Annotated in this window: 85 protein-coding genes and 3 rRNA genes (2 of these 88 only partly in view); 21 read left to right on the top strand and 67 right to left on the bottom strand. The window is 71.2% G+C overall.

All coding sequences use genetic code 11. From position 1 onward, the window contains the following. From murQ to ACNYC2_RS04035, 6 genes are all read right to left on the bottom strand, one after another. Positions 1 to 642, bottom strand: the 5' portion of a protein-coding gene (murQ, locus tag ACNYC2_RS04060) for an N-acetylmuramic acid 6-phosphate etherase (protein WP_419705801.1). It extends 318 nt beyond the left edge of the window; the window shows 642 of its 960 coding nt (coding positions 1-642); its start codon is at positions 640 to 642; its stop codon lies beyond the left edge, outside the window. A gap of 136 nt (positions 643 to 778) precedes the next feature. Then, complete coding sequence (locus ACNYC2_RS04055) at positions 779 to 2551, bottom strand: glycoside hydrolase family 3 N-terminal domain-containing protein (RefSeq protein WP_419705800.1); 1773 nt, start codon at positions 2549 to 2551, stop codon at positions 779 to 781. Further along, positions 2548 to 3378 carry a carbohydrate ABC transporter permease gene (locus ACNYC2_RS04050; RefSeq protein WP_419705799.1) on the bottom strand — a complete coding sequence of 277 codons (831 nt, stop codon included), beginning with the start codon at positions 3376 to 3378 and terminating at the stop codon, positions 2548 to 2550. Before ACNYC2_RS04050 ends, ACNYC2_RS04055 begins: the two co-directional genes overlap by 4 nt. Then, positions 3375 to 4283, bottom strand: coding sequence for a carbohydrate ABC transporter permease (locus tag ACNYC2_RS04045; protein ID WP_377142723.1), 909 nt, complete (start codon positions 4281 to 4283; stop codon positions 3375 to 3377). The genes ACNYC2_RS04050 and ACNYC2_RS04045 overlap by 4 nt, the downstream gene beginning before the upstream one ends. A gap of 59 nt (positions 4284 to 4342) precedes the next feature. Beyond that, positions 4343 to 5638, bottom strand: a complete 1296-nt coding sequence (locus ACNYC2_RS04040) for a sugar ABC transporter substrate-binding protein (protein WP_419705798.1) — start codon at positions 5636 to 5638, stop codon at positions 4343 to 4345. A gap of 155 nt (positions 5639 to 5793) precedes the next feature. Next, the gene (locus ACNYC2_RS04035; protein WP_419705797.1) at positions 5794 to 6855 is read right to left on the bottom strand and encodes a lipoate--protein ligase family protein; all 1062 of its coding nucleotides are present in this window, start codon (positions 6853 to 6855) and stop codon (positions 5794 to 5796) included. Positions 6856 to 7045: 190 nt separating this feature from the next. Between ACNYC2_RS04035 and ACNYC2_RS04030 the strand changes: the two genes are divergently transcribed. Continuing rightward, a complete protein-coding gene (locus ACNYC2_RS04030) occupies positions 7046 to 8176 on the top strand; it encodes an N-acetylglucosamine kinase (protein WP_377142623.1) in 1131 nt (376 codons plus the stop codon). 63 nt (positions 8177 to 8239) lie between these two features. After that, on the top strand, positions 8240 to 9196 hold the full coding sequence (locus ACNYC2_RS04025) for a MurR/RpiR family transcriptional regulator (protein WP_419705796.1): 957 nt from the start codon (positions 8240 to 8242) through the stop codon (positions 9194 to 9196). A gap of 107 nt (positions 9197 to 9303) precedes the next feature. Here the strand turns inward: ACNYC2_RS04025 and cimA are convergent, their stop codons facing one another. Further along, a complete protein-coding gene (gene cimA / locus ACNYC2_RS04020; protein WP_419705795.1) occupies positions 9304 to 10935 on the bottom strand; it encodes a citramalate synthase in 1632 nt (543 codons plus the stop codon). Positions 10936 to 11328: 393 nt separating this feature from the next. Here cimA and ACNYC2_RS04015 point away from each other — a divergent pair, with 393 nt between their 5' ends. Genes ACNYC2_RS04015 through ACNYC2_RS03985 form a run of 7 tightly spaced genes read left to right on the top strand, consistent with a single transcriptional unit; the run spans position 11329 to position 18594 of the window. Then, complete coding sequence (locus ACNYC2_RS04015) at positions 11329 to 12531, top strand: inositol-3-phosphate synthase (protein WP_419705794.1); 1203 nt, start codon at positions 11329 to 11331, stop codon at positions 12529 to 12531. Further along, positions 12528 to 13556 carry an SCO3242 family prenyltransferase gene (locus ACNYC2_RS04010; protein WP_419705793.1) on the top strand — a complete coding sequence of 343 codons (1029 nt, stop codon included), beginning with the start codon at positions 12528 to 12530 and terminating at the stop codon, positions 13554 to 13556. The genes ACNYC2_RS04015 and ACNYC2_RS04010 overlap by 4 nt, the downstream gene beginning before the upstream one ends. Beyond that, on the top strand, positions 13553 to 14440 hold the full coding sequence (locus ACNYC2_RS04005) for a sugar phosphate isomerase/epimerase family protein (protein WP_419705792.1): 888 nt from the start codon (positions 13553 to 13555) through the stop codon (positions 14438 to 14440). The genes ACNYC2_RS04010 and ACNYC2_RS04005 overlap by 4 nt, the downstream gene beginning before the upstream one ends. Continuing rightward, entirely contained in the window at positions 14437 to 15087 is a 651-nt protein-coding gene (locus ACNYC2_RS04000; RefSeq protein WP_419705791.1) for an EboA domain-containing protein, read from the top strand. The genes ACNYC2_RS04005 and ACNYC2_RS04000 overlap by 4 nt, the downstream gene beginning before the upstream one ends. After that, positions 15084 to 15968 (top strand): TatD family hydrolase, encoded by an 885-nt coding sequence (locus ACNYC2_RS03995; protein ID WP_419705790.1) that lies wholly within the window; start codon positions 15084 to 15086, stop codon positions 15966 to 15968. Before ACNYC2_RS04000 ends, ACNYC2_RS03995 begins: the two co-directional genes overlap by 4 nt. Before the next feature lie 11 nt (positions 15969 to 15979). Next, positions 15980 to 17197 (top strand): metabolite traffic protein EboE, encoded by a 1218-nt coding sequence (eboE, locus tag ACNYC2_RS03990; protein ID WP_419705789.1) that lies wholly within the window; start codon positions 15980 to 15982, stop codon positions 17195 to 17197. After that, the gene (locus ACNYC2_RS03985; RefSeq protein WP_419705788.1) at positions 17194 to 18594 is read left to right on the top strand and encodes an alkaline phosphatase family protein; all 1401 of its coding nucleotides are present in this window, start codon (positions 17194 to 17196) and stop codon (positions 18592 to 18594) included. Before eboE ends, ACNYC2_RS03985 begins: the two co-directional genes overlap by 4 nt. Before the next feature lie 9 nt (positions 18595 to 18603). On the opposite strand, the gene ACNYC2_RS03980 is transcribed toward ACNYC2_RS03985, so the two are convergent. Both ACNYC2_RS03980 and ACNYC2_RS03975 read right to left on the bottom strand, forming a co-directional pair. Beyond that, positions 18604 to 18906: a hypothetical protein gene (locus tag ACNYC2_RS03980; RefSeq protein WP_419705787.1), complete on the bottom strand. Its 303-nt coding sequence runs from the start codon at positions 18904 to 18906 to the stop codon at positions 18604 to 18606. A gap of 62 nt (positions 18907 to 18968) precedes the next feature. Continuing rightward, the gene (locus tag ACNYC2_RS03975) at positions 18969 to 20072 is read right to left on the bottom strand and encodes a C2 family cysteine protease (protein WP_419705786.1); all 1104 of its coding nucleotides are present in this window, start codon (positions 20070 to 20072) and stop codon (positions 18969 to 18971) included. A 186-nt stretch (positions 20073 to 20258) separates the two neighbouring features. On the opposite strand from ACNYC2_RS03975, the gene ACNYC2_RS03970 reads away from it, so the two are divergent. Next, positions 20259 to 20843, top strand: a complete 585-nt coding sequence (locus ACNYC2_RS03970) for a DUF6069 family protein (RefSeq protein WP_419705785.1) — start codon at positions 20259 to 20261, stop codon at positions 20841 to 20843. A gap of 103 nt (positions 20844 to 20946) precedes the next feature. On the opposite strand, the gene ACNYC2_RS03965 is transcribed toward ACNYC2_RS03970, so the two are convergent. The 3 genes from ACNYC2_RS03965 to ACNYC2_RS03955 all read right to left on the bottom strand — a co-directional run bounded on the left by ACNYC2_RS03965 (position 20947) and on the right by ACNYC2_RS03955 (position 24840). After that, positions 20947 to 22713, bottom strand: a complete 1767-nt coding sequence (locus ACNYC2_RS03965; protein WP_419705784.1) for a cellulase family glycosylhydrolase — start codon at positions 22711 to 22713, stop codon at positions 20947 to 20949. A gap of 94 nt (positions 22714 to 22807) precedes the next feature. Further along, positions 22808 to 23467: a response regulator gene (locus ACNYC2_RS03960; RefSeq protein ID WP_419705783.1), complete on the bottom strand. Its 660-nt coding sequence runs from the start codon at positions 23465 to 23467 to the stop codon at positions 22808 to 22810. Further along, positions 23464 to 24840 carry a sensor histidine kinase gene (locus ACNYC2_RS03955; RefSeq protein ID WP_419705782.1) on the bottom strand — a complete coding sequence of 459 codons (1377 nt, stop codon included), beginning with the start codon at positions 24838 to 24840 and terminating at the stop codon, positions 23464 to 23466. Before ACNYC2_RS03955 ends, ACNYC2_RS03960 begins: the two co-directional genes overlap by 4 nt. Positions 24841 to 24949: 109 nt before the next feature. Between ACNYC2_RS03955 and ACNYC2_RS03950 the strand changes: the two genes are divergently transcribed. Continuing rightward, positions 24950 to 25792: a GAP family protein gene (locus ACNYC2_RS03950; protein ID WP_419705781.1), complete on the top strand. Its 843-nt coding sequence runs from the start codon at positions 24950 to 24952 to the stop codon at positions 25790 to 25792. Between the two features lie 106 nt (positions 25793 to 25898). Here ACNYC2_RS03950 and ACNYC2_RS03945 read toward each other — a convergent pair whose 3' ends face one another. The 15 genes from ACNYC2_RS03945 to ACNYC2_RS03875 form a co-directional block, all read right to left on the bottom strand. Beyond that, a complete protein-coding gene (locus tag ACNYC2_RS03945; protein ID WP_419705780.1) occupies positions 25899 to 27029 on the bottom strand; it encodes a branched-chain amino acid aminotransferase in 1131 nt (376 codons plus the stop codon). Positions 27030 to 27186: 157 nt separating this feature from the next. Continuing rightward, positions 27187 to 28245, bottom strand: coding sequence for a 3-isopropylmalate dehydrogenase (locus tag ACNYC2_RS03940; protein WP_419705779.1), 1059 nt, complete (start codon positions 28243 to 28245; stop codon positions 27187 to 27189). A 104-nt stretch (positions 28246 to 28349) separates the two neighbouring features. Next, a complete protein-coding gene (locus ACNYC2_RS03935; RefSeq protein ID WP_419705778.1) occupies positions 28350 to 28895 on the bottom strand; it encodes a pyridoxamine 5'-phosphate oxidase family protein in 546 nt (181 codons plus the stop codon). Positions 28896 to 28941: 46 nt separating this feature from the next. Then, positions 28942 to 29340 (bottom strand): VOC family protein, encoded by a 399-nt coding sequence (locus ACNYC2_RS03930; RefSeq protein WP_419705777.1) that lies wholly within the window; start codon positions 29338 to 29340, stop codon positions 28942 to 28944. Positions 29341 to 29428: 88 nt separating this feature from the next. Then, on the bottom strand, positions 29429 to 30043 hold the full coding sequence (locus tag ACNYC2_RS03925; protein WP_419705776.1) for an ASCH domain-containing protein: 615 nt from the start codon (positions 30041 to 30043) through the stop codon (positions 29429 to 29431). A gap of 115 nt (positions 30044 to 30158) precedes the next feature. Next, the gene (gene ilvC / locus ACNYC2_RS03920; RefSeq protein ID WP_419705775.1) at positions 30159 to 31187 is read right to left on the bottom strand and encodes a ketol-acid reductoisomerase; all 1029 of its coding nucleotides are present in this window, start codon (positions 31185 to 31187) and stop codon (positions 30159 to 30161) included. Positions 31188 to 31253: 66 nt separating this feature from the next. After that, positions 31254 to 31778 carry an acetolactate synthase small subunit gene (gene ilvN / locus ACNYC2_RS03915; RefSeq protein WP_116676587.1) on the bottom strand — a complete coding sequence of 175 codons (525 nt, stop codon included), beginning with the start codon at positions 31776 to 31778 and terminating at the stop codon, positions 31254 to 31256. Positions 31779 to 31794: 16 nt separating this feature from the next. Then, complete coding sequence (locus ACNYC2_RS03910) at positions 31795 to 33675, bottom strand: acetolactate synthase large subunit (RefSeq protein ID WP_419705774.1); 1881 nt, start codon at positions 33673 to 33675, stop codon at positions 31795 to 31797. A 292-nt stretch (positions 33676 to 33967) separates the two neighbouring features. Next, a complete protein-coding gene (locus tag ACNYC2_RS03905) occupies positions 33968 to 34714 on the bottom strand; it encodes a hypothetical protein (protein ID WP_419705773.1) in 747 nt (248 codons plus the stop codon). Then, positions 34711 to 36159 carry an ATP-binding cassette domain-containing protein gene (locus ACNYC2_RS03900; protein ID WP_419707771.1) on the bottom strand — a complete coding sequence of 483 codons (1449 nt, stop codon included), beginning with the start codon at positions 36157 to 36159 and terminating at the stop codon, positions 34711 to 34713. The genes ACNYC2_RS03905 and ACNYC2_RS03900 overlap by 4 nt, the downstream gene beginning before the upstream one ends. A 110-nt stretch (positions 36160 to 36269) precedes the next feature. Further along, positions 36270 to 37244, bottom strand: coding sequence for an NAD-dependent epimerase/dehydratase family protein (locus ACNYC2_RS03895; protein ID WP_419705772.1), 975 nt, complete (start codon positions 37242 to 37244; stop codon positions 36270 to 36272). Beyond that, on the bottom strand, positions 37241 to 38947 hold the full coding sequence (locus tag ACNYC2_RS03890; RefSeq protein ID WP_419705771.1) for an AMP-binding protein: 1707 nt from the start codon (positions 38945 to 38947) through the stop codon (positions 37241 to 37243). Before ACNYC2_RS03890 ends, ACNYC2_RS03895 begins: the two co-directional genes overlap by 4 nt. Next, complete coding sequence (locus tag ACNYC2_RS03885) at positions 38944 to 40251, bottom strand: cytochrome P450 (protein WP_419705770.1); 1308 nt, start codon at positions 40249 to 40251, stop codon at positions 38944 to 38946. Before ACNYC2_RS03885 ends, ACNYC2_RS03890 begins: the two co-directional genes overlap by 4 nt. After that, positions 40248 to 41042, bottom strand: coding sequence for a glycosyltransferase (locus ACNYC2_RS03880; protein WP_419705769.1), 795 nt, complete (start codon positions 41040 to 41042; stop codon positions 40248 to 40250). The genes ACNYC2_RS03885 and ACNYC2_RS03880 overlap by 4 nt, the downstream gene beginning before the upstream one ends. Continuing rightward, a complete protein-coding gene (locus tag ACNYC2_RS03875; protein ID WP_419705768.1) occupies positions 41036 to 42193 on the bottom strand; it encodes a 3-oxoacyl-ACP synthase III family protein in 1158 nt (385 codons plus the stop codon). Before ACNYC2_RS03875 ends, ACNYC2_RS03880 begins: the two co-directional genes overlap by 7 nt. 170 nt (positions 42194 to 42363) lie before the next feature. Here ACNYC2_RS03875 and ACNYC2_RS03870 point away from each other — a divergent pair, with 170 nt between their 5' ends. Continuing rightward, positions 42364 to 43674 carry a cytochrome P450 gene (locus ACNYC2_RS03870; RefSeq protein ID WP_419705767.1) on the top strand — a complete coding sequence of 437 codons (1311 nt, stop codon included), beginning with the start codon at positions 42364 to 42366 and terminating at the stop codon, positions 43672 to 43674. A 24-nt stretch (positions 43675 to 43698) separates the two neighbouring features. Here ACNYC2_RS03870 and ACNYC2_RS03865 read toward each other — a convergent pair whose 3' ends face one another. From ACNYC2_RS03865 to ilvD, 5 genes are all read right to left on the bottom strand, one after another. Then, positions 43699 to 44664, bottom strand: a complete 966-nt coding sequence (locus ACNYC2_RS03865) for an ABC transporter ATP-binding protein (protein ID WP_419705766.1) — start codon at positions 44662 to 44664, stop codon at positions 43699 to 43701. Then, positions 44661 to 45482, bottom strand: coding sequence for an ABC transporter permease (locus ACNYC2_RS03860; protein ID WP_419705765.1), 822 nt, complete (start codon positions 45480 to 45482; stop codon positions 44661 to 44663). Before ACNYC2_RS03860 ends, ACNYC2_RS03865 begins: the two co-directional genes overlap by 4 nt. Next, positions 45475 to 46293 carry an ABC transporter permease gene (locus ACNYC2_RS03855; RefSeq protein WP_419705764.1) on the bottom strand — a complete coding sequence of 273 codons (819 nt, stop codon included), beginning with the start codon at positions 46291 to 46293 and terminating at the stop codon, positions 45475 to 45477. The genes ACNYC2_RS03860 and ACNYC2_RS03855 overlap by 8 nt, the downstream gene beginning before the upstream one ends. A 44-nt stretch (positions 46294 to 46337) precedes the next feature. Next, positions 46338 to 47009 (bottom strand): VOC family protein, encoded by a 672-nt coding sequence (locus ACNYC2_RS03850; protein ID WP_419705763.1) that lies wholly within the window; start codon positions 47007 to 47009, stop codon positions 46338 to 46340. A 149-nt stretch (positions 47010 to 47158) separates the two neighbouring features. Then, positions 47159 to 49021 carry a dihydroxy-acid dehydratase gene (gene ilvD, locus ACNYC2_RS03845; protein WP_419705762.1) on the bottom strand — a complete coding sequence of 621 codons (1863 nt, stop codon included), beginning with the start codon at positions 49019 to 49021 and terminating at the stop codon, positions 47159 to 47161. A 281-nt stretch (positions 49022 to 49302) separates the two neighbouring features. On the opposite strand from ilvD, the gene ACNYC2_RS03840 reads away from it, so the two are divergent. Beyond that, positions 49303 to 50304 (top strand): glycoside hydrolase family 11 protein, encoded by a 1002-nt coding sequence (locus ACNYC2_RS03840; RefSeq protein WP_419705761.1) that lies wholly within the window; start codon positions 49303 to 49305, stop codon positions 50302 to 50304. Between the two features lie 198 nt (positions 50305 to 50502). After that, positions 50503 to 50937, top strand: coding sequence for a CBS domain-containing protein (locus tag ACNYC2_RS03835; RefSeq protein ID WP_419705760.1), 435 nt, complete (start codon positions 50503 to 50505; stop codon positions 50935 to 50937). Between the two features lie 45 nt (positions 50938 to 50982). Here the strand turns inward: ACNYC2_RS03835 and ACNYC2_RS03830 are convergent, their stop codons facing one another. The 7 genes from ACNYC2_RS03830 to ACNYC2_RS03800 all read right to left on the bottom strand — a co-directional run bounded on the left by ACNYC2_RS03830 (position 50983) and on the right by ACNYC2_RS03800 (position 60552). Then, a complete protein-coding gene (locus ACNYC2_RS03830; protein WP_419705759.1) occupies positions 50983 to 51570 on the bottom strand; it encodes a GNAT family N-acetyltransferase in 588 nt (195 codons plus the stop codon). Positions 51571 to 51592: 22 nt separating this feature from the next. After that, positions 51593 to 53104, bottom strand: coding sequence for an Asp-tRNA(Asn)/Glu-tRNA(Gln) amidotransferase subunit GatB (gene gatB, locus ACNYC2_RS03825; protein ID WP_419705758.1), 1512 nt, complete (start codon positions 53102 to 53104; stop codon positions 51593 to 51595). Beyond that, positions 53101 to 54627, bottom strand: a complete 1527-nt coding sequence (gene gatA, locus ACNYC2_RS03820; RefSeq protein ID WP_419705757.1) for an Asp-tRNA(Asn)/Glu-tRNA(Gln) amidotransferase subunit GatA — start codon at positions 54625 to 54627, stop codon at positions 53101 to 53103. Before gatA ends, gatB begins: the two co-directional genes overlap by 4 nt. 14 nt (positions 54628 to 54641) lie before the next feature. Continuing rightward, on the bottom strand, positions 54642 to 54938 hold the full coding sequence (gene gatC, locus ACNYC2_RS03815; protein WP_419705756.1) for an Asp-tRNA(Asn)/Glu-tRNA(Gln) amidotransferase subunit GatC: 297 nt from the start codon (positions 54936 to 54938) through the stop codon (positions 54642 to 54644). 158 nt (positions 54939 to 55096) lie between these two features. Then, positions 55097 to 55213, bottom strand: a 5S ribosomal RNA gene (rrf, locus tag ACNYC2_RS03810). A gap of 151 nt (positions 55214 to 55364) precedes the next feature. Next, a 23S ribosomal RNA gene (locus ACNYC2_RS03805) occupies positions 55365 to 58483 on the bottom strand. Positions 58484 to 59030: 547 nt separating this feature from the next. Further along, positions 59031 to 60552, bottom strand: a 16S ribosomal RNA gene (locus ACNYC2_RS03800). The 16S, 23S and 5S rRNA genes sit together here, the layout of an rRNA operon. Positions 60553 to 61355: 803 nt before the next feature. Between ACNYC2_RS03800 and ACNYC2_RS03795 the strand changes: the two genes are divergently transcribed. After that, positions 61356 to 62021, top strand: a complete 666-nt coding sequence (locus ACNYC2_RS03795) for an N-acetyltransferase family protein (protein ID WP_419705755.1) — start codon at positions 61356 to 61358, stop codon at positions 62019 to 62021. A gap of 81 nt (positions 62022 to 62102) precedes the next feature. Here the strand turns inward: ACNYC2_RS03795 and ACNYC2_RS03790 are convergent, their stop codons facing one another. The 9 genes from ACNYC2_RS03790 to ACNYC2_RS03750 all read right to left on the bottom strand — a co-directional run bounded on the left by ACNYC2_RS03790 (position 62103) and on the right by ACNYC2_RS03750 (position 78361). Next, a complete protein-coding gene (locus tag ACNYC2_RS03790) occupies positions 62103 to 63116 on the bottom strand; it encodes a sugar phosphate isomerase/epimerase family protein (RefSeq protein ID WP_419705754.1) in 1014 nt (337 codons plus the stop codon). Continuing rightward, positions 63116 to 65782 carry a PQQ-dependent sugar dehydrogenase gene (locus ACNYC2_RS03785; RefSeq protein ID WP_419705753.1) on the bottom strand — a complete coding sequence of 889 codons (2667 nt, stop codon included), beginning with the start codon at positions 65780 to 65782 and terminating at the stop codon, positions 63116 to 63118. Before ACNYC2_RS03785 ends, ACNYC2_RS03790 begins: the two co-directional genes overlap by 1 nt. A 172-nt stretch (positions 65783 to 65954) precedes the next feature. Continuing rightward, positions 65955 to 66956: a sugar phosphate isomerase/epimerase family protein gene (locus tag ACNYC2_RS03780; RefSeq protein ID WP_419705752.1), complete on the bottom strand. Its 1002-nt coding sequence runs from the start codon at positions 66954 to 66956 to the stop codon at positions 65955 to 65957. A gap of 59 nt (positions 66957 to 67015) precedes the next feature. Beyond that, positions 67016 to 67636 (bottom strand): hypothetical protein, encoded by a 621-nt coding sequence (locus ACNYC2_RS03775; protein ID WP_419705751.1) that lies wholly within the window; start codon positions 67634 to 67636, stop codon positions 67016 to 67018. A 109-nt stretch (positions 67637 to 67745) separates the two neighbouring features. Next, the gene (locus ACNYC2_RS03770) at positions 67746 to 73340 is read right to left on the bottom strand and encodes a ThuA domain-containing protein (protein ID WP_419705750.1); all 5595 of its coding nucleotides are present in this window, start codon (positions 73338 to 73340) and stop codon (positions 67746 to 67748) included. 154 nt (positions 73341 to 73494) lie between these two features. Then, positions 73495 to 74673 (bottom strand): Gfo/Idh/MocA family protein, encoded by a 1179-nt coding sequence (locus ACNYC2_RS03765; RefSeq protein WP_419705749.1) that lies wholly within the window; start codon positions 74671 to 74673, stop codon positions 73495 to 73497. Positions 74674 to 74748: 75 nt separating this feature from the next. Beyond that, complete coding sequence (locus tag ACNYC2_RS03760) at positions 74749 to 75804, bottom strand: substrate-binding domain-containing protein (RefSeq protein ID WP_419705748.1); 1056 nt, start codon at positions 75802 to 75804, stop codon at positions 74749 to 74751. A gap of 98 nt (positions 75805 to 75902) precedes the next feature. After that, a complete protein-coding gene (locus ACNYC2_RS03755) occupies positions 75903 to 76862 on the bottom strand; it encodes an ABC transporter permease (protein WP_419707770.1) in 960 nt (319 codons plus the stop codon). A gap of 17 nt (positions 76863 to 76879) precedes the next feature. Then, positions 76880 to 78361 (bottom strand): sugar ABC transporter ATP-binding protein, encoded by a 1482-nt coding sequence (locus ACNYC2_RS03750; protein WP_419707769.1) that lies wholly within the window; start codon positions 78359 to 78361, stop codon positions 76880 to 76882. 192 nt (positions 78362 to 78553) lie between these two features. On the opposite strand from ACNYC2_RS03750, the gene ACNYC2_RS03745 reads away from it, so the two are divergent. Next, positions 78554 to 79675 carry an ROK family protein gene (locus tag ACNYC2_RS03745; protein ID WP_419705747.1) on the top strand — a complete coding sequence of 374 codons (1122 nt, stop codon included), beginning with the start codon at positions 78554 to 78556 and terminating at the stop codon, positions 79673 to 79675. 113 nt (positions 79676 to 79788) lie between these two features. Here ACNYC2_RS03745 and ACNYC2_RS03740 read toward each other — a convergent pair whose 3' ends face one another. The 3 genes from ACNYC2_RS03740 to ACNYC2_RS03730 form a co-directional block, all read right to left on the bottom strand. Further along, positions 79789 to 82752 carry a family 16 glycoside hydrolase gene (locus tag ACNYC2_RS03740; protein ID WP_419707768.1) on the bottom strand — a complete coding sequence of 988 codons (2964 nt, stop codon included), beginning with the start codon at positions 82750 to 82752 and terminating at the stop codon, positions 79789 to 79791. A 172-nt stretch (positions 82753 to 82924) separates the two neighbouring features. Next, positions 82925 to 84301 carry a methyltransferase family protein gene (locus ACNYC2_RS03735; RefSeq protein ID WP_419705746.1) on the bottom strand — a complete coding sequence of 459 codons (1377 nt, stop codon included), beginning with the start codon at positions 84299 to 84301 and terminating at the stop codon, positions 82925 to 82927. Continuing rightward, on the bottom strand, positions 84298 to 85410 hold the full coding sequence (locus ACNYC2_RS03730) for a hypothetical protein (RefSeq protein WP_419705745.1): 1113 nt from the start codon (positions 85408 to 85410) through the stop codon (positions 84298 to 84300). The genes ACNYC2_RS03735 and ACNYC2_RS03730 overlap by 4 nt, the downstream gene beginning before the upstream one ends. Before the next feature lie 109 nt (positions 85411 to 85519). Here ACNYC2_RS03730 and ACNYC2_RS03725 point away from each other — a divergent pair, with 109 nt between their 5' ends. Beyond that, positions 85520 to 86140: a TetR/AcrR family transcriptional regulator gene (locus tag ACNYC2_RS03725; protein ID WP_419705744.1), complete on the top strand. Its 621-nt coding sequence runs from the start codon at positions 85520 to 85522 to the stop codon at positions 86138 to 86140. A 54-nt stretch (positions 86141 to 86194) separates the two neighbouring features. Here ACNYC2_RS03725 and ligA read toward each other — a convergent pair whose 3' ends face one another. Then, positions 86195 to 88606 carry an NAD-dependent DNA ligase LigA gene (gene ligA / locus ACNYC2_RS03720; protein ID WP_419705743.1) on the bottom strand — a complete coding sequence of 804 codons (2412 nt, stop codon included), beginning with the start codon at positions 88604 to 88606 and terminating at the stop codon, positions 86195 to 86197. A 156-nt stretch (positions 88607 to 88762) separates the two neighbouring features. Between ligA and ACNYC2_RS03715 the strand changes: the two genes are divergently transcribed. Further along, complete coding sequence (locus tag ACNYC2_RS03715) at positions 88763 to 90268, top strand: flavin-containing monooxygenase (RefSeq protein WP_419705742.1); 1506 nt, start codon at positions 88763 to 88765, stop codon at positions 90266 to 90268. Between the two features lie 113 nt (positions 90269 to 90381). Here ACNYC2_RS03715 and ACNYC2_RS03710 read toward each other — a convergent pair whose 3' ends face one another. The 5 genes from ACNYC2_RS03710 to ACNYC2_RS03690 form a co-directional block, all read right to left on the bottom strand. Further along, positions 90382 to 91644, bottom strand: coding sequence for a cytochrome P450 (locus ACNYC2_RS03710; RefSeq protein ID WP_419705741.1), 1263 nt, complete (start codon positions 91642 to 91644; stop codon positions 90382 to 90384). Further along, positions 91641 to 92177: a GTP-binding protein gene (locus ACNYC2_RS03705; protein WP_374727022.1), complete on the bottom strand. Its 537-nt coding sequence runs from the start codon at positions 92175 to 92177 to the stop codon at positions 91641 to 91643. The genes ACNYC2_RS03710 and ACNYC2_RS03705 overlap by 4 nt, the downstream gene beginning before the upstream one ends. 55 nt (positions 92178 to 92232) lie before the next feature. After that, positions 92233 to 92586 (bottom strand): DUF742 domain-containing protein, encoded by a 354-nt coding sequence (locus ACNYC2_RS03700; protein WP_275005546.1) that lies wholly within the window; start codon positions 92584 to 92586, stop codon positions 92233 to 92235. 110 nt (positions 92587 to 92696) lie between these two features. Further along, positions 92697 to 93089: a roadblock/LC7 domain-containing protein gene (locus tag ACNYC2_RS03695; RefSeq protein WP_116677953.1), complete on the bottom strand. Its 393-nt coding sequence runs from the start codon at positions 93087 to 93089 to the stop codon at positions 92697 to 92699. A gap of 17 nt (positions 93090 to 93106) precedes the next feature. Beyond that, positions 93107 to 94717 carry an ATP-binding protein gene (locus tag ACNYC2_RS03690; protein WP_419705740.1) on the bottom strand — a complete coding sequence of 537 codons (1611 nt, stop codon included), beginning with the start codon at positions 94715 to 94717 and terminating at the stop codon, positions 93107 to 93109. A 383-nt stretch (positions 94718 to 95100) separates the two neighbouring features. On the opposite strand from ACNYC2_RS03690, the gene ACNYC2_RS03685 reads away from it, so the two are divergent. After that, positions 95101 to 97263 carry a prolyl oligopeptidase family serine peptidase gene (locus tag ACNYC2_RS03685; RefSeq protein ID WP_419705739.1) on the top strand — a complete coding sequence of 721 codons (2163 nt, stop codon included), beginning with the start codon at positions 95101 to 95103 and terminating at the stop codon, positions 97261 to 97263. Between the two features lie 120 nt (positions 97264 to 97383). Here the strand turns inward: ACNYC2_RS03685 and ACNYC2_RS03680 are convergent, their stop codons facing one another. From ACNYC2_RS03680 to ACNYC2_RS03655, 6 genes are all read right to left on the bottom strand, one after another. Continuing rightward, positions 97384 to 98130: a hypothetical protein gene (locus ACNYC2_RS03680; protein ID WP_419705738.1), complete on the bottom strand. Its 747-nt coding sequence runs from the start codon at positions 98128 to 98130 to the stop codon at positions 97384 to 97386. A 514-nt stretch (positions 98131 to 98644) separates the two neighbouring features. Continuing rightward, positions 98645 to 99682: a hypothetical protein gene (locus tag ACNYC2_RS03675; RefSeq protein ID WP_419705737.1), complete on the bottom strand. Its 1038-nt coding sequence runs from the start codon at positions 99680 to 99682 to the stop codon at positions 98645 to 98647. Positions 99683 to 99721: 39 nt separating this feature from the next. Then, positions 99722 to 101002 (bottom strand): tRNA 2-thiouridine(34) synthase MnmA, encoded by a 1281-nt coding sequence (mnmA, locus tag ACNYC2_RS03670; RefSeq protein ID WP_419705736.1) that lies wholly within the window; start codon positions 101000 to 101002, stop codon positions 99722 to 99724. Continuing rightward, entirely contained in the window at positions 101002 to 102285 is a 1284-nt protein-coding gene (locus ACNYC2_RS03665; protein WP_419705735.1) for a cysteine desulfurase family protein, read from the bottom strand. The genes mnmA and ACNYC2_RS03665 overlap by 1 nt, the downstream gene beginning before the upstream one ends. Before the next feature lie 196 nt (positions 102286 to 102481). Further along, positions 102482 to 104647, bottom strand: a complete 2166-nt coding sequence (locus ACNYC2_RS03660; RefSeq protein WP_419705734.1) for a PhoX family protein — start codon at positions 104645 to 104647, stop codon at positions 102482 to 102484. Positions 104648 to 104764: 117 nt separating this feature from the next. Then, positions 104765 to 105871 carry a ThiF family adenylyltransferase gene (locus tag ACNYC2_RS03655; RefSeq protein ID WP_419705733.1) on the bottom strand — a complete coding sequence of 369 codons (1107 nt, stop codon included), beginning with the start codon at positions 105869 to 105871 and terminating at the stop codon, positions 104765 to 104767. A gap of 78 nt (positions 105872 to 105949) precedes the next feature. On the opposite strand from ACNYC2_RS03655, the gene glgX reads away from it, so the two are divergent. Together glgX and ACNYC2_RS03645 are read left to right on the top strand one after the other, a co-directional pair. Then, positions 105950 to 108262 carry a glycogen debranching protein GlgX gene (gene glgX, locus ACNYC2_RS03650; RefSeq protein WP_419705732.1) on the top strand — a complete coding sequence of 771 codons (2313 nt, stop codon included), beginning with the start codon at positions 105950 to 105952 and terminating at the stop codon, positions 108260 to 108262. 9 nt (positions 108263 to 108271) lie between these two features. Further along, positions 108272 to 109987: an FAD-binding dehydrogenase gene (locus ACNYC2_RS03645; protein ID WP_419705731.1), complete on the top strand. Its 1716-nt coding sequence runs from the start codon at positions 108272 to 108274 to the stop codon at positions 109985 to 109987. Between the two features lie 15 nt (positions 109988 to 110002). On the opposite strand, the gene ACNYC2_RS03640 is transcribed toward ACNYC2_RS03645, so the two are convergent. The 4 genes from ACNYC2_RS03640 to ACNYC2_RS03625 all read right to left on the bottom strand — a co-directional run. After that, complete coding sequence (locus tag ACNYC2_RS03640) at positions 110003 to 111058, bottom strand: prephenate dehydrogenase (protein WP_419705730.1); 1056 nt, start codon at positions 111056 to 111058, stop codon at positions 110003 to 110005. Continuing rightward, the gene (locus ACNYC2_RS03635; protein WP_419705729.1) at positions 111055 to 112041 is read right to left on the bottom strand and encodes a prephenate dehydratase; all 987 of its coding nucleotides are present in this window, start codon (positions 112039 to 112041) and stop codon (positions 111055 to 111057) included. The genes ACNYC2_RS03640 and ACNYC2_RS03635 overlap by 4 nt, the downstream gene beginning before the upstream one ends. Then, a complete protein-coding gene (locus ACNYC2_RS03630; protein ID WP_419705728.1) occupies positions 112038 to 112877 on the bottom strand; it encodes a hypothetical protein in 840 nt (279 codons plus the stop codon). Before ACNYC2_RS03630 ends, ACNYC2_RS03635 begins: the two co-directional genes overlap by 4 nt. A 67-nt stretch (positions 112878 to 112944) precedes the next feature. Next, positions 112945 to 115343, bottom strand: partial view of a VanW family protein gene (locus ACNYC2_RS03625; protein ID WP_419705727.1) — the 3' portion only. Its footprint extends 814 nt past the window's final position; only the last 2399 of its 3213 coding nucleotides appear in the window; its start codon lies off the right edge, out of view; the stop codon is at positions 112945 to 112947.

Genomic DNA, 115343 nt, shown 5'->3' with positions numbered 1-115343 from the left:
CATCTTCTGGGCGGTGCCGGCCTTCATGCGGGTGGACCCCGTGATGGCCTCCGGCCCGGTGTTCACCAGGATCGGGATGTCCGCCTTGGACGCCAGGGAGGCGAAGGGGTTCGACGCGAGCAGCACGGTCCGCGCCCCCCGCGCACGGCCCATGTCGAGCGCTCCCCCGACGTACGGGGTGCCGCCGCTGGCGGCGATGCCGAACACGATGTCGGCCGGCCCGACGTCGGCGACCAGCGCGCCACCCGCCGCGATGTCGTCCTCCGCGCCCTCAGCCGCCTTCTTGAAGGCGTTCAGCCCGCCCGCGAGGTGCGGCACGAACATCTCCTCGCCCACGCCGAAGGTCGGCAGGAGCTCCGCGGCGTCGAGCAGGCCCATGCGGCCCGACGTGCCCGAACCCACGTAGTGCACCCGTCCGCCGGCGCGGATCCCGTCCACCGCGATGTCGATCGCCTCGACGATGCGCGGGTGCGCGGCGCGTACGGCGGCGATCACCGCGGCATCCTCGTCGGTGATCATGCGCACCATCTCGGCCGTGGAGACCACGTCGATGTCGCGGGTCCGCGGGTTGCGCTCCTCGGTGGGTGAGACCGGGCGCGGCAACGACTGTGCGTGCCGTTCGAATCCAGCCTCCGCGATCATCGGCGGGCCCCTCTCTCATTACCTGCACCGCGTCGTCGGACGCTGCGCTGTCGGTCTCGGTGCTGTCGGTCTCTGTCCTGCTGTAGGTCGCGGTCCCTCTTCTGGAACCCGCACTGCTCATCGCTCATGGCTGCTCTCACTGCTCGCTGCTGCGCTGTTCTTCGCTGTCCCGCCGGTCCACGGAGCCGCGGAGACGCTCTACGGCGGCCGCCGCGTTCGCTCGTCCGGTCCCGCACGCCACCACGACAGCCGGGCCACCACCACTCAGCGTCCCGAACCAGTCGTCCACCGGTCCGGGAAGCCCCGTGTGGACCACTACGAGATCCGGCCGGACCGCCCAGAGCCGTTCCAGCCGGGCGCGTTCAGCCGAACCCGGGACGGGTTCACGGGTGATCACGACGAGTGGTTCGGAGCGGGACGCACCCCGGGGAACGCCCCCAGGAAATTCTGCGCCACGTTTGACACCAGTTCTGTCGAGATCCGCCGATACACCGTACCGGGAGATTCGGGCAATAAGCACCGCAAGTCCAGATTCGTCGAGAAGAAGTTCCGCAGCCCCCTCCCATGCAACTCCCTCACCAGGTGTTTCCCCGGTCTCGCCCGGCGACGGACCCCGCGACAGCCTGGCGCCCGGCCATGCCGCCGCGACCGCGGACTGGACGTGCCGGGCCGTGCGTCCGGCGGCATGGTCCAGCCGGGTGCGCAGGTCGACGACGTCGGGTTCGGCGTCCGCCGCGAGCGGCACGAGCCGGCCCCGCACGTGCACGACGGCGTCCGCGATGTGCGCCCCGAGCGCCGACAGGTCCGCGAGCGCCTCCTGCGCGGCGCGGACGCCGGTCGCCGCGCCGGCCGCTGCCCGACGGTCCCGGAGTGCTGCCACGAGCCGGTGCCTGCGCTCCCCCGACTCCTCGAGCCGCTCGACGGTCAGGCGTCCGGTGGCGACGGCCCGGCTCAGCGCGTCGTACGACTCCGTGTACAGGGCCGGGTCGAGCCCCAGGCAGAGGAGGTCGGCGCCGGCCTCGACGGCGCGGACGGCGGCCTCCCCCACCGAGCCGGTGAGCTGGCGCAGGGCGCCCATGTCGAGGGCGTCGGTGATGATCGGGCCGGTGTGGCCGAGCTCGCGGAGCAGCCGCGTGGCGGCCGGCTCGATGGAGGCGGGCGCCGGGCCGAGCGCGGGGTAGAGCACGTGGGCGGTCATGACCGCGTCGAGGGCCGACTGGCCGGCGTCCCGGCCCTCGGGCCGCAGGGCGCGCGCGAACGGGAGCAGGTCGCGCGCGCGGACGACGTCGAGCGGCTCGTCCACGACCGGCAGCCCCACGTGCGAGTCGACGGTGGTGGCGCCGTGGCCGGGGAAGTGCTTGCCGCAGACGCCCACACCCGCGCTGCGCACGCCGCGGGCGAACGCGATGCCGTGCCGCGCGACGCCGTCGGGCGTGGTCCCGAAGGCGCGGACGCCGATCACGGGGTTGTCCGGCTCGGAGACGACGTCGAGCACGGGGCCGAGGAGCAGGTCGATGCCGGTCGCGGCCAGCAGCCGGCCCAGTGCCCGGCCGGCGTCCAGGGACACGGTGCCGCCGCCGGGGTAGGCGCCGAGCGCCGCCGCCCCGGGCAGGGACGACCCGGTGGCCGCTTCGAGCCGCGAGACGTCGCCGCCCTCCTCGTCGACCGCGATCAGCAGGTCGGGCGAGATCGAGTGCAGGGCGGCGGACAGCGTGGCGGTGGTGGCGACGTCCGGCGTGTTCCGCGCGAAGTAGACGACGCCGGCCAGGCCGGCGCGGGCGGCGTCGGCCAGCCGGTCCGGTACGCGCACGCCCTCGAATCCCGGCAGGAGCACGCCGTTGACCGCGCGCTCCGTGCGGGAGACGGTGCGGGTGACGGTGCGGGCGGGCCCGGCGTGCTCCGCCGTCATGCCTTGACGGCCCCCGCGGTGAGACCCGACGCGAGCCGGCGCTGGACCAGGACGAAGAAGATCATGACCGGCACGGTGATGATCGTGGAGGCTGCCATGATGGCGCCCCAGTCGTTGGAGTGGACGCCGAAGAACGAGCGCAGGCCGATCGCGACCGTGTAGTTCTCCGTCGCGCCGCCGAGCATCGTCATCGCGAAGATGAACTCGTTCCACGCGGTGATGAAGCTGAAGATGCTCGTCGCGACCAGTCCCGGCGCCACGAGCGGCAGCAGGACCGACCAGAACATCCGGCCCCAGCTCGCGCCGTCGAGGTACGCGGCCTCCTCCAGCTCGACCGGCACCGCCGCGACGAAGCCGCGCAGCATCCAGATCCCGAACGGCAGCGCGAGCGCCACGTACACGACGACCAGGCCGAGCAGGGTCTCCAGCAGCTGGAGGTCCCGGACCTGGACGAACAGCGGGATGACGAGCGCCTCGAGCGGCACCATCTGCACGATCAGCACCAGCATGAGGATCTGCGTGCGCATCCTGAAGCGGAAGCGCGCGACGGCCACCGACGCGAGGAGGGCCAGCACCGAGGAGACCAGCACGGTGCCGAGCGCCACCAGCAGGGAGTTGCGCAGGAACGTGCCGAACCCGCCCTCGGTGAGCACGAAGACGTAGTGGTCGAGCGTGGGCTCGGCCGGCCAGAAGCTGCTGGTGTGCCCGGCCCGCGCGTCGAGCGAGCTGTTCAGCATCCAGTAGACGGGGAACAGGGTGAACACGAGCAGGAGCGCGACGAGCACGCCCTTGCCGAGCTGCCGCAGCGGCGAGCGCCGTGAGCTCATCGTTCCTCCTCGGCCAGCACGGTACGCACGTAGACCGCGGTGATGGCGAGCAGCAGCAGGGTCAGCAGGACGGCGATCGCCGAGCCGAAGCCGTACCTGTTCTGCCCGAACGACTCGACGTACGACCACACCCCGAGGTTCAGCACTGATCGATTCGAGCCGGCGCCGCCGGGCATGAGGTACACCTGCGCGAACACCTTGAAGTCCCAGATCGTCGACAGGATGATCACGACGGCGAACACCTGCCGCAGCTGCGGCACGATGATCGAGAAGAACCGGCGGAACGACCCGGCGCCGTCCATCTCGGCGGCCTCCAGCATCTCCTTCGGCACGCCGAGCAGCCCCGCGAGCACCGTGATCGCGACGAACGGGAAGCCGTGGTGGATCACGTTCAGGAGCACGATGGCGTAGAACGACCACCGGTCGGTGAACCAGTTGGTGGGGTCGTCCAGCAGGCCGAGGCCCATGAGGACGTCGTTGAAGACCCCGCGGTCGGCGTCGAAGATCCAGACCCAGACGTACGTACCGGTGACCGCGGGCATGGCCCAGGCCGCCATGATCGCGCTGGACGTCACGGTGCGCCAGAAGGTCCCGAGCGACGCGAGGAGCACCGCCACCCCGGTGCCGAACGCGACGGTCCCCGCCACGGACAGCACGGCGAACCCGACGGTGTTGGGCAGCACCACCGTCCACAGCTCGGGGGACGTGAGGATCTCGGCGTAGTTCGCCGTGCCGATCCAGTTCGGCTCGCCGGTGGTGATCTCGCGCAGGCCGTAGTCCTGCAGGGAGAAGAGGAACACCCGCACCAGCGGCCACAGCAGCAGCACCGCGAGCACGATCAGCGCGGGGGCGAGCAGCAGCCAGGGCCGCACGACGGCGGCCCTGGCCCGGCTGAGCCGCGGCACTCTCTCTCGCGGACGGGTCTCCGCCGGCGGCTGAGCTGTTCGCCGGGTCACGTGCTGGGTCACTCAGACCCGTTCAGCACGCTCGTCATCTCCTCGGCGGCGGCCTTGCTCGCTTCCGCGACGTCGGCGTCCCCGGAGAGGATCGACTGCATCATCGTGCTCGTGGTGAGCTTCGCCTGCACCGCGCCGTAGGTGGGCGCGACCGGCACGGAGGCGCCGCCCTCGACGAACTGCTGCGCGAACGGCGCCACGAGCGGGTCGGTGCTCGCCAGGGTCTCGTCCAGCAGGGAGACCTGGCCGGGGAAGTACCCGGACTGCTCGCCCCACTGCTGCGCGAACTCACCGGTGGTCATCATCTCGATGAACGCGAAGGCCAGCTCCTTGTCCTCCGCCGTCTCGAACATGCTCAGGTGCGAGCCGCCGAGGACCGAGGGGGCGATGCCGCCGTCCTTGCCCGGGATCGGCACGGCGGCGAACTTGCCCTCCATGTCCGCGTTCGCCTCGACGATCGCGGCCGGCGTCCAGGACCCCATGACCGCCATGCCGACGTCGCCCGCGGCGAACGCGTCGAGCACGTCGGTCTCGCGCCACGTGGTGGCGCCCTCCGACGAGTAGCCGCCCTCGGTGGCCAGCCCGGTCCAGAACTCGATGCCCTCCTGCGACTCGGGGCTGTCCAGGCCCGAGGTCCAGGTGTCGCCGTCGAGCGTGGCGACCTCGCCGCCGGCACCCCAGACCCACGGGTAGACCGTGAACTCGGCGTCACCGGGGACGGCCACCGCGATCTTGTCCGGGTACTCCTCCTTGAGCGCGGCCGCGGCGTCCTCGAGCTCGGCCCACGTGGTGGGCGGTTCGACGCCGGCCTGCTCGAACATCTCCGTGTTGTAGACCAGCGAGCGCACGCCGGCGTACCAGGGCATGCCGTAGAGCTGCTCGTCGTAGGTCCCGGCCTCGACGAGGCCCTCGACCAGGTCGTCGCCGATCCCGGCGCCGTCCACGTACTCGTCGAGCGGTGCGAGCGCGCCGGCGTCGGCGAACTCGGGCGTCCAGGTGGTGCCGGTCTCCGCGACGTCGGGGGTGGTGCCGCCCGCGATGGAGGTGACGAACCGGTCGTGCGCGTCGCCCCACTCGACGAACTCGACGTCGAGCGTCGCGCCGGTCTGCTCCTCGAACGCGGTGGAGACGTCTGCGAAGAAGTCCTCGGCGTCCGGGTTCGTGCCCTGCATGATCCACACGCTGAGGGAGCCGTCTCCCTCGCCGTCGCCGCTCCCGCTCCCGCCACCGCACGCCGCCGTCGTGGCCGCGATCAGCAGTGCACCGGTGGCCGCCGCTATGGGCCGCCGCATCGCTCGAGTCATCGTTCGGCTTCCTTCCGCTCGTTGCCGCGAGAGTAGCCAGGTGAATTACTGAGAAATGAAATTCCCAATACGCGGCATTGCGTGGAGATTACTGACGTGAGGAATGATCTGCTAGGGGTGTTACCAAACTGTGATTGCCGATCAAGGCATCCGGCCTACGGGACGCGTGCGGTCCATTTCTGCGTGCCGAACTTCGACTCGACCAGACCCTCGGCGAGCGCCCACTCCTCGGTGGTGATCTCGCCGGGCACGGTCCGGTACCGCGCACGGAACGACGCCTCCAGGGCGTCGATCACCGCCGCCCGGTCGAGCCCGGTCTGGGAGCGCAGCGGGTCCACGCGCTTGTTCGCGCTGCGGGTCCCCTTGTCGCTGAGCTTCTCGCGCCCGATCCGCAGCACGTCCGTCATCTTGCCGGCGTCCATGTCGTAGGCCATGGTCGCGTGGTGCAGGACGGCGCCCCCGGCGAGCCGCTTCTGGGCGGCGCCGGCGATCTTGCCGGCCGGCGAGGCGATGTCGTTGAGCGGCACGTAGGCGGCGTCGATACCGAGCCCGTGCAGCGCGCCGATCACCCAGTCGTCGAGGAACGCGTAGGACCGTTCGAAGCTCAGCCCGTCCACCAGCGAGCCCGGCACGTACAGGGAGTAGGAGATGGTGTTGCCGGGCTCCATGAACATGGCGCCACCCCCGGAGATCCGCCGGATCACGCGGGCCCCGTGCCGTGCGGCGCCCTCGACGTCGACCTCGTTGCGCAGCGACTGGAACGACCCGATGATCACCGCGGACTCGTCCCACTCCCAGAACCTGAGGGTCGGCCCACGCCGTCCGGCACCCAGCTCCTCGGTCAGCACCTGGTCGAGCGCGACGTTGAGCAGGGGCGACACCGCGGGGGTGCGGATCACCTGGAACTCGTGATCCTCCCAGGCGGTCGCGTGGCCCAGCGCCCGCCGGGCGGCGACGGCCACGGCGTCGGCGTCGAACCCCACGGCGGTGGCCCCCCGCAGCGCCCCTCGCACCGCCTCGGCCAGCTGGGCCTTCGAGGCGTCGGCGGGCAGTCCGTCGAGGGCCTCGCCCATGGCCTCCAGGGCCTCGTCGGGTTCGAGGAAGAAGTCCCCGCTCACCCTCGTGTCAGCCAGCCGGCCGGCCGAACCCTCGGTCTCGACCACCTCGGTCTCGACACGAACCAGCTTTCCGTGTGGAACCTTGAACTCTCCGCGCACGTGTTCACAGTAGGCGACGGTGCCTGCGGTGTCCGGCGCCGGACTCGCCCTTGGTACGGAAGGTGCGACTCCGGCGTCGGGCACATCGGTCGGACACAACCGACATTTGGCAAGATGGCGCGGCAGAACAGACCAGAATTTCCTCCTTTCTTTAGACATCCTTGCCCCGGTTCCGTGTCAGAATGACCGGGTGTCCGAACTCGCACTGGATATCGATGAAGTGGCGATCGACGCCTGGGTCGTTGCTCTCGACGTAGGCGGTAGTGGCTCGCGCCTGGTCGCAGAGTTCGGCAACTCCACGCACCCCGAGCGCATCAGCCTGACCGGCCGCGCCGTGAAGGTGAACCACCACGGCAGTGACGCCGCGGCGGTCGTCGCATCCCTGTGCCAGTCGTTCAACGCGTGGGCCGCCCGCATGGGCCACGACGGCATGAGCGACGGCAGCACCGCTCCCGTCTCGTCCGCCGCCGTCGGCATCACGGGTCTGACCTCCCTGGTCGAGAAGCCCATGGAGATCCACGACATCCTGGCCCGCGAGCTGCGGACCAACCGGACCGCCGTCGCGGGTGACGCGCTCACCGCACACATCGGAGCCCTCCGCGGGCGCGCCGGTGCCGTGCTCTCCGTCGGTACGGGTGCTGTCGCCTTCGGGTTCGACGGCGTGAACCGCTGGCGTCGTGCCGACGGCTGGGGTCACCTGCTCGGTGACCTCGGAGCCGGCGTCTGGGTCGGTGGCGAGGCACTGCGTGCCGCAGGCCGCTACCACGACGGCGCGAGCCGCGGCGCCTCGAAGCGCCTGCTGGAAGCGGCCGTAGCCAAGTTCGGCCTCATCGAGAGCTGGCCCAACCAGTTCTACAAGAACGCGGAGCGCGCCAAGCAGCTCGCCTCGATGGCCCCTGAGGTCATCATCGCCGCGGCCGAGGGCGACCCGACGTCGATCCGCATCCTCGAAGAGGCCGGGCGGCACCTCGCCGACACGCTCTCGAGCGCGCTCGGCCGCGGGATCCCGCCGCTCGCCTCCACGACCGGCCGCCTGGTGCAGGAGGAGTCACCGCTCACGGTGTCGCTGACCAAGCACCTCTCCGAGGACCGGCCCGACGTCTCCCTCGTCCCCAGCGGCGGCACGCCGCTGGACGGTGCGCTCACCCTGGCCCGGCGCCTGACCAACGCGCCGCAGTCGGTCGGTGGCTTCCGCCCGTGGCTGACCGTCCGCGTCGACGGCCACCACACCCTGCACGAGACTCCGGAAGACACCGGCGCCAAGGAGATCCTCGCCGCAGAGCTCTCGGCCACCGAGCTGCCTGGTGACGAGCTTCAGTGACCGGCTGTTGCTCTGGCCAGGTCCTTTACTACTGCGTTATGCCCGAATCCCCGGTACGGGTGTATGTTCACGAGCCCCAGACCCCCACCACCCCATCCCGGGAGATGCGACATGACAGGTGACGTCCTCGTCCGACTCAGGCGCGCACTACCGACGCTGCGGCCGGCAGAAGCCAGAGTGGCTCAGACGGTCCTCGACGACCCCAACACCGTCGTCCAGTCGACCATCACGGAGCTCGCCGGTCACGCGGACACGTCACAGGCCACAGTGGTGCGGTTCTGCCGCGCCGTCGGCTACGCGGGTTACCCCGAGTTCCGGATCGACCTGGCCCAGGCGACCAGCCGACGCGAGGTCGAGATGGAGCGGTCCGGCATCGCCGAAGGCGAGATCAACCAGACCGACGACATCGAGGCCGTCGTCTCGAAGATCGCGTTCCACGAGGCGCGGACCATCGAAGAGACCGCCCGCATGATCGACACCGACGCGATCGAGCGGGTGGCCACGGCCATCGCCGAGGCCAAGCGGGTCGACGTCTACGGCGTCGGCTCGTCCAACCTGGCCGCCGCCGACCTCGCGATGAAGCTGCAGCGCATCGGCGTCTTCGTGTTCACCTCGCCCGACCCGCACCAGCAGCTCGCCTCGTCGGCGCTGCTCGAGCCGGGCAACGTCGCGATCGCCGTCTCGCACTCGGGTCAGACGCGGGAGACCAACCAGGCGCTCGAGATCGCCCGCAAGCGCGGCGCCCTCACCGCGGCGATCACGAACTTCCCGGACGCGCCGATCGGCCTCGTGTCCGACGTCGTCCTGGCCACCACGGCCCGCGAGACCCAGTTCCGGGTCGGGGCCATGTCGAGCCGCATCGCGCAGCTCACGGTCGTGGACTACCTGTTCGTCCGCGTCGCGCAGCGCACGTACGACCGCTCGTCGATCGCCATCAAGGCGACGTACGAAGCGGTGCGCGACCAGCGCCTCGACCAGGGCAGGCCCAAGACGGACCGCCCGGCGGCCCCGGTCGCCTGACCCAGCAGGGTCCGCGAACCCAAGCAGGGTCCGCGAAGTAGAGCGCCTGTCCGAGTCTCCCTGGCGACACCCAGGGGAGACTCGGACAGGCGCTCTACTTCGCGGACCTACAGGCGGGGCTCCACGCCTGACTTCAGGAGGCCGTAGACGTATGCCTCGGTGACCGCCTCCCAGGCCGCCTCGACCACGTTCGGTCCGACGCCGACCGTGGACCAGGAGTGCTCCCCGTCGGTCGTCTCGATGAGCACGCGCGTGATCGCGTCGGTGCCGAGCTCCTGGTCCAGGATGCGTACCTTGAAGTCGATGAGCTCGAACCGGCTGAGCTCCGGGTAGACCCGGGACAGCCCGGTCCGCAGCGCGTGGTCCAGCGCGTTGACCGGCCCGTTGCCCTCCCCCGTCGTCACGATGCGCTCGCCGCCGGCCCGGATCTTGACGGTCGCCTCGGCCACGGCGACGGCACCCGGCGCGTGGACCGGCGGCGCCGCCGCCCCCGCGGGAACGGTCTCGATGATGGTCCGCCACGACTCGACCGTGTAGAACTCCGGGCGCTCGCCCAGCTCCGACCGCAGCAGCAGCTCGAACGAGGCGTCGGCGGCCTCGTAGGTGTAGCCGGCCGCCTCGTCCTCCTTCACGCGGTTCGTGACCCGGGACAGCAGCTCGCCCTGGCCCGCGAGGTCGAAGCCGAGCTCGCGGCCCTTGAGCTCGATCGAGGCCCGGCCGGCCATGTCGGAGACGAGCATGCGCATGTCGTTGCCGACCAGGGTGGGGTCGGTGTGCTGGTACATGTCCGGGTCGACGCGGATCGCGCTGGCGTGCAGCCCGCCCTTGTGCGCGAACGCGCTCGCCCCGACGTACGGCTGGCGCGCGAAGGGCGAGATGTTCGTGATCTCGCTGATGGCGTGCGAGATCCGGGCGGCCTCGCGCAGGCCGCCGTCGGCCAGGAGCGACATGCCGGCCTTCAGCTCCAGGTTCGCGACGACGGTGACGAGGTCGGCGTTGCCCGTGCGCTCGCCGTACCCGTTGACGGTGCCCTGCACGTGCGTCGCGCCCGCCTCGACCGCGGCGAGCGAGTTCGCGACGGCGCACCCGCTGTCGTTGTGCGCGTGCACGCCGAGCCTCTGCTCCGGGCCGACGCCGGTCCGGGCGCGCAGCTCGCTCACCACCTCGCCGACCCAGGTCGGCAGCATCCCGCCGTTGGTGTCGCAGAGCGTGACGACCTCTGCCCCGGCCTCGAACGCGGTGGTCACGGCGCTCGTCGCGTAGTCGGCGTCGTGCCGGTAGCCGTCGAAGAAGTGCTCGGCGTCGAGCACCACGCGGCGGCCCTCCGCGACGAGGAAGCTCACGGTGTCGGCGATCATCGCGAGGTTCTCGGCGCGGGTCGTCTTCAGCGCCCGCTCCACGTGCCGCACGTCCGACTTCGCCACGAGCGTCACGACGGGGGTCGCGGCGTCGAGCAGGGCACGCACCTGCGGGTCGTCGCCCGCCCGGACGCCGGCACGGCGCGTCGCCCCGAACGCGGCGAGCACCGCGTTTTTCAGGGTGAGCTCGGTGGCCGCCCGCGCGAAGAAGTCGGTGTCCTTGGGGACCGCGCCCGGCCAGCCGCCCTCGATGTAGCCGACGCCCAGCTCGTCGAGGAGCACCGCGATAGCGAGCTTGTCGGAGACGGAGAGGCTCATCCCCTCCTGCTGCGCGCCGTCGCGCAACGTCGTGTCGTACACCTGGAACGAGGCGGTGGTCATCGATGCTCCCAACGATGTGGCTGACGAGTGGCTGCCGGGCCCGCTGGAGCGGGGCTGACGGGCCAACAAAAAAAGACCCTCCGAGTGTGGAAGGTCTGCGCGTCCGGTGGGGTGTCTCCGGACGCGCTAAGAAATGATGATCACCAGTCGCAGGGTGGAGCGCGGGGTCGTCATGCGGGTCATCGTGCCACAGCCGGGCGGACGACGGAAGCGGTGACCAGCAGGCGGACCAGCGGGCCGCCCGAGCTTCTCCGGGCCGCGCCCGCCCCCGGCGGAGAAGTTCCGGTCGTTGTCGGACATCTCGCTTCTTACACGGATGTTTGAACTTTTGTTTGCTAATCGCCATAAGTGCGGGATAGGTTGCTCGGGACGACGACGTCGAACCGGGGAGCGATGATGCACGACGCCTCTGCACGCCACAACGCAGCAGAACGCACGGGGATCTGGTTCGTCGGAGCCAGGGGCTCCGTGGCCAGTACCGCAACAGCAGGCCTCGCGGCCATCGCCGACGGGCAGTCCCCGCCGACGGGCTGCGTCACGGCACGCGAACCCTTCGCCTCCGCGGGGCTGCCCGGGTTCGCCGACCTCGTGGTGGGCGGGCACGACATCTCCTCCGTCACCATGACGAAGCGAGCGGAAGCCCTCGTCGAGACGGGGATGATCCCGCCCAGGCTGCTCGCCGCGACCCACGACGCGCTCGAACGGGCCGACGCCGAGGTGCGCCCCGGGTACGACCCGCACGCGGGCAAGGAGAACGCCTCCCAGCAGGCGGTCGCCGAACGCCTCGCGGCCGACATCACCTCCTTCCGCGAGCGCCACGACCTGGCCCGGGTCGTCATGGTGGACCTCTCCTCGACCGAGGCACCGGTGGTCCACGTGCCCGAGCACGACGACCCCGACGCCCTGCTCGCCGCCCTGGCCGACTCGACCCGCGCGGTGCTCCCGGCGTCCTCCGTCTCGGCGTACGCGGCGATCCTTGCCGGGGCCGCGTACGCCGCCTTCACGCCGTCGGCCGGCATGGGCATACCCGCCCTGGCCCGGCTCGCCCGCGAGCGCGGCATCCCCGTCGCGGGGCAGGACGGCAAGACCGGCCAGACCTGGCTGCGCACCGTCCTCGCCCCGGCGTTCGCCGCGCGGAACCTGAAGGTCCTGTCGTGGTCCGGCACCAACCTGCTGGGCGGCGGCGACGGCGCGACGCTCGCCGACCCGGACGCCGTCCGCAGCAAGCTCGCCACGAAGGCCCGCGGCCTGACAGCGCTGACGGGCAGCGAGACGACGCCCCTGCACATCGACAACGTGCCCGACCTCGGGGACATCAAGGTCGCCTGGGACCACGTGCACGTCGAGGGTTTCCTCGGCTCGCGGCTCACGCTCCAGACCACCTGGAGCGCCCACGACTCGATGCTCGCCGCGCCGCTCGTGCTGGACCTGGCCCGCCTGCTCGCGCTCGCGCACGCTGCCGGGATCAGCGGGACCATCGAGGAGCTGGGGTTCTTCTTCAAGGACCCGTGGGACTCCGACGTGCACGACGCCGCCGAGCAGGCCCGCGCCCTCGAGGAATGGGTCCGCCGCACGTCGGCGCAGGTTCAACGATGAACCCGGTGCCGCAACCCCGGTTCGCGCCCCGCTTCGACCCCCCGCTCGGCGACTCGTCGGACGAGCCGGCCCGGTACACGGCCCCACGCCTGCCTGGTGTACGGCCGAGCCTCCGCGACCTCGGCGAGCTGGTCCGGGCGCCCGCCGCGCTGAGCGTGGTCGGCGACTCCCTGGCCGGGCTCGCGGCCGCCCGCGCGGGGACGCCGACGGCGCTCCGGCGTCGCCACGCCCTGCTGCCCGTCGCGTCGGCCTGCCTGTACCTGGGCGGTATGGCGCTGAACGACTACGCCGACCGGGACCTGGACGCCGTCGAACGCCCCGAGCGGCCCATCCCCTCCGGGCGGGTCACGCCGCGCGGCGCGCTGGCGGTGGGCACTGCGCTCACCGCGGCCGGCGTGGCGGCGGCGGGCCTCGCGGGCGGACGCCGGGCCCTTGCGGTCGCCGTGCCGCTCGCCGCCTGCGTCTGGACCTACGACCTGGTCGCCAAGGACCACCCCACCGGGCCGTTCGTCATGGCCGCGTGCCGAGGGCTGGACGTGCTGCTCGGCGCGACGCCCGGGCACCTGCGGTCCGCGCTCCCGGCCGCCGCGGGCCTCGCCGCCCACACGCTCGGCGTCACGGTGCTCTCGCGCGGCGAGGTGCACGGCACGACCACGCAGGTCGCGGGCGGCGTCGCCGTCGGAACCCTCGCGGGGGCCGCCGCTGCCGCCGCCACCGCGCCCGCCGCGGGCTCTGCCACGACGGGCCGGCGCACCGCCGTCCGCTGGACCACCGTCGCGGCCGCCGGCGCCTACGCGGCGGCCTGCCTGCCCGCGCAGGTCCGCGCGGCGGTCACCCCGACCGCGGGCAACGCCCGGACCGCCACCCGGTCCGGGATCCAGGCGATGGTGCCGCTCCAGGCCACCTGGGCGGCGCGCTCGGGAGGCCTCGGCACGACGGCGCTCCTGGCCGGCGTCGCCGCCGTCGGGTACGGGCTGCGGTTCCTGGGCCGCGCTCGCGGCAAGGCAGGGGTGAGCATCACATGAGGCCCCCGTTCCTGCTGGGCTACGGCACCAACGGCTTCGGCGACCACCCGCTGCACGGCGCGCTCGACGTGCTCGACGACGTCGGGTACGACGCGGTGGCGCTCACCCTGGGCTTTCCGCACCTGGACCCGTTCGCGCCGCTGGCCGGCGACGACGTCACCGCGCTCCGCGCCCACCTCGCGCGGATGCGCGGCGGCGCGGGTGCGGCGGTGGTCGTGGAGACCGGCACCCGGTACCTGCTCGACCCGCTGCACAAGCACCGGCCCACGCTCGTCGACCGGGACGCCACGCTGCGCATGCGCTACCTCGAACGGGCCGTCGAGATCGCAGCGGACCTCGACGCCCGCTGCGTCTCGTTCTTCTCCGGGATCCTGCCGGACGACGCCGCGCCCGCCGACGGCTGGGCGAGGCTCCGGGACCGCATCCCCGCCCTGGTGGAGTACGCCGGGGAGCGCGGGGTGCGGCTCGCGGTCGAGCCCGAACCGGGCATGCTCGTGGAGACCGTGGACGACGCCCTGCGGCTCCTGGCCGACGTCGGCATGCCGCCCGAGCTGGGGATCACCGTCGACGTCGGGCACTGCCTCGTCGTCGAGCCCGACGGCGTGGAGGGCGCGCTCCGCGCCGCCGCGCCGTACCTGAGCAACGTGCAGCTCGACGACATGCCGCGCACGCACCACGAGCACAGGCCGTTCGGCGAGGGCGCCCTCGACCTGCCGATGGTGCTCGCCACCCTGGCCGACGTCGGCTACACGGGGGTCGCCGCCGTCGAGCTGCCCCGCCACTCGCACGACGCCCCCCGGCTCGCCCTCGACAGCCGCGCTGCGCTGATGCGGGCGTGGGGCGCCGTCGTCGGCACGCCCACCGGAGAGAGGACCGGGTCATGAACGCAGACCAGGCGGGTTCTGACTGGCTGACCACTGCCCTTGCCGAGGTCACCCGCGACCCCGACAGCATCACCCGCGCGTTCGCGTTCGCCGCCCGGCGGGTGGGTCGCGCGCCGCGGCAGCCCGACGCCGACCCGTCCGGCGTCGTGCACGGCACCGTCGACGACGCCGCCCGGGCGGCCCTCGTCGTCGCGCTGGCGGACGCGGTGGGCACCGGCCCGGACTGCGCGGACCGCCTGGCCTCCCTCTACCGGCAGGGCGACGCCGCCGAGCGGCGCGGGGTGCTGCGCGGCCTCGACGCGCTGACGCAACGGGGCAGCCTCGGCGATGGCGACGCCGCGGCGCTCGTCGCGGCAGGCCTCGACCTCGCCGCCGACGCGCTGCGCACCAACGACCCGAGCCTTGTCGCGGCCGCCGTCGGCCCGTTCGGGGCCCGGTACCTGGACCAGCACACGTGGCGGCACGCGGTCCTCAAGCTCGTCTTCCAGGGCGTGAGCCTCGACGCCGTCAGCGACCTGGACGCCCGGGCCGACGCCGAGCTGGACCGCATGGCCCGCGACTTCGCGGCCGAACGCCGGGCGGCCGGCCGCGAAGTACCCACCGATCTCGACCGGCTCACAGCTCGTCCGTCGACCACAAGGGAGTGACGTTGCGCATCCTCGACCCCCACATCCACATGACGAGCCGTACCACCGACGACTACGAGGCGATGTACGCCGCGGGCGTGCGCGTCGTCGTCGAGCCTGCGTTCTGGCTGGGCCAGCCGCGCACCAGCGTGGGCTCGTTCACCGACTACTTCGACTCCCTGCTCGGCTGGGAGAGGTTCCGGGCCGCGCAGTTCGGCATCCGACACCACGCGACCATCGCGCTCAACCCCAAGGAGGCGAACGACCCACGCCTGCGCGAGGTGCTCGCCGAGGTCCCCCGCTACCTGCTCAAGGACGGCGTGGTGGCCGTGGGCGAGGTGGGCTACGACTCGATGACGCCCGAGGAGGACGAGGTGTTCGCCGCGCAGCTCCAGATGGCCCGCGACGCCGAGCTCCCCGTCCTGGTGCACACCCCGCACCGCGACAAGCTCGCCGGCACGCGCCGCACGCTCGACGTGGTGCGGGAGTCCGGCCTGGCGCCCGAGCGGGTGCTCGTGGACCACCTCAACGAGACCAACGTGGAGCTGGTGCGCGACGCCGGGGCCTGGGCCGGGTTCTCCATCTACCCCGACACCAAGATGGACGAGGACCGCATGGTCGCCCTGCTCAAGGAGTACGGGACGGAGCGCATGATCGTGAACTCCGCCGCCGACTGGGGCCGCTCGGACCCGCTCAAGACGGTGAAGACCGGCCGGGCCATGCTCGCCGCCGGGTTCACCGGCGACGACGTCGACCAGGTGCTCTGGCGCAACCCGGTCGCCTTCTACGGGCAGTCCGGCAACCTCGTGCTCGACCCCGTCCCCGGCTTCACCGAGGGGGCGCCGCCCACCCCCGGCGTCGAGTTCGAGGGCTCGTCCGTGCTCCGCGGCGCGCGGGCCTGAGGCGACCGACGATGCTGCTCTCCTACTGCACCAACGTGCACCCGTCCGAGGACCTCGACGGGGTCATCGACCAGCTCGCCCGCTACTCCGGGCCGGTGCGCGAGGCCGCGGGCCTCGACACCCTCGGCGTCGGCCTGTGGCTGCCCGCCGAGCTGGCGCACCGCCTCGACGCGTCCGCCGAGGACCGCGACCGGCTGCGCGCGGCGCTCGCCGAGCACCGCCTCCAGGTGCACACCCTGAACGCCTTTCCGTACGGCGGGTTCCACCGCGAGGTCGTCAAGCTCGCGGTGTACTCCCCCACCTGGGCCGAGCGCGCCCGCCTCGACTACGTGCTCGCGTGCGCGCGGGTGCTGGCCGACCTGCTGCCCGACGGCGCCTCCGGGTCGATCTCGACCCTGCCCCTGGCGTGGCGCGCGCCCTGGACCCGCGCCGACGACGACGAGGCGACCAAGGCCTTCGCGACCCTGTCGGCCGAGCTGCGCGAGCTGGGACGGCGTACGGGCAGGACCGTGCGGATCGCCGTCGAGCCCGAGCCGGGCTGCGTGCTCGACACGGTGGAGGACGTCGTCTCGTGGCTCGCCGCCCGCACCGGCCCCGAGTGGCCCGAGGACCGCCGCATCGACCCCGAGTACGTCGGCGTCTGCCTGGACACGTGCCACCTGGCCGTCTCGTTCGCCGACCCGGCGGGCGCCGTCCACCGCATCACGGACGCCGGCCTGCGCGTGGTCAAGGTGCAGGCGTCCGCCGCCCTGGAGGTCGCGGACCTGTCGGCACCGGGCGCGCGGGACGCCGTCGGACGGTTCGTCGAGAAGCGCTACCTGCACCAGGTGCGCGAGCTCACGGCCGCAGGCGACGTGCTCGCCTCGGACGACCTGCCCGTGGCGCTCGGCGACACCGAGCGGCGGCCCGGCCTGCCGGGCGAGGGGCCGTGGCGCGTGCACTTCCACGTGCCGCTGCACCACGAGCCCGCCCCGCCGCTCACCGCGACGACCCAGGTGCTGCGCGACGCCGTCGCCGCCGTCCGGGCCGCGCCGCACGGCTCCGAGGCGCACCTCGACGTCGAGACGTACACGTGGTCGGTCCTGCCGCCCGACGTGCTGCCCGACGGCGCCGACGAGCTGGTCACCGGGATCGCCGCCGAGCTGCGCTGGGCTCAGGAGAACCTGCTGGTTCGCGCCGACGTCACCACCACCTCTACCTCCATCACCACGGAAGGAACCTACGCATGAGGCCCGTCCTGCTGCTCGACGTCGTCGGGCTCACCGCCCGTGCGCTGGCCCACATGCCGCGGCTGCGGCGGCTGTCCGCGTCGGGCTGGCAGTCCGAGCTCGCCACCGTGCTGCCCGCCGTGACCTGCAGCGTGCAGTCGACGATGCTCACCGGGCTGATGCCCGCCGAGCACGGGATCGTCGGCAACGGCTGGTACTTCCGCGAGCTCGGCGACGTCTACCTCTGGCGCCAGCACAACAAGCTGGTCGGCGGCGAGAAGATCTGGGAGGCGGGCCGCGGACACGATCCGATGTACACGGCCGACAACGTCTGCTGGTGGTACGCGATGGGCATGACCACCGACGTCACGATCACGCCCCGCCCGATCTACCACGCGGACGGGCGCAAGTCGCCCGACGCGTACGTCCGGCCGGCTGCGCTGCACGACGACCTGATCGGCCGGTTCGGCGACTTCCCGCTGTTCACCTACTGGGGTCCGACGGCGTCCATCGCCTCGTCGCGGTGGATCGTCGACGTCACCAGGCACCTGCTGCGGACCCGCAGGTCCCAGCTCACCACCGCGTACGTGCCGCACCTCGACTACGACCTGCAGCGGTTCGGGCCGGAGTCACCCGAGGCGGACCGCGCGGCGGCCGAGCTCGACGTCGTGCTGACGCCGCTCCTGGACGACGCCGAGGCCGCGGGCGTGGCCGTCGTCGTGGTCTCGGAGTACGGCATCGGGCCCGCGAACCAGCCGGTCGACATCAACCGGATCCTGCGGCAAGAGGGCTTCCTGGAGGTCTACACCCAGGACGGCCGAGAGCAGCTCGACCCGTGGACGTCACGCGCCTTCGCCGTCGCCGACCACCAGGTGGCGCACGTGTACGTCGACGACGCCTCGGACGTGCAGCGGGTCGCGGACCTGCTGCGCGGCGTGCCCGGCGTCGACGATGTGCTCGACCGCGAGGCGCAGGCCAAGTACGGGCTGGACCACGAGCGCGCGGGCGAGCTGGTCGTCGTGGCCGAGCCGCGCGCCTGGTTCACCTACTACTACTGGCTCGACGACGACCGCGCGCCCGAGTTCGCGCGCGGCGTCGACATCCACCGCAAGCCCGGCTACGACCCCGCGGAGCTGTTCTTCAACCCCGCCGATCCCCTGGCCAAGGCGAAGGCGGGGCTGAACCTGGTGCGCAAGAAGCTCGGCCTGCGGTACGCCATGAGCACCACGCCGCTCGACGCGTCGTACGTGCGCGGCACGCACGGCCGGCTGCCGGACTCGTCGGCGGACACGCCGCTCGTGCTGTGCTCGGACGCGGACGTCCCGGCGTCGGTGGCCCGCTGGGTCGACGACGACGCCGGCCAGGTCCCGGCGTCCGCCGTCAAGGAGCTGGTCCTGGACCTGCAGGGCCTCCGCTAGGGGGCCGGTTCAGGACCGGTGGGGAACGTGGCGGACCAGGACGGCGCTCTTCTCCTTCGGGTCCCGGCCGCCCTCGACGCCGACGAGCTCGAGCTCACCCTCGTCGAACAGGTCCACCCGCTGACCGACCTCGACGTCCGACTGGGCGTGCCGGCCGTCGTCGGCGCGTACGAGCAGGCGGGCCGTCGGCACGCCGTGGCGGGGGCCGGCGATCATCACGCCGACCCGCGCCGTGCCGATCCGCAGCTGGGCGCTCTGCCGCACCCGGACCACGGAGTCCGCGGGTACGGCGGGGCTTGCTTCGCCGGTCATGACAGCTCCTTCCGCTCCGAGACCAACCGCTCCTCGACCAACCGCTCCGGTATCGAGGTCCGTCATTTCGTCCGCTCACCGTAGGTCACCGAGTCAAAGTTCTTGTAGAACTCCTCGGCCGACATCGTGAGCGTGCCGGGCTTCGAGTTGCCGTCCGAACCGGTACCGCCGGTCGGCCCCCACGGGTTGACCAGCGTGATCGTCTTGCCGTCCTCCGAGACGCCCTGCACCGTGTACACGTGGTTGCCCACCACCTGCTTGTCCGGTGGCGGGTCGCCGAACCAGCCACCGCCGTCCGGGGAGGCGGCGACGACGGGCTCACCGTTCTTCACGCGCTCGCCGATGGACTGCAGGCTGGGCGGGTCCTCCCACGGCAGGGCCGGGTCGAGCGACTCGCTCGAGGTGTCCTTGCCGGTGATCATCTCCAGCGCCGTCTCGGCGCTGTCGTAGTTCATGTCCTCGTACTCACCGCCCATGTACACCGCTGCGGCCTTCTCGTAGACCGTGATCCACGACGCCTTGCCGTTCGGGTCGCCCGCGGCGTTCTCGTAGGCGTTGTCCTCGACGGTGATGTGTACCGGTTCGCCGTCCCGGTAGAACGTCACCGTGTAGGTGCCGTCCTGGGCGTTGTACTTGATGTGCTCCTGGATCCACTTCGGGTTGCTCTCGGCCACGGCGCCCGCGGACGCGAGGAACCAGCAGTCGGCGAGCCGCCCCTGGTCGATCTTGCTCGCGTCGATCGCCGTCTCGTCCAGCGGCACCTGGCCGATGTCCTCGACCTTGCCCATGTCGCCGGCCGCACCCGCCGGCTCCTTCTCCTTGCTCCCCTGCCCCTCGGACGAGCTCCCGTCGGTCCCCTCCGGGATCCCCGACGGGCCCCCGCCGCCACCACCGTCATAGGACTCGCTCGTCTGCTCCTGCGCGTCCGCGTTGGCGACCGCCTTCGCGCCCGCGGCCGCGATCGCCTGTGCCACGGCGAGGAGTGCCACGGCGTGGCGGACCTGCCACTCGTCGAGGAACTCCTCGTGGTCCTGTCCGGACCACTGGACCGACGTCACGGCCTCGGTGAGCTGTCCGACCGCGAGCTCGAGGGTCTCGCCGTGCCGCTCCATCGCGGTACCCAGCGCCCGCAGCGCCTCGACGTCTGCGCCGTACATCTCGCTCATATCAGCTCCTCCACGTGCAGAGACTAGGGCTTGCGGACCACGCCGGGGAACGGCTGCACAGACCCTAGCGATGGCGCCACGCGGGCACCATGGGCACCTCTACCCACGTTCGTCCTGTTGCGACCGAGCGCTCCGTTCGGTTCCATGGTGGAGTGGGACAAAGGGCTCACAACCGGGAGGTACACCATGAGTGACCCGAACCGCCCCTACGGGCAGGAGTATGGGGAGCAGCCGCCGCCGGTCCAGCCGCCGCCTGCGCAGACCCCGGGTATGCCCACCCAGGCGGTGGGACAGACGCCCGACGAAGCACACGTGCAGCCGGTCACGTCCGGCACCGAGGATCCGCGGCTCGGCCTCGAGGTCGGGCGGTTCTGGGCAGGTGCGCTGGCGACGATGGTCGTGGCGGCTCTCATCGGGCTGGCCGCCGACTTCATCCTCGAGGAGGTCCTCAACCTCGAGGTACAGGCGCAGGCCGACCTGTTCGGCACCGGGTCCGACATGATGGCCTGGGTGGTGGCGGGCGCGCTGTTCGCCCTGGTGGCGGCGATCGTGCTCTACCTGCTCGTCATGAGCACGCCGCGGCCTCGGTCGTTCTTCGGCTGGGTCGTCGCCCTGGCGACGGTGATCCTCGCGATGGTGCCCTTCGCGGGCGAGTTCGAGATCGTCCCGGCCATCCTCGCGGCGATTGTCTGGATAGTCATCGGCTGCGCGGTCTGGTCCCTGCTCACGGGAACCCTGAGCCGCACGGTGGTCCGCCGCACGACCGCCTGACCCCCGTCTCCACGAGATCCGCGAAGTAGAGCGTGTGTCCGGGTCTCCCTGGCGTCGCCAGGGAGACCCGGACACACGCTCTACTTCGCGGATCTCGTGCCGGTCAGGGGGTGCCCGTGATGTCGGTGCCGGTCTTCGTCAGGGTGTAGGTCACCGTGTCGCCGCTCCAGAAGTGGAAGGTCAGGTTGACCGTCCCGTCGTTGACCTCGGCGAAGAAGGCCGGGGTGAGCTTGATGGTCCCGGCGGAGTAGTCCGGCGCGAACGCCACGTCGAACTCCTTGTACGACGTCCAGTTCTGCGGCCCTGCGTTGGACCCGTCGGCGTACTTGGCCTCCATCGTCGCGAGCTGGTCGCCCGTGAACGACGTCGGGATCGCGAACGAGCCCGTCGTGCCGGACGCGCCCTGCAGCACCGGCGTCTCCTGGTTGAGGATCCGCACCGTCCACGGCACGCCGCTCGAGTACCGGACCACGAGCTCGTCGGCCGGGCCCGGCGTACGGTCCCCCGCGAGCTGTTCCAGCAGCGCCGCGGACAGCGTGAGCTGATCGCCGGTGAGCGTGTAGTCGGTCCCGGCGGTCAGCTCCGCGCCGTCGTGCAGTAGGGCGTCGAAGGTGGTCCCGTTCGGGTTGAGCGTCAGGCTCTGGGCGGCGACGTCGCCCGAGGCGGGCACGAACACCAGGTCCGACGACGCCGTCCCGGACCGCTGGGTCCAGCTCGACGAGATCTGGTCGAACAGCGCCTGGTCCCGCCAGCTGTACGCCGTGCGGTCGAAGTGCTGGCCGTTGTCCCAGAGCATGGTCGTGAAGCCGCGCTGCCGGGCCGCGTGGCCGAAGAACTCGAAGAACTTCAGCTTCTCGCCCTGTTCCACGGTGCCGGTGTGCCGGTCGAACCCGAGCAGCCCGTACTCCCCGATGACCACGGGTATGCCGCGGGCGGTGAACGCGGCGTGCACCAGGTCGAACTGGTCGGTCAGGTTCTGCTGCACCTCGGCGTTGAACCGGGTGTACCCGGCGATGTTCACGCTGAACGGCCAGAACCCGTAGTTGTGCACGGTGGCGATGAGGTTCGGGTCGTCCAGTGCGGCGATCTCCGCTGCCAGCGCGTCGAGCAGGGCCGGGTCGGAACCCGTGTGCAGCGTCGGCAGCACCAGCGGCCGGACGGCGTTCCGGCCGCCGGAGTCGCGCACGATCTCGTGGAACACGCTGTTGAGCTCGGCCAGCAGCTCGAGCTCGGCGGCCTGGCCCGCGCTGTTCGCGAACTGCGGCTCGTTGACGCTCTCGAACTGCAGACGCGTGTCCGCGTCGCGGAACCGGTCGGCGACCTGGGTCCAGGTGTCGCTGTAGCGGTCGAGCACGGCGTCGTGGTTCGTGGGCATCGTGTTCACCCACTGCCAGGAGTCGTGATGGATGTTGATCATCACGTGGAAGCCGTCGTCGAGCGCCCAGTCCACGACCTCCTCGACGCGGTCGAGGTAGGCCGGGTCGATGGTGTGGTCCGGGGCGCCGCCCTGGTGCTGGCCCCACGTGACGGGGATGCGGATGCTCTTGAAGCCCTGGGCGCGGATCTCGTCCAGGAACTCCTCGGTGACGCGCGGGTTGCCCCACGACGTCTCGTCGCTGCCGGTCGAGTCGAAGGTGTTGCCCAGGTTCCAGCCCGGCTGCATGTCGGCGGCGATGTCCGCGATGGTGTGCTTGCACCTGTGGCTGTGCCGGTGCTTGCCCTTGTGCTTGTCCGTGGCTTGCGTCTGGCCGGCTACGCTGCCGGGCTCGGGGGCGGTGGTCGTCGCGGCGCCGGCCGCCGGGGCGACCGAAGCGAAGGTCAGTGCGAGGCCGGCGACTATGCCGGCCAGGGTGCGCGCAGTTCTCTGCATGACGAGGCCTTTCTCGTGTGCACCTGTGGGAACGCTCCCATGCTGGGGGCGCCCAGGAGTGAAGTCAATAGCCAGACGCAAGCGCTTCGATGATCTACGCGAGGCCCGCGTCGCGGGCGGCGATCGCGGCCTGGACCCGGGACGTGACGCCGAGCTTGGCGAGCACGCGCGACACATGGGTCTTCGCGGTGGCCTCGCTGATCACCAGCTCGGCGGCGAGCTCGGCGTTCGACAGGCCGCTCCCGAGGCCGGCCAACACGTCGCGTTCGCGCGGCGTCAGGTCCGCGGGCAGCGCCCGCACCGGACCGCCCCGGCCGCCCGCGCCGTTCCCGTCCTGCGGTTCCGCCAGCTTCGCGATGAGCCGACGGGTCACCTCCGGCGCCACCACGCCGTCGCCCGCCGCGACGTGCCGTACCGCGTCGACCAGCGCCGTCGCCTCGGCCGTCTTCAGGAGGAAGCCCGCGGCCCCGGCCCGCAGTGCGCCGAACACGTACTCGTCCAGGTCGAACGTCGTGAGCACGAGGACCTCGGCCAGGCCCTCCTCGACGATCTGCCGGGTGGCGGTCACGCCGTCGGTCCCCGGCATCCGGACGTCCATGAGGACGACGTCGGGCCGCAGCGCCCGCGCGTTCGCCACCGCCACCGCGCCGTCACCGGCCTCGCCGATCACCTCGATGTCGCCGGCGGTCGCGAGCAGCATGCGCAGACCCGCGCGGATGGCCGCGTGGTCGTCGGCGAGCAGGACGCGGATCATGCGTGGAGCCCCGGGATCGCCCGGTCCGACGGCGCGGGCTCGGCAGCCGCTGTGTCAGCCGCTCCGTCGGCCGCTCTGTCCGCCGCTCTGTCCGGCAGCGGCAGGACCGCCCGGACCCGCCAGCCGGCGCCGTCGGGTCGGTCGCCGGACGGGTCCTCCGCCGGCCCCGCGGCGAACGAGCCGCCCAGCGACTCGACCCGCTCCCGCATCGACACCAGCCCGAGGCCGGTCCCGTCGCCGACGTCGGCCGGGTGGCCGGCAGGACCGCCGGGACGGACGCCGTCGTCGTACACCTCCAGCTCCAGGGTGTCAGCCGCGGCGACCCGCACCTCCACGCCGGCACCCCCGTGCTTGAGCACGTTCGTCAGCGACTCCCGCACGACGCGGTACACCGCGTGGTCCACCGCCGCCGGCAGGACCGTGTCGCCGGTGAGCACGCCGTCGGGATCGGTCACCGTGAGGTCCAGCCCCGCGAGCCGCACCTGCTCCAGCACGGGCGGCAGCTGCGCGACGCGCGGCGCCGCCAGCAGGTCGGAGCTATGGGCTGTGACCCCGGTGTCGCCCGCGGAGAGCACCCGGATCATGGACTGCATGTCCTGCAGCGAGGCAAGGCTCTCGGCGCGGATGCTGCGCAGTGCCGCGCGATCCCGTTCGGGTTCCGGCGGCCCCGCGAGCGCCGCACCGGACGTGATGGTGATCGCGGAGAGGTGCGAGGCGACGACGTCGTGCAGGTCGCGGGCGACCGAGGTGCGCTCGGCGCGGACGGCGTCGTGCCGTGCGGCCTCGGAGAGGCTGAGGAGCGCGGTGCCCCGCTCTCGCTCGAGCCGCGCCAGGTCGTGCGCGGCCGCGGTGAGCTCCCGGCCCTGCCGGACGTTCGCACCCCACCACATCGGCATGACCAGGAGCGTGACCGCCTGGAGCCCGGCGAGGATCGCGAACCGCGCCTCGCCGGTGGCCTCGCCGACCACGATCATCGCGGCGAGCGAGAGCGCGCCGACGCCGACCGCCGTGACCCGGCGCGCCGCCGGGCGGCCGTGGATGTGCACCGCGTACAGCGCCTCCCACAGCACCACGAGCAGGCCGACACTGCCGCCGAGCGCCACGTCGGCGGCGAACGCGACGGTGACGACGCCCAGCGCCCCGAGCGGGTGGAACCGGCGCCACACCAGCGCGGCACAGCCGACGACGGCGGGGGCGACGAACCACCACGACGACACCCCGGCCAGGCCGCTCCACGACGTCCGGACCAGGCCGAGCGCGTCGAGCGCGAGCGCGATGGCCAGGAGGCCGACGGCCGTGATGACGTCCCCGCGCCGGTCCTCGGCCAGCACCACTCTGGTGAGAGGCGCGATCAGGTCGGCGGTGCGGGACATGCCACCATCTCAGCACGCGCAGGAGCGGCGTGTGTCATCCGAAGGATGTACCGCCTTCTCGGCGCTTCGGCCGATGTGCCCGCACAGGGCCTGCGCCAGGCTGTGGCGCATGGACTTCTTCTCCGCCGAGCTCACGGGTGCCGCGCTGATCGGTGCCCTCGCGGTGCTCGCGCTCATCGACTCGACGAGCTTCGGGACCCTGCTGATCCCCGTCTGGCTCCTCATGTCGCCCGGGCGGGTGCGTGTGGGACGGATGCTTGTCTACCTCGGGTCGATCGCCGGGTTCTACGCGCTGGTCGGGCTGGCGATCCTGCTCGGTGCCGGCGCCCTGAGCGACACACTGAGCACCCTGTCCGACACCCGCCCGTTCCTCGTCGCGCAGCTCGTGCTCGGCGTCGCGCTCTTCGCGTGGAGCTTCAAGCTCGAACCCGTCGGCGGCAAGAAGCCGACGGAGCCCGCGGCGGGGACGTCGGTGGCGGCCGGCACCGCGGACGGCGCCGCGGACGGCACCGCGACGGCCGGTGCGGCGAACGGCCAGGTGGCCGCGCCGCCGGTCACCGAGCCGGGCCGGTCCGGGCGGCTGAGCCGCTGGCGCGAACGGGTGCTCAGCAGCGAGTCGGGCAGCGGACGGGCGCTCGCGGCCCTCGCGATCGGGGCCGGGCTCGTCGAGGTCGCGACGATGCTCCCCTACCTCGCGGCGCTCGGCCTGATCGGGACGCAGGGGCCGGGCTGGCCGGTGTCGGGCCTGTGGATCCTCGGGTACTGCGTGGTCATGATCGCGCCAGCCTTGGTGCTGACGGCGGCGCGCGTGTTCGCGTCGCGGCTCGTCGAACGGCCGCTCGGACGGCTGGACGCCTGGCTGACGAAGAACGCGGCGAGCACCACCGCGTGGGTGGTGGGAATCATCGGGTTCCTCGTGGCGCGCGACGCGATAGGCCGCCTCTGGACCTGACCAGCCCGCGAAGTAGAGCGTGCGTCCGGACACCCGCTCTACCTCGGCGCCTCAAGGGTGCCGAGGTAGAGCGTGGGTCCGGACGCACGCTCTACTTCGCGCGGTCTCAGGCCAGGCGGCGCATCCAGTTGTGGCGGTCCTCGGCGCGGCCGTACTGGATGTCGGTGAGCTCCTGGCGGATCGCCATCGTCAGCTCGCCGGGCTCGCCACCGTTGATCTCGTGGTCGAACGAGCTCCCCGCGAGGCGCCCCACCGGCGTCACGACGGCGGCGGTGCCGCACGCGAAGAACTCCTTGACCTTCCCGGACCCGAGCCCGGCAACGACCTCCGCGAGCGGGATGCGCCGTTCCACCACCTCGTAACCGCGGTCGCCCGCGAGCTGCAGGACCGAGGCCCGGGTGATCCCCTCGAGGATCGAGCCGAGCTCGGGCGTGTGGACGGTCCCGTCGTCCATCACGAGGAACACGTTCATACCGCCGAGCTCTTCGAGGTACGTGCTGCTCCCGGCGTCGAGGAAGCACACCTGGTCGAAGCCCTGCTTCTGTGCCTCGCGCTGCGGCAGCAGGCTGGCCGCGTAGTTGCCGCCGAACTTCGCGTCGCCCGTGCCTCCGGGCGGCCCCGCCCGGTGGTACTGCTCGGACACGTAGATCGACACGGGCTTGACGCCGCCCGCGAAGTACGGGCCGACCGGCGACGCGATCACCAGGTACTCGGCCTCGAGCGAGGGCCGCACACCGAGGAACGCCTCCGACGCGAACATGAACGGCCGCAGGTACAGCGACGAGTCCTCGCCGCCGGGCACCCAGTCGATGTCCGTGCGGACCAGGGCCGCCAGGGACCCGATGAAGTCGTCCACGCTGAGCGCGGGCAGCGCCAGCCGGTGCGCCGAGCGTGCGAACCGTGCGGCGTTCTGGTCCGGACGGAACGTCCAGACCGAGCCGTCGGCGTGCTTGTAGGCCTTGAGGCCCTCGAAGATCTCCTGCGCGTAGTGCAGCACCGCCGTCGCGGGGTCGAGCTGCAGCGGACCGTACTTCTCGATCCGCCGGTCCTTCCAACCGTCGGCGCTGGTCCAGGAGACCCGCGCCATGTGGTCCGTGAACACTGTCCCGAACTTCGGCGCGCTGAGCGCCGCGGCGCGCTCGGCGTCCGGCGTCGGCACGTCGGTGGGCCGCACGTCGAAGAGCGCCACCAGGTCTTCGAGCCGCGTCGGGAGGATGGGATCCGTCGTTGTTGTCATGTCGATGCCTTTCACCGGAATGCTGTTGTCAGTCTTCCACGCCCGGCAAGGCAGGAGGAGCATTCCGAGCCGGGCGCCTGCCCGGACGGCCTTCGACGTACGAAAGCGGCGCCCGGTTCGGTCTGCGTGACCCGGGCGCCGCCGTCGTGCAGCGTGCTTACCCGGTCACGCGGGCCGCGATGTCGCGGCCTACCTGGTCGGTCGTGCGTACGACGTCGCCGCGGGCCGCGAGGTCCGCCGCGACGGCGTCGTGCACCCGCGCGGACTCCGCGGCGAAGCCGAGGTGGTCCAGCAGGAGGGACACCGAGAGGATCGTGGCCGTGGGGTCGGCCTTGCCCTGGCCCGCGATGTCGGGGGCCGAGCCGTGCACCGGCTCGAACATGGACGGCGCGGTGCGGTCGGGGTTGATGTTGGCCGACGCCGCGAGCCCGATGCCGCCGCTGATCGCAGCGGCCTGGTCGGTGAGGATGTCGCCGAAGAGGTTGTCCGTGACGATCACGTCGAACCGGCTCGGGTTGGTCGTCAGGTAGATGGTCGCGGCGTCGACGTGCGCGTAGTCGGTGGTGACGTCGGGGAACTCCGCGTTCACGGCCTCGACCGTGCGGCGCCACAGGTGGCCGGCGTGCACGAGCACGTTGTGCTTGTGCACGAGCGTGAGGTGCTTGCGCGGGCGGGCGTTCGCCCGGGCGAACGCGTCGCGGACCACGCGCTCGACGCCGAACGCCGTGTTGACGCTGACCTCGGTGGCGATCTCGTGCGGGGTGCCCACGCGCAGCGCGCCGCCGTTGCCGACGTACGGGCCCTCGGTGCCCTCCCGGACCACCACGAAGTCGATCTCGCCCGGGTCGGCCAGCGGGCTGGTGACGCCCTGGTAGAGCTTGGTCGGGCGCAGGTTCACGTAGTGGTCGAGCGCGAAGCGCAGCTTGAGCAGCAGCCCGCGCTCCAGCACGCCGCTCGGGACCGACGGGTCGCCGATGGCGCCCAGCAGGATCGCGTCGTGGCTCTTGATCTTCTCGAGGTCCTCGTCGGTGAGGGTCTCGCCGGTCGTGTGCCAGCGGCGTGCGCCGAGGTCGAACTCGGTGGTGGAGAGCTTGGTGCCCGACGGCGCGAGCGCTGCCTCGAGCACCGCGAGGCCCTGCTCCACGACCTCGGTCCCGATGCCGTCACCTGCGACCACTGCGAGGTCGATAGCGTCTGTCCTGCCCACCTGTGCCATGTCCGGAGCCTACGCGCGCGAGCGGGTGAATGAGACGCTGGTCTCACGGAATGGACGCACGAATGCTCCGACCGGACGGCCGCCGAGCGGGCTCGGCACGCGCGTCACTCGAACGTCCAGGACGTCGCGCCGCCCGGCTCCCGCACGAACAGGGCGTTGGCCTTCGTGGGGGTCACGCGGTACACGTGCCACGGAGCGGGTCCCGCCGACGGGGCGCTGTACGGAGCGGTGAGCGCGGTCCCGGACTCGTCCACCTCCGCCGGCCAGCCGCCCGCGGCCGCCACCTCGGCGATGTGCGCGACGGTGGCGCGGTCGGTCACCAGCTCGGCCGCACCCTCGACGACGACGTCGTAGTCGTCCGCCGCCACGGCGATGGTGCACCGGGGCTCGCGTTCCATGTTCCGCCCCTTGCGGACGCCACGGCCGGACACGACGTAGAACTTGCCGTCGTCCCAGAACGCCCCGACGCCCGTGGTGTGCGGGCTGCCGTCGGCGTTGATCGTCGTGAGCCAGTGCGAGTGGCGGTCCGGCCCCCGGCCGCCGGGCGCCTGGTCCCCGATGTCCGCGAGCGCCGCGGCGACGGGTTCCCACTGGAGCGGCGACAGCTCGTAGAGGTCACCGAGGTTCTTGGCCTTGATGTGTGTGCTCATGTCTCTACCGACGACCGCGAGCGTCAGAACTCATCGACCGCGCCCACTACTGGTCCCTCGCCGAGAGCACGCAGAACTCGTTGCCGTCCGGATCGGTCAGAACCGTCCAGGTCGCGTCGGCCGGCTGCCCGACGTCGGTCACCGTCGCGCCCAGCTCGACCAGCCGGGCGATCTCCGCGTCCCGGTCGTCGCTCGTGTGCGGCGCGAAGTCCCAGTGCAGCCGGTTCTTGCGCACCTTCTCGTGCTCCACGGGCACGAACACCATGCCCGGCGGCACCTGGTGGAAGTCCAGCCTCTCCGAGAGCTCGAGCGCCCACGGCGGCACCAGCACGGACTCCTCGTCCGTCTCGAAGATGACCTGCCAGCCGAGGGCCTCGCCCCACCAGCGGGCCAGCTTCTTGTGGTCGGTCGACTCGACGACGGTCGAGTACCAGCGCAGCGCCATTGCCATCACCTCGCGTGAGAACGGCGGCCCGTCGGTCAGGGCCGATGCTCACACGGTAGGACGAGTCACTGACACTCCGGGTGCGAGATCAGAGCCGCGGGTAGAGCAGCTCGAACCGCTCGCACACGACCGGCATGTCCAGCGAGAACTCCCGGCCTTCCGGGAGGTTCCGGCGGAAGTAGGCCTCGTGCCCCTTGCGCCACGACTCCAGCGTCCGGTCGTCCTCGCCCTCCGCCGCGGCGAAGTCCTCGTCGACCTCCTCGAACGTGGTGGTCTCGACGCTCGTCGTGCGGATCAGGGCGCGCGGGTGGTTCTCGCCGTCCAGCAGGATCGACAGCTCACCGGCGACGGGCAGCGGCGCGCCCTCGGCGTCGTAGTCCCACAGGGCCGACGACGTCGCCGTCTTGTCCCCCGCGAGCACCGCGTCAAGCAGCTGCTCGGCGAGCTCCGGCTCGTCGCCGAACGACCAGGCCTGCGGCGGCACGGTCTCGCCGACGGTCTGGCCCACGACGATGCTCGCCTTGGCCAGGCCCGCGTACTGGCGCGTGGCGGCCCAGAAGTCGAGGACCTCACCGGCGAGCGCGGAGTCCTCCGCGGACACCGCCTCGGGGTCGAAGGTCGCGGGGTCGAACGCCTCGGCGCCCGGCTCGACGTCGGTCGGCTCGTTGTCGTCCGCTGCCTGCGGGTTCACGTCGTGAGTCACGGGGACATCCTGCCCTAACGCCCGCCCCTGGCACGAGGCGCAGCGCGATGCCGACAGCACGGCGCCCCCACCCTCCCGACGGAGGAGTGGGGGCGCCAGCGTGCGAGCGGCCGGGTCAGCGCGCCGCGCTTCCCTCGACGTAGTCGGAGTCCGACGGCTTGATCCACGAGAACATCTTGCGCAGCTCGCGGCCCGTCGCCTCGATCGGGTGCTGCTCGCCCTTGGCGCGCAGCTCCTTGAACTCGGGGGCGCCGGCGTCCTGGTCGGCGATGAACCGCTCCGCGAAGGCGCCGTTCTGGATGTCGGCCAGCACGGCCTTCATGTTCTCCTTGACGCTCGGGTCGATGACCCGCGGGCCGGAGACGTAGTCGCCGTACTCGGCCGTGTCGGAGACGGACCAGCGCTGCTTGGCGATGCCGCCCTCGACCATGAGGTCGACGATCAGCTTGAGCTCGTGCAGCACCTCGAAGTACGCGACCTCCGGCTGGTAGCCGGCCTCGGTCAGCGTCTCGAAGCCGTACTGCACCAGCTGCGAGGCGCCGCCGCAGAGCACTGCCTGCTCACCGAACAGGTCGGTCTCGGTCTCCTCGGTGAACGTCGTCTTGATACCGCCGGCGCGCAGGCCGCCGATGCCCTTGGCGTACGAGAGCGCGAGCTCCCAGGCGGAGCCGGACGCGTCCTGCTCCACCGCGACGATCACGGGCACGCCGCGGCCGTCGGCGAACTCGCGGCGCACGATGTGGCCCGGGCCCTTGGGGGCGACCATGAGCACGTCGTGGTCGGCCTCGGGCTTGATGTAGCCGTAACGGATGTTGAAGCCGTGCCCGAAGACGAGCGCCGCGCCCTCCTTGAGGTTCGGCGCGATGTCCTCGGCGTACACGTGCCGCTGCACCTGGTCGGGCGCGAGGATGACGACGACGTCGGCGTCCCGCACGGCGTCCGGCACCGTCGCGACCGCGAGGCCCTCGTTCTCGGCCTTCTCACGGGACGCGGAGCCCTCGCGCAGGCCGACGGTCACCTGTGCACCGGAGTCGCGCAGGTTCAGGGCGTGCGCGTGGCCCTGGCTGCCGTAGCCGATCACGGCAACCTTCTTCTGCTGGATGATCGACAGGTCGGCGTCATCGTCGTAGAACAGCTCAGCCACGGTTCTTGCTCCTTCAATGTGATTTCTGGGATGGAGAGTAAGTCGGTAGGTCAGTCGGTCACGCAGTCACGCGGACCGGACGGCGCGCTCGAACGCGCGGTCGGTGATGGAGCGGGCGCCCCGGCCGATGGCCAGGGTCCCGGACTTGACGATCTCACGGACGCCGTACGGTTCCAGCGCCGCGAGGAGGGAGTCGAGCTTCGCGGCGGGTCCCGTGGCCTCGATGACCACGGACTCCGGCACGACGTCGACGACGCGCGCCCGGAACATCTCGACGACCTCGAGCACCCCGGTACGGGTGGCGGCGTCGGCCCGCACCTTGACGAGCAGCAGCTCGCGGTGCACCGACGACTCGGGTTCGAGCTCGACGATCTTGATCACGTGGATCAGCTTGTTGAGCTGCTTCGTGACCTGTTCCAGGGGGTGCTCCTCGACGTCGACCACCACGGTGATGCGCGAGATCTCCTCGTGCTCCGTGGGGCCCACCGCCAGGGAGTGGATGTTGAACGCGCGCCGGGCGAACAGCCCGGCGACGCGCGTGAGCACGCCGGGCTTGTTCTCCACGAGCACGGACAGGGTGTGCCTCGACATGGGATTCAGTCCTCGCTCAGTCTTCTCGGTCCCACGCCGGCGAGATGCCGCGTGCGTACTGGATGTCGTCGTTGCTCACGCCGGCGGCGACCATGGGCCACACCATCGCGTCCCGCGAGACGGTGAAGTCCACGACCACCGGGCGGTCGTCGATCTCGTTGGCCCGCTTGATCGCGGCGTCGACGTCGGAGGCGTGCTCCACGCGGATGCCCTCGCAGCCGTACGCGTCGGCGAGCTTCACGAAGTCCGGCACGCGCATGGTGCCGTGGCCGGTGTGCAGGTCGGTGTTGGAGTAGCGCGACTCGTAGAAGAGCGTCTGCCACTGCCGCACCATGCCCAGCGAGCTGTTGTTGATCACCGCGACCTTGATCGGGATGTCGTTGATCGTGCAGGTGGCGAGCTCCTGGTTGGTCATCTGGAAGCAGCCGTCGCCGTCGATCGCCCAGACCGTCCGGTCCGGCTGGCCGACCTTCGCGCCCATCGCCGCGGGCACGGAGTAACCCATCGTGCCGAGCCCGCCGGAGTTGATCCAGGTGTTGGGCCGCTCGTAGCTGATGAACTGCGCCGCCCACATCTGGTGCTGCCCCACGCCCGCGACGTAGATGCCGTCCGGCCCGGTCAGCTCGCCGAGACGCTGGATCACGTGCTGCGGCGACAGGTTGCCGTCCTCCGGCTGCGTGTAGCCGCGGGGGTAGGTGCGGCGCCACTCCTCGAGCTGGTGCCACCAGCCCTCGACGTCGGGCTTGCCGTGCTCCGCGTGCTCGCGGGCCAGCTCCGGCAGCAGGTCCCCGATGACCTCACGGAGGTCGCCGACGATCGGCACGTCCGCCTCGCGGTTCTTGCCGATCTCCGCCGGGTCGATGTCCGCGTGGATGATCGCGGCCAGCGGGGCGAAGCTCGAGAGCTTGCCCGTCACGCGGTCGTCGAACCGGGCGCCGAGCGCGAAGACCAGGTCCGCCTTCTGCAGCGCCGCCACCGCGGGCACGGTGCCGTGCATGCCCGGCATGCCCAGGTGCTGCGGGTGGCTGTCCGGCACCGCGCCGCGGGCCATCAGGGTCGTCACGACGGGCGCCCCGGACAGGTCCACGAGCTGGCGCAGCAGCTCCGCCGCGCCGGACCGGATCACGCCGCCGCCCACGTACAGCACCGGGCGCTTGGCGGTGGCCAGCAGCTTCGCGGCCTCCCGGATCTGCTTCGAGTGCGGCTTCGTCACCGGGTGGTAGCCGGGCAGCTGCAGCTCCTGCGGCCACGAGAACGTGGTGCGCGACTGCATCGCCGACTTCGAGATGTCCACGAGCACCGGCCCCGGCCGCCCCGTCGAGGCGATGTGGAACGCCTCGGCGATGGTGCGCGGGATGTCGGCCGGGTCGGTGACCAGGAAGTTGTGCTTGGTGATCGGCAGCGTGATGCCGACGATGTCGGCCTCCTGGAACGCGTCCGTCCCGATCGCCGCGGAGGCGACCTGGCCGGTGATCGCGACGAGCGGGATCGAGTCCATGTGCGCGTCCGCGATCGGCGTCACCAGGTTGGTCGCGCCCGGGCCCGACGTCGCCATGGTCACCCCGACCCTGCCGGTCGCGTGGGCGTAGCCCGAGGCCGCGTGGCCGCCGCCCTGCTCGTGCCGCACGAGGATGTGGCGAAGCTTGGCGGAGTCCATCAGCGGGTCGTAGAGAGGCAGGATCGCACCGCCCGGGATGCCGAAGACGGTGTCGACACCGACCTCCTCGAGCGAGCGGACGATGGACTGCGCACCCGTGACTTCCTCCGGACCGACGCGAGGCGTCGCGGCCTCGTGCTCGGTCTTGCCGCTGCCCACGCGGGACCGAAGCTCGGTGCGCACCTGGTCACGCGCCTCGGCGCGCGCAGCGATCTGTGCGGGTGTCGGTGTGCCGGTCATACGGATCTCCTGCCGTCGCGCCCCGTCCTGGGGCGAAAGCGAGCGTTCGTGACAACAAAAAAACCCCGGGTCCTTGGGGAGCAAGGACTGCCAGGGTGAGCGCGCGGACGATGCCTGTGCTGGGCTTAGGCCGCGCGCTCAGGAAGTACTACAAGAATGATCGTCTGCACGTGACGCACGTTACGCCGAATCCGCGGCGATGTCACTCAGCGGGCCGATGGTCCCACGATCCGAGACGACAAGGGTCTCCAGCCGCAGGATCCCGCGCCTCAGCGGCGCAGCGGCAAGGCGGTCAGGGTACGTCCCGATGCCGGAACGCCACCCAGCCGAGGACGGTCAGCACCGCCGTGATCCCCAGCAGCAGAAGCGCGCTGTGCACGAGCGGGACGGCGAGCAGGACGTCCGATACGCCGCGGACCCAGCCGTCCGCGTTCGCGGCCGGGAACCACTCCCGGCCCCTGGTCGCCGTGCTCAGGACCGTCTCCTCGACCAGGAACCACACCACGACGAGCGGGACGGCGACCCACCAGCGTCGCACCAGCACACCCAGCGCCGCACCACCGGCCGCCGCACAGGCTGCGAGCGCGAGCACCCGGACGCCGCTCCACGTGAGCGCGAGCGCCAGGTCGGCCGGCGGCCCGCCGAGCGCGCCCGCGCGAGCCTGCACCGCGTACGTGCCCGCCGCGAGCAGCGCGTACGCCGCGGCCACGCCCGGCAGGACCGCCAGCGCCGCGGCCGCCACCTTGCTCCAGTACACCCGTCCCCGACGCGGTTCGACGGTCAGCAGGGCCCGTGTACCGCCCGACGCCGCGTCCCCCGTCACGAGCAGCACGCCCGCCACGTAGGCCAGGAACACCGACGTCATCGCGTAGAACGAGATCTGGCCCCGGCCCAGCATCGCGGCGAGCGTCGAGGCCTCGGCCTCGAACGCCGTCAGCACGACCGCCAGCGCCACGTGCACCAGCATCCCCGCGGCGATCCAGCGGATCGCCGGCCGCACGCCGAACCGGCGCAGCTCCGCCCACACCAGGCCCGTCATCGGTTTCCCCTCGCGTGCTGCGACTTCGGAGTGCCCGGCTTGGGGGTGCCGGGCTTGGGGGTGCCGGGCTTGGGGGTGCCGGACTTCGGGGCGCCCGGCCTGGGAGTGCCCGGCTTGGGGGCACCGGGCTTGGAGGTACCAGGCTCTTCAGCTCTCGGCCTGGGCTTCGGGACACCCGGCTCGGACACGGCCGGCTCAGGGGCATCCGGCTTCGGCGCGTCCTGCCGCTGCGCCTCGGGCTTCTGGCCGCCCGCCTTCCTGGCCGCCTTCCTGGCGACAGCTGCTTCCCTCGCCCGGGCCTTCTCGTCGGACGCCGCCTGCCTGGCCGCTGCCTTCTCGTCGGCGGCAGCCTGCTTCGCCGCCGCCCTCTCGGCGAGCTCCGCGCTCGCCGCGGCCTGCTTCGCCGCCGCTTCCTTGTCGGCCTTGCGCTGCTCGGCCGCCTTCCTGCGATCGGCGGCCTGCCGCTCGGCGGCCTTGCGGACGGCCCGCTCCTCGGTACGGCTCACGACCTTCGGTTCAGGTGCCGCGACCGGCCGCAGCCGCCCGACGACGGCCGCCAGGTCCTCGCGCAGCGGCACCAGCTCGCTCACGAAGAGCTTCTGCTTCGCGAGCGTCCTGGTGATGTCCGCCGGTTCGGTGACGCCGTCGACGTACAGCGTCCCGCCGTCGGCGGTGCCGACCCGGACCTTGAACCCGGCGGCGCGCAGCACCGTCGCCGCCGTCCCCGGTTCGTCGAGGCGGACCCGGACGCTCACCTCGGCGTCGCCCAGGAGGTCCGCCACCGTGCCCTGCGCGAGGACACGTCCGTCGTCGAGCACCGTCACCGTGTCCGCTATCTGCTGCGCCTCGGTCAGGACGCCGGTCGCGACCAGCACCGTCTTGCCCTGGTCGGCGAGGCGCCGCAGGGCTTGCCGGATCTCGCGGGTGCCGACAGCGTCGAGCCCGGCGCTCGGCTCGTCGACGACGAGCAGGTCGGGGTCACGCAGGAGCGCGGCGGCGAGTGCGAGGCGGCGTCCCTCATCGGCCGAGTACGTGCCGTAGGCCGCCTTGGCGCGGTCGGCGAGGAGCACCCGCGCGAGCACCTCGTCCACCCGGGCGCGCGGTACCCCGGCTGCGCTCGCGAGGAGGGCCAGGTTGCGGCGTCCACTCAGGCTGCCGTGGAACCCGGTCCTGCCGACGACGGCGCCGATGCGGCCGGCTAGGTCGGGCAGGCCCTCAGGTACGGGTACGCCGAAGATCTTGATGGCACCGCCGTCGGCGTGCGCCAGGCCGGTGAGGAGGCGCAGCGTCGTGGTCCTGCCCGACCTCGGCAGGCCCAGCAGCGCGTGGACGCCTCCGGTCGGCACGCGGAGATCCAGGCCCTCGACGCCGACGACTCTCCCCCGCAGCGACCGGTAGGACTTGCGCAGGCCGAGCGTCTCGACCGCGGTGTCGCTCCCTGGCATCACCCGCACAGGGTAGGGCATTCCGGACAGTCGCCCACCCGCTGGTCGAGCCTGTCGAGACCTGGTCTGCCGCTCGCGGAGGTCTCGACAGGCTCGACCAACGGGTTCAGCTACCAGCTCATCGCGCCGTGCAGCGACGTCGGCGCCGGGTCGACACCGAGCCGCTCGCGCAGCACCGTGAGGTCGTAGGTGCGCTCCATCGCGAGGTGGCTGATGGCGTAGCGCGACAGGCGTGGCTCGTGCCCCGTCCAGCGGGACACCCGCTCGCCAGCCCAGGCCAGGGCGTTGGCCAGCCGGACCGGGATGCCGACCACCTGCACGGGCCGGAACCTGGCGAACATCAGCAGCTCGAGCGTCTCATGCAGATCGACGGGCCGGGCGTCCGCCACGTTGGCCACGAGCGGCCGGCCGGCGGCCGCCTCCGGTTCGACGTCGGCGACCAGCGCCGCGCGGATCGCCAGCACCAGGGTGTCGACGTGCGTGAGGTGCTGACGCACCTTGCCGCCACCGGGGATCGGCAGCCACGCGCCGACCGCCGCCGACTCGAGGCGCGGCAGCAGGGTCGTGTCGCCGGGGCCGTAGACCGCGTGCGGCCGCAGGACGATCACTGGCCCCCGGTCCCCGCGTGCGGCGTCGGCGGTCAGGTACCGCTCCGCGGCAGCCTTCGTCGAGCCGTACGCGTTGACGTAGCCGTGTGCCGGCGCCTCCGCCTCGGTCACCGCGACGCTCGGCGTGCGCGGGTCGTACACGCTGCCCGAGGACACGTGCACGAACCGTGCCTCGGGGAACGTCTCGCGCACCGCACGGGTGCCCTCGACGTTGACCACCCAGGCGCGGGCGTGGCTGCCGCCGTCCCGCACCGCGGCACCGCAGTGCACGACGGCGTCGACGTGCTCCGGCCGGTCCTCCTTGGCCAGCGGCCCGTCCCTCAGGTCCCAGACCTGGTGCAGGACCTGGTGCGGCGAGCCGGCGGGCAGGGCCGGAACCCGGCGCGAGAACGCGATCACCTCGTGTCCACGTGCCGCCAGATCACGGACCACAGCACCACCAACAAAACCAGACGAACCGGTCACCGCCACCCTCATGCGCGCACTGTACCCGTCAACGGTGAAACCAAGCTGACCAGTGCACGGCGATCAGGTTTCCGCGACCGGCCGGCTACCGGCACGTGTGTCGCCTCCACCACCAGGTCGGGCAGTGCACCGTGGTCCAGGACCTGCGCCACCTGGTCGGCGACCGCCCGGGCCAGCGCCGTGCCGGCCCGGACCACCGGGGCGGCGTCCGCGTCCCGGGTGCCGCCCGCGGCCGTCACGACAAGAACCACCCGCTCGTCGCCGTCGGGCACCGGAACGCCGACCAGCACGGCGTCGGCGACGCCCGGCAGCTCCCGCAGCCGGGGCTCGAACAGACCCGGGTAGATGTTCACCGTCCCGCGGATGATCATGTCCCGGTTGCGACCGACGAGCACGATCCGCCCCTCGGCGTCCTGGTAGGCGAGGTCACCGGTGCGGTGCTCGACCGCCCGCGCCCTGCCCGCGTCGAGGTCGGCGAGATACCCGGCCATCAGGGACGGCCCCGTCAGCACGAGCTCACCCACCTCGCGCTCGTCGTCCGGGTCGCCGGAGTCCGTCGGATCCCCCGGATCCCCCGGATCCCCCGGGTCCTCCGCGTCCCGCGCCGCCGCGTCGATCCGCACGCCGATACCGCCGAGCGGACGGCCGACCAGATCTCCGGCCGCGGCCGCCGCGATCTTCTCGTCCGCGTCGGTCACCGCCGCCGGCAGGATCTCCGTGGCGCCGTACACGGCGAGCCAGCGCGTGCCCGGCAGGACACGACGGCCACGTTCGAGCAGCGCGACCGTGACGGGCGCCGCGCCGACCGCGAGCACGGCCGGACCGGCGGCGCTCGCGGCGCGCCCCGTGTCGCCTTCGGCCTCCAGGACGTCGAGCAGCGCGGTCACGTCGGCGGGCACGAGGAACGAGGAGTCCGCCCCCGCGACCCCGCGCGCGAACGCCTCGGGCGCGTCCTTGGGGGCCTTCGCGGGAATCTCCCACGTGCCGCCCGCGATGATCGCCGGCAGCCCGAGGAACATCTGGTCCGTATGCGCCCGCTGCCCCGGCTTCAGGTCCCCGACCTGCGCGAACAGGTCGAGCATGCCACCGAGCGTGCGCGCGGTGTGCACCACCGCCTTCGGGTCCGACGTCGTCCCGGACGTGAAGACGACCAGCGCCTCCCGGTCCGCCTCCGCCACCTCGCCCGAAGCCCGAGCCGCCCCGGGAACCGCCCGCCCCAGCCGCGCCACGCGGTGCGCGCCCCGCGGCACACCGGGGAGCCACCGGCCGGTGTACAGGTGCCGCACCGGCAGCCGCCCGTAGTCCGGGAGCAGCAGGCCGCGAGACCGCGCGACCCCTCGCAGCGGACCCGACGACGCCGCGTACAGCAACGCCTCCGTCGCGGCCCAGCGCGGCCTCGCGGCCGCGATCCGTGCGGCGAACAGCTCCGGCGTCGAACCCGGGTCCACGAACACCACCGCGCCGCCGGCCCGCAGGACGGCGAGGCACAGGACCACGCCCTCCGGACGGGGCCGGATGCTGAACAGCACACGGTCGCCGGGCTCCATGCCCTGCGCGCGCAGCCCGGCCGCCGTCCGCTCCACCCGTTCGGCGAGGCCGCCGAACGTCACCTCCTCGCGTACGCGCCCGCCGTCGCGGCCGCCGAACCAGCGGAGCGCGACGACGTCGGGCGTGCTCCGCGCGACGTCCAGCAGCTCGTCGACGAGGTGCTTCACGACGCCTCCCGCGTCCGGGCCGACGCCGGGACCAGGTTCGCGACGCCGTCCGCGCCCCGCAGGCCGATCTCCAGCGAGCTGTACGCGGGGACCAGCACGCCGCGTGCAGCGCGGCGTCGTCCCACCACCGGCACCCGCCCGTCCGCCGCTGCCGCCGCGAGCGCGTCGAGCACCGCGTCGACCTGCGCCATCGCGAGCGGCATGCCCAGGCAGAAGTGCGGGCCCGCCCCGAACCAGAGGTGCCGCACCGCGGGCTCGATCGGCCGGTCGGGATCGAAGCCACCGCCCGCCCGGCAACAGTTCACGGTGGCGATCACGACGCGGTCCCCCGCCGTGACGGGCACCCCGCCCACCGACGTGTCGGCCCGCACCGAGCGCAGCATCGCGGGGGTCGGCACGGTGACGCGCAGCCCCTCCTCGACGGCGCGCCTGCGCAGCCCGGCGTCGTCCGCCAGCAGGCGCGCGGTCCACCCGGTGTCGTGCGCGATGGCCACGAGCCGCGGCACGAACGACTGGATGGTCTCGGTCCCCGTGAGCACGAACGCCCCGACGGCACCCATCGCCTCCCGCTCGGACAGCCCCAGGTCGCGCATCCGCCCGGGAACCGTCGCGGGGTCGCCGGCGCGGTAGGCCGCTCGAGCGGGCGCGGTGAGCCGCTCCAGCACGGTGCGCGCCTGCGCCACCTGGGACCGGGTGAGCCCGTGCCTGTGCAGCCGCACCATCCCGGTGATCGTCTGGGCGGCGGCCATCGACGACCGCACCGCCTCGTCGGTCGGGGGCAGCCCCACCATCCCGCAGATCACCGCGCCGGCCTGCGCGCCGACCGCCGCCGCCAGGTCGACGGTCTCCCCCGCGGCGAGCCGCCGCGTGAGGTCGGGCAGCACGCCCGCGCCGCTGTCGTCGTCCGCTGCCACGAGCTCGCGGACCGCCCGGGGCGAGAACAGCGGCCCGAGCGCGCGCCGCAGCGCGGCGTGCTCGGCGCCCTCCATGTTGAGCAGCACCGACGGTCCGAGCACAGGCGTCCACAGGTCCGACGGCGCCCCCGGGCCCACCTTCGAGAAGTGGTCCAGGTCGAGCAGCACCTCGCGGGCGAGCTCCGCGTCGCTCACCACCACGCCGATGCGGGGCACCCGGACCACCGGCCGGTCCCGTGCGGACCGCAGCGCCGGGTACGCGAGGGGATGCGCGGCGCGCTGCACCCGCTCCTCCCAGAAGGCCTCGGGCGAGGCCCAGCCGTGGCCCTGTGCGGTGACGACCGGCGGACGGCGGTCGACCACAGCGGGCGCTGCCAAGGAGGGCGTCATCGGATGTCCACCACCTCGGGCCGGTAGCGGTGGTCGGCGTACCAGCCGAGCGTGCGCACCAGTCCCCAGGCGTGCACGCGACGCGTCGAGGCGCGCACCCACACCGTGCGGTGCTCGGCGTACCGCGTCGTCAGCCGCCGTACCGCGTTGACCAGCGCGCGGTCCTCGTGCAGGTCCTCGATCCGGGTGCGCGGGAACCCGCCCGCCCGCTCGTACAGGGACGCGGTGATCGCCATGTTGCAGCCGGGCGCCATCACGTACGGACCGAGGTACTCGTCGTCCTGGTTCCCGGGCCGGACCTTGCCGAACGTGCTCGACGCCCACAGCGCGAACGAGAGCACCCCCTGCTGGAACCGCGACACGGGCAGGTCGTCGTCGCGCGGGACGAGCCGGCCGGCGACGAGCTCGTCGCCCGACGCGAACGCCTCCCGTACCGCACTCGTCCACCCCGGCGGCGGCAGGCAGTCGGCGTCCGTCCGGGCCAGCAGCTCGGCGCCGAGCGCGATCGCCGCGCGCATGCCGGTGTCCGCGGCGGCGCCGGTCCCCTTCTGGTCCTCGGTCACGACCTGCCAGCGCAGCCGTCCCCAGTCGGCGATCGCCTTGCGCACGACGTCGGGTGTGCCGTCGGTGGACCCGTTGTCCACGACCACCAGGTCGAAGTCGTCGTCCTCCTGCGCGTGCAGCGCCTCGAGCGTGCGCAGGATCCCGTGCTCGTGCGCCTCGTTCAGCGCGGGCACGACGACGCCGAGCCGCGGGCGTCCCGCACTCCGCATGCGGCGCGGGGTCACCACCGGACCACCATCGCGCCCATGCTGATCCCGCCGGCCAGGCCGAGCAGCAGGACGACGTCGCCGCGCCGCAGGCGGCCGGTCTCCAGCGCCGTGGCCAGCTGCAGCGGCAGCGTCGCCGAGGCGATGTTGCCGTGGTCGGCGACCGTGAGGATCGTGCGGTCGGCCGGGACGCCGAGCGCCCGGTGCACGTCCGCGAGGTAGGCGACCGCCACCTGGTGCACGGCGATGAGCGCGACGTCGTCGATGGTCACGCCCGCGGCGGCCAGCGCCTGCTCCACGGGGCCCGGACCGAAGGCGACGAAGGCCTCGCGCAGCCGCGAGCCGTCGATCTCGAAGTAGCTGCGCTCGGGGTCGCGCGGGTTCACGGTGCCGCCGGCCGGGAGCATGCCGACGTCCCAGTGCTGCGACTCGGCGGCGAACACCGACGCGAGGATCCCCGACGGCCTGTCCACGGGCTCGACGAGCCCGGCGAGCTCGGCCGCCAGGTCGTCCTCGAAGCCGGGCACGCTCCCGGCGCCGGTCGCCTCGACGAGCACCGCGGCCCCGGCGTCGGACATCGTGTAGCCGGCCGCGGACATCGCGTACGTGCTGCGGTCGGGCACGTCCCACCGCACCCCGCGCGTCGGCATCTCGCCGCACGCGACGAGCACCCGGCGGTACCGGCCGGTGCCGATGAGCGCCTCGGCCACCTCGATGCCGTTGAGCACCGAGTTGCAGGCGTTCTTGACGTCCATCACCGGTGCGCGGACGCCGAGCTTGGCGGCCGTGATGTGGCTGGTCGCCGGCTCGATCATGTCCTGCGTGGCGGACGCGAAGATCAGGAGGTCGACGTCGTCGGCCCGCAGGCCCGCGCGGTCCAGGACCGTCCGGGAGGCGGCGACGGCGAGGTCCGACGCCTGCTGGTCGTCGTCGGCCACGTGGACGCGCCGCACTCCCGTCAGGCGCGAGACCATCGGGATACGGGGCGCGACCTTTGGGTTCCTGCGGTGCAGCTCGCGCTCGGCCTCGGCCACGTCGCGCGTGCGCTCGGGCAGGTGCACCGCGACGTCGGCGATGCGGGCGACGGGGCGCGGGGACAGCCGGGGCGACGCGGAGGGCTCAGCAGGTCGAGTGGGTGCCGGATTCAGCACGGCGGCCGGTTCGGGAAGCACCCGCGACAGAGTAGGGCACGCCCATAACGCGCTGGTGACGGCCGACGCGGCCGCCGCCGTGCTGCGTCGCGTTCAGTAGGCCCAGGCGTACCGGAACTCACCCGCGAGTGGTCGCCCGGCGCCTGCTGAACCAGAGTCAAGCACGCCGGCCTGGCCGTAGGGTGACGGCCGTGAGCCACGTCCTCCCCACCACCCGGCACGAGCTGAGCCTCCTCTACCGCGCCCGGCCCGCGATGGCCGGGCTGCTCCTGGCCGGCACGGCCGCCCAGGGGTCACCCCTCGGCGGTTCAGCGGTGCGCAAGGTGCCCGGCATCGGGTGGGTCACGGCGGACCCGGTGGTGGCTCGCACGGTCCTCCGCGACCACCGATCGTTCACGATCCTCGGCGAGGGCGGCGTCGGGAACCTGTGGGCCCAGATCCTCGGTGACTGGGTGCTCGACCTGTTCGACGGCGCCGGGCACCACGACCTGCGTACCCGCACGCGCGAGCTGTTCACGGAGGCCGTCTCGCGTGATCTCGTGAGCGCCGCCTGGGACGAGCGGGTCGCCGCCGCGGGCGAGGTGCTGCGCTCGGGCGGCACCCTGGACGTCGCGCACCTCTCCCGCGTCCTGGTGGGCCGCATGGTCATCTGCCTGCTGGGTATCCCCCGACCCGCCGGGCACGGCGGGTCCTGGCCCGACGACGAGGGCGCGCTGCGGATCTTCGAGACCGGCGAGCGCCTGGCCTCCGTCGCCCTCGGCACCGCTGGATCGACGATCCTGACACCCGAACAGGTGGCTACCGCGCAGGGCATCGTCGCCGAGCTGAACGCGGGGATCCCCGACGGCTGGCGGAACGCACCACCGGACACCCTGCTCGGCCGCTGCCGGGAGCTCGGCCTCGGACTCACCGAGACGTCCGGCCTCGCGTCGCTCCTCATGGTCGCCGGCACCGAGACCGCCGCGAGCGCCATGGGCCGGATCACCGCCCTGCTGATCGACACGGGTGAGCAGCACCGGATGCTCGCGGCGATCCGAGCGGGTGCCGAGCCGGGTGCGGTGGCCCCGGCGCCCGGACCGGACGGGGACGAGCGTGTGGCCGGGCTGCTGAACCCCGGGGAGGCGGATCCGGTCGAGAACGTGGTGCGCGAGGGGCTGCGGGTGACGAGCCCGGCGTCGGTGATCGGCAGAGGGGTCGCGGCCGACGTCGAGGTGGGCGGCGCGCGGCTGCGTGCCGGCGACCGGATCATGCTGCTGGTCTGGTCGGCGAACGCCGCCGCCGGGCCGTTCCGCGCCGACCGTCCGTACGTGCGCGAGTCTCGCCAGCTCTGGTTCGGCGCCGGCCGGCACCTGTGCCTGGGCGCTGCGCTGGCTCGGGCCGAGATCGGCACCCTGCTGCGCATGCTGTGGTCGGAGGACCGGCCGCTGCGCGTCGTCCGCCGTCGAGCGGCCCGGGGCGTGCTGATCCCCGCCTGGTCGGAGCTGCTGGTCACCCGTTCCTGACCGGGCCCTGTCGCGGCAGCGGGGTCAGTGCCGGGTGGCGCGGTAGATCTCGCGGACCACGTCCTCGATGTCAGGCTCGGCGATCGACAGGTCCAGCACCTCCGCGCGCTCGGAGACCGCGGCGAGCACGCGGGCCGCCGTCGTGCGCTGCGGGTCGAAGGCGAGGCGCTGCCGCAGGCCGCCCGACTCGCTGCGGACGTGCTCGGCGCCGTCCAGGTCGACCAGGTCATCGGTCGCGGTGGCGAGGTCGACGACGAGCTCGCGTCGCGCTCCGACGGTCCGGGCCAGCCCGCCGAGGGTGCCGTCGAACGCGAGCCTGCCGTGGTCCACGACGAGGATCCGGTCGCAGAGCCGCTCGACGTCGCCCATGTCGTGCGTGGTGAGCAGCAGCGTCGTGCCGTGCTCGCGCCGCTGCGCCACGAGGAACTCGCGCAGGCGCTGCTTGGACAGCACGTCCAGGCCGATGGTCGGCTCGTCGAGGATCAGCAGCTCGGGCCGGTGCAGCAGCGCGGCCGCGACCTCGGCGCGCATGCGCTGGCCCAGCGAGAGCTGGCGCACCGGCGTGCTCAGGAACTCCCCCATCTCGAGCATGTCGACCAGTTCGGCGGTCCGGGTGCGTTCGTCGTCCGCGGACAGGGAGTGGATGGCCGAGAGGATGGAGAACGACTCCCGCACCGGCAGGTCCCACCAGAGCTGGGACCGCTGCCCGAAGACCACGCCGATCCGCCGGGCCAGCGCGCGGCGCTGCTTCAGGGGGTGCAGCCCGACAGTGGTCACCGTGCCGCTCGTGGGCACCAGGATGCCGACGAGCATCTTGATCGTCGTCGACTTCCCGGCGCCGTTGGCCCCGATGTAGCCGACCGCCTCGCCCGCCTCGACGGTCAGGTCGAGGTCGTCGACGGCGACGTGCCTGCTGCGGCGGAACCGGTTCTTCCGGTCGGGCCGCCCCGTGAACACCCGGGTCAGGCCCTCGGTCTCGATGATGTTCATCCACCCGCTCCTCGGTAGTGACGAAGGCCCCAGCGCCAGCACAGCCCCGCGACGGCGACGGCCCAGAGGGCGGCGACCGGCGCGAACCAGCCCAGCCAGGTCGGCAGCCCGACGGGGCCCGGCATGCCGAGCAGCGTGGCCACCGGCAGGTACGCCGCGAAGGCCACGGGAAAGATGCCGCCGAAGACGAGCAGCAGGGCGCGCGGCCACACACCGGCCGGCTGCGTGGCCGCGTACCGACCGCCGTAGACGAACGCGTTGGTCATCTCGGAGCCGTTGATGAGGAAGAACTGCAGCCCCGCGGCGGTGACGAACTGCGCGGTGAAGATGACGAACCCGGAGACCAGGGCGAGCACCAGCAGGCCGACGGTGCCGACGCTCCAGTCGAGGTCGTTGAGCACCAGCCCCACGGTGAGCGCCGCCCCGCCCACCAGGCACCGCCCGATCCGGCGCAGACTGAGGTCGCTGGTCATCAGCTGAGCCAGCAGCGGCTGCGGCCGCAGGAAGAAGACGTCGAGCGTGCCCGCGCGCACGTAGGTCGGAAGGTTGTCGCAGTGCCCCGCGACGAGGTCGGCCAGGGAGAAGGCGAGGTCGGACAGGCCGAACACCAGCATGATCTGGGCCAGCGTGAACCCGCCGATCTGGTCCGTCGCCGAGTACAGCACCCAGATCTCGGTGAACTCGATGAGACCGACGAGCATCGCCCCGACCAGGTCCATCCGGAAGCTGGCCCGGTGGCTCGCCTGGGAGCGTGCACGGCTCGCGAGGACCGCCCGGTAGGCGCGGAACGTCCCCGCTCGGCGCAGTGGTTCAGCCACCCTGCACCTCCAGCCTGCGGCGCCCGGCCCGCGTGGTCAGGTGCCCGACGGCGAGCACCACCGCCAGCCACACCAGCTGCGCCCCGAGCCGCTGCCACGCGCCCGGCCCGGTGACCTGCCCGGAGAGCACGTCGATGGGGAACTGCATCATCGACGGGAAGGGCGTGAGCAGCGTGAGGGTCAGCAGCCAGTCCGGGAACAGGTAGATCGGCGTGAACAGGCCGGCGAAGAATCCGGAGACCGCCATGTAGAGCACGCTGACGCCGCGGGTCTCCACCAGCCAGAACCCGGCGGTGGCCACGACGTACACGGTGGCGTGCGAGACCGCGATGCCGATCAGCAGGCTGGTCAGCCCCAGCGCGTACGCGGCGGCGTCGGGCGGCAGGGCCATGCTGGAGACGAGCACCCCGATGACGACGCTCGGCAGCCCGCGTGGCAGCAGGGCGAACAGTCCCTTGCCGATGTCGGTCAGCACGTTGGCCGCCTGCACGCCCACCGGCCGCAGGAAGTCGACGGCGACGTCGCCCGACTTGATCCGGGTCTGGAGATCGCTGCCGCCCCAGAAGTTCACCGAGCCGAGCATGCCCTGGCCCAGCCAGACGAACGCCGCCATGGTCGCCGCGGAATAGCCGGCGAGCTCGCCACCCGAGCTCTCGACCGCCGCGCCCATGATCCCGCCCTTGAGCAGGCCGAACGTCGCGTTCGCCACCAGGCCGGCGAGCGTGGCCAGCGGGTAGGCGGACTGCCCGCGGAATCCCGCTACCAGGAACCGCCAGTAGGGGTTCCGGGAGGGGGAAGTGAGCGGGCGCACAAGCGCGAGACCTTACTCGCCCTGCGGCCGGATCTCACTATCTTTTAGGGCTGGTCCTGCCACGTCGACACGCAGGCCTCGTTGCCCTCGACGTCGGCGACCACCCACCACGCCGGAGCGAACTCGTCGGTGACCAGCCGGCCACCCGCGGCGAGCACCGCCGCGACCCGTTGCTCGGCCTGGTCGTACGGCACCCACACGTCCACGTGGATGCGGTTGCGCTGCTCCCGCCGCTCGTCGGACCGCTGGAACCAGACCGCGGGCAGCCGCCCGTCCGGGTCGCTCAGCCGCGCCGCGGCGGCGTCGTCCGCGTGGTCCGGCTGGGCGTCGTGGCCCAGCAGCACCTGCCAGAACGCCTGCACCTGGGGGCCCGCCGTCGCGTCGATGCACAGGGCGACGTCACTGACCCGTGCGGGTTCCGCCGCGACGTCCAGCTCGCGGGCGGCCATCGAGATCTCCCGGGCGAGCGCGACGTCCCGCGCGGACAGGCCGCCGACGTCGTGCGACCAGGTCCGCACCGTGACGGACCCGTAGCGCAGGTCGACGTCCGGATGGTGGTTCGCGGCGTCCGCGAGGGCGCCGATGCGGGTCACCAGCCGCACTCCCCGGGTGAACGAGCCGGTGGCGAAGCGCGCGAGGGCGGACGTTCTCAGCACACGCCAGTCACCCGTCCCCTCGGCCGCGGTGAACTCGGCGGCGGTGATCGAGTCGGTCATGGGTCACTCCTGGGGTGTGCGTCGTCCGGGCCCCACCACCATGGCACGAGTCACCGACACTCGAACGTCGTCGTCCGCCGCGCGGGCCCTGCCGGGCCCGGCCGAGCCCGGTCCGGGCGCGGCGCCCCGAGGTGCCGCGCCCGCCCTGGTCAGCGGCGCTGGAGCCGTGCCACGTCGCGCACGGCGCCCTTGTCGGCCGACGTCGCGAGGGCCGCGTAGGCCTGCAGCGCCGGCGACACGTACCGGTCGCGGTCCACGGGCTGCCACGGCCGCTCCGAGGACTCCATCTTGGCGCGGCGCTCGGCGAGCACGTCGTCCGGCACGTTGACCCGGATCATGCGGGTGTCGACGTCGATCTCGATCTCGTCGCCGTCCTCGATCAGGCCGATGGTGCCGCCCGCGGCCGCCTCCGGGGAGACGTGCCCCACGGAGATGCCGCTGGAGCCGCCGGAGAACCGGCCGTCCGTGATGAGGGCGACGACCTTCCCCAGGCCGCGGCCCTTGATGTAGGAGGTCGGGTAGAGCATCTCCTGCATGCCCGGTCCGCCGGCGGGGCCCTCGTAGCGCACGACCACGACGTGCCCCGGCTCGACCTGCTTGGTCAGGATCTTCTCGACGGCCTCGTCCTGCGACTCGCAGACCAGCGCCTTGCCGACGAAGTGGAACACGTCCGGGTCGACGCCCGCCGTCTTGAACACGGCGCCGTCCTCCGCGAGGTTGCCGCGCAGCACGGCGAGCCCGCCCTCGACGGTGTACGCGTGCTCGACCGAGCGGATGCAGCCGCCGGCACCGTCGGTGTCCAGCGTCTCCCACTGGTTGTTCGTCGAGAACGCCTTGGTCGTGCGCACCCCACCCGGGGCCGCGTGGAACAGGCCGAGCGCCCGCTCGGTGGCCTTGCCGCCGCGGATGTCCCAGTCGTCGAGCCACGCGCGCAGCGTGGGCGTGTGCACCGAGGTGACGTCGTGGTCGAGCAGGCCGCCCCGGTCGAGCTCGCCCAGCAGCGCGGGGATGCCGCCCGCGCGGTGGACGTCCTCCATGTGGTAGTCCGGGTGGTTCGGCGCGACCTTCGACAGGCACGGCACCCGGCGGCTGATCTCCTCGATGTCGGAGAGCGTGAAGTCGACCTCGGCCTCCTGCGCCGCGGCGAGGATGTGCAGCACCGTGTTGGTGGAGCCGCCCATCGCGACGTCGAGCGTCATCGCGTTGGCGAACGCCGCCTTGGTGGCGATCCCGCGCGGGGCGGCGGTGTCGTCCTCGTCCTCGTAGTACCGGCGGGCGAGGTCGACGATGGTGCGGCCGGCCTCGAGGAACAGCTCCTTGCGGGCGGCGTGCGTCGCGAGCGTCGAGCCGTTGCCCGGCAGCGACAGGCCCAGCGCCTCGGTGAGGCAGTTCATCGAGTTCGCGGTGAACATGCCGGAGCACGAGCCACACGTGGGGCAGGCGTTCTCCTCGACCAGGCCGAGCGCCGCGTCGTCGACGTTCTCGTCGGCCGAGTAGTTGATCGCGTTGATCAGGTTCAGCGGCGTCTTGGCGACACCGTTCGCCACCACGGCCTTGCCGGCCTCCATGGGGCCGCCCGACACGAAGATCACCGGGATGTTCAGCCGCAGCGCGGCGTTGAGCATGCCCGGCGTGATCTTGTCGCAGTTCGAGATGCACACGATGGCGTCAGCGGTGTGCGCCTGCACCATGTACTCGACCGAGTCGGCGATGAGGTCGCGGCTGGGCAGGGAGTAGAGCATCCCGGCATGTCCCATGGCGATGCCGTCGTCGACCGCGATCGTGTTGAACTCCTTGGCGACGCCGCCCGCCTCGCGGATCGCCGACGCCACGAGGTCACCCATGTCCTTGAGGTGTACGTGCCCCGGCACGAACTGCGTGTACGAGTTCGCGATCGCGATGATCGGCTTCCCGAAGTCCTCGGCACCCATGCCCGTGGCGCGCCAGAGGGCGCGGGCTCCGGCCATGTTGCGGCCGTGGGTGGACGTCCGGGAGCGCAGGGGACGACTCATGACTGTTCAGCTCCTTCGATGCTGGATGGCCGCACGCCATGCGGGGGTGGGCGGCTCCTGCACGCTACCTCCGGTCCGCGGCGACGGACACCGGCGTCCACAGGGTGACCCGCAAACCCTTGACCCGGCTGTGCGCCGTGGGCACACTGTCTAGCGGCGGGCCGTCGACCTCAGGATCACTGGCCCCGCCTGCAAGGATGCCGGCCACCTGGACGCCGCTGTTCGGGACCCGTGCGCGTCACGCATGTATCTGCTCACTGCTACGTACAACGAGGTGCGACATGGCGAAAACGTTTACCACCGAATCCTCCACCCGATCGAAATCGTTTGCTACGCGCTCCGGAACCCGACGCCGCGGCCTGCTGCGCAAGCTGGCGAGCATCGGCGCCACGGCGGCCCTGCTCGGGGCCGGCATGGTGGCATCCGCCGTCCCCGCGGCGGCGGTCGACCGCAACGAGACCGGCAACCACGGCGGGTACTTCTACTCGTTCTGGACCGACGCTCCCGGGACCGTCTCGATGAACCTGGGTTCGGGCGGCAACTACTCCACCCAGTGGAGCAACACCGGCAACTTCGTCGCCGGCAAGGGCTGGGCCACCGGCGCACGGCGCAACGTGAGCTACTCCGGCACGTTCAACCCCTCCGGCAACGCCTACCTCACGCTCTACGGGTGGACCCGCAACCCGCTCGTCGAGTACTACGTGGTCGACAACTGGGGCACCTACCGGCCCACCGGCGAGTACCAGGGCACCGTGACGACCGACGGCGGCACCTACGACATCTACAGGACGATGCGCTACAACCAGCCGTCGATCGAGGGCACCAGGACGTTCCCGCAGTACTGGAGCGTCCGCCAGGGGAAGCGCACGGGTGGCACCATCTCCGCCGGCGCACACTTCGACGCCTGGGCCGCGCGCGGCATGAACCTCGGCAGCCACGACTACCAGATCATGGCGACCGAGGGCTTCCAGAGCAGCGGCAACTCCAACATCACCGTCGGGACCGGCGGCGGGGGCGGTGGCGGCACGTCCTGCACCGTCAACGTGACCCGGGGCCAGGAGTGGGGCGACCGGTTCAACGTCAACCTCTCGGTCAGCGGCACCAACAGCTGGACCACGAGGATCAGCCTCGCCGGCGGCCAGTCCCTGCAGAGCAGCTGGAACGCCAACGTCACCGGGAGCACCGGAACGCTGACCGCGACGCCGAACGGGTCGGGCAACAACTTCGGGATCACCGTCTACAAGAACGGCAACAACACGTTGCCGACGGCCACGTGCTCGTGACGCACGTACCCCGCTAGCCGGGACGGGATGCGTCAGCGGCGGCGCATCCCGTCCCTCCAGTTCCCGGGCGATCGGCCCGGGCGATCGGGTCGAGCGATCGGGCTTCACCCCTTACCTGAAGGCTGCCGGGTGCCGTACGGTCGTACCAGGGGCCCGCAATGACGCGGATTCCGGCGTGCACGCGACGGGGGTACTCGAATGCGGGTAACAGAGGCTTTGCGGCGCAAGGGCGGCTCCGTCGTCACCATCTCCCGCGACCGGAGCGTGCGTGATCTGCTCGCCCTCCTCGCCCGGCACGGCATAGGCGCGGTAGTGGTGTCGGACGACGGCGCGACCGTCGACGGGATCGTGAGCGAGCGCGACGTCGTCCGCCGCCTGCACTCGGACGGCGACGGCATCCTGGACGGCCCGGTGGACGCGATCATGACCGCCGCGGTGCACACCTGCGGGCCCGAGGCGACGCTCGACGAGCTGATGCCCCTGATGACGGAGCACCGTGTCCGGCACGTCCCCGTGCTCGTCGAGACCCGGCTGACCGGGATCGTGAGCATCGGCGACGTCGTCAAGCACCGGATCGCCGAGGTGCAGGCCGAGCGCGACCAGCTGACGGCCTACATCACCGGCGGGCCGTAGGGCACTCCCGTGGCCGCGGACCCGTCGAAGGATCCGCGGTGTGCCCTACGAGCGCGACATCGCCCGGTACTCGTCCTCGAGGATGCTCATCACCACGGCGTCCGCCCAGGTGTCGCCGTCGCGGTAGATGTCCCGCAGCCGACCCTCCTCACGGAAGCCGAGCGACTCGTACAGCGCCTGCGCGCGCGGGTTGATGCTGAGCACGTCCAGGCTCACCCGGTGCAGGCCGAGCCCCGGTTCGCCGTCGACACCGTCGAAGGCGAACCGGAGCACCTCCTGGATGGCTTCCCGGCCGTACCCGCGGCCCCGGTAGTTCGGGAGGAGCTGGAGCCGCAGGTTCGCCGAGCGGACGTCCTCGTCGAGGTCGTTGAGCACGATCTCGCCGATCATGTCGTCGCTGACCGGCTTGCCGTCCCGCATCGCGGCGGGGCAGATCGCCCAGTCGTAGCGGCCCGGCCGGTCGCTGACCGTGCTCGCCCACTCGTTGATCTGCTCGCGCGTGAACGTCGCGGTGGTCCCCGTCAGCCGGGTTCCCTCCGGATCCTGCACCGCCTCCCACAGGCGTTCCGCGTCACGACCCTCGATGGGGCGCAGCCGCATCATCTCGCCGCGCAGGAGCGGCCCGCGGGTCACCTGCCCGCCCTCGAACCCAGACTCACGAGCCGATCCGATCCAGCACCAGCTCGCGGACCCGCTTCGCGTCCGCCTGGCCCCTCGTCGTCTTCATGACCGCGCCGATGATCGCGCCGATCGGCCCCTGGTTGCCACCACGGACCTTCTCCACGATGTCGGGCTGGGCCGCGAGGGCGTCGTCGATGGCGGCGAGCAGCGGGCCGTCGTCGGACACGATCTCCAGGCCACGGGACACGACGACCGCCTCCGGGTCGCCCTCGACGGCGAGCACGCCGTCGAGCACCTGGCGGGCGAGCTTGTCGTTGAGCCGGCCGGAGTCGACGAGCCCCTGCAGCTGCGCGATCTGCGCCGGGGTCACCGCGAGGTCCTCGAGCGTGACCTCGTCCTGGTTGGCCCGCCGGGCCAGCTCGCCCATCCACCACTTGCGTGCGCCCGCGGAGCTGGTGCCCGCGGCGACGGTGGCCTCGATGAGGTCCATGGCGCCCGCGTTGACGACGTCGCGCATCTCGGCGTCGGCGTAGCCCCACTCGGTCTGGAGCCGACGGCGGCGTGCGACCGGCATCTCCGGGAGCGTCGCCCGGATCTCCTCGACCCACTCGCGGCTCGGTGCCACGGGCACCAGGTCGGGCTCGGGGAAGTACCGGTAGTCCTCGGCGTCCGACTTCACGCGGCCCGACGACGTGGTGCCGTCCTCCTCGTGGAAGTGGCGAGTCTCCTGGATGACCGTCAGACCGGCGTCGAGCACGCCCGCCTGGCGGGACACCTCGTAGCGGACCGCGCGCTCGATCGAGCGGAACGAGTTGACGTTCTTGGTCTCGGTCCGGGTGCCCAGGGGGGACTCCGGCGTCGGGCGCAGCGACAGGTTCACGTCCGCGCGGACGTTGCCGCGCTCCATCCGGGCCTCGGAGACGTCGAGCGAACGGAAGATGTCGCGCAGCGTCTGCACGTAGGCGCGCGCCACCTCGGGGGCGCGCTCACCCGCGCCCTCGATGGGCCGCGTGACGATCTCCACGAGCGGGATGCCCGCGCGGTTGTAGTCGACGAGCGAGTACTCGGCGCCCTGGATGCGGCCGGTCGCGCCACCCACGTGGGTGTTCTTGCCGGCGTCCTCCTCCATGTGCGCGCGCTCGATCTCGACGCGGAACACCTCGCCGTCGTCCAGCTCGATGTCGATCCAGCCGTCGAAGGCGATCGGCTCGTCGTACTGCGACGTCTGGAAGTTCTTCGGCACGTCCGGGTAGAAGTAGTTCTTCCGGGCGAAGCGGCAGCTCTCGGCGATGGTGCAGTTCAGCGCCAGACCGATCCGGATCGCGTACTCGACGGCCTTGCCGTTGACCACCGGCAGCGCACCCGGCAGCCCGAGGCTCACCGGGGTCACCTGGGTGTTGGGCTCGCCGCCGTAGGCGACCTCGGCCGCGCAGAACATCTTGGTGAGCGTGCCGAGCTCGACGTGGACCTCGATGCCCAGCACCGGGTCGTAGCGGCGGACGGCGTCCTCGTAGGCGACCAGTCCGGTCGTCGTTGCGGCGGTCATCGGGCGAGCTCCGTGGTCTTGAGTTCGGGTGCCTTGTTCAGGAGAGGGCCGCCCCAGCGCGACTCGAGGGCCGCCTCGAGGGCCGCGCCCACGCGGTACAGCCGGTCGTCCGCCTTCGCGGGCGCCAGGATCTGGAACCCGACGGGCAGGCCGTCGTCGGACAGTCCGTTCGGCAGGGACATGCCGGGGACACCGGCGAGGTTGGCCGGGATCGTCGCGATGTCGTTGAGGTACATCGCGAGCGGGTCGTCGAGCTTCTCGCCGAACTTGAACGCGGTGGTCGGCGCCGTCGGCGAGACCAGCACGTCGGCCTGCTCGAACGCCGCGGCGAAGTCGCGCTGGATCAACGTGCGGACCTTCTGCGCGCTGCCGTAGTAGGCGTCGTAGTAGCCGGCGGAGAGGGCGTACGTGCCGAGGATGATGCGGCGCTTGACCTCGTCGCCGAAGCCGGCCCCGCGCGTGGCGCCCATGACGCGTTCCGCGGTGACCGGGCCCTCGGCGGGCTCGACGCGCAGGCCGAACCGCATGCCGTCGAACTTGGCCAGGTTGCTGGAGGCCTCGGCGGGCATGATCAGGTAGTAGGCGTCCAGCGCGTAGCCGAAGCTCGGGCAGGAGACCTCGACGATCTCGGCGCCCAGCGCGCGCAGCTGGTCGAGCGACTCGTCGAACCGCGCGGACACGCCGGCCTGGTAGCCCTCGCCCGACAGCTCCTTGACGACGCCGACCCGCAGGCCCTTCAGGTCACCCTTGGCACCCTGCTGTGCAGCGGCGACGACGCCGGGCACCGGCTCGTTGATCGACGTCGAGTCGTGCGGGTCGTGCCCGCCGATCAGCTCGTGCAGCAGTGCGGCGTCGAGCACGGTGCGGGTGACGGGACCCGCCTGGTCGAGCGATGACGCCATGGCGATCAGGCCGTAGCGCGAGACGCCACCGTAGGTGGGCTTCACGCCGACGGTGCCGGTGACGGCGCCGGGCTGGCGGATGGAGCCACCGGTGTCGGTCCCGATGGCCAGCGGCGCCTCGAAGCCAGCGACAGCAGCGGCCGAGCCACCGCCGGACCCGCCGGGGATGCGGTCCAGGTCCCAGGGGTTCTTGGTGTTGCCGTACGCCGAGTGCTCGGTCGACGAGCCCATGGCGAACTCGTCCATGTTGGTCTTGCCGAGGATCGGCAGGCCCGCGGCCTTGATGCGCTCCACGAGCGTCGCGTCGTACGGCGGGATCCAGTCCTCGAGGATCTTCGAGCCGGCAGTCGTGGGCAGCCCCTTGGTCACCACGACGTCCTTGACGGCGATGGGTACACCGGCGAGCGGGTGCAGCTCCTCGCCGGCGGCGCGCTTCGCGTCGATCTCCGCGGCGGTGGCCAGCGCCTTCTCGGAGGAGACGTGCAGGAACGCGTGCAGGTCCCCGTCCACGGCGGCGATCCGGTCCAGGTGTGCCTGCGTCGCCTCGACGCTGGTGACGTCCTTGTTCCTCAGCGCGGACGCGAGGTCGGAGGCGCTGAGCCTGGTGATGTCCTGTGTCATGTCGTTGGTTCCCATCACTCTTCGCCGAGGATCTGCGGGACGGCGAACCGTCCGTTCTCCTGCCGCGGCGCGCCGGCCAGTACGTCCTGTATCGGCAGGGCAGGCTCCGGTACGTCGTCTCGGAACACGTTCGTCAGCGGGAGGGGGTGGCTCGTTGCCGGCACGTCTGCGGTAGCGACTTCGCTCACGCGAGCGATGGACTCGACGATCACGTCGAGCTCACCGGCCAGGCGCGAGACCTCGTCCGGTCGCAGGTCGATCCGTGCCAGCGCAGCCACGCGCGCAACCTCGTCACGGGAGATGGTGGACATGCCGCAAGTCTAGTCGCCGGAGGGCGTTCGATCTCCCGGATACCCGCGCGTTCGCTGTGAGATCTCGGCCGAAAACTGCAGGGGAATGCAGGAAGGGGGTGGAGCCCCGCACGACCCGTAAGGGTCATGCTGGCTCCACCCCCTTGCTGGGAATGGTTGTCCGGCGGCGTCCTACTCTCCCACCCCGTCTCCAGGGCAGTACCATCGGCGCTGTAGGGCTAAGCTTCCGGGTTCGGAATGGGACCGGGCGTTTCCCCCACGCTAAGACCACCGTAACACTATCGAGAAGGCAAAACCCGTCTCCGTCACCCCTGACCAACCCACATAAAGAGGGCGGTCGGGTGACAGGGGGTTTGGTGCCCGTGACTCGGGAACCGCATAGTGGACGCGAAACAAAACCTTGAGCATTATTAACAGTAATGATGTGTTGTGAAGTTATCGGCAGTTAGTACCGGTCAGCTCCGACAGTCTTTAGTCCTGTCTTCCACATCCGGCCTATCAACCCAGTGGTCTGCTGGGTGCCTCTCACACCACAAGGGTGTATGGAAACCTCATCTCGAAGCAGGCTTCCCGCTTAGATGCTTTCAGCGGTTATCCCTTCCGAACGTAGCCAACCAGCCATGCTCCTGGCGGAACAACTGGCACACCAGAGGTTCGTCCGTCCCGGTCCTCTCGTACTAGGGACAGCCCTTCTCAAGTTTCCTGCGCGCGCAGCGGATAGGGACCGAACTGTCTCACGACGTTCTAAACCCAGCTCGCGTACCGCTTTAATGGGCGAACAGCCCAACCCTTGGGACCTACTCCAGCCCCAGGATGCGACGAGCCGACATCGAGGTGCCAAACCATGCCGTCGATATGGACTCTTGGGCAAGATCAGCCTGTTATCCCCGGGGTACCTTTTATCCGTTGAGCGACGGCGCTTCCACAAGCCACCGCCGGATCACTAGTTCCGACTTTCGTCCCTGCTCGACCTGTCGGTCTCACAGTCAAGCTCCCTTGTGCACTTGCACTCGATACCTGATTGCCAACCAGGCTGAGGGAACCTTTGAGCGCCTCCGTTACATTTTAGGAGGCAACCGCCCCAGTTAAACTACCCACCAGGCACTGTCCCTGATCCGGATTACGGACCGAGGTTAGACATCCGAAGCGATCAGAGTGGTATTTCAACAATGACTCCACCCGAGCTGGCGCCCTGGCTTCACAGTCTCCCACCTATCCTACACAAACCGCACCGAACACCAATACCAAGCTATAGTAAAGGTCCCGGGGTCTTTCCGTCCTGCTGCGCGTAACGAGCATCTTTACTCGTAGTGCAATTTCGCCGAGTTCGCGGTTGAGACAGCGGAGAAGTCGTTACGCCATTCGTGCAGGTCGGAACTTACCCGACAAGGAATTTCGCTACCTTAGGATGGTTATAGTTACCACCGCCGTTTACTGGGGCTTAAATTCTGAGCTTCGCCCAAAGGCTGACTCGTCCTCTTAACCTTCCAGCACCGGGCAGGCGTCAGTCCGTATACATCGTCTTGCGACTTCGCACGGACCTGTGTTTTTAGTAAACAGTCGCTTCTCCCTGGTCTCTGCGGCCCTCCCCGCGTCCCCCAGCAAGTGGGTTAACGGTTCAGGCCCCCCTTCTCCCGAAGTTACGGGGGCATTTTGCCGAGTTCCTTAACCACGATTCTCTCGATCGCCTTAGTATTCTCTACCTGACCACCTGAGTCGGTTTAGGGTACGGGCGGCTAGTCCCTCGCGTCGAGGCTTTTCTAGGCAGCATAGGATCACCAGATTCCCGCATACACGGTCTCTATCAGCTCTCACCCTATATGCCCCACGGATTTGCCTATGGGACGGGCTACGACCTTGGACATGGACAACCATCGCCACGCCTGGCTACCTTCCTGCGTCACCCCTGTTAACACGCTTACCTACTACCGGATCAGGTCCCACGCCTCGCCCACGATGACACCCGAAGGTGTCGGTGTAGGTCCGGGGTGGTTAGTATCACCGGGCTCGGTATGGGCGGTACTTCGCCGGTAGGAGAATATCAACTCCTTGTCCATCGACTACGCCTGTCGGCCTCGCCTTAGGTCCCGACTTACCCAGGGCGGATGAACCTGGCCCTGGAACCCTTGGTCATTCGGCGGACGGGATTCACACCCGTCATTCGCTACTCATGCCTGCATTCTCACTCGTGTAGGCTCCACCGCTGGATCACTCCGCGACTTCACTGCCCACACGACGCTCCCCTACCCACCCACACACCTGAACACACAGAACAAGTCTGGTGCTGGGCTAACGTGTGAGTGCCACGGCTTCGGTGGTGTGCTTGAGCCCCGCTACATTGTCGGCGCGGAATCACTTGACCAGTGAGCTATTACGCACTCTTTCAAGGGTGGCTGCTTCTAAGCCAACCTCCTGGTTGTCTGTGCAACTCCACATCCTTTCCCACTGAGCACACGCTTTGGGACCTTAGCCGATGATCTGGGCTGTTTCCCTCTCGACCACGGAGCTTATCCCCCGCAGTCTCACTGCCGCGCTTACGACTTACCGGCATTCGGAGTTTGGCTGACGTCAGTAACCTGGTGAGGCCCATTAGCCATCCAGTAGCTCTACCTCCGGTAAGAAACACGCGACGCTGCACCTAAATGCATTTCGGGGAGAACCAGCTATCACGAAGTTTGATTGGCCTTTCACCCCTAACCACAGGTCATCCCCCAGGTTTTCAACCCTGGTGGGTTCGGTCCTCCACGCCGTCTTACCGGCGCTTCAACCTGCCCATGGCTAGATCACTTCGCTTCGGGTCTAGACCCGGCGACTGAATCGCCCTATTCGGACTCGCTTTCGCTACGGATACCCCACACGGGTTAACCTCGCCACCGAGCACTAACTCGCAGGCTCATTCTTCAAAAGGCACGCCGTCACCCCTACCAAGGAGGCTCCGACGGATTGTAGGCACACGGTTTCAGGTACTATTTCACTCCCTCCCGGGGTACTTTTCACCTTTCCCTCACGGTACTTGTCCGCTATCGGTCACTAGGTAGTATTTAGGCTTAGCAAGTGGTCTTGCCAGATTCACACGAGATTTCACGGGCCCCGTGCTACTTGGGATCCCCTCAACCAGGCCGCACCATTTCGTCTACGGGACTCCCACCCACTACGGTCCGGTATTCAACCCGGTTCGACTATGACACGACTTTCTTACTGGCTGAAGAACTGTCAGATTCTTCCAGAAGGTCCCACAACCCCGCACACGCAACGCCTGACAGCTTGACACGCATACGGTTTGGCCTCATCCGCTTTCGCTCGCCACTACTCACGGAATATCTCTTCCTGTCGGTACTGAGATGTTTCACTTCCCGACGTTCCCTCCACACGCCCTATACATTCAGGCGCGGGTAACCGAACATGACTTCGGCTGGGTTCCCCCATTCGGAGACCCTCGGATCACAGCTCGTCTGCCAACTCCCCGAGGATTATCGCAGGCTACAACGTCCTTCTTCGGCTCCTAGTGCCAAGGCATCCACCAATGTGCCCTTAAAAACTTCAGGCAACACTACAATCACAGAAACCAAGATGACCACAAAACAAGGAACCACAAACCCGAAAGCCTATGGCCCAACAGTTTCGCGATCGCAATCTTGGAAAATTTCAAAGATGCTCGCGTCCACTATGCAGTTCTCAAGCAACGGACGAACCCACCAGGCAAACCCGCACCACCACAACTCGGCAAGCCGGCGGGCGGTATGACACGAACCAGGTGACCCGTACTCGATCCAGAAACACACAACCTTGCTTGCCCACTCACAACACTTCATGAGGGACAAGGCCGGCCGGTTGTCTCAGGACCCAACAGTGTGCTTGGCGAACCCCCACCACCCAGAAGACCACGTTCCAACCCGTGCGTACCTCCCGAGGGAGACACCACCTGGCGTACTAGCAGTCAGCCCGGACAGGGCGACTCTTCGTCAATGTTCCACCCATGAGCAACCAACCCAGACGCGTACGGCCTGGGCCTGGCCTCTGCCACCAGCACCAACCCGAAGAGCCGGTCGGCGACCCCCACTATGTGGGGCCTGGTGGAGATGAGCTCCTTAGAAAGGAGGTGATCCAGCCGCACCTTCCGGTACGGCTACCTTGTTACGACTTAGTCCCAATCGCCAGTCCCACCTTCGACCACTCCCTCCCTTGCGGGTTGGGCCGTGAGCTTCGGGTGTTACCAACTTTCGTGACTTGACGGGCGGTGTGTACAAGGCCCGGGAACGTATTCACCGCAGCGTTGCTGATCTGCGATTACTAGCGACTCCGACTTCACGGGGTCGAGTTGCAGACCCCGATCCGAACTGAGACCGGCTTTTTGGGATTCGCTCCACCTCACGGTATCGCAGCCCTCTGTACCGGCCATTGTAGCATGCGTGAAGCCCAAGACATAAGGGGCATGATGATTTGACGTCATCCCCACCTTCCTCCGAGTTGACCCCGGCAGTCTCCCATGAGTCCCCGGCATGACCCGCTGGCAACATAGGATAAGGGTTGCGCTCGTTGCGGGACTTAACCCAACATCTCACGACACGAGCTGACGACAACCATGCACCACCTGTGTACGAGTGTCCAAAGAGTTCGTCATCTCTGACGCGTTCTCGTACATGTCAAGCCTTGGTAAGGTTCTTCGCGTTGCATCGAATTAATCCGCATGCTCCGCCGCTTGTGCGGGCCCCCGTCAATTCCTTTGAGTTTTAGCCTTGCGGCCGTACTCCCCAGGCGGGGCACTTAATGCGTTAGCTGCGGCACAGAACGAGTGGAACCCGCCCCACACCTAGTGCCCAACGTTTACGGCATGGACTACCAGGGTATCTAATCCTGTTCGCTCCCCATGCTTTCGCTCCTCAGCGTCAGTAACTGCCCAGAGACCTGCCTTCGCCATCGGTGTTCCTCCTGATATCTGCGCATTCCACCGCTACACCAGGAATTCCAGTCTCCCCTACAGCACTCTAGTCTGCCCGTACCCGATGCAAGCCCACAGTTGAGCCATGGGATTTCACACCAGACGCGACAGACCGCCTACGAGCTCTTTACGCCCAATAATTCCGGACAACGCTTGCGCCCTACGTATTACCGCGGCTGCTGGCACGTAGTTAGCCGGCGCTTCTTCTGCAGGTACCGTCACTTTCGCTTCTTCCCTGCTGAAAGAGGTTTACAACCCGAAGGCCGTCATCCCTCACGTGGCGTCGCTGCATCAGGCTTTCGCCCATTGTGCAATATTCCCCACTGCTGCCTCCCGTAGGAGTCTGGGCCGTGTCTCAGTCCCAGTGTGGCCGGTCGCCCTCTCAGGCCGGCTACCCGTCGACGCCTTGGTAGGCCATTACCCCACCAACAAGCTGATAGGCCGCGAGCCCATCCCCCACCGAAAAACTTTCCAACACCCACCATGCGGTCGGTGCTCATATCCGGTATTAGACCTCGTTTCCAAGGCTTATCCCGAAGTAGGGGGCAGGTTGCTCACGTGTTACTCACCCGTTCGCCACTGATCCACCCAGCAAGCTGGGCTTCACCGTTCGACTTGCATGTGTTAAGCACGCCACCAGCGTTCGTCCTGAGCCAGGATCAAACTCTCCGTAAAAGAGAAACATCCACACCCACCGAAGTGAGCGTGAACAATGATACCGGCCAGACCAATCTGATGATTAAGATCTGTCCAAAACAACCCCCACATGATGCGACCCGACTAACCGGACGGTCAGACGATGCCACACCCGCAAGGGGTTAAAACATTGGCATTGACTATCAAGCACACTGTTGAGTTCTCAAACAACCGACGCACACCGTCAGATCCGCAATCTTTCCGATCGCTTCCCTGTCCGGGGCAGTGCCTGTAACTTACCAGGCTCTTTCGGACTTTTCCAAATCCTCTCTGGCCTCTCAGCCGGGGAGAATTCTTCGGTCATCCGAAGCATTTCTGCTTTCCATAACCTACCACGTTCTTTCGGCCGATCAAATTCGCTTCCGTTTCTCAGAAACGAAGGAATTGCATCTGCCTGCCGAATGCGGCACCACATCTTGTTCCGGGGAACACAAAGCTTCCCGGTCCTGCGATGTGGGTTCCAGCCCCGGCGCGGCCACCCGTCCGTTTCCGGTCGGTGTCCGTCTGCCCGGCGGGCTGACCTGGAGAACATTACACACGATCCCCCGTGGACGCCACTTCGCTCGGAGTGGCCTGCGGCACACTGCGTTTCCGCAGGTCAGGGCCTGTTTTGAACAAGTCATGACACCCCCTGGTACGACGCTTGTGACGGGGGCCACGTCGAACAGCTCGCCACGCCCCTCCACGCCGCCGGACCGACCCGCCGTTGGCCTGTCCAGCACCGGCATTTTCCGGTTCGGGCCTCCTGATCGCCGCTTCGAGCCTCGTACTACGTTCGGACAGTGACATCCGAGCCCGGGGCCGCGTCCCCCGCCCCCGCTGAGACTCCCACCGACGAGCCCACCGAGACCGCCGAAGCACAGCGCACCACCACACCCGGCGGCGTGCGCAGGGCCACCGCCGACGACGCGGCCGAGGTCGCGTGGCTTGCCGCCCTGACCTTCCCCCTTGCCTGCCCGCCGGAGGCCTCGCGCTCCGAGATGGCGACGCACATCGCGCAGAAGCTGACCCCCGCGCGATTCCGTGAGTGGGCGACCAGCGACCGGCACGCGCTGTTCGTGTACGACGACGGCGCGCGTCTGCTCGGCTACGCGCTCCTCGTCCTCGGCACCCCCGAGGGCGCTGCCGAGGCCGCGACCGTCCAGGAGGCGAGCGGGCGGCCGGCTCCCTACGTCGAGCTGTCCAAGATCTACGTGCAGCCGGACGTACAGGGCGGCGGCGTCTCCGGGGCGCTCATGCGAGCAGCGTCCGAGGTGGCGGACGAGCTCGGTCCCGGCCTGCCCTACTGGCTCGCGACGAACGCGCAGAACCTGCGCGCCCAGGCCTTCTACCGGAAGCACGGCTTCGAGGTGGTCGGCAAGCGCACCTATGTGGTGGGCGGGCTGGAGCACGACGACGTGGTCCTCCTCCGGACGGCCCGCCAGAAGACCCGTCAAGAGGACTGGTAGCCAGGCGGCGTCGCCGTCCGACAGGAAGAGGTGTGGCCGACGCCGGACGGCGTCGGCCACACCCCTCGTTCCCCTACCGGATCAGCAGCGCTCGGCGCGCAGCGACCGGATCTCGACGTACGACCGCTCGGCGTTGCCGAACGAGTCCACCGGGAAGCCGGGCGCGGCCACCGTGGCGGCGTTGTCCTGCTCCCAGATGCCGTGCCGGCGGCCCGAGCCCGCGAGCGCCGACAGGAACTCGGTGTACGGCAGGTCGCCGGCACCGAACTCCACGATGTCGTAGCCCCCGGTGTTCGCCGGGTTCGCGTCGCCGTCCTTGAGGTGCAGGAGCGGGTAGCGGTGCGGGTTGCGCTTGACGTAGTCCACCGGCTCGAAGCCCGGGTAGCGGTGCTTGCCCACGAACGCCCAGTAGACGTCCATCTCGAGGAAGACCTTCCTCGGGTCGGTGTTGTCGTAGAAGACGTCGTAGAGCCGGACGTCCGGGTCGTCGGTGGCGAAGCTGAACTCGCCGTCGTGGTTGTGCTGGTAGAACTTCAGGCCGCGAGCGCGCGCTGCCGCGCCGAAGCCGTTGAACTGCTCGGCGGCGGCGAGGTAGCCCGCGACCGTGCGGTCGTTCGTGGGCGCCTGCGCGGTGCCGATGTGCTCCATGCCGAGGATCTCGGCGATGTCGAGCTCGCGCTCCATGTTGTTCGCGAAGTCGGCGATGCCGCGGTGCGACCCGACGGCGCGCAGGCCGTTGTCGTCGAGCAGCTGCCGGATCTCCTCGGGGGTGATCGCCCCGACCTGACCCTGCGTGTACCCGGCGAACTCGACCTCGGCGTAGCCCATGTCGGCGAGCCGCTCGAACACGGTGCGGAAGCCGAGCGAGGAGACCTTGTCCCTGATCGAGTACAGCTGGATGCCGATGTGGCCGGCGGGCACGAGCACCCGGCCGCGGCCGACGGTCGCGGCTGCGGTCTCCGCGGCGGGCGCGAGGGTCGAGGCGGCTGCGGTGCCCGCGAGCCCGGCCCCGGCCAGCGTGGCCGCACCCACGGCCACGGTGCCGCCGGCCAGCCTCAGGAAGTTCCTGCGGTTGACGTCAGTGCGTGATTCCATCACTGCTCTCCTTCGGTCTGAGCGGCCCCGGTCGGGCCGGTCGAGCTCTGTGCGGCCGCGGAGGGCGCGCCGACGCCCTCGCCGACCATCGTGATCGCGTCCACATCGAGGCCGCCGGTCGCGGTGATGTAGAGCGTTCCTGTGGTGCTGCGGTCCCGGAACTGCAGGTCGACGTCCTGCCAGGCTCGGGCGTTGACCCTGGCGCTGGCGAACGGCTTCGCCTTGGGCGAGCCCCAGCGCAGCTCGACAGTGCCCTTGCCGCGGATCTTCGCGGTGGCGCTGTCGATGCCGGACAGGTTGACCCGCTCCAGGGCTACCGAGTCACGCTTCGCCAGGCCGTCGACGTACGCGCCGGCCGAGGCCGCCTCGTCCTGGACCACCTCGACGCCCTTGAGGGTCGCGTGCTCCGCCTCCTGCAGCTTCGGGTTAAGGCGCAGGGTGGCCTCGCCCTTCGCGGGCGGCAGGCCGTTGGCCCCGTTGTCGGTGTAGGTGACGACGACCGCGCCGTACAGGTGCGAGCCGGCGCCGTGCTCCGGGGAGTTGGGGTCGGTCGGGAAGACGCCTGTGCAGCCCGTGCCGGACACCTCGGGGTGGGCGTGCTCGTCGTGGCCGAGCCCGTAGGACCAGGCGACGCGGCTGCAGACCGTCTCGCTGCCGTCCTCGGCGTCCTGCGTGGTGACCTGGAACGGCACCGCGTCGCCCCAGTCGAAGAAGCCGCCGTCGGCCGGGAACTCGACGGTGACCTCGGGTGCCTGGTTGCCGACGCTGATCTCCTGCGAGGTCAGCGAGAACTTGGCTCGCGCGTCGGTGACCCGGAGCCGGGCCGTGTACACGTCGAGCTCGGTGTAGGTGTGGGTCGCCTGGGCGCCGCTGGCGTCGAACGTCCCGTCGCCGTCGAAGTCCCACTCGTACGTCAGCGCGTCACCGTCGGGGTCGGTCGAGGCGGACGCGTCGAACGAGACCTCCACGGGTGCGGACGACGACGATGACGGCGTGGCCGTGAACCGTGCCTGGGGCGCCTTGTTGCCCTCCGCGTAGTCGATCCGGTACAGCCCGGAGTCGGGGTTCTGCCGGAAGAAGCCGTCGCCGTACTCCAGCACGTACAGGGAGCCGTCCGCGCCGAACTCGAGGTCGATCGGGTTGTCGTTGCGGAACATCCCCGCCGCCTCCAGCGCGGTGTTGGGGAAGAAGTCCTCGATCTCGCCCACCTCGTACGTGGACCAGTCCACGCTGAACGCCGCGAGGTAGTCCTGCGAGAACTCCCCGAAGAACGCCTTGCCGTCCCAGACCGCAGGGAACTTGCCCGGCGCGGTCTCGTCCGCGTCGTAGTGGTAGACCGGGCCGCCCATCGGTCCCTGTCCCGTGCCGGAGCCGAAGTTCACGAGCTCGTCGCGCGGCTGCTGCCCCGGCTGGTCGCCGTAGTACAGGGTCGCGGCCCGGGCCGGCGGAAGCTCGGTGAGGCCGGTGTTCCAGCGGGAGTTGTTGACGGGGGCCGCGCAGTCGAAGAACTCGCGCGGCGTCGCCGTCTCGAAGTTCCACTCGTTGTAGGCCGCGTTCGGTCCGTGGCAGTACGGCCACCCGGAGTTGTGCGGGTCGTCGAGCCCGACGGCGTTCCACTCCACGTAGCCCATCGGCCCGCGGTCCGGGTTCGCCGCGCCGGCGTCGGGGCCGTAGTCCGCCCAGGTGAGCGAGCTGGTCTCCGGGTCCACCTCGATGCGGAACGGGTTGCGCACACCCATCACGAAGATCTCGGGGCGGGTGCCCTCGGTGCCCGGGGCGAACAGGTTGCCCTCGGGGATGTCGTACGTGCTGCCGGCCCCCGGCGGGGCGCCGGCCGGGATCTCGTCCTTCACGTCGATCCGCAGGATCTTGCCGCGCAGGTCGTTGGTGCTCCCCGCACCACGACGGGCGTCGAAGCCCGGGTTCATGTTCGGGGCGTCGTTGTTCGGGGCGTACCCGTTGGCGCCGGGCGTGCCGGCCGGGGTGTTGTCACCCGTCGACAGGTAGAGGTTGCCGTCGCCGTCGAAGTCGATGTCCGCGCCGACGTGGCAGCACTGGCCGCGCTGCACCTCGACGTCGAGGATCGGCTGCTCCGAGGCCGGGTCCAGCGCGTCACCGGTGAACGTGAACCTCGACAGGCGGTTGACGCCCACCCACCGGTCCCAGTAGCTCTCGTCCTCGCCCGCGGGCAGCGTGTTGGGTGCGTTGCCCGCTGGCGTGTCCGCCGCACCGTCGCCGTCGGCGTCCCGCGGCGCGTACACGAGGTAGACCTCGTTGCTCTCCGCGAAGTCCGGCGCCAGGGCGATGCCCTGCAGGCCGTCCTCGGAGTTCGCGTACACGTCGAGGGTGTTGACCAGCTTGGTGACCCCGGTGGCCGGGTCCGTCAGGCGCACCTGGCCGTTGCGGGCCGTGTGCAGCACCCGCGAGTCAGGAAGGACCGCCATGTCGATCGGCTCGCCGACGTCCTTGGTGAGCAGGATCTTCTCGTAGTTGCCCCAGTCGGTGTCGGCCGCTGCCTCCACGTCCTGGGTCTCGTGGCTCGGGTGGCCCGGGTGGGCGGACGCCGTCGGCGTGGCCAGGAGGGCCGAACCGACCAGCGCGGCCGCCGCGGCCACGGCGAACGTCTTCTTTTGGCGCGCTCGCGCGCGTGCCTGGATAGGCTTCATACGTGATGCAGCTCCTCGTCGAGTTTCGTCACGCAGGCCGGGCCTCGTCCGCATCCCATTCGTCCGGGGCCCGGTCCTCACGCACCTCCGCCGTCGTACCGCGACGGCGAGGCCTGTCCGTTCGTTCCTGGTCGTACCTCCCTGTTCAGCCCTGTTCAGCGCGTCGTCGACGTCAGCGTGTGGAGAAGGCCGCGTCGAACGCGGAGTCCGGCGCGTCGAACGCGTGGGTGCGCACGAACTCGAGTGCCTCCGGGGCACCGACGAGGCGGTCCATGCCGGCGTCCTCCCACTCCACGGAGATCGGGCCGTCGTAGCCGATCGTGTTGAGCATCCGGAACGCGTCCTCCCACGGGACGTCTCCGTGCCCGGTCGACACGAAGTCCCAGCCGCGGCGCGGGTCGGCCCACGGCAGGTGCGAGCCCATGCGGCCGTTGCGGCCGTTCGTCATGCGCTTCTTCGTGTCCTTGCAGTCCACGTGGTAGATCCGGTCCTTGAAGTCCCAGAGGAAGCTGACCGGGTCCAGGTCCTGCCACACCATGTGGCTCGGGTCCCAGTTCAGGCCGAACGCCTCGCGGTGGCCTATCGCCTCGAGGGTCCGCACGGTGGTCCAGTAGTCGTAGGCGATCTCGCTGGGGTGCACCTCGTGCGCGAACTTCACGCCTACCTCGTCGAACACGTCGAGGATCGGGTTCCAGCGGTCGGCGAAGTCCTGGTAGCCGGCCTCGATCGTGGCGTCGGAGACGGGCGGGAACATCGCCACGTACTTCCAGATGGCGGAGCCCGTGAAGCCGACGACGGTCTTCACCCCGAGCTTGGCCGCCAGCCGCGCGGTGTTCTTCATCTCCTCGGCGGCACGCTGCCGCACGCCCTCGGGGTCGCCGTCGCCCCATACGCGGTCCGAGACGATGTCCCGGTGCCGCTGGTCGATGGGGTCGTCGCAGACGGCCTGGCCCTTGAGGTGGTTCGAGATCGCCCACACCTTCAGGCCGTGCCGCTCCAGCAGCTCCAGACGCCCGGCGACGTACTCGTCGTCGTCCCAGCGCCACGGGTCGAGGTGGTCGCCCCAGCAGGCCAGCTCGAGGCCCTCGTAGCCCCACTTCGAGGCGAGACTCGCGACCTCCTCGAGCGGCAGGTCGGCCCACTGGCCGGTGAACAGGGTGATCGGTCGTGCCATTTTTCTTTCCTCCTGTGCGTGACGGTCCGGCGTCGCCGGTCGTACCCATCGGTCTTCGGTCAGGTCGCCCGCCTGCGCAGGACGACGACGGTCGCCGCTCCCGCGACCACGAGCGCCGCCAGCGCCCAGCCGGTCCATGCCGGCAGACCGCCGGACGACGGCGACCCGTCGCCCGCGGACGCCGGCGCGCCGGCGGCGTCCGCCTCGGGGTTGACCCCTGCGGCCTCCGAGCCGTCCGACCCGGACCCGGACTCGGACTCGGGCGCTGCGGACTCGGACGGCGGAGCGGCCGGGGCGACGACGTCGACCTCCACCTCGACCTCTGCCTTCTTCGGCTCCTTCACCTGCGCTGTCACCGTCCAGTGCCCCTCGCCGAGCAGCTCGGGCTCGGAGCGGTACCAGCCGACCCCCTCGGACGCGGAGACGAGCGTGACGGGGCCGACCTCGTCGCCGTCGTCGGACACCGCCCGCACGACGACGACTGCCGACTCCTCGACCGGGTGCCCGTCGCCCGCCCAGGCCAGCGCCGCCGAGACGCCGCCGGCGCCGTCCGTGCCGACCTCGATGTCGATCTTGCCGCCGTGCGCGGCGGCAGGAGCCATGGCGGCGGGTACCGCGACAGGCGCCGCGAGCCCCAGCGCCAGCAGGAGCACCGCGCCGAGGCGGGTGAACCGTCTCATGTTCTTCCTCTCCGATTCGCGGGGGCCCGGCGGTCAGCGGCTGTGCCGCTGACCGCGGGCCATGGTGCGGTGGGGCGTGCACCGGGGGCCGGTGCACGCCCCAGGTCGCTCAGCTGTCGCACTCCTCCTCGACGGTCACGATGACGTACGCCTTGCCGGACGGGCTGAGCACCCAGTCCCCGGCCGCCGTCAGCTCGGCGCCCTTGGCCGGTGTGGCGATCACGCGGTAGTCACCCGCGGCGAGGTCGCGCAGGTTGCGCGGCTTGCCGTCCGCCTCGCCGTCGACCCAGTTGTGCACGACGTAGCTGCGCACCCCGGGGAGGACCACCGGGACGATCGAGCCACCGTCGTCGCACGTCGCCGCCGTCACCACGACGTCAGGCGTGCTGGGGTCGGGGCACTCCGGCTGCTCGAGCGTCACGAACAGGATGGCGTTCCCGTTGTCCCGGACCCGCCAGCCGTCCTCGCCGAGGAGGACGTATCCCTCGGCCGGCCGGGCCACGATCCGGTACCTCCCGGGAGCCACGTCGTCCAGGTCGTCGACGACGTCACCGGCGGCGCCGTCCACCCACTCCCGCACGACGTAGGACCGCACGCCCTCCACCTCGGCGGTGACCAGCGCACCGCCGGTGACGACCTCGGCACCCGACTGGTTGTAGTGGCAGGTCGGCTGCACGACGTCGACCGCGGGCGTCGCCTCGGTCAGCTGCGGTTCGAAGATGGTGAACTCGATGGTCTCGCCGACCACGGTCTCGCCGTCCGCCGAGGCCCGCACCTGGACGGTGTGGGCGCCGAACGTCGAGATCTCCACCGGTGCGGTGTACTCGGTCCAGCCGTCGTCGTCGACGTTGACCTCCCGGTACACCGTGGCGCCCTCCGGACCGCCCGTGGTCTCCACGGTGACCGTCACCGGCCCGAGCCACTGCCCGTCCGGACCGTCCGGCTCAGCCGGCGACAGCGAGCCGGTCACCTCGAGCGGCTCGGCCGCGCCCGCTACCCGGAAGTAGTCGAACGACGCCGTGGCGACCGACTGCTGCGGGCCGCCGAGTGCGAACAGACCCACCCGGGCGTCCTGCAGACCCTCGTGCGTCACCGGCTCGGCGAGAGCGGTCCACTCCTCGCCGTCCGCGCTGTACTCACCGGTGAAGGAGGACCCGGCCTTCGACAGCCGCAGGTGCCACACGCGTGACGTGAGGCCGTTCGCGCCCGGCTGCGGGTCCTGTATCACCGCATCGACCTCGCTACGCAGCTCGATGCGCTGTGTGACGGCGCTGCCCGGAGCGTTGTCGGTCACGAGGTCGAGCTTGACGTAGTTGTCGTCGTCCCCGTACACGATCAGGCCGCCCTGCTGGTACTGCTGGTCGAAGCTCGACCCGTCCACCAGCGTCTCGACGGTCCAGTCGTCCTCCGGCAGGTCCTGCACGACGATGTTCGGCGTGTCGGTGTTGTCGCCGGTGTAGATGTCCGTCGCCGTCGTGTCGATCTCCAGCGCGCCACCGGTCACCCGGTAGCCCGTCGGGTCCTCGCGCACGACGTCCCAGCGGCAGGCGTCGAGGGCGTCCCCGTCGAACTCGTCCGCGGGCCCGGGGGCTGCGGACGTGTCGTCCGGGGTGATGTGGAACCAGTCGAACCGAGCGTCCACGACGCCGGCCGCCGAGCCGCTGCCGGCGAGCGCGAACAGCCCGATCTGCGGATCGGCGATGCCCGCGAGCGCCTTGGTCTGCGGCATGGCCGTGAACTCCACGCCGTCCGCCGAGTACGACGCCGTCAGGTCCTCGCCGTCGCTGCTGGCCAGGCGTACGTAGACGGTGTCCGGGTACGCCGCCCCGAGAGCCGCGGTGTTGGAGTCCGCCACCTCGTTCGGCGCGCCGGCCTCCTCGCGGATGTACTGGAAGATGCGCGTGGCCGGGTCGGCGGGTGCCGAACGACCCTGGAGCACCATCTTCGCGTAGTTGTCCGCGTCGCCGTAGATCACCAGACCGGCCTGCTGGTACTGGGCGTGCGCCGGGATGGTCACCTTGGCCGTCGCGGTGAACGGACCGTCGGGCAGGTCCTGCAGGACGACGTTCGGCACTGCCGTGTTGTTCGTCCCGTAGAAGTCCGTGGCGGTCGCCGGGATCGTGAGGAGACCGTCGGCGACCCGCAGGTCCTGGTTGCGTTCGAGCACGGTCCAGCGGTCCGGGTCGAGCTCCTCACCGAGGAAGTCGTCCGACCGGCCCGACAGGCAGAGCTCCGGCTCCGGGACGATCCCGGTGACCTCGACCATGACGTACTCGACGGCGTACGCGCCGCGCTCGTCGGTGACCCGCACCTGGAGCCGGTAGCTGCCCGGCTCGTCGTAGGTGTGCTCGAAGGACGACGTACCGTCGACGAACCCGTCACCGAGTCCGGCGTCCCAGGCGTAGGTCAGGTCGCCCGTTCCGTCGGGGTCGGTGGCCTCGGCGGTGGCCGTCACGGTCAGCGGGGCGTCGCCCGCGACCGGGTCGACCGTCAGCTCGACCTCCGGCCGTTCGTTGTCGGCGACCCCGCGGCCGTCGATCTCCATCCAGTTGACGTTGATCCCGCCGGAGAGCAGGACGAAGTGCAGCGAACCCGAGCCGGCGGGCACGTTGGTTAGCTCGGTGCCGACGTCGACGTACTGCTGCCAGCCAGGGGTACTCGGCACGGTGATCCGGCCGATCTCCGGGCCGTCCGGGGCGTCCCAGCGCACCGAGACCTCCCCGCCACCGGCGCCCGAGGCGGCGCGCAGCGAGATCGCGTCGACGCCGTCCAGGCTCAGCGGCTCGTGGGCCCAGTAGTCACCGGGTTCGATGAACCCGATGTTCTGGCCGCCACCGGCGGTGTCGCCCGTCTGCTCGGTCACGACGCCCGGGTCGCCGGTGCCGTCACCGATGCCCTCTGCGCGGCCCGTGCCGGTGAAGAACTCCGACTGGATCAGCTTGGGCTGCAGCACCTGCAGGTCGTTCCTGGTCAGAGGTTGGCCCGCTGCGCCGCCGTCGTCGGTGTAGAACGCCTCGATCACCCAGAAGATGTTCGCGTCGATGCCGTGGCCCTCGTCGCGGGCGGTGTCGAAGACGCCCGAGCAGCCGGTCAGCTCACCGAACGGGTGGGAGTGCCCCGCGTGCCCGAGCCGGGTGAACAGCGTGACGTTGTCGCAGTTCACCTCGCCGTCGGGATCGTCGATCGCGACCTCGTACCGCACCTGGTCGCCCCACTCGAAGAAGCCTCCGTCGTCCGGGAAGGTGATCGTCACCTCGGGGGCGATGTTGCCCACGACGATCGTCACGTTCGCCACGCCGGTCAGCCCGTCCGCGTCGGTGGCGACGAGCTGGGCCGTGTAGCGGCCGTTCTCGGTGTACGTGTGGGTCGGGTTCGCCTCGGTGCTCGGCGCCGAGCCGTCGCCGAAGGTCCACTGCAGCGTGAGCGGTTCCCCGGCCGGATGGCGGGTGCCCTCCGAGGAGAACTCGACGGTCAGCGGCGCCAGGCCGTCGGTGACGTCGGCGGACGCCCGGGCGATGGGTGCCGGGTCGCCCTCGACATAGTTGACCTTGTACACGCCCGAGCTGTCGTTGTTGCCGCCGAAGCCCGAACCCCAGTCGACGACGTACAGCGCACCGTCGGGCCCGAAGTCGAAGTCCATCGGCCGGTCGAACCCGGCCTCCGGGTCGAAGATCTGCGGCAGGACCCGGTTGATGTCCACCAGGTCGTCACGCTGCTCGCCGGCGAGCTGGAACGAGTACATCCGCCCCTGGTTCCACTCCCCGAACAGCGCCTTGCCATCCCAGTAGGCCGGCCACTTGACGTCGGACTCCAGCTCCGGGTCGTAGGAGTACACCGGGCCGCCCATCGGGGCGCCACCGCCGCCAATCTCGGGGAACAGCGGGTTGGTCCCGTACCCGTACCAGACCTCCGCCTCGACGGCGGCGGGCAGCTGCGTGATGCCGGTGTTGTTCGGCGAGTCGTTCACCGGACCGCCGGCGCAGTCGAACGCCGCACCCGACTGCCCCGTGGCGAAGTCGTAGTCGCGGTAGGCGTTGTTCGCCCCCGTGCAGTACGGCCAGCCGTAGAAGCCGGGTTCGCTCACGACGTTCCACTCGACCGTGCCGGCGGGCCCGCGCGTCGCGCTGGCGGCTCCGGCGTCCGGGCCGTAGTCGGCTACGAGAACGTTTCCGTTCGCGGGGTCGACGCCGATCCGGAACGGGTTGCGGAAGCCCATCGCGTAGATCTCGGGCAGGGTGTCCGCCGTACCCGGCGCGAACATGTTCCCCTCGGGGATCGTGTACGAGCCGTCGTCCTGCGGCGTGATCCGCAGCACCTTGCCGCGCAGGTCGTTGCTGTTGGCCGACGTGCGCTGCGAGTCGTAGTTCGCCCGTCCGGACCGCTCGTCCAGCGGCGCGTAGCCCTGGGAGTCGAACGGGTTCGTGTTGTCGCCGGTGGCCACGTAGAGGTTGCCGTCGGGATCGAAGACCATGTCACCGCCCGCGTGGCAGCACGTCTGGCGCTGCGTCGGGATGATCAGCACGGTCTCCTCGGAGGCCGGGTCGATCGTGCCGGCGCCCGCGTCGTACTCGAAGCGCGAGACCCGGTTGTGCGGGCCGTCGTCGCCCACGTCCTGCGGGGACCAGAACAGGTAAACCCAGCTGTTGGTCGCGAAGTCCGGGTCGAGCACGATGCCGGTCAGCCCGTCCTCGTTGGACTGGGTGACCTCCAGCGTCACCGCGGTGCTCGTGGTGTTCGACTCCGGGTCGATCGTCTGGACGCGGCCGTCACGCTCGACGTAGAAGACGGTCCCGTCGGGGGCGACGTCCAGCATCATCGGGTTCGCGGTGTCCTCGTCGAGCGGCACCATCTCGTAGCTGTCGCTCTGGGTCGCGGCACAGTCCGAGTCGACGACGCCTGCCGCGGTCTGCAGACCGCCCAGCAGGTGCTCGACGAACTCCGGCTCGGTGTACGAGGCGTCGGTGTGCCCGCCGCCGGTGTACCAGGACCGGCCCCCGTCGTACTCCTGGCACCAGGCGATCGGGTGCTCGGCACCCATCGCGCCCGTGCCGGCGGAGTAGCTGGACTCGTCGAGCGAGGCCAGGACGTGCACCTCGTCGCGCGGGTTCGTGCGGAAGTTGTACCACTCGTCGTGGCGGTCCCAGCGGTCCGGCAGGTGCGCCGTCGAGGCGTGGTCGTGGTCCTCGACCTTGACCGTGGCGTCCTGGTTCTGCGGGTGGGAGTTGAAGTAGGCCCCCACCAGCTCGCCGTACCAGGGCCACGCGTACTCGGTGTCGGACGCCGCGTGGATGCCCGCGTAGCCGCCGCCGGCCTGGATGTACCGCTCGAAGGCGGCCTGCTGCTCGTCGGTGAGCACGTCGCCCGTCGTCGAGAGGAAGACGACGACCTCGTAGTCGGCGAGGCCCTCGTCGGTGAAGACGCCTCCGTCCTCTGTCGCGGTGACGGTGAAGTCGTTGGCCGCACCCAGCTGCGTGATCGCCTGGATGCCTGCGGGGATCGAACCGTGCCGGAAGCCCGCCGTCTTGGAGAAGACGAGGGTGTCGAAGGGCTCGGCCGCGGCCTCGCCCGGTGCGGCGGCCACCTGGGCCTGCGCGGGCTGCGCCGGCGCCGGCTGTGCGGCGGCCGTCACTGCCAATGGAACAGCAAGAGCGGTCGTGGCTGCTGCCACGACCACCGACCGCAGAACGCGGCGGGTTCGTTGCACGTTTCTCACCTGGAGCTCCTCATCGAGTCGGGTCAGTACTAGTGCGTGCATGTGTTGCTGCGGTGCGACTGCCGTACTGCCGTGCTGCTAGCGGTACTGCTGCGGTGCGGGCGCCGGCCCGGGGCGGTGCTCTGCACCACCCCGGGCCGGGAGCTCAGACCAGCGACACCCATCCCCCGCCGCCGTCCGCGCTGCGCTCGACGGCGTCCAGCACCCGCTGGACCACCAGACCGTCGCGGAAGGACGGCGTCGGCTGCCGCCCTGCCGCCAGGTCACCGACGAGGTCGACCACCTGGTGCGTGAACGCGTGCTCGTAACCGAGCCCGTGCCCCGGCGGCCACCAGGCGCCGCCGTACGGGTGCTCCGGCTCCGTGACGACGATCCGGCGGAAGCCGGCGGTCGCCGCGTCGTCGGCCGCGTCGAAGAAGTGCAGGAGGTTCATGTCCTCGAAGTCGAACGCGAGCGAACCCTTCGAGCCGTTGATCTCCAGCCGGATCGCGTTCTTGCGGCCCCAGGCGAACCTGGTCGCCTCGAAGGTCGCCAGCCCGCCGCCGGACATCCGCCCGAGGAAGATCGCGGCGTCGTCCACCGTGACCTGGCCCATGCGGCTCGTGTCGGCAACGCCCGACAGGCTCCCCGACGCCGCCGCCTCCGGGCGCTCGTGCACGAAGGTCTCGAGCAGGCCGCTCACCCCCGTGAGCAGCTCGCCCGTGACGTACTGCGCGAGGTCGATCACGTGCGCGCCGATGTCGCCCAGCGCGCCGGAGCCCGCCTTCTGCTTGTCGAGCCGCCACGACATCGGCGCCTGCGGGTCGGCGATCCAGTCCTGCAGGTACTGCGCGCGCACGTGCCGCACCTGGCCGATCCGCCCCTGCTCGACCAGCTGCCTGGCCAGGGCGATGGCGGGTACGCGGCGGTAGGTGAAGCCCACCATCGCGTGCACGCCACGCTCCGCGGCGGCCTCGGCCGCCGCGACCATCGTCTCGGCCTCGGCCACGCTGTTGGCCAGCGGCTTCTCGCACAGGACGTGCTTGCCCGCCTCGAGCGCCGCTATCGCGATCTCGGCGTGCGTGTCACCGGGCGTGCAGACGTCGATCAGGCCGATGTCGTCCCGCTTCAGCAGCTCGGACCACCCGACGACCGCCTCGTCCCAGCCCAGCTTGTCGGCCGCCGCACGGACCGCGGCCTCGTCCCGCCCCGCCACCGCGCGCATGCGCGGTGCCAGGGCCAGGTCGAAGAACCGCGGCGCCGTGCGCCAGGCCTGCGAGTGTGCCGCCCCCATGAACGCGTAGCCGACCATGCCGACCCCGAGCTCGTTCTCAACGCTGCTCATACCGCGCCTCCCCCCACTGTCGTCTCACTGCCGTGTCGCACGCCCCGGCGGGCGTCGTCCTGATGTGCCACCGCGTCAGGAGTCGAAGCCGATGGGCAGGTACTCCTCGACGTTGTCCGCCGTGACGACGGGCGCGAAGAGCTGGACGGTGCGCGGCACGCCGATGGACGCGAGGTCGCCCACTGTCTTGTTCTGCGCGATCAGGCGGGCGAGCTTGACGCCGTCGGCGGCCTGGGTGGACGGGTAGATGACCGTGGCCTGGACCACGCTGTCGCCGGACTGGATCTCCTCCATCATGTTGCGCGACCCCGCGCCGCCCACCAGGAAGAACTCGTCGCGGCCTGCGTTCTCGATGGCTGCCATGACGCCGACACCCTGGTCGTCGTCGTGGTTCCAGATGGCGTCGATCTCCGGCTCGGCGGACAGCAGGTTGGCGGTCGCCTCCTCGCCGCCCTCGACCGTGAAGTCGGCGGCGACGCGGGCGTCGACGTCGAGACCGCAGTCCTCGAGCGCGTCCTTGAAGCCGTCGCTGCGGTCCGTCGTCAGCGGCAGGGCGTCGATGCCCGCGATCTCGGCGACCACGGCGTCCGGGTTGTCGCCCAGCTGCTCGCAGATGTAGGTGCCGGCGCTCACGCCCATGCCGTAGTTGTCGCCCAGCACGGTGGTGCGCGCGGCGAACGGGCTGCTGAACTCACGGTCCACGTTGATGACGGGGATGCCGGCCTCCATGGCGTCGAGCGCCACGTCGGTGAGGGCGGCACCGTCGAACGGCAGGAGCACGATGGCGTCGACGCCGTCGTTGATGAAGCCTTCGATCTGGCTGATCTGCACGTTGACGTCGTTGGTGCCCTCGGCGACGCGCAGCTCCACGTCCTCGTACTTCTCGGCCTCGGCCTCGGCCGCCGAGGTGATCGCGCCCATCCAGCCGTGGTCGGCGGCCGGGGCGGAGAAGCCGATGACGACCTCGTCGCCGGGCTCGTCGTTCTCGGTGGTCGTGACGGGGCCGGTAGCGGCCGTCTCCTCGTCACGCGGCTCGTTGCTGACGCAGCCGGTGACGACCAGTGCGGCACAGGCCGCTGCGATGAAGGCGCCGGAGACCCTGCGCGTGCGTACTGCGGTGGACGAGGTCATGGTGATCTCCCTTGATCTGGGGTCGAGCTTGTCTGGGTTGACTGGAACGACTTGGCTTGAACGATTGCCGGCGGGCGCGCCGCCGGGTGGCACGGGGCTCACGTGCTCGTCGCCTTCTCACGCGAGGCGAACCACTGCTGCAGCAGCACGGCGCCCACGATGATCGCGCCCTTGGCGATCGCCTGGACCGAGCTGTCGAGGTTGTTGATGACGAACACGTTGGTGAGCGTCGAGAAGATCAGGACGCCCAGCACGGTGCCCGTGATGGTGCCGCGCCCGCCGGCCAGCAGGGTGCCGCCCACGACGACCGCCGCGATGGTGTCGAGCTCGAGGAGCGTCCCGTGCGTCGAGGAGCCGGAGGTGGTCCTGGCCAGCAGGATCACGGCGCCGATGCCCGCCGTCAGGCCGGAGAGGCCGTACAGGTACAGGGTGTGCCGCTTGATCTTGATGCCCGCCAGGCGGGAGGCCTCGGGGTTGCCGCCGATGGCGACGGTGCGCCGCCCGAACGTCGTGCGGTTCAGCAGGAACCAGCCGACGGCCGCGACCACCACGAAGATCCACACGATCACGGGCACGCCCAGCGGCCGGGCCTGGAACACGTCGAAGAACGGCTCCAGGTCGTCGAGGATCTGCGTGCGCCGTCCGGCGATGAGCTCCGCGAGGCCGCGAGCGGCGGCCAGCATCGCGAGGGTCGCCATGAACGCCGGCACCTTGCCGTACGCGATGATCAGGCCGTTGATGAGGCCCGCGACGAGCCCGACGGCCAGCGCGGTCACCACGATGACCCACCAGCCGTAGTCCTGCGCCAGGTACTGGGTGGACAGGGTCGAGGCCCAGACCGAGGCCAGGGCGAGCACCGCGCCGACCGACAGGTCGATACCACCGGACGTGATGACGAACGTCATGCCGATGCTCACCACGCCGGTCACCGCCGCGAGGCTCAGGATCGTCGTGACGTTGCCGAAGCTCACGAACCGCTCGCCACCGGTCACCACGCCGACGACGACGAGCAGGATGAGGGCGGCCACGAGGCCACCCATCCGCAGGGCTGGGCCCATGAGGGCCGATCGTCCGCTCACGCGGCACTTCCTTCCATGACCAGGTCGAGCACGGCGTGCTCGTCGATGTCTTCGGCCGGGCCTTCATGGACCGTCCTGCCGTCGGAGATGACCAGTACGCGGTCCGCGAGGCCGAGCACCTCAGGGATCTCGCTGGAGACGACGACCACGGCGGCGCCGTCGTCGGCCAGGCGGCGGATCAACGTGTAGATCTCGGCACGCGCCCCGACGTCGACGCCGCGAGTGGGCTCGTCGAGCAGCAGGACGCGGCAGCCGTGCACCAGCCAGCGCGCCAGCAGCGCCTTCTGCTGGTTGCCGCCGGACAGGGTGCGGGCGTCGCGGTCCGCGGAGGCGGGCCGCAGGTCGAGGGCCTCGATCTGCTCGCGCGCCGCGGCGCGCTCGGCCCCCTCGTCGAGGAGTCCCCCACGCGCGAAGCGCGCGAAGGTGGACAGCGTGATGTTCCGGTACACGGGCTCGTCCAGGAGCAGGCCCTGGCTCTTGCGCTCCTCGGGGCACAGCCCGATCCCCGCGGCAACCGCCGCGTGCACCCCGGTCCCCAGGCGCTTGCCACCCAGGCGAACGGTGCCCGACGTCGAGCGCCGGGCCCCGTAGACGGTCTCCAGGATCTCGGAGCGGCCAGAGCCCACCAGGCCCGCCAGGCCGACGATCTCGCCGGCCCGGACCGTGAGGGAGACGTCCTTGAAGACGTCGCCGAGGCCGAGACCCTCGACCTCCAGCACGGGTGCGGCGTCCTCCGGGACACCGGGGCGCTCCGGAAAGGCGTACTCGACCGAGCGGCCGGTCATGAGACGGATCAGCTCGTCCGTCGGGGTGTCCGCGACCAGCAGGCTCGTCGCCACGGTCCGGCCGTCCTTGATCACGGTGATCCGGTCGCCGAGCTGGCGGATCTCCTCCAGCCGGTGCGAGATGTAGACGACGGCGACGCCGTCGGCGGTGAGCTCACGCACGATGCGGTGGAGGTTCTCGACCTCCTCGGAGTCCAGCACGGCGGACGGCTCGTCCATGATGACGACGCGCGCGTCCCGGGACAGCGCGCGGGCCAGCGAGACGATCTGCTTGCCCGCCGCGGGGAGGCTGCCCACCTCGCGGTGGGGCGAGATCTCCGGGTGGCCCAGCCGCTTGAGGATCTCCCGGGTGTTGCGGGCCGCCTCGGACCGGCGCGTCACGCCGCCCCGCGCGAGCTCGTGCCCGAGGTAGATGTTCTCGGCGACGGTGAGCCCGTCGACGACGTCCAGCTCCTGGTAGATGGTCGCGATGCCGAGGTTGAGCGCGGCGACCGGGTCCGAGATCGTCACCGGTTCCTCGTCGAGCAGGATCTCGCCCTCGGTGGGCTGGTGCGCCCCGGCCAGGACCTTGATCAGGGTGGACTTGCCAGCCCCGTTCTGACCCAGCAGGCAGTGCACCTCGCCGGGGAGGACCTCGAGGTCCACGCCGTCGAGCGCCCGCGCGCCGGGAAATTGCTTCACGATGCCACGCATACGCAGCAGGGGCTGCTCGTCCCGTTGCTCTGCCCGCTGGGGGTCCACGTCGACCATGTATCGAACGTAGAGGGACTTTTGCCGACCGTCAAGCAAAAGTCGTGACTTCGCCCGCCATGATTGACTAGAGGCATGGTGGAAGTGGCACGGGAAGTGATTCAGCAGGCGCCCAAGGTCTCTGGAGCGGGGGACATGTTCCAGCTCTTGCGCGACGGACGGCCTCGCACGCGAGCCGATCTAGCGGCGGTGACGGGCCAGGCCCGCTCGACCGTCGCGGCACGCATCGACCTGCTCATGACGGCGGGGCTCATCGCTCCCGCGGGTGAGGCGTCCTCTACCGGTGGCCGCCCGCCGGCGACCTTCGCGTTCGCGCCGTCGGCCCGGGTGGTGCTCGGGGTGGACCTCGGCGCGACGCACGCGCGGCTCGCCGTGACGGACCTCGCCTCCACGGTGCTCGCGCACCGCGACCTGCCCCTGCTGATCACCGACGGGCCCGAGCTGGTGCTCGACCAGGTCGCGCGGACGGGTGCCGAGCTGCTGCACGAGGCCGGCCGCTCCCCCAGCGAGCTCGCCGGGGTCGGCGTCGGCCTGCCCGGGCCCGTCGAGCACGCCACCGGCAAGCCGAACAACCCGCCGATCATGCCCGGCTGGGACGACGCCGACGTCCCCGGCATCCTCGGCGCGCGGTTCCACGCGCCGGTGCTCGTGGACAACGACGTCAACATCATGGCCCTCGGCGAGCACCGCGCCGCCTGGCCCGACGTCGCGGACCTCCTGTTCGTGAAGGTCGCCACGGGTATCGGCGCGGGCATCATCGCCGACGGCGCCCTGAGGCGCGGCGCCCAGGGCTCGGCCGGCGACATCGGGCACGTCGCGGTGCCGGGCGTGACCGACGTCGTCTGCCGGTGCGGCAACATCGGCTGCCTGGAGGCGATCGCGAGCGGGCTCGCCGTCGCGAACGCCCTCGAGGGCGCTACGACCCCCGCCGACGTCGTCGCCATGGTGCGGGCCGGCGACGTCGCCGCGAGCCAGGCCGTGCGCCAGGCCGGCCGGGACATCGGCGCCGTGCTCGCCACGAGCGTCAGCCTGCTCAACCCGTCGATGATCGTCATCGGCGGCATCCTGGCCGACGCCGGCGAGCACATCGTGGCCGGCATCCGCGAGGTCGTCTACCAGCGGTCCCTGCCCCTGGCGACGCAGCACCTGCGCATCGTCACCGCGCGGACGGGGCCGCAGGCCGGCGTCCTGGGGGCGAGCGCCATGGCGGTGGACCAGGCCCTCTCCGCGGAAGCGGTGGACCGCCTGGTCGCGTAGGACCAGACAGCTCCGCACCAGACAGATCCGCGAAGTAGAGCGCCTGTCCGGCTCTCCCTGGCGTTTTGCCAGCGAGAGCCGGACAGGCGCTCTACTTCGCGGATCCCGGAGGGTCAGCCCAGGTCCTTGACCCGGACGTCGCGGTAGTAGATCGTCTCCCCGCCGCCGTGGTTCTGGAGACCCACGTACCCCTGAGCGAGGTCACGCGCGGGGTCGGTGCTGTCGAAGTCGTTCACCAGCACCCCGTTGAGCAGGACCTTGATGTTCTGCCCCACCACGCGGATCTCGTAGGAGTTCCACGAGCCCACGGGCTTCAGCGCCTGCTCCACGGCGTCCGGGTCCGCACCCTGGAAGGTGTAGATCGACCCGGTCGTGCGGTCGGGCTCGTCGCTCGCGTCGACCTGGATCTCGTAACCCTGGTTGACGGCGACCCACGGGTCGTTCCCGGGGTTCGGGAAGCCGACGAAGATGCCGCCGTTGTCGTCCTTCACGAGCTTCCAGTCCAGCTTGAGGCTGTACGTGCCCAGCTCCTGGCCGGTGTGCCAGAGCAGCCCCATGCCACCCGTGCTGCGGATCGAGCAGTCGGCCTGACGGCCGAACGAGCCCGCGCCCGCCAGTCGCCAGCCCTCGAGCGACGCCGTGGTGCCGTCGAACAGGGCACGGTAGCCGCGCTCGTACTTCCCGGGCCGGCAGATGTCCTGGACGCCACCGACCGTGAGGACGTCGAGGTTGACGTTGCCGTCGTCGTCGGCGTCGTAGCGCAGCGTGATGGTGTTGACGCCCTTGCGCAGCGGCAGGTCGCGCGTCGCCGTCGCCCAGGTCTTCCAGTCACCTGTCGACCCCAGCGCCCACGGCTCGACCTCCTCGCCGTTGACCAGCACCGACACCGTCTTGGTGCCCTCGAACGGGTTGGGTCCGTTCGAGTACCGCAGGCTCACCGGCTGGTTGCCACCGCGGCGGACGTCGGCCGTGAAGGTCGCCGAGGCGCCCACCTGGCCGAACCCGGCGGCGAAGCCGGAGCCGGAGTAGCCGCTGTGCTCGGTGGCCACGTTCGCGCTGCCGCGCAGCGAGGCCTCCTCCGCCTCCAGGTACCCCTGCTCGGCCGGAGCCTTGTAGCCGGGGATCGCGTTGAGCGTGTACCAGGCCTCGGTGTTCCACAGCTCGCGGCCCTCGGCGTCCGCGAACGGGCGCGGGCTGCGCAGGTGCACCACGCGTCCCGGCTCGAGGCCGTCCACGGTGAGCGTCACCTTCGTGCGGTCGCGCGAGACCTTGGCGCCCGCGACGAACAGCGGCCGCTCGTCGATCTTCGGCCCGCCGTAGCTGCGGGTCGGCACGTAGCGCCAGTGGTCCATCCGGAACGCCGCGTTGGGGTTCTCGGCGATCTTCGCCACCGTCTCCGCGGAGAGCGGCTGCGTGTACTCGACCTCGAAGCCCTTCCTGGTGACCCGCATCTCGGTCATGTCGAAGGCGTCCTCGCCGTTGGGCGTGAGCTTCTGCAGGCCGTAGCGCAGCTTGCCCGGCTCGCTCCAGTTGCCGCCCTCGCCGATCCCGCCGACGTACAGGGCGCCGTCGGGTCCGACGACGGTGCGGTTGACGCCCGCCTCCAGGCCTGCCGAGTGCCGGAACACCGCACCCTGGTACTCGCCCTCGACCTTCTCGAGGAAGCCGCGCTGGAGGCCGCCGTAGGTGACGTCGCCGAACACGAGCTGGTCCTCGAACGGCCCCTCGTCCAGCTGCACGGGCGAGCTGGGCGAGTTGCCGATCTCGTTCTGCGGCACCCACAGGGCGGGCGGCGAGACGGGCTGGTCGTCGTACGGGCCGGCCGGGTTGGTGAAGTGGTTGAAGAACTTGCCCTGCTCGACGTGCACGAGCTTCGAGCTGGGCAGCCAGGCGCCCTGGTTGTCCATCACGAAGAGCTCGCCGTCCGGGCCCTTGACCATGCCGTTCGGCGTGCGCAGGCCGCCGGCGACGTAGCTGACCTCACCGGTCCGACGGTCCACCTTGATCGCGGTGCCGCGGTTCTCGGCGGGCTGCGGGTCCGTGGTCGCGCCACCGTTGTTGATGGCGACCGACAGGTTCACGTAGAAGTACTTCTTGTCGTGCAGCAGGCCGAAGGCGAACTCGTGGAAGTTGCCGCCGAAGGGCCACTCGGCCACCGTGCGGTGGTCGTCGTAGAAGCCGTCGCCGTCGGGGTCCGTGAGCTCGGTGAGCTTGTCCCGCTCCGAGACGTAGATGGACTCGCCGATCACGGCGATGCCCATGGGGTTGAACAGGTCCGTGGCGACCTTCTCGTAGGTCACCTGGTCCTTCGAGGTCTCGCCCGTCACGTTGTCGAGGAGGAACACCTCGCCCGGCTCGGGGTCCTCGACCCAGCCACCGGGGCTCACCGAGCCGGACGTGACCACGGCGAGGCGGTCGTCGTCGGTCCAGTCGAGCCCGGCGACCATGGGCTCGAAGCCATCGGGCCGCAGGTCGGTGAGCGTGTAGCCCGGGTGCACGGCGTCGAGGCGCATGCCATCGCCCGCCGAGTCGTCCTGGCCCTCGCAGTACTTGGTGCCCGGGGCGGTCACTCGCACGACGCCGGCCTCGGTGCTCAGCACGCTCTCGGGGACGACGACGAAGTCCGCCGTGCCCGGCGGGCGCCACTCGAGCCGCAGGATGTTGTCGTTGGTGTTGTCGAAGTACTCCACGCGCAGGTCGTGGAACCCCGCCTCGAGAGCGACGGTGCCCTCCTTCGACTCCGCGCCGTGCAGGCCGTCGTTGTCGATGACCTCGGCGTCGTCGATCACGAGGCGCGAGCCGTCGTCGCTGGTGAGCCGGAACTCGTAGTTCCCTGCGGACGGCACCGACAGGTTCGCGAGCGCGTGCGCGATGAAGCGCTCGCCCATGCCGAAGTCGGCCTCCGTCGAGTAGTCGATGGTCGGCTTGAGCTGGTCCACGTTCGGCGTCTGGCCGGAGCGGAGCGTGCACAGCTCGCTCAGGTCGCGCGCCAGGTCGTAGGTCCTCAGGGTGACGCCGGGTTCCTGCGGCGGCAGATCGTCCGCTGCCGACGCGAAGGGGACGGTTCCCGACAGCATCACCGCTGTCAGTGCTACGGCAGTCGCGCCTGCGCCTGCCTGTCTCGCGCGGATTCTGGTTCCACGTTGTCTCATCAGTACTCCTCGGTCGGCGTTGACCCTGCGGGCTAGAACCTACGAGGGACTTCTGCCGGTAGTCAAGCAAAAGTTGTCAACTGGTCACCTTAATAGTTCAGGGCCGGGCGGACGACGTCACGACTGCCCGGGGCCCGCCCGCGACACCCGACGCGCAGGTCGCCGGGCGGGACGGGCGCGGCCCTGCCCCGAACGCGTCGGCGCCCAGCTGGCCGAAGTGGCGCACTCCGGGGAGGTCGATCGCCCAGCCCGCGAGCGCCCAGCCGAGATGTACGTGCGCCAGCGCGCGGGCGACGGCGGCGACGCCTTGCGCGCGTATGGCGGGCGCGCGTATGGCGGGCGCGCGCATGGCGGGCGCCTCGTAGGTGATCCGGTACAGGACCTCCGGGTGATCGGCGGCCGGCCGGATCTCGAGGCTGACCGGGCTGCGGCGCGCGAACCAGCGGGCGACGCCCGTGCACTCCACGCAGTCGGCGGCGACCCACAGCGTCGCGGCCGGGAGCACGGACGCCGGACGCCACCGCGGCAGCCACGGCCGCACAGCGGCGCGGTACGCCTGGTACGGCGGCCCGAACGCCTGCTCAAGCTGCTCCCCCTCGTGCCATTCGCCCAGCCCTGCCGAGTATCCGACGGCGATCAGGGTGCCGAGGAGAAGGGCGGGCTCGCCGAAGGTCAGCGCAAGCCCCGCGTACGAGGCGGCGATGGTGGCCTGCATCGGGTTGCGCACGTACGCGTAGGGCCCGGACGTGACCAGGCGCGACGGCGGGTCGTACGGGAGGGGCGTCCCACGCCCGACGGCGGCGAGCTCCCGCATCGCGGCCAGGCCGGGCAGGCAGACGAGCAGTGTGAGCTGGACGCCGATCGACGTGACCGGTGCGGGCCACCGCGACTCGGGCGAGAGGGCGAGCACCGGCAGGGCGAGCAGCAGTCCGCCGGCCCAGACGGCCTGCCCCCACGCCCGGAGCACCACGTGGGTCCGGCGCAGGGTCCAGCGAGCCAGGAGCAGTGCCGGCACCAGGGCGGTCGCGACGCCCAGCGCCTCGCCGACCAGCCAGTGACCGCCGAGCACGACCACCGGCTCGCCGAGCGGCATGAGCGCCAGGTCCAGCCAGACCAGCGCTGCGGTCAGGACCACGAGAGTCCCGGCCCCTCTGCCCTGCTCGGCGCGGAGCTGACTGAGGACCAGGGCGGGTACCGCCCCCCAGAGCAGCGACCAGCCGAGCCAGAGGTCGACCGGCACGCCGAACCAGACGGCGCCCGTCGCGTGGAACGTCCACCAGCCGAACGAGGACGCCGCGACGTTCAGCGGCAGGAGCAGCAGTACGGCCCACGCCGTCGCGGTGACAGCGGCGCCGACCGCGCGCGGGCTCGGCGTCCGCCGGACGCAGAGGGCGACCAGCACCAGCAGCGGCCCGGCCACCGCCGCTCCGCGCACGACGACGGCTGCTGTGCCCGGGTCGAGCAGGCCCGTCACGCGTCCGCCCGCTCCGCGGTGGCCGCGAACGTGTCGATCAGGTAGTCGGCGGCCAGGCCTGATGCGTAGTGCTGGATCGGGCCGAAGTACCAGGACGGGTCGAAGGTGCGCGTGTACTCCAGCGCCCAGGTGACCCGGGTCCGGCCGGCACCGGCCGCCTCCCACGTGACGTCAGCGGCGTGCAGGTCCATCCAGCGGGCGAGGGTCGTGTCCGAGGTGACGTCGAGCCGCACATGGCCCCCGCCGTCGGACACCTGGGACTGCGCGACGCGCAGCGACATCGCTCGCGGCGTCGTCCCCGCGTCGATCCCGAGGCTGCGCCGCGGGGTGAAGGTGACGTGCCGTTCGTCGCCGATCCTGAGCCCGTGCCCCGTGGCGGACACCGGCTCGGGGAACGGGACGGCGCGCAGGAACGGCGCCTCGAACTCCCCGTAGGCGGGCGGGGCGGCCAGGGCGGCGGCCACCTGCTCGGGCGTCGCCTGCACGACGACGGTCGCGACGCCGGCGTCCTCCCGCGGCAGCAGGCTGAACCCGCCGATCCCCTCGGCCACCAGCACGAGGAGCAGCGGCGCCGCCGCGATCGCACGCCCTCGATGGCTGCGGGCCTTCTGGACGATCCCGCCGACGAGCGCCGCGACGCCGTAGAACAGCGGCGCCGCGATGACCAGGCACACGATCCCCTCGTTCAGGAGCGGACCCGCGAGCGCGAGCCCCACCGTCGTGGTGGCCAGGGCGGTGCCGACCGCGCTCCTGGGCCGGGCGGTGAGGATCACGGTGAGGGCGATGACCGCCGGGATGCCCACGTAGAAGAGGGCGGTCTGCTGCGCGCCCGCCGAGTCGAGGAGCTTGGCCACGAGCATGGCGGCGAACAGCGCGAGGGCGATCCCGGCCAGCAGGAGCCGGGCGCGGCGCGCCTCGGGCGCCAGTGGAGGGTGCGGGGCACGGAGCGGCTCGGGATCGGCGTCCCACTGCGCATCGGACCGCAGGTCGCGGCGGTCGTGCCGGTGCGGGTCCGGATCGATCTCCCGGGGCGGGTGCACGGGGGCGCCGGCCGGCTCGTTCGTGGGCTCGTTGGTGGGCTCGTGCACGGTGGCCTCCGGGGTCGTCACCCGGCGGGCTGCACGGGTCGCGGTCGCTCGATGCGATCGGTCAGTTTGATCAGTCGCTTTAATCAAGTGATTAAAGCATATGATCAAGCGACGACGGAAGGAGCCGGCGATGGCCCAGACAGGGCGTGGGACGGCCGAGGACACACGGAGACGGCTGCTGGACGCGGCAGACCAGGTGCTGCGCGAGCAGGGTTATGCCGGGGCGTCGGCCAGGTCCATCGCGACGGCGGCCGAGGCCAACTCGGCGCTGGTCTTCTACCACTTCGGGGGCGTCGACCAGCTGCTCCTGGCGGCGCTCGACCGCGCCACCGAGGAACGTATGGCGCTGCACCGCGCCACGGCGTCGAAGGCCCGGACGCTCGAGGAGCTGGTCGAGGCGGCGACCACCATCTACCGCACCGACCTGGAGCGCGGGTACATCGCACAGTTCGGCGAGCTCGTCGCGGCTGCCGTCACCAAGCCGACGCTGCGGGCGGAGATCAGCGTGCGCGCCGAGCCGTGGGTCGGCTTCGTCGCCGAGCAGTGGGAACGCGTCATCGGCGGGACCCCGCTCGGCAAGCTGCTGCCCGCGCGCGACGTCGCCGACGCCGCGATCACGTTCTACCTGGGCGTGAACCTGTTCTCCGTGATCGACCCCGACCGGCAGCGCACCGACGGTGTCTTCGCCCTCGCCGCCCGCCTCGCGCCGCAGGCGAAGCTGCTCACCATGCGGCTGCCGGGGCGACGGTGACGGTTCGGCGGTGAGCGGCCGGCCCGGCGAACGGGCCGGCCACGGTCCGGCGGCTCACAGGGCCTCCGGGCCGCCCTCCAGCAGCTTCTTGAAACCGTCCTCGTCCAGGGTCGGGATCTCCAGGGCCTCCGCCTTCGCCGCCTTGGTACCGGCGTTCTCCCCCAGCACCACGTAGTCGGTCTTCTTCGAGACCGAGCCGGAGGCCTTGCCGCCCGCGGCGATGATGGCCTCCTTGGCGCCGTCGCGCGTGAAGTCCTCGAGCGATCCGGTCACCACCACGGTCAGGCCGGCGAGCGGACCGGTGGGCCCGGTGTCGGCCTCCGCCATCGCAGCAGGTCCCGGATGCCCCGGCGTGGCGAGCTCGACCCCCGCTGCGCGCCATGCCGCGAGGATCTCCCGGTGCCAGTCCACAGCGAGCCATTCCTTGATCTCGGCGGCGATCACCGGGCCGACGCCGTCGACGGCGGCCAGCTCCTCCTGCGACGCGGCCTCGATGGCATCCACCGAACCGAACCAGCCCGCGAGCGCCCGCGCCGCCACCGGCCCCACGTGCCGGATGTTCAGGGAGACGAGCTTGCGCCACAGCTCCTTCGTCTTGGCGCGCTCCAGCTCCTCGAGGAGCTTCGTCGCGTTGGCCGACGGCGCCCATTCAGGCAGGGTCTCACCGGACTCCTCGGCCGCGGCGCGCTGCGCCTTGCTGTACGCCAGCTTGCGCCGGAAGGGGGTCCGCCGGCGCACCACGCCGTCGTCGTCCACCTTGGGCAGGCCGGTCTCCGCGTCGCGGACCACCGCCTCGATGGGGAGGAGCTGATCGAGCGTGAGCGAGAACAGCTGGGCCTCGGTGACCAGCGGCGGGGTCTCCGGCACGTCGGGCTGCGTGAGCGCCGCGGCGGTGACCTCGCCGAGGACCTCGATGTCGAGGCCGCCGCGCGAACCGATGTGCTCGACGCGCCCGCGCACCTGGGCCGGGCACGACTCCGCGTTCGGGCAGCGCAGGTCGACGTCGGCCTCCTTCATGGCACGCAGCGGCGTTCCGCACTCCGGGCACTCCGCCGGCATGACGAAGTCCTCGCGCGGGTAGCCGTCGTCAGCCAGGGCGGACACCGGCCCGACGATCTCCGGGATGACGTCACCCGCCTTGCGCAGCACCACGACGTCACCGATGCGCACGCCCTTGGCCCGCACCACATCCTGGTTGTGCAGCGTCGCCTGACGCACCGTGGAGCCCGCGACCTTCACCGGCTCCATGACGGCGTACGGGGTGGCCCGGCCGGTACGGCCCACACCGACCTGGATCGCGAGCAGGCGCGTGTTGACCTCCTCCGGCGGGTACTTGAACGCGATGGCCCAGCGCGGCGCACGGCTGGTGGACCCGAGCCGGCGCTGCCGCGCGAGGGCGTCGACCTTGAGGACGATCCCGTCGAGCTCGTGCTCGATGTCGTGGCGGTGCTCGCGGAAGTACTCGATCATCTCGAGGGCCCCGTCCAGGCCGTCGACCACCCGGTTGTGCGGGGAGACCGGGATCCCCCACTGCTCGAACAGGGTGTACGCGTCGGACTGCCGCTCCAGCTCCGTGTGCTCGCCCTCCTGCCACTGCAGCGCGCCCACACCGTGCGCGTACATGCGCAGGCCCTCCACGCGGGCGAGACCCGCCTCGAGCTCGAGCCCGTCCTTGTTCTCCAGGAGCTGCCGCAGGCCGCCGGCCGCAGCGTTCCGCGGGTTGGCGAACTGCGGGAACCGGCGGAGCGCGGCGATGCGCGCCCGTTCCACGTCGAACTCCTTGCCGCCGGCGCTCCGTTCGGAACGTTCGCGTGCGTCCTCGACCGCCCGGTCGCGGAGCTCGGCCTGCAGCTCGTTGAGCCGCGTGAAGGTGGCGACCGGGATGAACACCTCGCCGCGCACCTCGACGACGTCGGGGTGCCCCTCGCCGGTGAGGGTCTGGGGGATCTCGGCGATCCGCAGCACGTTGCGGGTCACGTCCTCGCCGACACGCCCGTCACCGCGCGTGACGCCACGCACCAGGCGACCCTTCTCGTAGACCAGGGAAATCGCCAGGCCGTCGATCTTGACCTCGCACAGCAGCCCCGGGCGGTCCGTACCGAGGTCACGGTTGACCTTCTCCGCCCACACCGCCAGCTCGTCGGTGCTGAACGCATTGTCGAGCGAGAGCATGCGTTCGATGTGCTCCACCGTGACGAACCCCGCCACCGCCGCGCCGCCGACGCTCTGCGTCGGCGACTCCGGCGTCGCCAGGGCGGGGTGCGCCGCCTCGAGCTCCTCCAGCTCGCGCAGCCGCATGTCGTAGTCGGCGTCCGACGACTTCGGTGCGTCGTTCTCGTAGTACGCCCGCCGGTCCTCCTCGATCCCGGCCACGAGCTCGGCCCACCGCCGCTGTGCGGTGGCCTCGTCGCTCGTGGCTTCTTCACGTTCCGGGATGCCTGTCGTCTCGCTCACAGACACAATCATGGACTGAACCACTGACATTCGAGCGGCGTGTCGTCGCGCCCTGTTCCGAAAGGTCAGCCGACCTGGGCATTCGCCTCGATCGGCCCCTATCGCACAGGGTCCGGCACCGCTACCATTCGTGAAAAATGCCGGAAATCTACTGAGAGCAGGGGCCCCTTGAAGATCGCCGTCGTCGGTGCCGGTTTCGCAGGACTGGCCACCGCGAAGATCCTCCGCGAGTTCGAGCACGACGTCACGGTCTTCGAGAAGGCGCCGGACGTCGGCGGGGTGTGGAGCGCGACCCGCCGGTACTCGGGCCTCCGGACGCAGAACAACAAGGACTCGTACGCCTTCTCGGACCTGCCGATGCCCCGGGACTATCCCGAGTGGCCCACCGGCGAGCAGGTCCAGGCCTACCTCGAGCGCTACGTCGCGAAGTTCGAGCTGCGCCCTCTCCTGCGGCTCGCCACCGAGGTCGTCCGCGCCGAGCTGACCGACGCCGAGGACGGCTGGATGATCACCGCGCGGCGCATCGGCGCGCCGGTCTCCGCCCCCGAGCGGTTCGACCACCTGGTGGTCGCGAACGGGATCTTCTCTGACCCGGTCTTCCCGCAGTACGAGGGGTACGCCGACCTCGTCCGCGCCGGCGGCAAGCTCGTCGCCTCCAGCCAGCTCAACACGCTGGACGACGCCCGCGACAAGCACGTGGTGGTCGTCGGGTACGGCAAGTCGGCGTGCGACGTCGCCGCCGAGATCGGCCAGGTGGCCAAGTCCACCACCGTCGTGGCCCGGCGCCTGCTGTGGAAGATGCCCAAGCGCATCGCCAGCACCCTGAACATGAAGTACCTGCTGCTGTCCCGCCTCGGCGAGGCGCTGTTCCGCTACCAGGAGCTGCCCAACAGCATGGAGCGCTTCCTGCACGGGCCCGGGGACAAGGTCCGCGCGGGCATGCTCTCGAGCATCGGATCCGTCGCGACCTGGCAGTTCAAGCTCAAGAAGCTCGGCCTGGTCCCGCACGGCGAGTTCGCCGACATCGCCAACAGCACGGTGTCGCTGTCCACCGACGGGTTCTACGAGCAGGTCGCCGACGGGACCATCAAGGTCCACCGCGACACGGAGATCGAGCGCTTCGAGGTCGAGGGCGACCACCCGGTGGCCGTGCTGAGCGACGGCGCCCGGATCCCGGCCGAGCTCGTGGTCTGCGGTACCGGGTTCCACCAGCGCGTGCCGTTCCTCGACGACACCATCGCCGCCCGCCTCGTGGACGACCAGGGCAACTACCAGCTCTACCGCCAGATCCTGCCCGAGGGCGTGCCGAACCTGACCTTCGCGGGCTACAACTCGTCGCTGTTCTCGCCGCTGTCCGCCGAGGCCGGCGCGATCTGGATCGCCGCGTACCTGGCCGGCGTCGTCGAGCTGCCGCCGATCGAGGAGCGGCGCAGGCACGTGGCCGAGCGCGTGGCGTGGATGGAGAAGCGCACGGGGGGCAAGCACGCCCGCGGCACCAACGTCATCCCGTTCTCGATGCACCAGATCGACGAGACGCTCGACGAGGCCGGCGTGAACATCAGCTCCACCGCCCAGACCATCCAGTGGCTCCTGCCGATCAACCCGTCGGTCTACAAGAACGTCGTGCCGCGGCTCAAGGAGAAGGTCAAGGAGCGGGCGGCCGCGGAGTCCTGAGACCGACGTCGGTCGGGCCTGTCGAGGGGTCTCGACGGGCTCGGCCGACGGTGGGCGGTCTCGACGAGCTCGACCAACGGTTGAGCTCGACCAGCGGTGGCGGCACGGGCCGGTCAGCGCTCGGGGCGCGGGCCGCCCTCGGTCAGCGGTGTGGTGAACCGGACGGGCAGCTTGCGCGGGTAGCGCGACCACGGCGAGGCCGACATCTTGAGCGAGTCCGCCGAGACCGACAGCTCCATGTCGAGGATCCGGCGCAGCAGGGTGTCCACGGCGATCCGGCCGATGAGCGGCCCGATCCGGTGGGCGGGGCACGCGTGCGCCCCCGCGCCCCAGGTCAGGTGGAACCGGCTGCCCAGCTCCTCCCACGGGTCGTCCGTCCGGATCGCCCGGTCAGCGTTCGCGGCGGCGACGGCGGGGACGAGGGCGTCGCCGTAGGCGATCCGGCGTCCGCCCAGCTCGCAGTCCTGCCGGGCGAACCGGGGCAGCACGTGCGGGGCGGGCGGGTTGCGCCGCGACACCTCGTCCAGGGCGTCGTCCAGGTCGAGCCGGCCGCGGCGCACCCGGGCGGCGAACGCCGGGTCCGTCAGGATCATGTGCAGCGTGCTCGCGATCCACGCGATCTCGGCGTCGTGCCCCAGGCTGAACATCACGCCGATCGAGGCCATCACCTCGACGTCGTTCTCGTGGTTCGGGTGGTTGACCAGGGCGGTGGTGAGGTCCTCGCCCGGCTCGGCCCGGTGCGTCGCCACGAGCACGGCCAGCAGGTTCTCCTGCTCCATCGCGGCGGCGCGGGCCTTCTCCCGGCCGGCGTACACGGCCTCGGTGAGCTCGTGCATCCGGTTCCCGTCGGACAGGCTCATGCCGAACATCTCGGTCATGACCATGACGGGTACCGCGACGGCGTAGTCCTTCACCAGGTCCGCCTCGCCGCGGGGCATCAGTCGGTCGATGATCGCCTCGCACGTCACGGCCACCGTGCGGGCGAGGCGCTTCTCGTCGACGGCGCCCAGGGCGTCGTCGAGCGGAGCGCGCAGCCGGCGCTGCTGCATCCCGTCCAGGTAGTACGCGCTCTCGCGCGGCGCCAGCGCGGCGAAGACCCCCGAGTCGGCGGGCAGGGAGCGCTCCTGGACGTAGCGCCAGTTGCGGGAGTTACGGGAGAACAGCAGCTCGTTGCGCAACACGCTGCTGGCCTCGTCGTACCCCAGGACGAGCCAGGCGGGGACGCCGGGCTCGAGGTCCATCGGCGCGACAGGACCCCACTCGTCACGGAGCTGCTCGTACAGCTTGTGCGGATCCCGGGCCGACGTGATCTCCGACAGCTGCATCCGGTCCGAGATGTCTTCCAGCCGGAGGTGCAGTCTGTTGGCGAGTGTCACGCGTTGACCTTCTGGAACACCGGGAACGTCATCGCGTGCTCGACGAGGGTGATCAGGGTGAGTACGGCGGACTGCCGGTCGCGTGCGTCGCACTCGACGATCGGGGTCTCGGGCAGCAGGTCCAGCGCGGCGCGGACCCGCTCCAGCGGGTAGTTCGGCGAGTCGGGGAACTGGTTGACGACCACCGCGAACGGGATCTTGGTCCGCAGCTCCAGCTGGTCCAGCACCTCGAAGCTGTCCTCGAGGTGCCGCGTGTCGATCATGACCAGCGCACCGACCGCGCCGTCGGCCAGGCCCGCCCACAGGTCCCAGAACCGGCGCTGACCCGGGGTGCCGAACAGGTACAGGGCGATGTCTTCGGTCACGGTGATGCGACCGAAGTCCATCGCGACCGTCGTCGTCTCCTTGTTCGGCTGCCCCGGGTCGATGCCGACGCTCGCCGTGGTGATGCGCTCCTCGGTGCGCAGCGGGTCGATCTCGCTCACCGCACCGATCAGCGTCGTCTTGCCCACGCCGAAGGCGCCCACCACCAGCACCTTGACCGACCGCGCAACGGTCGGTGCCAGGTGCTGCCCGGGCGCCGGGCGGTCAGAGCTTGCGGAGTCCATCGAGAATCTTCTCCAGGATGTCCTTGCCGGGCAGGACGTGCGCTTGGTGGTTGGAACGGATCGTCAGGTTTCCCGTGTCGACCAGGTCCGAGACCATGACCGCCACGAGGCTCACGGGTAGCTGCAGGTAGGCAGCCACCTCGGCCAGCGCGAGCGTGCCGCGGCACAGCTCGACCAGCTCGCGCTCCAGCCGGCTGGCCGTCGAGAGCACTGGCCTGCTCTCGACCGCACGTACAAGTGTCTCCGGGCGCAGCGTGTTGCGCGACGGGTGCGCCCGCCCCGAGGTGAGCACGTACGAGCGCACCGGGTGATCGCGGTACTCCTCGGTGTCCATCCCCTCGCCCCCTGTTGGTCGGTCAGGTATCGGTCGAGCTGGTGGTGCCTGGTACGGCCAAGCCTCACGAGGCTCGGGTGGTGCTTTCCGAAACGGTGCCTGGGGCGGGGTCAGCTGGAGATCCGCTCCGTGCCCAGGGTGCGCTCCCCGATCATGAGGACCTGGGCCTGCATCTGCTGGGCAATCAGCGCCGGGTCGATCACGGTCTCCGTGACGACCGCGAGACGCGAGCCGTCACCGGCTCCCCGGACGAAGAGGAATCCGCCGTCGAACTCAACCATCACCTGGCGGATCGTCTCACTGTTGCCGAACTCCCTGCTCATTCCCATCCCCAGCGCCACAAGTCCGGCGCAAGCCGCCGCTACCTTGTCGGCCACGTCCAGCGGGGTCTGGTCCGTCCGAACCTTCATCAGGCCGTCGGAGGTGAGCACGACTACATGCTTGACCCCCCGTACACCACTGATGAGCTCGAGCATCCAGCTATTACCGTCGGTGCTGGTCATGCCGTCGGCGTGCGTAGTCATCGGTCCTCCGAAGGTCCACCGGCTCCAGCCGGCGGTTCGCTGCTGTCTGGTGAGTCCCCGAACTGCGCCTCGGTCGAGCTGAAGAAGGCGCCCATCCACTCACCGGCCTCCTCGGCCGTCTGAGCGGGACCAGGAGCTTCGGTACGGGGCTCCGTGGCCTTGGTCCGGTCGTCGGTCGCTTCCGCCTCTCCACGGCGCGATCGCCGCTGCGGGAGCGCAGACGGCTCGGGGAACTCGTCGTCCTCGGGGCGGGCTCGCCCAGGACGCAGGGGCAGCTCGCCAGGGGCCTGCACCGGGGCACCGGCCACGGGCGTCTCCTCCTCTTCGTCGACCACGACGCCGGGCGCGCTCAGCGGCTCGACGGGAACCACGGTCGCCGGGTCGGGCGCCGCGGGTGCGGGCCACTCGTCGTCGTCCGCGGGCTTTGCGCTGGGCAGCTCGGTCACGAGCGGCGCCTCGGCGACTGCGGTGGCGCTGCGACGGGAGCCGAGTGCGGATGCCCCGCTGGTGTGGGAGCCGGCGCTCGGCAGCGTCGCGGCCGGCGTGAGCATGCCCGACGGCACCACTGCCTCGGTGAGCTCTGCCGGGATCATGACGATGGCGCGCAGGCCGCCGTACACCGACTCGGTGACGTCCACGCGGAAGCCGTGGCGCCGCGCGTAGGTACCGACGACGGCCAGGCCGGTCTGCGGGATCTCGCCCAGCTCCGTGATGCTGATCTCGCGCTTGCCGGAGGCGATGTCGCGCGCCTGCTCGAGCTGCTTGAGGTCGAGGCCCACACCGCAGTCGTCGATCTCGACGACCGCGCCGCGCTGCACCTGGCGCAGCGAGACGAGCACCTGCGTGGTGGGCGGGGAGGACTGCGTCGCGTTGGACAGCAGCTCGGCCACGAGGTGGATGAGCGGCTCGACGATACGCGCCGAGACGGCGACGCCGGGGTCACCCGACACCTCGACCCGGTGGAACGCCGTGATCCGGCTGGCGGCGCCCTTGACGACGTCGGGCAGCGGGAGCGGCTCGCTCCACTGCTGGCCCGGCCACTCGCCGCACAGCGCCGCGAGGCTCTGCGCCTGACGGGCCTGCTGAGCGGCGGCGTGGTCGACACGCATCGACGTCTGCAGGATGTCCGGGTCGGTGGGGTGGCGCTGGACCATGCGCGCCGCCTCCTCCTGGATGCGGTGCGCGGCGGCCTGGACCTTGCGGCTCAGGGCGACCACGGCGACCTGGACGGCGTCGCGACGGGCGACACGCTCCTCCTGGACGCGGGCGAGCATGGCGGCCGCCTCGTCCAGACGGGCCTGGGCACCCGCGTCACCCGGAAGGTGCGGGAGCGGCGGGGCGGGCTCGCTGTCGAGGAACGCGGGAAGCTGCTCGTTCGCCAGGGCGTCCAGCGCCCGGGACGCCGCATCCGCGCGCTCCTCGGCCCGGCGGTGTGCCAGGACAAGGTCCTCGTGCGCGGCGAGGTCGTCACGTGAGGACCGCGCGGCGATCAGCGCGGCCGCCACCGCGAGCCCGACGGCGGCGATGCCGACGAGCCATGCGGGCCACGTGGACGAGGCCCCGGTGGCGGTGAACAGGACTGGTGCTACGAGTACATAGGCAAGCACGCCGGCGACACACACCCAAGGTGCGACCTGGCGCAACCTGCTGGGCGGAGGAGAAGAAGACATCGAGCTCACCGAGCCGATCCCCTTAATAGTTGTCTCGTCAGAGTTCGGAAGGCCGGACACGGCGATTACCGCGACCTGCTCCACGAACTCGGCTGGAGGGGGCGAACAACCCCCTGGAGTGCAGTTTCTACCACAGGGCGTCCCACGCGTGGAAGGGCACGACCGTGGTGCGACCAGCGAAAATATGTGCCACTGAGGAATAGGGCAGCCCCGTGGCGCAATAGCCGCACAATACTGTACAAACCGGGCACAGTTCCTCTTGCCTGAGGCACGCGGCCCACGACGGCCGCAGCCGTGACCGGCCGCGTAGGGTGCTCTCCATGAGCGTCGAGCACACCCAGACCGCCCCCCGAACCGCTCTCCCGGACACCCCGCTGGACCCCGCCACCGACCCGTTCGCGTGGCTCGAGGACGTCGACGGAGAGACCGCCCTGAGCTGGGTCCGCGAGCGCAACGCGCACAGCGCCCAGGTCCTCGGCGGTCCCGCCTTCACCGAGACCGAGCGTGCGGTGCGTGAGGTCCTCGACTCGGACGACAAGATCCCGCACGTCTCGAAGGTCGGCGAGCACTACTACAACTTCTGGCAGGACGCCGAGCACGAGCGCGGCCTGTGGCGCCGCACGACGCTCGACTCCTACCGCACCGACGACCCCGAGTGGGAGACGGTCCTCGACCTCGACGCCCTCGCGGCCCAGGAGGGCGAGAGCTGGGTCTGGCACGGCGCGAGCGTCCTGCGCCCGACGGCGGAGCAGCTCGCGGCGGGCGAACCGCGCAGGCACGCGCTGGTCGACCTGTCGCCCGGCGGGTCCGACTCCGACGTGACGCGCGAGTTCGACCTCGTCACCAAGCAGTTCGTGCCCGAGAGCGAGGGCGGCTTCGTGCGTGCCCAGGCCAAGGGCGGGCTGTCCTGGATCTCCGCTGACGCGGTCTACGTGTACACGGACTTCGGCGAGGGCACGATGACGCCGTCGGGCTACCCGCGGCAGGTGAAGCGCTGGCTGCGCGGCACTCCCCTGGCCGAGGCGACCGTCGTCTACGAGGGCACCGACCAGGACATGTACATCAGCGCGTCCCGCTCGCACACCCCGGGCTTCGAGCGGGACCTAGTGCACCGTGCGCTCCGGTTCTACGCGAACGAGACGTACCTGGCGACGAACGTGGGCACGCCCGAGCAAACCCTCACCAAGATCGACGTGCCGGACTCGGCGAACGTGGGCCTGCACCGCGAGTGGATGATGGTGCGCCTGCGCGACGACTGGGCGGTTGGCCGCACGACCTACCGCGCGGGCTCGCTGCTCGCCGTCGGCTTCGACGACTTCATGGCCGGGTCGCGCGACCTGACGGTCCTGTTCGAGCCGACGCCGACGACGTCGCTCGCCGGGATCACGTGGACGCGGAACCACCTGGTGCTCAACGTGCTGGACGACGTGAAGAACCTGCTGCACGTGCTGACGCCGCCCACGGTGGCCACGCCAGGCGGCGAGTGGGCGCGCTCCGAGCTCCCCGTGGGCGGCGAGCTCCTCACGGTCGGCGTGGGCGCGGTGGACGTCGTCGACTCCGACGAGGTCTGGGTGGTCACCACCGGCTACCTGACGCCGTCGACCCTGGGCCGCACCACCGTCGCCGGTCCTGGCGAGACGGCTGCGGCGCCCGAGGTGCTCAAGTCCGCGCCGTCGTACTTCGAGGCGGCCGGCATGGAGGTCCGCCAGCAGTTCACCGAGTCGGACGACGGCACGCGCGTGCCGTACTTCGTCGTCGGCCGGGCGGACCTCGTCTCGGGCGAGGCCGGGCCGGCGCCGACCCTGCTGTGGGGCTACGGCGGGTTCGAGCACGCGATCCTGCCCGGGTACTCGGGCACCGTCGGGCGTGCGTGGCTGGAGCGGGGCGGGGTGTACGCCGTGGCGAACATCCGCGGCGGCGGCGAGTACGGGCCGGCCTGGCACCAGGCCGCGCTGAAGGAGAACCGGCACCGCGCGTACGAGGACTTCGCGGCGGTCGCGCGCGACCTCGTCACGCGGGGCATCACCGTGCCCGCACGGCTGGGCATGGAGGGCCGGTCGAACGGCGGGCTGCTCGCCGGCAACATGCTGACGCAGTACCCGGAGCTCTTCGGGGCGATCATCGTGGGCGTCCCGCTGCTGGACATGAAGCGGTACTCGCACCTGCTCGCGGGCGCGTCCTGGATGGCCGAGTACGGCGACCCGGACACCGACGACTGGGAGTTCGTGCGGGGCTTCTCGCCGTACCACCTGTTCGACGCGGCGCGGGACTACCCGCCGGTGCTGTTCACGACGTCGACCAAGGACGACCGGGTGCACCCCGGCCACGCCCGCAAGATGGCGGCGCTCATGCTGGCCGCGGGCAAGGACGTGACGTACTACGAGAACATCGAGGGCGGCCACGGCGGGGCGGCCAACAACGCCCAGGCGGCGTACATGGCGGCGACCCACTGGACCTTCCTCTGGACCCGCCTGACAACCTGACACCCCTCCGCGAAGTAGAGCGTGTGTCTGGACGCACGCTCTACTTCGCGGTCCGCTTCGGACACTCGCTCTACTTCGGCGTCGTTCTGTTCGCGAGGTAGAGCGGGTGTCCGGGTGGGGTCAGCCGGCGCGGCGCATGTGTGCGAGCCCTAGCAGGAACGCGTCGTACACCAGGGCGTCGAGTCTCGCCGGGTCCTCGACGTCCGCCCATCTCACCTCGAAGATCAGCCAGTCTGCCTCCTCGAGCGCGCGCATCCTGCGAGCCCTCTCTCGCTGGGCCAGCTCCGGGTCGCCGAACGCGCCGCCGGAGTACTTGACCGCCCCGTCGAACTCGAAGCCGACCTTGAGATCTGGCCACCCGACGTCGACCCAGAACGTCCCGATCCGAGTCTTGACCGGGATCTGAAGAGACGGATTCACGTCCCTGGCGCGATGCATGGCCGCCCGGACGATCGACTCCCCGGGCGAGCCCGAACGCGGATCCGCACGGCGCAACGTCTCACGTGCCTGGACGACGCCGCGCTTTCCGACGGACTCGGCGACGATGCGCTGGACGAGAACGGTGCTCGCGCCACGCCGAAAGGCGGAGTCGGCAGCGACGAGCGCGCTGTCGGGCTGCAGTGACCTGATCGAGTCGACCAAGCTCCGCTCCAGCGTCGTGACCGGAATCCCGCCCACGGTGGACCGGTCGCGGTCCGGCAGCTTCGTCCAGTGCCGAACGATGTCCGTCTCGTGCTCATGGTCGATGTTCGGGTTGCTGAGATGTGTCACGTGGACCGCCGTGCCGCTCCGAAACGTCCAACAGCCGTGCAGGAGCAGGGCAGTCTGATGACTTACCCAGAGGGAAGAGCGGGAGCGCTCGACCACGGCCCGCACGGTGCGCAGCGTCACGAGCTCGGATACCTCGTGCGGTCGCAGACCGTCATCGATCGGCGCCATGAGTACACCCGGTCTGATCCGCTCCAGCTCACCGCTCCGCACGCGCTCCGCGAGGCGCCGTCGGTCCTGCGCGGAGTACCCGATCTTCGCCGGAACCTCCGGCTCGATCGCTCGATCCGCGGAGTACATCCGCGACGTGACCAGCGACCCGTCCGCGGCGGATCGCTGGAGGTCTGCAATTCGTCGCAGGTTTTCTGCGTACTCGGCTCGTCTCACCAAGGGAGCATGTGTGACCGGAGCCGGACTGGACCGAGCTGTGGAAAACCTACGACCTGTGGTCGCACTCCAGTCCCCGGAACAACAGCGATCGGGTCGCCAACCAGTTTGTGCGAGGGGACGACGGCGTCCGGACGCACGCTCTACTTCACGGACACATCGATGCCGAGGTAGACCACCTGCGCAGCGCATTGGTGGACACACGCTCTACCTCGGCGATCTATGGTTACGCCTCTGCCCTTTCCGAGAGGGTCTCCGCTACGCGGCCCAGGTTGGCCAGCTCCGCGCGGTGGGCGTCCGTCGAGCCGAGCGACCTCCGGTGCGCGGCCAGGAGCGTCACCTCGGCGAGCTGTGCGGCGGGCAGGCCGATCCGCCGCCACGGGACAGCGACCAGGTCGGCGAGCGTGCCGAGCGCCGGGCCCGCGCACTGCGAGACCTGCGCCGGCGGCAGCCCCGCCCAGAGCCCGGTCCCGCGCTCCGTCGCACGGGCCAGCAGCTCCCAGGCCCGCTCGTTCCAGCCGCCCGGCCCGACGTCGGCCAGGTCGAGCCCCAGCGCGTCCGCACCGGCGAGGACGACCGCCGGGACGCCGACCCAGGTGCTGCCCAGGTGGACGACGGAGCGGGCGCCGGCGTCCCGCGCGGCCGCGAGCACGGGCTCCAGGCCCTCGACGATCTCGGGCCCCGCGACCGCCCGCAGCCGCGAGAACCCGGAGAACGTCGGCAGCACGCCCGCGTGCACCTGGCCGAGCAGCGGTTCCGCGAGCTGCACGGTCACCTCCGCGCCCGGGACCTGGGCGACGATGTCGGCGACGAGCGTGCGCAGGCTCGCGGCGAGCGCGAGGCCCAGGGCCGCGCGGGCTCCGGTGTCCGCCAGGACGCGGTCCCCGCGGGCCGACCAGAGCTGGGCCGCCAGCGTCCACGGCCCCAGCATCTCCACGGTCAGCGGACCCGTGTGGCCGTGCGCCGCGATGGCGAGGGCGCCGAGGTCCTCCCGCCAGAACGCATCGGCACGCCGTGCGTCGATCCCCGGCCGGTCGGTGAGCTTCCAGCCGTGCGGCCCCAGCTCGACGGGCATCTCGGCGAGCCGCACCGCCGTCCGCCCGAGGGGGTCGGCGCCCGGACCACGCTGCCCCAGCTGCGTCAGGAACGGCAGCGCGTCGACGCCGGTCGGCAGCTCGGCGAGCTCACCGAGCGCCATCTGCTGCGCCTCGAGCACATCGCGCTCGCCTCCGGGCCAGGGCCCGTGTCCGGTCACAGCGGTCATCAGCTCTCCTTGTTCAGATGTGTTCAGGCTCGGCGCCGCCTACCGCGGCGCGGGAGCCCGCCAGGCGCGGGAGACCGTCGCCTGGCCCAGCACGCGCGTGCCGCGGTACACCACCACCGACTGGCCCGGCGCGACGCCGCGCAGCGGTGCACCGGTCAGCTCGATCTCCATCGCCGGAGCCGGGTCCACCCCGTCCGCGTCGGACGCCGGTCGCTCGCCTTCCGCGACGTCGTCACCATAAGCGCCACCGGCCGAGGCGATTGACCGCACCCGGGCCGGGACGGGCGCGCCGTGCGCGCGGACCTGGACCTCTGCGGTGAACCAGCCGTCCGCGTCCGGGACGACGTCGGAGGTCTCGACAGGCTCGACCAGCGAGACGGGCCGGGTCTCGACAGGCTCGACCGCCGGAGCCAGGACCCCCTCGAACCACAGGGCCTTCTCCCCCGCGATCCGGTCCACGCTCAGCAGCTCGGCAGGTCCCACCACCACGGTGTTCGTCGCGGGCTGCACGTCGACGACGTACCGGGCCTTGCCGTCGGCGGCGGGCCGCCCGAGCCCGAGCCCCTTGCGCTGCCCGACGGTGAACGAGTAGGCGCCGTCGTGCTCGCCCACGACCTCGCCGTCGGTGTCGACGACGGAGCCCGGGCGCGAGCCCAGGCGGGACTGCAGGAAGCCGCGCGTGTCGCCGTCGGCCACGAAGCAGATGTCGTAGGAGTCGGGCTTGGCGGAGACCGACAGGCCGCGCTTCGCGGCCTCGGCGCGCACCTCGTCCTTGGACGCGAACCCGCCCAGCGGGAACATCGCGCGCGCGAGCCGCTCGGGTCCGGCGACGGCCAGCACGTAGGACTGGTCCTTGGCGTCGTTCGGCGAGCGGTGCAGCTCGCGCACGGTGCGCAGCCCGCCGTCCGCCCCCGGGACCTCCCGGGTGACGATCTGCGCGTAGTGGCCCGTCGCGACGGCGTCGAACCCGAGGGCCGTCGCCTTGTCCAGCAGCGCCTCGAACTTGATGTGCTCGTTGCAGCGCACGCACGGGTTGGGGGTGCGGCCGGCCTCGTACTCCGACAGGAAGTCGGCCACGACGGTGTCCTCGAACCGCTCGGACAGGTCCCAGACGTAGTACGGGATGCCGAGCATGTCGGCCGCGCGGCGGGCGTCGCCGGCGTCCTCGATGGAGCAGCACCCGCGCGAACCGGTGCGGAACTGGTCCCGGTTCCGGGACAGCGCCATGTGCACGCCGACGACGTCGTGCCCCGCCTCGACCGCGAGCGCCGCGGCGACCGCGGAGTCCACGCCGCCCGACATGGCCGCGAGCACCCTCATCACATGCCTCCGATCGAACGGCCCGACACGAGGCCCGCGGCCTGTGCCCGGGCAACAACGTGGGGCAGCGCGGCGGCGAGCCGGTCGACGTCGGACTCGGTGGACGTGGCGCCGAGCGTGAACCGCAGGGCGCCGCGGGCCTCCGCCTCGGGGACGCCCATGGCGAGCAGCACGTGCGACGGCTGCGGCACGCCCGCCTGGCAGGCCGAGCCGGTGGACGCCTGCACGCCTGCCGAGTCCAGCAGGTACAGCAGGGAGTCGCCCTCGGCGCCAGGGAAGGTGAAGTGCGCGTTGCCGGGCAGCCGGTCGCCCGACGTCGGCTCGGGGCCGCGCAGCACCGCGGAGGGTGCGGCGACGCGGACGCGGGCGACGAGGTCGTCGCGCAGGGCGGACAGCCGGGCGGCGCGCTGCGGCAGGCACTCGACGGCATGGCGTGCGGCGACGCCGAAGGCGGCTATCGATGCCGTGTCGAGCGTCCCGGAGCGGACGCCGCGCTCCTGGCCGCCGCCGTGCAGCACTGCGTCGAGGGCGAGGTCACGCTTCGCGAGCAGGGCGCCGACGCCCACCGGACCGCCCAGCTTGTGCCCGCTGACGGTCATGGCGTCCACGCCGGACTCGGTGAAGGACACCTCCGCCTGGCCCACGGCCTGTACGGCGTCGGTGTGCACGGGGATGCCGTACGGGCGCGCGGCGCGCACGACGTCGCGGATGGGCTGGATCGTGCCTACCTCGTTGTTGGCCCACATGACGCTGATCAGGGCCGTCTCGTCGGCGTGGGCGGCGAGCTCGGCGCGCAGGGCGTCGAGGTCGAGCCGGCCCTCGCCGTCGACGGGCAGAAGCACTATCTCGGCGCCCGCATGGCCCGCGAGCCAGAACGCCGGGTCGAGCACGGCGTGGTGCTCGACGGCGGACACGAGGATCCGGCAGCGGCGCGTGTCCTGCGCGCGGCGTCCCCAGAAGATGCCCTTGATCGCCAGGTTGTCCGACTCGGTGCCGCCCGACGTGAAGATGACCTCGCTCGGCCGGGCGCCCAGGGACTTCGCGAGCGTCTCCCGCGCCTCCTCGACGGCGCGCCGTGCCGTGCGCCCCGCGGAGTGCAGCGACGACGCGTTGCCGGTGCGCTGCGCCTCGGCCACGAACGCGGCGAGCGCCGCGGCGGACATGGGCGTGGTCGCGGCGTGGTCGAGGTACGCGCCGTCCGGCTCACGGGAGGGTTCGCCGTGCGCACCGCTCGCCGTGAGCGGCTTGCGGGCGGGATCGGGAGGCGGGTTGGTCACGGTCATCAAGTCTACGAACGCCGCGAGGCCCGGATCGCATCCCAAGGTGTGACGTGATGCGGACACACGGTCTACCTCGCGCGCCCCGGGTCGCCGAAGTAGAGCGAGTGTCCGGACACTCGCTCTACTTCGGCAAAAGGAGGACGCCGAGGTAGAGCGGGTGTTCGGACACTCGCTCTACCTCGGTGATCAGGAGTGGTGGTCAGCGCTTGCGGTAGACCTGGACGACCGTCGGGCGCGGGCCGCGGAAGTCGCCGGCCTCGACCGGGGCACCCTCCGCGATGTAGTCGGGGAAGAACGACTGCGGCGCGGCGTACGTGCCGTCCTCGCCCGGGTGCTGCACGTTGACGTAGACCATGCCGTCGCGGGAGTCGACGAGCGGGCCGCAGGTCTCGGCGCCCGCGGGCACCGAGAGGAACTGCTGCACGTGCCCGCGCTCGCGGCCCGAGACCGGCACCTTGAACAGGCCGTCGCACTTCTGGATGGCGTTGGAGCTCGGCGCGCCGTCCGTCGAGATCCAGAGGTTGCCCTCGGCGTCGAACGCGAGGTTGTCCGGGCAGGAGATCGGCGAGACGCGGTCCTTCGGGTAGCCCGCGAAGTACGTGCCCTCGACGGCGGGGTCGCCCGCGACGAGCAGCAGGTTCCACGTGAAGCGGGTCGAGGTCTGGTCGCCCGAGGGGATGATCTCGACCACGTGGCCGTCACGGTTGCCGTTGTTGGTGACGCCGCCGACGACCTTGTGGGTGCGCGGGTTGGCCTCCGTGGCTCCCTCGACCGTGTTGGTCGGGGTACGGCCGGAGTTGTTGGTGCACGCCACGTAGATGCGGCCCGTGACCGGGCTGATCTCGACGTCCTCCGGGCGGTCCATCTTGGTGGCGCCGACCTTGTCGGCGGCCATGCGCGTGTAGACCAGCACCTCCTCGACGGACATGCCGGGCACCTTGCTCCGGCCGTTCTGCACCAGCGGCAGCCACTCGCCGGTGCCGTCGAAGGCGCCGTCGGACGGGACCGTGCCCGAGCCGTCGATCTCGGCGGCCGGCGAGTCGCCGGTGAACTTGGCGACGAACAGGTCGCCCTCCGAGAGCAGCGTCTTGTTGTGCTTGCGGGCCCAGCGGGAGTCGCCCTTGGCCACGCGGTCCTTGGAGACGAACTTGTAGACGTAGTCGAACGCCTGGTCGTCGCCCATGTACGCGACGGCGTGGCCGCGGTAGGACAGGGTGACGTTGGCGCCCTCGTGCTTGAACCGGCCCATGGCGGTGTGCTTCACGGGCGCCGCGGACGGGTCGTGCGGGTCGAGCTCGACGATCCAGCCGAAGCGGTTGGCCTCGTTCTCGAACCCCGCGCCGCCACCGAAGCGCGGGTCGTCGGCCTCCCAGCCGTAGCTGGTGGTCGAGCCGATGCCGTAGCGGGCGTCGGCTGCCGGGTTGACTCCGGCGGCCTTGAAGTAGCCGTTGAAGTTCTCCTCGCCCGACAGGACGGTGCCCCACGGGGTGGTGCCGCCCGCGCAGTTGTTCATCGTGCCGAACACGCGCGTGCCCGTCGGGTCCGCGGACGTCTTGAGCAGGTCGGAGCCGGCGGCCGGCCCGTCGACGACGAACTCCGTGTCCAGGTGGATGCGGCGGTTGAACGGGCTGATCCGCTGGTAGCTCCAGGGCGTGCCCGGCGCCTTGCGGCGGACCTCGACGACGGCCATGCCGTGCGCGGCGCGCTCGATGGCGCGGGCGTAGGCGTTCTTCGTCGTGGTGACGTTGCCCGCGGCGTCCTTCTCCCAGTACTTCTCCGTCGGCGGGAACATGATCGCCGCGTTGGTGTACTCCTGGTTCGACACGAGCAGGCCGCGGGTGCCGCGGCGCTCGTCGCCGACGTCGAACGGCAGGATGTCGAGGTAGTCGCAGTTGTAGCCGAACTGCTTGGCCTGCTGCTCCGGCGACTGGTTGTTCGGGTCGAACGTGCGCCCGCCCGGGAGGATCGGGTCACCCCAGCGGATGATCGGGTCCCAGGTGTAACCCTCGGGGACGACCAGCGCGTCGACGCTGACGGGCTGCGGGTCGATCGCGCCGAAGGCCAGGCCGCGGCCACCGTGGCCGGGGAAGCGCCCCTCGGGCAGGGTCGCGGCGGCCGCGGACGGCGCGCCGAAGCCCTGCGCACCGATCACCACGGCACCGGCGGCGACCGCCAGCGTGCCGAGCATCGCGCGGCGCGACAGCACCGAGCTGACGACGTCCTTGAAGTACTCGTTGGCGCTCTCGTTGGGAGCGGGGTGAAGGCACGCGTCGTTGCACTTGAGGCGGCACGTGACAGGGCTGCGCTTGCCGCGCGCGTGCGTCTGCACCGTCAGCAGCGTGCGGTGTTCAGGAGCGATCGTCATCGGAGGTTCTCCGGTCAGAGCTGGGGGGTAGGTCGTCGTCAACCTAGGAGCAGGCGGTGTCTCGCCCACCAAAGGTCCGGTACGTCCAGATGAACGGGACGTGTCCAGAAGGTGGGTTCACCCGAGAATGGCGCGGCTCGTGACGTCGCGCCACCCCTCGGCGCGCAGCAGCTGCTCCGCGCCGCGCGACCGCAGACCGCGCTCGCACAGCACGATCACAGGCCCGTCGAGGGGATGGTCCAGCAGCTCCGGCGGCAGGTTGCCGGCCGCCAGGTCCTCCAGCCGCGCGAACACCGCACCGGGCACCGCACCCGGCCGCAGCCCGACGTCGAGCAGCAGCACCCCGGGCACCCCGGACAGCTCAGGACTGTCGGACGGCGGCCCGGCGGGCTCGCGCTCCGGCTCCGTGGGCAACGCGGGCTCCGCGGCCGACGTCGGCTCCGCAGGCACGTCACCGCCCGGGGACGACGACGGCGCGGCCAGCACTATCGTGTCCCACGCCGAGGTGCGCGCGTCGTACGCCAGCAGCCGGCCCAGCGCCGGATCGCCGGTACCGGTCAGGACCTTGACGGCCTCGACCGCCATCGTCGAGCCCACCACGCCGCACGCCGGGCTCAGCACGCCGACCGTCGCGCACGACTCCCCCTCGGGTGGCTGCGGGCCGAACACGTCGGGGTAGGTGATCGCCCTCCCGTCGGGGGCGGCCGACCAGAAGACGCTCACCTGCCCGTCCCAGCCCAGCACGGTGCCCCAGACGACGGGCAGGCCGAGGCTTGCAGCGGCGTCCGACACGGCGTAGCGCGTCTGATAAGTGTCCGAGCCGTCGACCACCAGGTGGTAGCCGCCGAGGATCGCCGCGGCGTTGTCGCGGGTCAGCCGCTCGGGGTGCGCGACGACCTCCGCCGACGGCGCGAGCCCGCGCAGCGCGTCGGCGGCCGACGCCGTCTTGGCCCGTCCGACGTCGGCCACCGAGTGCAGCACCTGGCGCTGCAGGTTGGAGGCCTCGACGACGTCGTCGTCGATGATGCCGAGGGTGCCCACCCCGGCCGCGGCGAGGTACTGCAGCACCGGGGACCCGAGCCCGCCCGCACCGACCACCACCACACGCGACGCGGCGAGGCGTTCCTGCGCGGCCAGACCGAACCCGTCGAGCAGGAGGTGCCGCGCGACCCGGCGCCGCTCGTCAGGCGCCAGAGAACCCCGGCCGGACTCGAGCTGCTCCATCCGCCCATTCCACCACGCCCCGTCGTCAACAACGATCGAGGTTGGGCCGACGGTTGCCCGCCTGCAACGATGAGGCACATGGTGCAGTCACGACGAGCAGAACCACAGCGGGCGCCGGGCGACCCGGCGCCCCGTCCGGTCGTCCGGCCCTTGATCCGGCCGACGGCCAGGCGCAGCCACGTCCCGCCGCTGGGCGTCTACGTCACGCCCGACGGCGGGATCGACGCGGCTGTCCTCGCGTCCCACGCCACCGCCGTCGACCTGTGCCTCATCGACGTGACCGACCCGGGCCTGGACGAGCACGACCCCGCCCGGTACACCGAGCGCCGCGTCGAGATGGTGGGTCCGGTGTACGGCGTCTGGCACACGCACGTGCCCGACATCGCCCCCGGCCAGCGCTACGGCTTCCGCGTGTACGGACCCTGGGAGCCCGAGGCGGGGATGCGGCACAACCCGGCCAAGCTGCTCATCGACCCGTACGCCCGCGGGTTCGCGGGCCGCCTGCGCTACGGTCCCGAGGTGGTGGGCTCGGTGTCCACGGAGCGCGAGCCGGGCTGGTGGCTCGGCGACCGCTACGGCGCGGCGGACGACCGGGACTCGCTGGCGTACGTGCCGCACTCCGTGGTCGTCGCACCGCTGCCGCCGCCCGCTCCCCTGTCGCGGCCGCGCGTGCCCTGGGCCGACACGGTGATCTACGAGGCGCACGTGCGTGGCCTGACGATGCTCCGCGAGGACATCCCGGCGGAGCTGCGGGGCACCTACGCGGGGGCTGCGCACCCGGCGGTCGTCGAGCACCTGCTGAGCCTCGGCGTCACGACGCTGGAGCTGCTGCCGATCCACAAGAGCCTCGCCGAGTCACGTCTGGCGGCCCAGGACCAGCAGAACTACTGGGGCTACAACACCCTCGGCTTCTTCGCGCCCAACGCGGCCTACGCCACGCAGGCTGCGCAGGACCAGGGCGCCGAGGCAGTGCTCGACGAGGTGCGCGGCATGGTGCACCTGCTGCACGAGGCGGGCATCGAGGTGCTGCTCGACGTCGTCTACAACCACACCTGCGAGGGCGGCGACGACGACCTGCACGTGGCCTGGCGCGGCCTCGACAACCCGCTCTACTACCTGCACGACGGCGCCTCGCCCGCCGCGCTCGCGGACGTCACCGGCACCGGCAACTCGCTCGACTTCCGGCGTCCGCGCGTGATCCAGATGGCCCTGGACTCGCTGCGGTACTGGGCCGAGACCGTCGGCGTGGACGGGTACCGGTTCGACCTCGCGGTGACGCTCGGCCGGGGAACCGTGGGGTTCGACCCGGACCACCCGTTCCTGGTCGCGCTGCAGACCGACCCCGTGCTGTCCGGCCTCAAGCTCGTCGCCGAGCCCTGGGACGTCGGCCCGGGCGGCTGGCAGACCGGCTCGTTCCCGCCGCCCATGGCGGAGTGGAACGACCGGTTCCGCGACGCCGCGCGCGGCTTCTGGCTCGACGCGCCCAAGCAGGGCGTGCGGGGGCAGGAGATGCTCGGCCTGCGCGACCTCGCCACGCGGCTGGCCGGGAGCGCCGACCTGTTCGGGCCGAGCGACCCGGCGCTGGTGCGCGGGCCCGTGGCGTCCGTGAACTACGTGACGGCGCACGACGGCTTCACGCTCGCCGACCTGGTGGCCTACAACTACAAGCACAACGAGGCCAACGGAGAGGACAACCGGGACGGCACGGACAACAACCTGTCGTGGAACCACGGGATCGAGGGGCACACGTCCACCGGCGACGACGCGACCACTGAACCGTGGCAGGCCATCGTGCCGCCGCGCCGCAGGTCGCAGCGGAACCTGCTGGGCACGCTGCTGCTCTCCGCGGGTACCCCCATGCTCACGGCCGGTGACGAGTTCGGCCGCAGCCAGGGCGGCAACAACAACGCGTACGTGCAGGACAACGAGGTCTCGTGGCTGCGCTGGGCGATGGACGACGCGGCGACCGACCTGCTCGAGACCACCCGGTACCTGCTACGGCTGCGGCGGGAGCACCCCGCGCTGCGCGCCGACTCGTTCTTCCTGGGCTCCCCGCGGCCGAACGAGTCCGACCCGGACCTGCTCTGGTTCGCCGGCGACGGTGCGCCGATGGAGCCCGCCACCTGGAACCAGACCTGCCGGCGCGTGCTGCAGATGCTGCGCCCGGGACCGGCGGCCGGTGACGCCGACGTGCTCCTGGTCATCAACGGCAACCTGGACGACGCCCACGTGACGCTGCCCCCGCGGTCCGACCCGGACAGCGCGCCCTGGCAGCTCGTCTGGGACTCCTCGTGGGACTTCCCCTTCGTCCCCGAGGACGAGGCGGGCCCGCGGACCTCGGTGGCGCTGGACGCGCTCAGCCTCCAGGTGCTGCTCTCGCAGGACCGCTAGTGTTCGCTCATGACTGACTCCGTCCACAACAACGACGTTGCCGCCCCGGCCGAGACCGACGTCATAGTCATCGGCGCGGGATTGTCGGGGCTGGTCACGGCGACCGAGCTGACGGCGGCGGGCAAGCGGGTGGTCCTGCTCGACCAGGAGCCCGCCGCGTCGCTGGGCGGTCAGGCGTGGTGGTCGTTCGGCGGGCTGTTCCTCGTGGACTCCCCCGAGCAGCGCCGCCTCAAGGTGAAGGACTCGTTCGACCTCGCCTTCGCCGACTGGCTCGGCTCCGCCCAGTTCGCGCCGGGCGCCGAGCGCGGCGAGGGTCCGGACCGCTTCGGCTACAAGTGGGGCAAGGGGTTCGTCGAGTTCGCCGCCGGCGACATGCGGTCGTGGCTGCACGCCAAGGGGGTGCGCTGGTTCCCCGCGGTGCAGTGGGCGGAGCGGGGCGGATACCCGGCGGGCGGCCACGGCAACTCGGTGCCGCGCTTCCACGTCACGTGGGGCACGGGACCCGCCGTCGTCGCGCCGTTCGTCCTCGCGGCGCGCGAGGCGAACCGGTCCGGGCTGCTGGACCTGCGCTTCCGGCACCGGGTCACGTCGCTGGTCACCACCGACGGCCGGGTCACGGGCGTGCGTGCCGAGATCCTCGCCGACGACGGCGTGGGCCGCGGCGAACCCTCCAGCCGCACGGTGACCGGCGAGGTGGAGCTGTCCGCGCGGGCAGTGGTCGTAGCGAGCGGCGGTATCGGCGCGAACCACGACCTGGCGCGCGCCCACTGGTCGGCGGACGCCGGCCGGCTGCCCACCCGGATGCTGTCCGGCGTGCCGGACTCCACCGACGGGCTCATGCTCGGCGTCGCGGCGGCCTCGGGCGCCACGCTGGTGCACGAGGACCGGATGTGGCACTACCCCGAGGGCATCGCGAACCACTCCCCGGTCTGGTCCAAGCACGGCATCCGGATCCTCCCCGGCCCGTCGTCCCTGTGGCTCGACGCCGACGGCGGCCGGCTGCCCAGCCCGCTGTTCCCCGGCTTCGACGCGCTCGGCGCGCTGCAGCACGTGACCACCCGCGGGGACGACCACTCCTGGTTCGTGCTGAACAAGACGATCATGGAGAAGGAGTTCGCGCTGTCGGGCTCCGAGCAGAACCCCGACCTGACCGGCAAGTCGGTACCGCTGCTGGTGGAGCGTGTGCGCGGGAAGTCGGTGCCGGTGCGCACGTTCGCGGAGCAGTCGGAGGAGTTCCTCTGGGCGAGCACGCCCGCTGAGCTCGCCGCGAAGATGAACGCCCTCACCGAGGCGACCGAGGGCTCGGCCGGGCACATCGACGCCGAGCAGCTGGCCGCCCTCATCACGGCCCGGGACGCCCAGGTGGCCACAGGGCTCGGCAAGGACCCGCAGGTCGTGGCGACGTCGGCCGCGCGGCACTTCATCGTGGACAAGGCGATCCGGGTGTCCCCGCCGCGCGCCCTCACCGACCCCCAGGACGGGCCGCTGCTCGCCGTCCGCCTGACGGTGCTGACCCGCAAGACGCTGGGCGGCATCTGGTGCGACGAGACGGGCCGCGCGCTCACCGCGTCCGGGGACGTGCTGGAGGGCCTGTGGGCGGTCGGCGAGGCCGCGGGCTTCGGCGGGGGCGGCTCGCACGGGCACCGCGCGCTGGAGGGCACGTTCCTGGGCGGCTGCCTCTTCACGGGCCGGACGACGGGCCGGGCCCTGGCGGCGGCGCTGTAGCCGGTACCTGCTGCCTCAGCGCGCCGGCTGGAGCTCCGCGCCTCGGTCATCGAGCCGGACCACCACGGCGCCCGCCGCACAGCGGGCCACCAGCTGAGCCGGCCAGTCGCCCGTCAGCGGCACCACCTCGGCGTCCGAGCGGAGGCCGGGGCGGGCCCCGTCGCCCGGTCGCAGGCCGGTCACGCGCGGCCCACCGGGGCGCCCGATCAGCTCGCGTACCGGGTCCGGACGGTCGAAGAACCAGTGTGTCGGCGCGTTGGACTCGAGCTCGTCCGCGAGCCGTTCGAGGTCCCGGGCCGCGAGCCGCAGCACCGGGGCGACCCAGGCGGCGTTCTCGGTGACCATCGCCTCGGTGCGGCGCGGGTCGGTGAGCCCGACCCGGGTGCCGTCCCGGAACGAGCCGGCCGCGAGCCCCAGCGCCAAGTCCCGCACCGGCGCGCCCGACACCGCTCCCAGCAGCTGGTTGGCCAGCACGTGCGGGACGTGCGACACGAGGGCGGCCGCCTCGTCGTGCAGATCGTCCGTGAGCACGGCGGCCGTCCCGCCGAGCGGGCCGGTCACCAGCCGCAGCACCCGTTCCAGCCGAGCGGGGTCGGTCCCGGCCACGCCGGCCTCGGCGCCCGCGCAGGTCACCGCCCACGGGATGCCCTGCATCAGCTCCACCGAGGAGGCGTCGAACCCGCTCCGTTCGGTCCCCGACATCGGGTGCGCCCCGACGTAACGGCCGGCCAGACCGGCGTCCGCCACCGCCTCCCGCACCGGCGCCTTCACCGAGCCGACGTCGGTCACGGTCGGGTCCCAGCCCGGCTCACCCGCCAGCGCCTCGGCGAGCTCCCCCGCGACCGCGCGCATGGCGCGCAGCGGCGCGGCGAGCACCACGATCTCAGGGCGGTGCAGGGCGAGCCCCGCGACGTCGTCCACCACCGAGAGGCCCGCCGCACGCGCCTCCTCGTTCGAAGCCGGGTCGGTCGCGACGACCGGCACACCCGCCGCCTGCAGCGCCCTGGCCAGGGAGCCGCCGATCAGACCCAGGCCGACCACACCCACCGGGCCGCTCTGCGCGCCGCTCACCACAGCAGCCCGCGTTCACGTGCCTCGTCGGAGTCCTTGGCCGAGATCGAGCCGACGGGGACGTGGTCCGGGTCGAGGACGCCGTCGAGCGCCCGGAAGCCTGCGCCCGCCGGGAACAGGCCGAGCGTCTTGAGGGAGTCGCCGGCGGCGAGCAGGTCGCTCACCACCTCGCGCGCGCCCTGGTCCCACGGCGCCTCGTCGAACGTCACGACGAAGACGTACTTGCTCTCCTGCGCCTTGAGCGGCCGCGTGATCAGGCTCGACATGTTCACGCCCCGGTCCCCGAACGCGGCGGTGATCCGCGCGAGCACGCCCGGCCCGGTCACCGCCGGCGTGATCGCCAGCATCGTCTTCCAGGCCGTCGCGCCCGCCGCACGAGATCGCGCGAGGTACGCATCGGCCGCGCTCCGCCGGGTCAGGACGAGGAACCGGGTGCGGCCGCCGCGGAAGTCCTCGACCGCCTTCGCGTACGTCTCCAGCCCGTAGAGCTCGCCGCAGATCGTGGGCCCGAGCGCGATCGTGCCCGGCCCCGCATCGCGGCACGCCGCCGCGTTGGACGACGCCGGCGCGGTCGCCAGGCCGGTGCTCGTGACGAAGCCGGCGCACTGCGCCAGCCCGTGCGGGTGCGCGGAGACCACGGTCAGCTCGCCGTGGCCAGGACGCACGAACGCGTCGAACGACACGTCGAGCGCCACCTCGTCCACGGCCACGACGTCCTCGCTGGACAGCAGCGCGTCCAGCGAGGGCACGACGTAGCCCTCGACCGACGACTCGATGGCGACGACGCCGACGTCGGCCGTACCGCCGGAGACGGCGTCGTGCACGTTCTTGACCGTGGCCAGCGGCTCGACGGCCACGTCGTCCGTGGAACCGCCCGCCGCGGCGTGCAGGCCCGCCCACTCCAGCGCCGCCTGGTGCGTGAAGGTGCCCTCCGGGCCCAGGTACGCGGCCCGGGTGCCGCGCTCGGCGCCGGCCACCGTCATGCCCACCGTGGTGTCAGCGCGTCCGGCCCGGGCACGAACGACTCGCCGGGCAGGACGGCCAGGGTGCGGTGCGCGACGCCCCGTTCGGTGAGCGCGGCGACCAGGTCGCTCAGCACGTCCGACGTCGGGCAGGAGAACGACGTGAAGAACACGTGCGGCCCGGCCGACGACGGCTGGCTGCGCAGGTGGTCCAGGTCGAGGCCGGCCTCGGCGACGAGCGCGAGCGTCGGCTGCAGGGAGCCGAGGTGGTCGTCGGCCGGCCCGAACGCGAGCCAGACCTGCGCGGGATCGGCGAAGGGCGGCCAGTCGTCACGGGACTCCAGGAGCCCGTACCAGACCGGCCCGCCGTCGGCGAGCGCGGCGCTGTCGGGCAGCTCGGCGAAACCCGCCGGGACCCGGGACCGCTCGATCACCAGCGACCCGCCCTCACCCGCGAGGGCTATCCGCTCCTCGACCGTCGCGCGCGTCGGCACGAGCCGCGGGCTGGCGCCGAGGCTCCGCAGGACGCTCGCGCAGTCGCGCATCCCGGCCTCGTCGACCACCACCTGACCCACGGTCGAGCCCGCACCGACCCACACCCACTGGACGGGCACGGCTACCGCACCCGTCAGGATGAGCGACGACGCACCCTCCAGGAGGGCACGCTCGAGGCCTGGCGCGGGGTGCTCCGGGTGTCCCAGGTGCACCACCGCCGCCAGTGCCTCGATGCCCGCCACCGTGGCGAGCGTGTCCGCCGTGGTGCCGAGGTCCAGCAGTTCGACCGGGTCGTTCCAGCCCGCCATCTGCGCGGCAAGCACCGCGTGCGCGGGAGACTCCCGCTCGCTACGTCCAAGCATGTGCGAAACCTACCGCCGGTGAGCCGTCAGAGCCTCACCGGAAAGCACTGGCGGCTGGTCACAGGCGCTAGTCACAGACCACCGGGTTGTCCGGGTTGTACGTGTGGTTGAAGGAGTTCTCCTTGGCCAGCTCGTTGCCCACATAGACCTTGCGGGTGATGCCGATCGAGAAGCCGGCCTCGCCGCCCGGGTAGGGCTTGCAGTCGGCCGACGAGTCGTGGATCGCCGACGTGGGCACGACGTTCGTCTTGCCGGTGTTGCTCTCCTCGACCCGGTAGTGCTTCGTGCTCCAGATCTTGACCCAGAGCTCGCCGCCCGCCACGTAGGACTGGAGCACCGCGCCGTAGGGCGTGTCGTTGGTGAACTTCATGTCCTTGGCGCCCACGTAGATCGTGGCCTCGCGGCCCGGTGGGTAGCGCGGGAACCAGAAGGAGTGCGCGTGGTGCTCCACGTCCTCGTAGCCGGCGAAGAACCCGGCGTTGAAGGTCGTCGTCGCCATCTGCGAGAGCCCGCCGCCCACTGCCTCGACGTGCTCGCCGTTCTCGATGACGCCGGCGTCGAAGTAGCCGTTCTCCAGCGTGATCGGCGCCAGGGCGTCGAGCAGGGAGAACGTCTCCCCCGGCTTCACGAGGTTGCCGGTGATCATCTCGGCGCCGCGCACCAGGTTCTGCGTGCGTACGGGCTCGTTCGTCAGCGGCGTGTGGAACTCCGAGACCACCTCCTTGACCCCGAGGGCCTTCAGGGAGTCGACGGTCTCCTTCGGGTCCTGCTCGACCAGCTCGACCGACGTCTCACGGTCGTCGCTCGTCGCGGCGGTCTGCACGGCCTTGCTCGCGTCGGCGGGATCCAGGGTGGTTCCGGTCTTGCCCCCGACGACCGTCGGCCTGCCGCCGGCGAACTCGAAGTGGGCGTCGGACGGGACCTCGAGCAGGTCGTGGGTACCGTCGACGACTGCCGCGACGGTCGCTTCCCCGTCGACGAAGGTGACGAGCTTGCCGTCGCGCTGCTCGAACCGGAACAGCCCGGCCAGCACGTCGGGCGCCAGGACCGGTGACTGTCCACCGACCGACACCGTGACCGGTGCCGAGATGACCTTCTGCGCGATGGCGAGGCTCTCGTCGGTCTCCTGCTGCGTGATCGTCGGCTCGACCGGTTCGACCGGCAGGTCGTACGGGCCCTGCTGGAGGATCCAGCGCTCCTGGATGATGCGCGAGGTCTCGCTCGCGACGATCCGTGAGCCCTCCTTCGGGTCCGTCTTGACCGCCTGGCCGTCGACGAACGAGACGGTGCCGTCCACGGGCTCGACGGCGAGCGACTCCTCGAGGCCTGCCACCGCGGCGTCGAACTTCTTCTGGTCGATGGCCAGCACGAGCGCCTCGTCCGAGCCGCCGAACATGTGCTCCCACATCCGCACCGGGCTCAGCGAGAACTCGGTGAGCTCCGCCGCCGTCGCCTCCGCGTCGATGGCGAGACCGCTCGGCTCCGGGGAGAGCTGGGCCTTGCCCTCACCCGCGGTGAGCTCGATCGGCTCCTTGGCCCGCGGGGCGAGCTGCTCGGTGATCGCGGCGGCGGCCTGGGCCTGCGTCATACCGCCGACGTCGACACCGGCCACCGTGGTCTCGCGCGGCGTCTTGTCGCTCAGACCCCACGCGACGAAGGCGTAGACCGCGAACAGCAGGACGACGACCAGCACGGAGATCAGCGCGATCTTCGGGCCGCGGCTCGGGGCACCGTCCCCGGCGAGGCCGAAGAACTCACCCTGGCCGGACGTGCCCGGACCGTTGGGGCCGACGGGGCCGAACGGTCCGGCGGGGCCCTGCGGCCCACCCGGCTCCTGCGCGGAGGCCGCCGACGCCGCCGCGTCCGGACGCACCGGCGCCCAGCGGGTCCCGGCCAGCGGACGGGAGACCCGCTGGATGGCGCCGGTCAGCGGCTTCAGGAAGGAGTTCTGGTCGGGCGGCGCCGGAGGGACCGCACCGGGCGCAACCGCTCCCGACTGCGGGGCGGGCGAATGCGGCGGGACCGACGGCGGAGCGGCGGGCGTGGCGGGAGCGGCGGGCGCGGGCGTGGCTGCCGCAGCCGCGGGCGTGGCGGCCGTGGCCGGGGCGGCGGCACTCGCCGCTGCACCGGCGGCGGCTCCGGCGGCGGCAGCGCCTGCTGCTGCCCCGGCGGACGCCGCGCCGGACGTCGTGGTGCGCGGAGCCGAAGCGGCGGGCGCTGCCTTGTCAGGTGCATCCGTCCTGGGCGCCGGCGTCTCGGGTGCCGACGTCCTGGGAGCGGCCACCGGGGCGGCGTCCGCAGAGGCGGGGCCCGCGGAGGCGGGGCGTGCGGAGGTGGGACGTGCGGGGGCAGGAGCCGCAGGTGTTGCTGCCGCAGCCGCGTCGGCGGGAGCGGGCCTGGCCGCCGCAGCGCCGGCCCCAGCAGCCGTCGCTGCCGCTGCGCCCGCTGCTGCGCCGAATGCCGCCG

This window comes from Promicromonospora sp. NFX87 (assembly GCF_048564965.1).
In the GTDB taxonomy this organism is placed as follows: domain Bacteria; phylum Actinomycetota; class Actinomycetes; order Actinomycetales; family Cellulomonadaceae; genus Promicromonospora.
Note: the sequence above shows the minus strand (reverse complement) of the source record. Positions and strands in the feature narration are given on the sequence as shown.

Bases quoted from the DNA above. Each gene is read 5' to 3' on its own strand.
- ACNYC2_RS04055 (WP_419705800.1), bottom strand. From the start codon at position 2,551: ATGACGGCGGAGCACGCCGGGCCCGCCCGCACCGTCACCCGCACCGTC.
- ACNYC2_RS04050 (WP_419705799.1), bottom strand. From the start codon at position 3,378: ATGAGCTCACGGCGCTCGCCGCTGCGGCAGCTCGGCAAGGGCGTGCTC.
- ACNYC2_RS04040 (WP_419705798.1), bottom strand. From the start codon at position 5,638: ATGACTCGAGCGATGCGGCGGCCCATAGCGGCGGCCACCGGTGCACTG.
- ACNYC2_RS04025 (WP_419705796.1), top strand. From the start codon at position 8,240: ATGTTCACGAGCCCCAGACCCCCACCACCCCATCCCGGGAGATGCGAC.
- cimA (WP_419705795.1), bottom strand. From the start codon at position 10,935: ATGACCACCGCCTCGTTCCAGGTGTACGACACGACGTTGCGCGACGGC.
- ACNYC2_RS04015 (WP_419705794.1), top strand. From the start codon at position 11,329: ATGATGCACGACGCCTCTGCACGCCACAACGCAGCAGAACGCACGGGG.
- ACNYC2_RS04010 (WP_419705793.1), top strand. From the start codon at position 12,528: ATGAACCCGGTGCCGCAACCCCGGTTCGCGCCCCGCTTCGACCCCCCG.
- ACNYC2_RS04005 (WP_419705792.1), top strand. From the start codon at position 13,553: ATGAGGCCCCCGTTCCTGCTGGGCTACGGCACCAACGGCTTCGGCGAC.
- ACNYC2_RS04000 (WP_419705791.1), top strand. From the start codon at position 14,437: ATGAACGCAGACCAGGCGGGTTCTGACTGGCTGACCACTGCCCTTGCC.
- eboE (WP_419705789.1), top strand. From the start codon at position 15,980: ATGCTGCTCTCCTACTGCACCAACGTGCACCCGTCCGAGGACCTCGAC.
- ACNYC2_RS03985 (WP_419705788.1), top strand. From the start codon at position 17,194: ATGAGGCCCGTCCTGCTGCTCGACGTCGTCGGGCTCACCGCCCGTGCG.
- ACNYC2_RS03980 (WP_419705787.1), bottom strand. From the start codon at position 18,906: ATGACCGGCGAAGCAAGCCCCGCCGTACCCGCGGACTCCGTGGTCCGG.
- ACNYC2_RS03975 (WP_419705786.1), bottom strand. From the start codon at position 20,072: ATGAGCGAGATGTACGGCGCAGACGTCGAGGCGCTGCGGGCGCTGGGT.
- ACNYC2_RS03970 (WP_419705785.1), top strand. From the start codon at position 20,259: ATGAGTGACCCGAACCGCCCCTACGGGCAGGAGTATGGGGAGCAGCCG.
- ACNYC2_RS03965 (WP_419705784.1), bottom strand. From the start codon at position 22,713: ATGCAGAGAACTGCGCGCACCCTGGCCGGCATAGTCGCCGGCCTCGCA.
- ACNYC2_RS03960 (WP_419705783.1), bottom strand. From the start codon at position 23,467: ATGATCCGCGTCCTGCTCGCCGACGACCACGCGGCCATCCGCGCGGGT.
- ACNYC2_RS03955 (WP_419705782.1), bottom strand. From the start codon at position 24,840: ATGTCCCGCACCGCCGACCTGATCGCGCCTCTCACCAGAGTGGTGCTG.
- ACNYC2_RS03950 (WP_419705781.1), top strand. From the start codon at position 24,950: ATGGACTTCTTCTCCGCCGAGCTCACGGGTGCCGCGCTGATCGGTGCC.
- ACNYC2_RS03945 (WP_419705780.1), bottom strand. From the start codon at position 27,029: ATGACAACAACGACGGATCCCATCCTCCCGACGCGGCTCGAAGACCTG.
- ACNYC2_RS03940 (WP_419705779.1), bottom strand. From the start codon at position 28,245: ATGGCACAGGTGGGCAGGACAGACGCTATCGACCTCGCAGTGGTCGCA.
- ACNYC2_RS03935 (WP_419705778.1), bottom strand. From the start codon at position 28,895: ATGAGCACACACATCAAGGCCAAGAACCTCGGTGACCTCTACGAGCTG.
- ACNYC2_RS03930 (WP_419705777.1), bottom strand. From the start codon at position 29,340: ATGGCGCTGCGCTGGTACTCGACCGTCGTCGAGTCGACCGACCACAAG.
- ilvN (WP_116676587.1), bottom strand. From the start codon at position 31,778: ATGTCGAGGCACACCCTGTCCGTGCTCGTGGAGAACAAGCCCGGCGTG.
- ACNYC2_RS03910 (WP_419705774.1), bottom strand. From the start codon at position 33,675: ATGACCGGCACACCGACACCCGCACAGATCGCTGCGCGCGCCGAGGCG.
- ACNYC2_RS03905 (WP_419705773.1), bottom strand. From the start codon at position 34,714: ATGACGGGCCTGGTGTGGGCGGAGCTGCGCCGGTTCGGCGTGCGGCCG.
- ACNYC2_RS03900 (WP_419707771.1), bottom strand. From the start codon at position 36,159: ATGCCAGGGAGCGACACCGCGGTCGAGACGCTCGGCCTGCGCAAGTCC.
- ACNYC2_RS03895 (WP_419705772.1), bottom strand. From the start codon at position 37,244: ATGAGGGTGGCGGTGACCGGTTCGTCTGGTTTTGTTGGTGGTGCTGTG.
- ACNYC2_RS03885 (WP_419705770.1), bottom strand. From the start codon at position 40,251: ATGACGCCCTCCTTGGCAGCGCCCGCTGTGGTCGACCGCCGTCCGCCG.
- ACNYC2_RS03865 (WP_419705766.1), bottom strand. From the start codon at position 44,664: ATGAACATCATCGAGACCGAGGGCCTGACCCGGGTGTTCACGGGGCGG.
- ACNYC2_RS03850 (WP_419705763.1), bottom strand. From the start codon at position 47,009: ATGACCGACTCGATCACCGCCGCCGAGTTCACCGCGGCCGAGGGGACG.
- ilvD (WP_419705762.1), bottom strand. From the start codon at position 49,021: ATGAGTCGTCCCCTGCGCTCCCGGACGTCCACCCACGGCCGCAACATG.
- ACNYC2_RS03840 (WP_419705761.1), top strand. From the start codon at position 49,303: ATGGCGAAAACGTTTACCACCGAATCCTCCACCCGATCGAAATCGTTT.
- ACNYC2_RS03835 (WP_419705760.1), top strand. From the start codon at position 50,503: ATGCGGGTAACAGAGGCTTTGCGGCGCAAGGGCGGCTCCGTCGTCACC.
- gatB (WP_419705758.1), bottom strand. From the start codon at position 53,104: ATGACCGCCGCAACGACGACCGGACTGGTCGCCTACGAGGACGCCGTC.
- gatA (WP_419705757.1), bottom strand. From the start codon at position 54,627: ATGACACAGGACATCACCAGGCTCAGCGCCTCCGACCTCGCGTCCGCG.
- gatC (WP_419705756.1), bottom strand. From the start codon at position 54,938: ATGTCCACCATCTCCCGTGACGAGGTTGCGCGCGTGGCTGCGCTGGCA.
- ACNYC2_RS03790 (WP_419705754.1), bottom strand. From the start codon at position 63,116: ATGGAATCACGCACTGACGTCAACCGCAGGAACTTCCTGAGGCTGGCC.
- ACNYC2_RS03785 (WP_419705753.1), bottom strand. From the start codon at position 65,782: ATGAAGCCTATCCAGGCACGCGCGCGAGCGCGCCAAAAGAAGACGTTC.
- ACNYC2_RS03780 (WP_419705752.1), bottom strand. From the start codon at position 66,956: ATGGCACGACCGATCACCCTGTTCACCGGCCAGTGGGCCGACCTGCCG.
- ACNYC2_RS03775 (WP_419705751.1), bottom strand. From the start codon at position 67,636: ATGAGACGGTTCACCCGCCTCGGCGCGGTGCTCCTGCTGGCGCTGGGG.
- ACNYC2_RS03765 (WP_419705749.1), bottom strand. From the start codon at position 74,673: ATGAGCAGCGTTGAGAACGAGCTCGGGGTCGGCATGGTCGGCTACGCG.
- ACNYC2_RS03760 (WP_419705748.1), bottom strand. From the start codon at position 75,804: ATGACCTCGTCCACCGCAGTACGCACGCGCAGGGTCTCCGGCGCCTTC.
- ACNYC2_RS03755 (WP_419707770.1), bottom strand. From the start codon at position 76,862: ATGGGCCCAGCCCTGCGGATGGGTGGCCTCGTGGCCGCCCTCATCCTG.
- ACNYC2_RS03750 (WP_419707769.1), bottom strand. From the start codon at position 78,361: ATGCGTGGCATCGTGAAGCAATTTCCCGGCGCGCGGGCGCTCGACGGC.
- ACNYC2_RS03745 (WP_419705747.1), top strand. From the start codon at position 78,554: ATGTTCCAGCTCTTGCGCGACGGACGGCCTCGCACGCGAGCCGATCTA.
- ACNYC2_RS03740 (WP_419707768.1), bottom strand. From the start codon at position 82,752: ATGCTGTCGGGAACCGTCCCCTTCGCGTCGGCAGCGGACGATCTGCCG.
- ACNYC2_RS03725 (WP_419705744.1), top strand. From the start codon at position 85,520: ATGGCCCAGACAGGGCGTGGGACGGCCGAGGACACACGGAGACGGCTG.
- ligA (WP_419705743.1), bottom strand. From the start codon at position 88,606: ATGATTGTGTCTGTGAGCGAGACGACAGGCATCCCGGAACGTGAAGAA.
- ACNYC2_RS03700 (WP_275005546.1), bottom strand. From the start codon at position 92,586: ATGGACACCGAGGAGTACCGCGATCACCCGGTGCGCTCGTACGTGCTC.
- ACNYC2_RS03695 (WP_116677953.1), bottom strand. From the start codon at position 93,089: ATGACCAGCACCGACGGTAATAGCTGGATGCTCGAGCTCATCAGTGGT.
- ACNYC2_RS03685 (WP_419705739.1), top strand. From the start codon at position 95,101: ATGAGCGTCGAGCACACCCAGACCGCCCCCCGAACCGCTCTCCCGGAC.
- ACNYC2_RS03675 (WP_419705737.1), bottom strand. From the start codon at position 99,682: ATGACCGCTGTGACCGGACACGGGCCCTGGCCCGGAGGCGAGCGCGAT.
- mnmA (WP_419705736.1), bottom strand. From the start codon at position 101,002: ATGAGGGTGCTCGCGGCCATGTCGGGCGGCGTGGACTCCGCGGTCGCC.
- ACNYC2_RS03665 (WP_419705735.1), bottom strand. From the start codon at position 102,285: ATGACCGTGACCAACCCGCCTCCCGATCCCGCCCGCAAGCCGCTCACG.
- ACNYC2_RS03660 (WP_419705734.1), bottom strand. From the start codon at position 104,647: ATGACGATCGCTCCTGAACACCGCACGCTGCTGACGGTGCAGACGCAC.
- ACNYC2_RS03655 (WP_419705733.1), bottom strand. From the start codon at position 105,871: ATGGAGCAGCTCGAGTCCGGCCGGGGTTCTCTGGCGCCTGACGAGCGG.
- glgX (WP_419705732.1), top strand. From the start codon at position 105,950: ATGGTGCAGTCACGACGAGCAGAACCACAGCGGGCGCCGGGCGACCCG.
- ACNYC2_RS03645 (WP_419705731.1), top strand. From the start codon at position 108,272: ATGACTGACTCCGTCCACAACAACGACGTTGCCGCCCCGGCCGAGACC.
- ACNYC2_RS03635 (WP_419705729.1), bottom strand. From the start codon at position 112,041: ATGACGGTGGCCGGCGCCGAGCGCGGCACCCGGGCCGCGTACCTGGGC.
- ACNYC2_RS03630 (WP_419705728.1), bottom strand. From the start codon at position 112,877: ATGCTTGGACGTAGCGAGCGGGAGTCTCCCGCGCACGCGGTGCTTGCC.